This is a genomic window from Vibrio kanaloae (assembly GCF_024347535.1).
In the GTDB taxonomy this organism is placed as follows: Bacteria; Pseudomonadota; Gammaproteobacteria; order Enterobacterales; family Vibrionaceae; genus Vibrio; species Vibrio kanaloae.
The window spans coordinates 57,672-173,014 of the sequence record NZ_AP025498.1; the positions used below are offsets into that span (position 1 = coordinate 57,672).

General features: G+C 43.9%; 94 protein-coding genes, 5 tRNA genes, 3 rRNA genes, 1 pseudogene and 1 riboswitch (2 of these 104 cut by a window edge). Of the genes and pseudogenes, 42 read left to right on the forward strand and 61 right to left on the reverse strand.

Features of this window, described 5'->3' with window-relative positions; translation table 11 throughout:
- The 3 genes in view from OCV24_RS14590 to OCV24_RS14600 are tightly spaced (at most 29 nt apart) and all read right to left on the reverse strand, a layout consistent with a single transcriptional unit that may run on beyond the window.
- Positions 1-523 carry the 5' portion of a TadE family protein gene (locus OCV24_RS14590; protein ID WP_017058723.1) on the reverse strand. It extends 17 nt beyond the left edge of the window, so 523 of the gene's 540 nt are visible here — the first part of the coding sequence; it begins with the start codon at positions 521-523; its stop codon lies beyond the left edge, outside the window.
- Between the two features lie 8 nt (positions 524-531).
- Complete coding sequence (locus OCV24_RS14595) at positions 532-942, reverse strand: prepilin peptidase (protein ID WP_017058724.1); 411 nt, start codon at positions 940-942, stop codon at positions 532-534.
- A 29-nt stretch (positions 943-971) separates the two neighbouring features.
- Positions 972-1,193, reverse strand: coding sequence for a Flp family type IVb pilin (locus tag OCV24_RS14600; RefSeq protein WP_017058725.1), 222 nt, complete (start codon positions 1,191-1,193; stop codon positions 972-974).
- A 727-nt stretch (positions 1,194-1,920) separates the two neighbouring features.
- Here OCV24_RS14600 and OCV24_RS14605 point away from each other — a divergent pair.
- Positions 1,921-3,207 carry a collagen-like triple helix repeat-containing protein gene (locus tag OCV24_RS14605; RefSeq protein WP_150878873.1) on the forward strand — a complete coding sequence of 429 codons (1,287 nt, stop codon included), beginning with the start codon at positions 1,921-1,923 and terminating at the stop codon, positions 3,205-3,207.
- A 35-nt stretch (positions 3,208-3,242) separates the two neighbouring features.
- Entirely contained in the window at positions 3,243-4,916 is a 1,674-nt protein-coding gene (locus OCV24_RS14610; RefSeq protein ID WP_150878871.1) for a POTRA domain-containing protein, read from the forward strand.
- A 290-nt stretch (positions 4,917-5,206) separates the two neighbouring features.
- Here the strand turns inward: OCV24_RS14610 and OCV24_RS14615 are convergent, their stop codons facing one another.
- Together OCV24_RS14615 and OCV24_RS14620 are read right to left on the reverse strand one after the other, a co-directional pair.
- Positions 5,207-5,689, reverse strand: a complete 483-nt coding sequence (locus OCV24_RS14615) for a hypothetical protein (protein WP_150878869.1) — start codon at positions 5,687-5,689, stop codon at positions 5,207-5,209.
- The gene (locus OCV24_RS14620; protein WP_137032722.1) at positions 5,686-6,021 is read right to left on the reverse strand and encodes a DUF805 domain-containing protein; all 336 of its coding nucleotides are present in this window, start codon (positions 6,019-6,021) and stop codon (positions 5,686-5,688) included. Before OCV24_RS14620 ends, OCV24_RS14615 begins: the two co-directional genes overlap by 4 nt.
- Positions 6,022-6,208: 187 nt before the next feature.
- Between OCV24_RS14620 and OCV24_RS14625 the strand changes: the two genes are divergently transcribed.
- A complete protein-coding gene (locus OCV24_RS14625) occupies positions 6,209-7,252 on the forward strand; it encodes a helix-turn-helix domain-containing protein (RefSeq protein ID WP_150878867.1) in 1,044 nt (347 codons plus the stop codon).
- A 90-nt stretch (positions 7,253-7,342) separates the two neighbouring features.
- On the opposite strand, the gene OCV24_RS14630 is transcribed toward OCV24_RS14625, so the two are convergent.
- The gene (locus OCV24_RS14630; protein WP_102508410.1) at positions 7,343-7,795 is read right to left on the reverse strand and encodes an NUDIX hydrolase; all 453 of its coding nucleotides are present in this window, start codon (positions 7,793-7,795) and stop codon (positions 7,343-7,345) included.
- A 293-nt stretch (positions 7,796-8,088) separates the two neighbouring features.
- On the opposite strand from OCV24_RS14630, the gene OCV24_RS14635 reads away from it, so the two are divergent.
- A complete protein-coding gene (locus tag OCV24_RS14635; RefSeq protein WP_150878865.1) occupies positions 8,089-9,801 on the forward strand; it encodes an RluA family pseudouridine synthase in 1,713 nt (570 codons plus the stop codon).
- 190 nt (positions 9,802-9,991) lie between these two features.
- Positions 9,992-10,372, forward strand: coding sequence for a hypothetical protein (locus OCV24_RS14640; protein ID WP_077681710.1), 381 nt, complete (start codon positions 9,992-9,994; stop codon positions 10,370-10,372).
- A gap of 128 nt (positions 10,373-10,500) precedes the next feature.
- Here OCV24_RS14640 and OCV24_RS14645 read toward each other — a convergent pair whose 3' ends face one another.
- From OCV24_RS14645 to OCV24_RS14680, 8 genes are all read right to left on the reverse strand, one after another.
- Positions 10,501-12,657: a TonB-dependent receptor gene (locus tag OCV24_RS14645; protein WP_136980935.1), complete on the reverse strand. Its 2,157-nt coding sequence runs from the start codon at positions 12,655-12,657 to the stop codon at positions 10,501-10,503.
- Between the two features lie 203 nt (positions 12,658-12,860).
- Positions 12,861-14,174 carry a lysine N(6)-hydroxylase/L-ornithine N(5)-oxygenase family protein gene (locus OCV24_RS14650; protein ID WP_150878863.1) on the reverse strand — a complete coding sequence of 438 codons (1,314 nt, stop codon included), beginning with the start codon at positions 14,172-14,174 and terminating at the stop codon, positions 12,861-12,863.
- Positions 14,175-14,247: 73 nt separating this feature from the next.
- A complete protein-coding gene (locus tag OCV24_RS14655) occupies positions 14,248-16,017 on the reverse strand; it encodes an IucA/IucC family protein (protein ID WP_150878861.1) in 1,770 nt (589 codons plus the stop codon).
- Positions 16,017-16,934, reverse strand: a complete 918-nt coding sequence (locus OCV24_RS14660; RefSeq protein ID WP_150878859.1) for a GNAT family N-acetyltransferase — start codon at positions 16,932-16,934, stop codon at positions 16,017-16,019. Before OCV24_RS14660 ends, OCV24_RS14655 begins: the two co-directional genes overlap by 1 nt.
- On the reverse strand, positions 16,927-18,723 hold the full coding sequence (locus OCV24_RS14665) for an IucA/IucC family protein (protein ID WP_150878857.1): 1,797 nt from the start codon (positions 18,721-18,723) through the stop codon (positions 16,927-16,929). Before OCV24_RS14665 ends, OCV24_RS14660 begins: the two co-directional genes overlap by 8 nt.
- Before the next feature lie 250 nt (positions 18,724-18,973).
- Positions 18,974-20,920 (reverse strand): Fe(3+)-hydroxamate ABC transporter permease FhuB, encoded by a 1,947-nt coding sequence (gene fhuB / locus OCV24_RS14670; protein WP_137008182.1) that lies wholly within the window; start codon positions 20,918-20,920, stop codon positions 18,974-18,976.
- Between the two features lie 53 nt (positions 20,921-20,973).
- Positions 20,974-21,867: an iron-siderophore ABC transporter substrate-binding protein gene (locus tag OCV24_RS14675; RefSeq protein ID WP_017058736.1), complete on the reverse strand. Its 894-nt coding sequence runs from the start codon at positions 21,865-21,867 to the stop codon at positions 20,974-20,976.
- 22 nt (positions 21,868-21,889) lie between these two features.
- Positions 21,890-22,657 carry an ABC transporter ATP-binding protein gene (locus OCV24_RS14680; RefSeq protein ID WP_017058737.1) on the reverse strand — a complete coding sequence of 256 codons (768 nt, stop codon included), beginning with the start codon at positions 22,655-22,657 and terminating at the stop codon, positions 21,890-21,892.
- 147 nt (positions 22,658-22,804) lie between these two features.
- Between OCV24_RS14680 and OCV24_RS14685 the strand changes: the two genes are divergently transcribed.
- Positions 22,805-24,013: an MFS transporter gene (locus OCV24_RS14685; protein WP_017058738.1), complete on the forward strand. Its 1,209-nt coding sequence runs from the start codon at positions 22,805-22,807 to the stop codon at positions 24,011-24,013.
- On the opposite strand, the gene OCV24_RS14690 is transcribed toward OCV24_RS14685, so the two are convergent.
- From OCV24_RS14690 to OCV24_RS14700, 3 genes are all read right to left on the reverse strand, one after another.
- Positions 24,010-24,741 carry a siderophore ferric iron reductase gene (locus OCV24_RS14690; RefSeq protein WP_137026759.1) on the reverse strand — a complete coding sequence of 244 codons (732 nt, stop codon included), beginning with the start codon at positions 24,739-24,741 and terminating at the stop codon, positions 24,010-24,012. The genes OCV24_RS14685 and OCV24_RS14690 overlap by 4 nt on opposite strands.
- Positions 24,742-24,898: 157 nt before the next feature.
- On the reverse strand, positions 24,899-26,257 hold the full coding sequence (locus OCV24_RS14695) for a Na+/H+ antiporter NhaC family protein (protein ID WP_046225034.1): 1,359 nt from the start codon (positions 26,255-26,257) through the stop codon (positions 24,899-24,901).
- Between the two features lie 363 nt (positions 26,258-26,620).
- Positions 26,621-28,405 carry an SgrR family transcriptional regulator gene (locus tag OCV24_RS14700; RefSeq protein WP_150878855.1) on the reverse strand — a complete coding sequence of 595 codons (1,785 nt, stop codon included), beginning with the start codon at positions 28,403-28,405 and terminating at the stop codon, positions 26,621-26,623.
- A gap of 602 nt (positions 28,406-29,007) precedes the next feature.
- Here OCV24_RS14700 and rimK point away from each other — a divergent pair.
- Together rimK and OCV24_RS14710 are read left to right on the forward strand one after the other, a co-directional pair.
- On the forward strand, positions 29,008-29,913 hold the full coding sequence (rimK, locus tag OCV24_RS14705) for a 30S ribosomal protein S6--L-glutamate ligase (RefSeq protein ID WP_017058742.1): 906 nt from the start codon (positions 29,008-29,010) through the stop codon (positions 29,911-29,913).
- A gap of 78 nt (positions 29,914-29,991) precedes the next feature.
- On the forward strand, positions 29,992-30,420 hold the full coding sequence (locus OCV24_RS14710; RefSeq protein ID WP_017058743.1) for an ATP-dependent zinc protease family protein: 429 nt from the start codon (positions 29,992-29,994) through the stop codon (positions 30,418-30,420).
- A 132-nt stretch (positions 30,421-30,552) separates the two neighbouring features.
- On the opposite strand, the gene OCV24_RS14715 is transcribed toward OCV24_RS14710, so the two are convergent.
- Positions 30,553-31,335 carry an MBL fold metallo-hydrolase gene (locus OCV24_RS14715; protein ID WP_017058744.1) on the reverse strand — a complete coding sequence of 261 codons (783 nt, stop codon included), beginning with the start codon at positions 31,333-31,335 and terminating at the stop codon, positions 30,553-30,555.
- Positions 31,336-31,692: 357 nt separating this feature from the next.
- On the opposite strand from OCV24_RS14715, the gene OCV24_RS14720 reads away from it, so the two are divergent.
- The 7 genes from OCV24_RS14720 (at position 31,693) to OCV24_RS14750 (ending at position 39,103) form a co-directional block, all read left to right on the forward strand.
- Complete coding sequence (locus OCV24_RS14720; protein ID WP_017058745.1) at positions 31,693-32,724, forward strand: L-dopachrome tautomerase-related protein; 1,032 nt, start codon at positions 31,693-31,695, stop codon at positions 32,722-32,724.
- Positions 32,725-32,896: 172 nt separating this feature from the next.
- Entirely contained in the window at positions 32,897-33,499 is a 603-nt protein-coding gene (locus OCV24_RS14725) for a 2OG-Fe(II) oxygenase (protein ID WP_150878852.1), read from the forward strand.
- A 272-nt stretch (positions 33,500-33,771) separates the two neighbouring features.
- Positions 33,772-35,064, forward strand: a complete 1,293-nt coding sequence (locus OCV24_RS14730) for an extracellular solute-binding protein (RefSeq protein ID WP_150878850.1) — start codon at positions 33,772-33,774, stop codon at positions 35,062-35,064.
- A gap of 242 nt (positions 35,065-35,306) precedes the next feature.
- Entirely contained in the window at positions 35,307-36,188 is an 882-nt protein-coding gene (locus OCV24_RS14735; RefSeq protein ID WP_017058748.1) for an ABC transporter permease subunit, read from the forward strand.
- Positions 36,189-36,226: 38 nt separating this feature from the next.
- On the forward strand, positions 36,227-37,069 hold the full coding sequence (gene ugpE / locus OCV24_RS14740) for a sn-glycerol-3-phosphate ABC transporter permease UgpE (protein WP_017058749.1): 843 nt from the start codon (positions 36,227-36,229) through the stop codon (positions 37,067-37,069).
- Positions 37,059-38,327, forward strand: a complete 1,269-nt coding sequence (gene ugpC, locus OCV24_RS14745; RefSeq protein WP_150878848.1) for a sn-glycerol-3-phosphate ABC transporter ATP-binding protein UgpC — start codon at positions 37,059-37,061, stop codon at positions 38,325-38,327. The genes ugpE and ugpC overlap by 11 nt, the downstream gene beginning before the upstream one ends.
- Positions 38,328-38,383: 56 nt before the next feature.
- Positions 38,384-39,103, forward strand: a complete 720-nt coding sequence (locus tag OCV24_RS14750) for a glycerophosphodiester phosphodiesterase family protein (RefSeq protein WP_017058751.1) — start codon at positions 38,384-38,386, stop codon at positions 39,101-39,103.
- 98 nt (positions 39,104-39,201) lie between these two features.
- Here the strand turns inward: OCV24_RS14750 and OCV24_RS14755 are convergent, their stop codons facing one another.
- Together OCV24_RS14755 and OCV24_RS14760 are read right to left on the reverse strand one after the other, a co-directional pair.
- Positions 39,202-39,975, reverse strand: coding sequence for a L,D-transpeptidase family protein (locus OCV24_RS14755; RefSeq protein WP_150878846.1), 774 nt, complete (start codon positions 39,973-39,975; stop codon positions 39,202-39,204).
- 2 nt (positions 39,976-39,977) lie between these two features.
- Entirely contained in the window at positions 39,978-40,460 is a 483-nt protein-coding gene (locus tag OCV24_RS14760) for a GNAT family N-acetyltransferase (protein ID WP_065584882.1), read from the reverse strand.
- Between the two features lie 219 nt (positions 40,461-40,679).
- Here OCV24_RS14760 and OCV24_RS14765 point away from each other — a divergent pair, with 219 nt between their 5' ends.
- From OCV24_RS14765 to grxB, 3 genes are all read left to right on the forward strand, one after another.
- Positions 40,680-41,660 carry a Gfo/Idh/MocA family protein gene (locus OCV24_RS14765; protein ID WP_150878844.1) on the forward strand — a complete coding sequence of 327 codons (981 nt, stop codon included), beginning with the start codon at positions 40,680-40,682 and terminating at the stop codon, positions 41,658-41,660.
- A 164-nt stretch (positions 41,661-41,824) separates the two neighbouring features.
- Positions 41,825-41,983, forward strand: coding sequence for a hypothetical protein (locus OCV24_RS14770; RefSeq protein ID WP_017058755.1), 159 nt, complete (start codon positions 41,825-41,827; stop codon positions 41,981-41,983).
- Positions 41,984-42,309: 326 nt separating this feature from the next.
- Positions 42,310-42,942: a glutaredoxin 2 gene (gene grxB, locus OCV24_RS14775; protein WP_017058757.1), complete on the forward strand. Its 633-nt coding sequence runs from the start codon at positions 42,310-42,312 to the stop codon at positions 42,940-42,942.
- Positions 42,943-43,065: 123 nt separating this feature from the next.
- On the opposite strand, the gene ppsR is transcribed toward grxB, so the two are convergent.
- A complete protein-coding gene (ppsR, locus tag OCV24_RS14780; RefSeq protein WP_017058758.1) occupies positions 43,066-43,899 on the reverse strand; it encodes a posphoenolpyruvate synthetase regulatory kinase/phosphorylase PpsR in 834 nt (277 codons plus the stop codon).
- Positions 43,900-44,077: 178 nt separating this feature from the next.
- Here ppsR and ppsA point away from each other — a divergent pair, with 178 nt between their 5' ends.
- Positions 44,078-46,450, forward strand: coding sequence for a phosphoenolpyruvate synthase (gene ppsA, locus OCV24_RS14785; RefSeq protein ID WP_017058759.1), 2,373 nt, complete (start codon positions 44,078-44,080; stop codon positions 46,448-46,450).
- Between the two features lie 222 nt (positions 46,451-46,672).
- Positions 46,673-48,007, forward strand: coding sequence for an MATE family efflux transporter (locus OCV24_RS14790; RefSeq protein ID WP_029627321.1), 1,335 nt, complete (start codon positions 46,673-46,675; stop codon positions 48,005-48,007).
- Positions 48,008-48,100: 93 nt separating this feature from the next.
- Here OCV24_RS14790 and OCV24_RS14795 read toward each other — a convergent pair whose 3' ends face one another.
- Positions 48,101-48,955: a glycerophosphodiester phosphodiesterase family protein gene (locus OCV24_RS14795; protein ID WP_077681725.1), complete on the reverse strand. Its 855-nt coding sequence runs from the start codon at positions 48,953-48,955 to the stop codon at positions 48,101-48,103.
- Here OCV24_RS14795 and OCV24_RS14800 point away from each other — a divergent pair.
- Complete coding sequence (locus OCV24_RS14800; protein WP_208806552.1) at positions 48,954-50,438, forward strand: sulfatase-like hydrolase/transferase; 1,485 nt, start codon at positions 48,954-48,956, stop codon at positions 50,436-50,438. The two genes, OCV24_RS14795 and OCV24_RS14800, sit on opposite strands and share 2 nt — an antisense overlap.
- Before the next feature lie 291 nt (positions 50,439-50,729).
- Here the strand turns inward: OCV24_RS14800 and OCV24_RS14805 are convergent.
- The 9 genes from OCV24_RS14805 to OCV24_RS14845 all read right to left on the reverse strand — a co-directional run bounded on the left by OCV24_RS14805 (position 50,730) and on the right by OCV24_RS14845 (position 57,650).
- A tRNA-Ser gene (locus tag OCV24_RS14805) sits at positions 50,730-50,820 on the reverse strand.
- A gap of 106 nt (positions 50,821-50,926) precedes the next feature.
- A 5S ribosomal RNA gene (rrf, locus tag OCV24_RS14810) occupies positions 50,927-51,042 on the reverse strand.
- A 137-nt stretch (positions 51,043-51,179) separates the two neighbouring features.
- Positions 51,180-54,072, reverse strand: a 23S ribosomal RNA gene (locus OCV24_RS14815).
- A 457-nt stretch (positions 54,073-54,529) separates the two neighbouring features.
- Positions 54,530-54,605 (reverse strand) — tRNA-Val (locus OCV24_RS14820).
- A gap of 31 nt (positions 54,606-54,636) precedes the next feature.
- Positions 54,637-54,712, reverse strand: a tRNA-Ala gene (locus tag OCV24_RS14825).
- A 25-nt stretch (positions 54,713-54,737) separates the two neighbouring features.
- Positions 54,738-54,813: transfer RNA gene (locus tag OCV24_RS14830), tRNA-Lys, on the reverse strand.
- Between the two features lie 2 nt (positions 54,814-54,815).
- Positions 54,816-54,891, reverse strand: a tRNA-Glu gene (locus OCV24_RS14835).
- Between the two features lie 123 nt (positions 54,892-55,014).
- A 16S ribosomal RNA gene (locus OCV24_RS14840) occupies positions 55,015-56,567 on the reverse strand.
- The 16S, 23S and 5S rRNA genes sit together here with 5 tRNA genes alongside, the layout of an rRNA operon.
- A gap of 558 nt (positions 56,568-57,125) precedes the next feature.
- Positions 57,126-57,650 (reverse strand): DUF3087 family protein, encoded by a 525-nt coding sequence (locus tag OCV24_RS14845; protein WP_017054821.1) that lies wholly within the window; start codon positions 57,648-57,650, stop codon positions 57,126-57,128.
- 256 nt (positions 57,651-57,906) lie between these two features.
- Between OCV24_RS14845 and trmY the strand changes: the two genes are divergently transcribed.
- Complete coding sequence (trmY, locus tag OCV24_RS14850; RefSeq protein WP_046224822.1) at positions 57,907-58,506, forward strand: tRNA (pseudouridine(54)-N(1))-methyltransferase TrmY; 600 nt, start codon at positions 57,907-57,909, stop codon at positions 58,504-58,506.
- Between the two features lie 93 nt (positions 58,507-58,599).
- On the opposite strand, the gene OCV24_RS14855 is transcribed toward trmY, so the two are convergent.
- Complete coding sequence (locus OCV24_RS14855) at positions 58,600-59,214, reverse strand: YitT family protein (RefSeq protein ID WP_017054823.1); 615 nt, start codon at positions 59,212-59,214, stop codon at positions 58,600-58,602.
- A 377-nt stretch (positions 59,215-59,591) separates the two neighbouring features.
- Between OCV24_RS14855 and OCV24_RS14860 the strand changes: the two genes are divergently transcribed.
- Positions 59,592-60,317, forward strand: a complete 726-nt coding sequence (locus tag OCV24_RS14860) for a sulfite exporter TauE/SafE family protein (protein WP_017054824.1) — start codon at positions 59,592-59,594, stop codon at positions 60,315-60,317.
- A gap of 83 nt (positions 60,318-60,400) precedes the next feature.
- Positions 60,401-60,763, forward strand: a complete 363-nt coding sequence (locus OCV24_RS14865; RefSeq protein ID WP_150877724.1) for an MmcQ/YjbR family DNA-binding protein — start codon at positions 60,401-60,403, stop codon at positions 60,761-60,763.
- 91 nt (positions 60,764-60,854) lie between these two features.
- Here OCV24_RS14865 and OCV24_RS14870 read toward each other — a convergent pair whose 3' ends face one another.
- Entirely contained in the window at positions 60,855-61,598 is a 744-nt protein-coding gene (locus OCV24_RS14870; RefSeq protein WP_017054826.1) for a phosphatase PAP2 family protein, read from the reverse strand.
- Positions 61,599-61,889: 291 nt separating this feature from the next.
- A riboswitch (FMN riboswitch) is annotated at positions 61,890-62,040 on the forward strand.
- A gap of 213 nt (positions 62,041-62,253) precedes the next feature.
- On the opposite strand from OCV24_RS14870, the gene ribB reads away from it, so the two are divergent.
- Together ribB and OCV24_RS14880 are read left to right on the forward strand one after the other, a co-directional pair.
- On the forward strand, positions 62,254-62,910 hold the full coding sequence (gene ribB / locus OCV24_RS14875; protein ID WP_017054827.1) for a 3,4-dihydroxy-2-butanone-4-phosphate synthase: 657 nt from the start codon (positions 62,254-62,256) through the stop codon (positions 62,908-62,910).
- Between the two features lie 344 nt (positions 62,911-63,254).
- The gene (locus tag OCV24_RS14880) at positions 63,255-64,103 is read left to right on the forward strand and encodes a hypothetical protein (RefSeq protein WP_017054828.1); all 849 of its coding nucleotides are present in this window, start codon (positions 63,255-63,257) and stop codon (positions 64,101-64,103) included.
- Positions 64,104-64,234: 131 nt separating this feature from the next.
- Here OCV24_RS14880 and OCV24_RS14885 read toward each other — a convergent pair whose 3' ends face one another.
- On the reverse strand, positions 64,235-65,131 hold the full coding sequence (locus tag OCV24_RS14885; RefSeq protein WP_017054829.1) for a LysR family transcriptional regulator: 897 nt from the start codon (positions 65,129-65,131) through the stop codon (positions 64,235-64,237).
- A 154-nt stretch (positions 65,132-65,285) separates the two neighbouring features.
- Here OCV24_RS14885 and OCV24_RS14890 point away from each other — a divergent pair, with 154 nt between their 5' ends.
- From OCV24_RS14890 to OCV24_RS14900, 3 genes are all read left to right on the forward strand, one after another.
- The gene (locus OCV24_RS14890; RefSeq protein ID WP_017054830.1) at positions 65,286-65,924 is read left to right on the forward strand and encodes an NAD(P)-dependent oxidoreductase; all 639 of its coding nucleotides are present in this window, start codon (positions 65,286-65,288) and stop codon (positions 65,922-65,924) included.
- 218 nt (positions 65,925-66,142) lie between these two features.
- On the forward strand, positions 66,143-66,925 hold the full coding sequence (locus OCV24_RS14895; protein ID WP_017054831.1) for an SDR family NAD(P)-dependent oxidoreductase: 783 nt from the start codon (positions 66,143-66,145) through the stop codon (positions 66,923-66,925).
- Between the two features lie 177 nt (positions 66,926-67,102).
- Complete coding sequence (locus OCV24_RS14900) at positions 67,103-68,098, forward strand: AraC family transcriptional regulator (protein WP_017054832.1); 996 nt, start codon at positions 67,103-67,105, stop codon at positions 68,096-68,098.
- A gap of 55 nt (positions 68,099-68,153) precedes the next feature.
- Here the strand turns inward: OCV24_RS14900 and OCV24_RS14905 are convergent, their stop codons facing one another.
- Together OCV24_RS14905 and OCV24_RS14910 are read right to left on the reverse strand one after the other, a co-directional pair.
- Positions 68,154-68,807 carry a cupin domain-containing protein gene (locus OCV24_RS14905; RefSeq protein ID WP_029626756.1) on the reverse strand — a complete coding sequence of 218 codons (654 nt, stop codon included), beginning with the start codon at positions 68,805-68,807 and terminating at the stop codon, positions 68,154-68,156.
- A gap of 150 nt (positions 68,808-68,957) precedes the next feature.
- On the reverse strand, positions 68,958-69,863 hold the full coding sequence (locus OCV24_RS14910) for a LysR family transcriptional regulator (protein ID WP_017054834.1): 906 nt from the start codon (positions 69,861-69,863) through the stop codon (positions 68,958-68,960).
- A gap of 210 nt (positions 69,864-70,073) precedes the next feature.
- Between OCV24_RS14910 and OCV24_RS14915 the strand changes: the two genes are divergently transcribed.
- The gene (locus OCV24_RS14915; protein ID WP_150877722.1) at positions 70,074-70,793 is read left to right on the forward strand and encodes an SDR family oxidoreductase; all 720 of its coding nucleotides are present in this window, start codon (positions 70,074-70,076) and stop codon (positions 70,791-70,793) included.
- 109 nt (positions 70,794-70,902) lie between these two features.
- Here the strand turns inward: OCV24_RS14915 and OCV24_RS14920 are convergent, their stop codons facing one another.
- A complete protein-coding gene (locus OCV24_RS14920; protein WP_150877720.1) occupies positions 70,903-72,720 on the reverse strand; it encodes a choice-of-anchor I family protein in 1,818 nt (605 codons plus the stop codon).
- Between the two features lie 201 nt (positions 72,721-72,921).
- Positions 72,922-73,575, reverse strand: coding sequence for an outer membrane protein OmpW (gene ompW / locus OCV24_RS14925; protein ID WP_017054837.1), 654 nt, complete (start codon positions 73,573-73,575; stop codon positions 72,922-72,924).
- Between the two features lie 402 nt (positions 73,576-73,977).
- Here ompW and glgC point away from each other — a divergent pair, with 402 nt between their 5' ends.
- The 4 genes from glgC to OCV24_RS14945 all read left to right on the forward strand — a co-directional run bounded on the left by glgC (position 73,978) and on the right by OCV24_RS14945 (position 77,309).
- The gene (gene glgC / locus OCV24_RS14930) at positions 73,978-75,195 is read left to right on the forward strand and encodes a glucose-1-phosphate adenylyltransferase (RefSeq protein ID WP_150877718.1); all 1,218 of its coding nucleotides are present in this window, start codon (positions 73,978-73,980) and stop codon (positions 75,193-75,195) included.
- 423 nt (positions 75,196-75,618) lie between these two features.
- The gene (gene hpf / locus OCV24_RS14935; protein WP_017054839.1) at positions 75,619-75,975 is read left to right on the forward strand and encodes a ribosome hibernation-promoting factor, HPF/YfiA family; all 357 of its coding nucleotides are present in this window, start codon (positions 75,619-75,621) and stop codon (positions 75,973-75,975) included.
- A gap of 300 nt (positions 75,976-76,275) precedes the next feature.
- Entirely contained in the window at positions 76,276-76,431 is a 156-nt protein-coding gene (locus OCV24_RS14940) for a DUF3012 domain-containing protein (protein ID WP_017054841.1), read from the forward strand.
- Positions 76,432-76,529: 98 nt separating this feature from the next.
- Positions 76,530-77,309, forward strand: coding sequence for an HAD-IIB family hydrolase (locus OCV24_RS14945; RefSeq protein WP_017054842.1), 780 nt, complete (start codon positions 76,530-76,532; stop codon positions 77,307-77,309).
- Positions 77,310-77,456: 147 nt separating this feature from the next.
- Here the strand turns inward: OCV24_RS14945 and phnE (OCV24_RS14950) are convergent, their stop codons facing one another.
- The 11 genes from phnE (OCV24_RS14950) to OCV24_RS15000 form a co-directional block, all read right to left on the reverse strand.
- A complete protein-coding gene (gene phnE / locus OCV24_RS14950) occupies positions 77,457-78,260 on the reverse strand; it encodes a phosphonate ABC transporter, permease protein PhnE (RefSeq protein ID WP_017054843.1) in 804 nt (267 codons plus the stop codon).
- Positions 78,260-79,084: a phosphonate ABC transporter, permease protein PhnE gene (gene phnE / locus OCV24_RS14955; RefSeq protein ID WP_017054844.1), complete on the reverse strand. Its 825-nt coding sequence runs from the start codon at positions 79,082-79,084 to the stop codon at positions 78,260-78,262. The genes phnE (OCV24_RS14950) and phnE (OCV24_RS14955) overlap by 1 nt, the downstream gene beginning before the upstream one ends.
- The gene (gene phnC, locus OCV24_RS14960; RefSeq protein WP_004732991.1) at positions 79,072-79,842 is read right to left on the reverse strand and encodes a phosphonate ABC transporter ATP-binding protein; all 771 of its coding nucleotides are present in this window, start codon (positions 79,840-79,842) and stop codon (positions 79,072-79,074) included. Before phnC ends, phnE (OCV24_RS14955) begins: the two co-directional genes overlap by 13 nt.
- A 129-nt stretch (positions 79,843-79,971) precedes the next feature.
- Entirely contained in the window at positions 79,972-81,012 is a 1,041-nt protein-coding gene (gene phnD / locus OCV24_RS14965; protein WP_017054845.1) for a phosphate/phosphite/phosphonate ABC transporter substrate-binding protein, read from the reverse strand.
- Between the two features lie 300 nt (positions 81,013-81,312).
- Positions 81,313-82,533, reverse strand: a complete 1,221-nt coding sequence (locus OCV24_RS14970) for a glycerophosphodiester phosphodiesterase family protein (RefSeq protein WP_150877716.1) — start codon at positions 82,531-82,533, stop codon at positions 81,313-81,315.
- Positions 82,534-82,836: 303 nt separating this feature from the next.
- Positions 82,837-84,189, reverse strand: coding sequence for a sigma-54-dependent transcriptional regulator (locus OCV24_RS14975; RefSeq protein WP_150877714.1), 1,353 nt, complete (start codon positions 84,187-84,189; stop codon positions 82,837-82,839).
- The gene (locus OCV24_RS14980; RefSeq protein ID WP_150877712.1) at positions 84,186-86,159 is read right to left on the reverse strand and encodes an ATP-binding protein; all 1,974 of its coding nucleotides are present in this window, start codon (positions 86,157-86,159) and stop codon (positions 84,186-84,188) included. The genes OCV24_RS14975 and OCV24_RS14980 overlap by 4 nt, the downstream gene beginning before the upstream one ends.
- A gap of 384 nt (positions 86,160-86,543) precedes the next feature.
- Positions 86,544-87,530, reverse strand: coding sequence for an N-acetyl-D-Glu racemase DgcA (dgcA, locus tag OCV24_RS14985; protein WP_150877710.1), 987 nt, complete (start codon positions 87,528-87,530; stop codon positions 86,544-86,546).
- A 57-nt stretch (positions 87,531-87,587) separates the two neighbouring features.
- The gene (gene dgcN / locus OCV24_RS14990; RefSeq protein ID WP_102507602.1) at positions 87,588-88,595 is read right to left on the reverse strand and encodes an N-acetyltransferase DgcN; all 1,008 of its coding nucleotides are present in this window, start codon (positions 88,593-88,595) and stop codon (positions 87,588-87,590) included.
- Between the two features lie 136 nt (positions 88,596-88,731).
- Positions 88,732-89,610, reverse strand: a complete 879-nt coding sequence (locus OCV24_RS14995) for a LysR family transcriptional regulator (RefSeq protein WP_046224800.1) — start codon at positions 89,608-89,610, stop codon at positions 88,732-88,734.
- 277 nt (positions 89,611-89,887) lie between these two features.
- On the reverse strand, positions 89,888-90,400 hold the full coding sequence (locus OCV24_RS15000) for an RNA methyltransferase (protein ID WP_017054852.1): 513 nt from the start codon (positions 90,398-90,400) through the stop codon (positions 89,888-89,890).
- Positions 90,401-90,674: 274 nt separating this feature from the next.
- Between OCV24_RS15000 and OCV24_RS15005 the strand changes: the two genes are divergently transcribed.
- Positions 90,675-92,336, forward strand: coding sequence for a methyl-accepting chemotaxis protein (locus tag OCV24_RS15005; RefSeq protein WP_017054853.1), 1,662 nt, complete (start codon positions 90,675-90,677; stop codon positions 92,334-92,336).
- A gap of 175 nt (positions 92,337-92,511) precedes the next feature.
- Here the strand turns inward: OCV24_RS15005 and OCV24_RS15010 are convergent, their stop codons facing one another.
- Positions 92,512-93,381, reverse strand: coding sequence for a LysR family transcriptional regulator (locus OCV24_RS15010; protein ID WP_017054854.1), 870 nt, complete (start codon positions 93,379-93,381; stop codon positions 92,512-92,514).
- Positions 93,382-93,776: 395 nt separating this feature from the next.
- On the opposite strand from OCV24_RS15010, the gene OCV24_RS15015 reads away from it, so the two are divergent.
- Positions 93,777-94,202, forward strand: a complete 426-nt coding sequence (locus tag OCV24_RS15015) for a DUF3010 family protein (protein WP_150877708.1) — start codon at positions 93,777-93,779, stop codon at positions 94,200-94,202.
- 67 nt (positions 94,203-94,269) lie between these two features.
- Here OCV24_RS15015 and OCV24_RS15020 read toward each other — a convergent pair whose 3' ends face one another.
- Positions 94,270-95,166: a DMT family transporter gene (locus OCV24_RS15020; protein WP_017054856.1), complete on the reverse strand. Its 897-nt coding sequence runs from the start codon at positions 95,164-95,166 to the stop codon at positions 94,270-94,272.
- Between the two features lie 122 nt (positions 95,167-95,288).
- Here OCV24_RS15020 and OCV24_RS15025 point away from each other — a divergent pair, with 122 nt between their 5' ends.
- Positions 95,289-96,716, forward strand: coding sequence for an aminotransferase-like domain-containing protein (locus OCV24_RS15025; protein WP_150877706.1), 1,428 nt, complete (start codon positions 95,289-95,291; stop codon positions 96,714-96,716).
- Positions 96,717-96,810: 94 nt separating this feature from the next.
- Here the strand turns inward: OCV24_RS15025 and OCV24_RS15030 are convergent, their stop codons facing one another.
- Positions 96,811-98,790 (reverse strand): methyl-accepting chemotaxis protein, encoded by a 1,980-nt coding sequence (locus OCV24_RS15030; RefSeq protein WP_137008381.1) that lies wholly within the window; start codon positions 98,788-98,790, stop codon positions 96,811-96,813.
- A gap of 495 nt (positions 98,791-99,285) precedes the next feature.
- On the opposite strand from OCV24_RS15030, the gene OCV24_RS15035 reads away from it, so the two are divergent.
- Positions 99,286-99,459, forward strand: coding sequence for a hypothetical protein (locus OCV24_RS15035; protein ID WP_017054859.1), 174 nt, complete (start codon positions 99,286-99,288; stop codon positions 99,457-99,459).
- Between the two features lie 138 nt (positions 99,460-99,597).
- Positions 99,598-100,182, forward strand: coding sequence for a TetR/AcrR family transcriptional regulator (locus OCV24_RS15040; protein WP_150877704.1), 585 nt, complete (start codon positions 99,598-99,600; stop codon positions 100,180-100,182).
- A gap of 68 nt (positions 100,183-100,250) precedes the next feature.
- Here OCV24_RS15040 and OCV24_RS15045 read toward each other — a convergent pair whose 3' ends face one another.
- From OCV24_RS15045 to OCV24_RS15055, 3 genes are all read right to left on the reverse strand, one after another.
- Positions 100,251-101,756, reverse strand: coding sequence for a putative bifunctional diguanylate cyclase/phosphodiesterase (locus tag OCV24_RS15045; protein ID WP_077681783.1), 1,506 nt, complete (start codon positions 101,754-101,756; stop codon positions 100,251-100,253).
- A 214-nt stretch (positions 101,757-101,970) separates the two neighbouring features.
- Positions 101,971-103,173, reverse strand: coding sequence for a GGDEF domain-containing protein (locus tag OCV24_RS15050; protein WP_017054862.1), 1,203 nt, complete (start codon positions 103,171-103,173; stop codon positions 101,971-101,973).
- A gap of 722 nt (positions 103,174-103,895) precedes the next feature.
- Complete coding sequence (locus OCV24_RS15055) at positions 103,896-105,521, reverse strand: ABC transporter substrate-binding protein (RefSeq protein ID WP_150877702.1); 1,626 nt, start codon at positions 105,519-105,521, stop codon at positions 103,896-103,898.
- 173 nt (positions 105,522-105,694) lie between these two features.
- Between OCV24_RS15055 and mpaA the strand changes: the two genes are divergently transcribed.
- On the forward strand, positions 105,695-106,402 hold the full coding sequence (mpaA, locus tag OCV24_RS15060; protein WP_150877700.1) for a murein tripeptide amidase MpaA: 708 nt from the start codon (positions 105,695-105,697) through the stop codon (positions 106,400-106,402).
- 205 nt (positions 106,403-106,607) lie between these two features.
- Here mpaA and OCV24_RS15065 read toward each other — a convergent pair whose 3' ends face one another.
- From OCV24_RS15065 to OCV24_RS15090, 6 genes and pseudogenes are all read right to left on the reverse strand, one after another.
- Positions 106,608-107,534, reverse strand: a complete 927-nt coding sequence (locus OCV24_RS15065) for an aminoimidazole riboside kinase (protein ID WP_137033498.1) — start codon at positions 107,532-107,534, stop codon at positions 106,608-106,610.
- Between the two features lie 30 nt (positions 107,535-107,564).
- The gene (locus OCV24_RS15070; RefSeq protein ID WP_150877698.1) at positions 107,565-108,683 is read right to left on the reverse strand and encodes a carbohydrate porin; all 1,119 of its coding nucleotides are present in this window, start codon (positions 108,681-108,683) and stop codon (positions 107,565-107,567) included.
- An 81-nt stretch (positions 108,684-108,764) separates the two neighbouring features.
- The gene (locus OCV24_RS15075) at positions 108,765-110,201 is read right to left on the reverse strand and encodes a sucrose-6-phosphate hydrolase (protein WP_150877696.1); all 1,437 of its coding nucleotides are present in this window, start codon (positions 110,199-110,201) and stop codon (positions 108,765-108,767) included.
- 46 nt (positions 110,202-110,247) lie between these two features.
- Positions 110,248-111,612: a PTS transporter subunit EIIC gene (locus OCV24_RS15080; RefSeq protein WP_150877694.1), complete on the reverse strand. Its 1,365-nt coding sequence runs from the start codon at positions 111,610-111,612 to the stop codon at positions 110,248-110,250.
- A gap of 207 nt (positions 111,613-111,819) precedes the next feature.
- Complete coding sequence (locus tag OCV24_RS15085; protein WP_150877692.1) at positions 111,820-112,548, reverse strand: GntR family transcriptional regulator; 729 nt, start codon at positions 112,546-112,548, stop codon at positions 111,820-111,822.
- Positions 112,549-113,109: 561 nt separating this feature from the next.
- Positions 113,110-113,435: pseudogene (locus OCV24_RS15090) on the reverse strand (DMT family transporter).
- A gap of 390 nt (positions 113,436-113,825) precedes the next feature.
- On the opposite strand from OCV24_RS15090, the gene OCV24_RS15095 reads away from it, so the two are divergent.
- Together OCV24_RS15095 and fghA are read left to right on the forward strand one after the other, a co-directional pair.
- Positions 113,826-114,974: an S-(hydroxymethyl)glutathione dehydrogenase/class III alcohol dehydrogenase gene (locus OCV24_RS15095; protein ID WP_102506950.1), complete on the forward strand. Its 1,149-nt coding sequence runs from the start codon at positions 113,826-113,828 to the stop codon at positions 114,972-114,974.
- A gap of 157 nt (positions 114,975-115,131) precedes the next feature.
- Positions 115,132-115,343, forward strand: the 5' end (the start) of a protein-coding gene (gene fghA, locus OCV24_RS15100) for an S-formylglutathione hydrolase (protein WP_017054870.1). The gene runs 628 nt beyond the window's last position; 212 of the gene's 840 nt are visible here — the first part of the coding sequence; it begins with the start codon at positions 115,132-115,134; its stop codon lies off the right edge, out of view.

The window sequence follows — 115,343 nt, forward strand, 5'->3', positions numbered from 1 at the left end:
CAGCGGTACCAACAATTTGGTCCGGAAATACGGAGACTTCTTTAGGTAGTAAGCCGTCAATGATGTTGGTCGGAAGAAAAGGGGTCGTTCGATATTCGTCCAAAACAATCGTAACTTGGCAACATATGTCAGAGCCGTCTGTCGGATCAGTGATTGTTGAGATTCGGATTAATTCCTCGGGGTCTGGCAATGTCACTCCAAACAAAGAACCAAGACTTTCTCCTTGACCCTGGGTGAACCCCTGAATGATTATTTTTGCGTGAGTGCGGATTGTGGGGGTTACTTCAGTAAGCACTTCAGCACCGGAGCAGTTTTTATAACTGAAATAACATTCCTCATTGACGAAGGCCATAGACTGGCGGATGCTCTCTTTGGCTACATGATCGAACATACTGGCCGCAAAAAAAATCATGCAATAATGAATCACAGCAAAAAGTAAGATCACTATGATCGGGAGTAAAAAAATAGTTTCTATAGCCACCGAACCAGATTGTTTTTTTAAATTCGTTATTGATTGAGGCATATCCTTTCCTACATACTAGTCGAAAATATTAATCCAGTAGCAGTGATTGCAATGGCCGGTATAAATGGTGCTTCGTTTTTTTTTCTAAAAAAAATGATGAAATAAATGATGAAAATAGATAATGCAATACCAGTAAATATTGCCATAACATCAATGGGTAATATAAATGATAACCCCAGCAGTATTTTTCCATCCGCACCGCCAAAACCAAATACAGAATAACCAATAAAAACCCAAAAAGACGTAAATATCACAGACCACATTATCTGAGGACTGAAATTAAGGTTTCCAACTCCATAAAGAGCTAAGAGAGGGGCTAGCATTAAAATGAAAATTAATAGCGCAGGTACTTGCCTACTTTTTATGTCATAAACACTCGCAATAAACAACAGACCGCAGTAAATGGCAAATGGACTCATTGAATCACCATAATTTAGCCTCAGCCATCTTAGCCTTCTTCAACGGTTGTTGGCAGAGCGTCTCTAACAGCGGTTAATACGCTTTCAATACGTGCGCCGATGTTGTCGTCACCCGTAGAGAAAAGCGCAATGGCAATTGCCGCGATGGTGGCAATAATGGCGTACTCGATACCTGATGCGCCCTTGTTACAGTGTAAAAAAGAGATAAATTTACACCACGTCTTGATGGTTAATCTTTTCAATAAAAACATAGCTACCTACCTGATAATTACGTACTTAGATGATGTAATTTGTCATGGAGAATATCCAATCCTTGTTAAAGGGCAAACAGTGTTGCATTGCTACCTTGTTACTAATCATAGTTAGAGAATCAAAATGATGTGAATGTTTTATGTGACTCAAGTCTCATATGTGAGTCTTAATGTTGTTTTCCCTATAATATGAAATTTTCCATCAGTTTTTATGAATTAATCATAAACAGTTGATGATAAAGATATTAATAGAAATCAAATTCACAACTGATAAGTATTATTTATTTTATGGGAAAATTACGATTTTTATTCTGGATTTTTATCAAATTTCAATCATGATTATTAGTATCTCACTGAGATCGAAACCTAGCTTTTCAGGTGGATATGAGATAGCAATATGGTTAGAGAAGAATAAATACGGAAAAGCTAGATTTTATAACATTGATGATACCAAACAGTAAGGTAAGTAATTTATTTCTCTAAAAAATGTATATTAAATTAAGTTGATGATATAGAGGAACGCTGGGAACCCTAGATTTATCATGGCGTATAATGTGTTATTTACACTATATTTTGTAGCTCTGAAGCTATTTTAAGTTTGAGCACAATAACAAATGTTCATCGTAAGGTTTATGAGTACGTAGTACCAACGAGTCCTTGAGCTAAAATAATCCGTTCCCTCTTAGTTATCAACCATAAGGAAAGTATCTGAATAAAGGAGGATACCATGACTATTTTATATCGAAATTTTCTTGTTTCGTTAGCGTCTTTATTGATGATAACTGCATGTAGTGGCAACGGTTCTGGGACAATTGCCTCTGGTGGTAGCGGCCCGGAAACGACAGAAGAGGACGTCGTTGGTCCGCAGTCCGTTAGTCCACAATCTGATAGCAACCTCTTGTCAGAAGCTGGTAATAATGTGTCGCAAAGTGAGTTAAGTAACTCGTTAGATTCAATAACAACGGGATCAGGAGAGGTATTAGTAAACCTGGGGGAAGTTGTGACTGCTTTGGGGGATGGGTTACCGCTGGGATCTACGGCTTTGGAAATCGATGATGCTTATGTCAGCCGCACTTTGCAAGGCACTGCTAGTTCCACTGAAAAATTAGGGACAACAGTTGTCTCCGCTGGCGATACCGTTGCGCAGTTAGATGCGCTACCTGTGTTCGTTCAGCTTAATGACCGTACCGGATTATTAACTTATACCGGGGTGACTGTGTCCGATCTAGGTGGAACAGTCGAAAATATTGGTGGGTGGCTTCAGTACCAAACGTCAGAAGAAGGTAATTTATATGGATTATCTGAACAGCTTGGTACGATGACAGCGCCTATTTTGGTCCAAGCCGATGGTATGATCGACCTGAAAGGTAATGCGCTAGTCATATTTAACGATGTACAAGACGTTAAGACCACTTTGCCTAACTTTGTTTACTTATCCACTTCGACGTTAACTAAGGGTACCACTGCGTTACTGATGGACACTCAAGGGATGGTTGAAGATACTGGCCAATTATTTGTTGGAGAAAAAGGCCTAACTGCATTACTCACCAGTGAGTTGCAGCAGGATGAAACTTTACTGCTCAATTTGGAGTCAGCATTAGCCAACCGTTTGGATACTGATCCGCTCTCTGGTTTAAATGATAACAACTTACTTTCTGAAACAGCGCTGCTTTCGAGTGTAGACGGAAATCTAATCCTAGTTTCCCAGAATTTAGGTGATGTATTGAATTTAGAAACAGGCTTGGTCAACTCACTAGATTTGAGTACAACTCTACTTAACTTTAATCAATTGGATGATGCATCAACACCTCTGTCTAGTTTATTAGGATCAACAGCCCAAAGCCTTCAAGATGTTGTTGGTGGATTAAAGGGTAATTCATTAGATGTACTTTCGTTAGATATAACAGATAACCTAGCGGGAGAAGATAAATTAGGGCTGTCTTCTTCAAGTGAGGATAGAGGGACACTCACACATCTCACGACTAGCACTCTGAAACCGATTTTGGGTCAGTAATATGATTGAGTCTGATAAATAAAGAGCCAGAGATCATGGCTCTTTATTCTATAAGGGTATCTATGTTGAGAAAGAAAAAGTCCTTTTTTTTTGTTGTTGGTTTACTTTCAACCATCCAGTGTCACGCCGCGGAGCCCCCTTTATTAGTACAACCTGAACCGAAGAACCAAACCGAGTCTGCTTCCAATGTTGACGTTGAGCAGATGAAAGGAGAAGTGGAGGTACTCAGCTCAGAGGTTATTCAGTCAATACACTTTTCTGGTGGTACATCGTTGGAGCTTGAGCAGCTAGCACAAGATGTTCAAGTGCTGTTGAATCAACCTTATTCGGTCGAATTGATCGGGCAAGCGATCGAAAAAATCACCCAGCGTTTTCATATCGCCGGCTACCCTCTCGCTTTTGCTACTGTTAAACAAAATGACTTTCGGGATGGTCGATTGACTATCACTATTGTGGAAGGATTTGTGATCAGAAGTGAACTTGAGATCCCTAATGATACAGTTAAACACAAAGTGCGCTCTATTTTACAACCGCTATTGAATGAGAATCCCGCAACTCAGGCCTCTCTAGAACGCGCTATCCTGCTAATCAATAGAATTCCTGGTTACCAATTTGATATTACACTCCCCAGACCAAAAACTATATCTGGCGCGACATCTATTCGTATCGTTACCCGAGATAAGACCGTATTTAAACCTTTTATCGGTTATTCAATGCAGCAAGATTCTGAGCGTAACTTCTCTTTGGGACTACGTAGTAATATTAATCGGATGTCGATTAATCGTCTAACCCTCATTGGTTTACTCCCACGTGATAATAATAGTGATGAAGGATATTACTCAATGAGGCTTGAACACGACATTTTCCACAACGGAACTTTAGGTAGATTGAGCGCTAGCTATTATACCGATAACGAAGAAAGCATCCTTGATATAGGAGGTGTGAAGTTAGCGGTTGACAATACTTTTGAACGACACAGCTTGGATTACGTTATCTCTTACCCGATAACATTAAATCAAACGACCGACTTCAGTGTGTCTCTGGGGGTGCTCTATGAAAAAGAGGAACGCAATTATGATGTTTCCTTCAATGGCACATCTTTAGGCAACTTAGACGATCACCTAGATTATGTTATTGGCCAGATTTCAATAGATGTGATTAAACGATTTGACAATTTCAACTTCTCAGCCGGCTTAGGAGTCAACCAAAGTATCAGTAGTGCATTTAGATATAGGAGTGATTTAGAAACTGAAAATATCTACAACAGCGATTTTACTTTTTACGACCTTAATTTATCTACTTCATATGAATTTATTAAGGATTACGTTGTATCTTTGCGGGCAAACGGTATGTTTGCCGATGAGAGGATAGTGCCATCGCAGCGTTTAAATTACGGTGGTCTCAACTATGGCCGTGGTTACCCGGAAAACACCATAGAAGGTGATAGAGGATATGGCACCGAAGTAAAGCTGTTACAACGAAACAAACATGGGAATTATTTTTTTAACCCCTATATCACTTATGACTTCGCTTATACCGAGAGAGAGCTTTCTACCGCCAGAACAGACCGGATCTCATCAGCAGCACTTGGTGTTGAAATTGGCTTTGAAGCAAATTTATATGTTGCTATTGACTATGCTAAACCCTTAAAAGAAAGAGAATACAATAACGACTATGTCTACAACCTGAATGTAAACTGGCAATTTTAGTTAACTTTCGTTTTCCTGAACTATCCAAGGTGCAAGTATATTTTAATGGATGGATTTGTCCCCCAAAGACGCTTCGTAATCGGGCATACCAACCCCTACATGTAAAAAATGATGTGGTTAGGCAGGCCGCCTTAAGATGAAGCCCATTCATTTGCAGAATGAGCTTCTATGCATGTAATACCAACCACCCACACAGTTTCTAACGAAGTTGTCGAGCGCTGTAACAAGCTATGGTGGCCAATTACGTACTACGATTGGTATGAGTAGCATTGTTTGAAAGGAACTATAAATTAGTGACAAACGACGCTTGGTTTATCTCCTAAAAACCAAGAAACCCACTTTCTTTTGGAGTTTAAGATGAAGCCTTCTTCAAGGTTAATTCCATTAACTATCAGTCCGTCAACGTTTCCATTATATTCTTTTGTTGTGAAGCGCCAATCTTTACTATTTACCCGTTTCCCTTCAATAAGTGCATCATTGAGCCGTTGACTTACAACGACAATAGTTAGACCTTTCGTTTTACTGATCCCCAAATCAGGTTCAGCAATACTCCCCACGGCAACAGGCACCTGAACAGTACATATCTTTTCGTCTTGACGAGTAAATATATAGTTCGCTTCCCCGACTCGGCCGTTAAGCCACAAGAGCTGTCCTTGGGTCATAGTGTCGATTGTTAAAATACCAAACGTATCCGCCGACGATAGTGTGATGGCGCCACTAAATGTTGAGATAAAAACAGACAAAAACACATTCAAAATGATTGCTTTTTTCATGCTAATGTCTCCTGATCGTTCTGAACATTGGTCGATTTCACTAACAAATATATTAACCAAAAAGGTCCTACTGCTGGTATAAAAAAGACCAGTCCCCAATATCCAGATTTGTTAATATCGTGCAGTCTACGAGCTATTGCGGAAAGCATAGGAATAAAACTTAAAATGCCATAAATGGTGTCAAACCAAGTCGTCATACCCATAGCCATATCAGCCACAATACACCCGACACTCACCAATATATGCACGAGTATAAACATCCAGTATTCTTCACGCGACGAGCGGCCAACAAAATCTAAACTTCGTTTCCAAGCTAGAAAATAAAACTTCATAAATGTCACCTCAATAACGAATTGATGATGACATTTTGCCTCGAAATAAGGGGAGTATACGTCTCAAAACAGGTTTTAGGTCGTCCTTAAACAAGTTTTTGTCTATTTTACATTTTTAATTATATTTCATCGAGTTATCCTTGGTGCAATCCCATTCAAATACCCATTTATTAATCTAGGTCCAGCTATGCTTGCGATTCCCGTTCCATTCATTGTTTCTATGTTGCTAGGGTTATTGGCGATAATACTTTATGCCCGACTCTCTCAACAAACTAAGGTCGCAAGCATGTTTTTAGGGCTGTGCTCTGCCACTACCGCGATGGTTGGATTACGCTGGACATTTGGACTTGAAATTTTCAGCATCGCACAACCTATTCTGGCTTCCACAATTCCTGTTGCAGCGTGGTATGCGTTTGCGCATGCAAATCGAGACCTCGGCTTCTTACCTATTAAACACTTTGTTGCACCATTACTCGTTGTTGTGAGCTCTATAACTCAACCCTGGTTAGCACTTCCATTGGATGAAATACTTACTTTAACTTACATCATTTATGGAATTGCACTTCTCCGCTTTTCGTCAACAGAAGCCGCACTGATTAATGTCTCGTTAGGAAATTGGGAAGGAGTAAAAAAAGCAGAGAGTATTGCGGGGTGGGTACTGATATTTTCTGCATTTGTAGATACATTCATGTCGTTGGATTTAACTTTTAACCAAGGCGAACTGTCACTCTATATACTTACTGCTGCACATTTAGTTCTTTTGCCCGTGCTATCGATAGCTGTCGTCGTGACAGGTATTAATACTCCTATAACGAATGGGGAAAAGTCCAAAGAAATGAATGGCGCTAATGATGAGCCACTAAGTTCTGCATTAATGACCAGTGAACGGGCTGAAGAAATCACTTCTATGTTAGATAGCAAGATTCGCCAAGACTCTCTTTACCTAGACCCTGAACTCACTCTTTCGAAATTGACACGAAAGTTAGGTATACCAGCAAAGCAAATTTCTATCGCAGTCAATCAAGTTCATAAAAAGAATATTTCTAAACTCATCAATAAGTATCGTATAGACCATGCCAAACATGCTTTGATTACGTCTCAAGGCACTATTACTCAAGTATTCATGAATTCTGGTTTTCAGACTAAATCCAATTTTAATCGGGAGTTTTCAACAATGACTGGAATGACACCAAGTGAATACCGGAAAAGCAAAGAGAAACACAATAAGTAAAATTGGCGCCAAGTACCAGTAAGCGTCTTCTTACCCCTTTTTTGTAAGCCTAAACGTTAAGTTCTGCACATCTCATCAAGGGACACCGCGCTACTTCACTTTCACTCGGTAAAGCGGATTTACGGACTTATCAACAAAATACGACCAGATATGATCATAAACTGCATGCTGATTAGGAAACGGCGCTAGCACTTTAGCTTCCTCTAAACTACACCAGCGGTACTCGGTATGCTCATGGTTCAGTTCAACCGCCTGATTGGGCGGGCATAACACGGCAAACACTGGGATTAGTTGAATCACATTGACGTCCGCCTCGTAGAACTGTTCTAGGAACTGCGCATTATACAGAGCTTCCACTGCGATTTTGGTTTCTTCTTCAAACTCACGAACAATGGCCTGACAGCCAGTCTCACCCACTTCGATTGAACCAGCAACATGGCACCAAAAACCGCCCTTCACACGCTTCATTAATAGCATTTTCGTTTGGCCGTTGATTTCAGAAAGAGCGACACCTGCCACGATGGAAGTATTTAGTGGGATCATAACGTTACCTTAGTTACACAAGACATCGGTAAGGCTACCACCCTTCGTTTATTAAGTTGTCTTCTATAATAAAAAACGAGAAGTCACTCATCCATTTATGAAGCTCAAACCGTCACTCGAAAACTTGGAGTGACGCCTCACAACAGTGGTATCCAATAATTGAACCATTTCTTATTTGTGGCGCTTTTCGATAAAGAGTAGAATCGCCGCCTTGTACCGTGTTGAAGGCTTTCTAGTAATACACGGTAGACTCACTACCCATTACACGACGATATAAGTATTAAGACGACAATATGCACTCACCAAAACCAACGCACGCCTCAGAAAAAAGCCACAACCCTGAGCATTGCTTCACTCGCTTTCAACAGCCGATCGAGTCATATTCGTTGCCTGAGCGTTTCACGTTCCCATTCTATTACGAACCACACCCACTGTGTGAAATCGCCTCTCACCAACTTCAACAATATTTAGAAACACAAACCGATTGGCAACATGATTTCGGGCTAGATTCTGACGTGGGTCGCGGTAAAATGTTTGGTGTATTGTTGGTGAAAAGCCCAGAAGATGAGCTTGGTTATTTCTCTGCATTTTCTGGTAAAGTCGCCGACCAAAACCTACTGCCCTATTTTGTACCGCCTGTATTCGACATGTTGAGCAGCGACAGCTTTTTCCATCAAGACACGGCCGACATGATGGCTGTGAATGCGAAATTTAAAGCGCTGCAAGTCAACACTGAATATCTCGAATTGTGTGAGCTGTTAGCACAACAGAAAGCACAGGCAGAACAAGAGATCGAAGCGCAACGCTTGCTGATTATTGAAGGCCGCAAAACACGTAAAGAGCAACGTGAACAAGGCAAAGAAAACCTTGATGAGCAAGCTTTCGAACAGCTAAATAACGAGCTAAACAAAGCCAGTGTTGCCGGCAAGAATCAGCAGAAGTATCTTAAGCTCAACTGGGAACAAACTCTGAATGAGCTTCAAGGCAAAGTTGACGTGTTTACGACTCAATTAGCAGAACTCAAAGAGCAAAGAGCACACCTTTCTCATCAGCTTCAACACAAACTATTTTCACAATACGCTTTCCAAAATGCGGAAGGCAATGTCGAAGATCTAAACCAAATTTTTGAAAACATGCCGAATAAGATTCCACCTGCCGGGTCTGGCGAATGTGCCGCGCCAAAACTTCTGCAATATGCATATCTGAATGGCTATACGCCACTGGCACTGGCTGAATTCTGGTGGGGTCGCTCACCAAAATCAGAAATCCGCAAACACAAAAAATACTACGCCTCTTGCCAAAGCAAATGTGTTCCAATTTTAGGCCACATGATGAAAGGTCTAGAAGTCGATCCCAACCCATTGCTAGAAAACCCTGCTGAAGGCAAAGACCTCGATATCTTGTTCCAAGACGATCACATCGTTGTGGTACACAAGCCAGCCGGTTTCCTATCTGTACCGGGCAAAACGATCAAAGATTCGGCCTACACTCGTGTTCAAGAAATGCACCCCGATGTTGAAGGGCCATTTGTTATTCACCGTTTAGACATGGCGACCTCTGGTATTCTGATATTTGCCCTCACACGACGTGCGAACAAAAGCTTGCAGAAGCAGTTCATTACTCGTGAAGTCGAGAAGCGATATGTAGCAATGATTGAAGGCGTTCTGGCAGAAGATGAAGGTTATGTTCGCTTGCCATTGCGCGGCGATTTGTACGATCGTCCTCGTCAAATTGTCTGCTTCGAACACGGCAAACCTGCTGAAACCAAGTGGGAAGTGATTGAGCGAAACCAAGAAACCACCAAGGTTTATCTGCACCCGAAAACTGGCCGTACGCACCAATTGCGCGTTCACTGTTCACACGAAGAAGGGCTTAACATGCCTATCGTTGGTGACGGCTTGTATGGCAACAAAGCTGACCGATTGCACTTACACGCTGAAAGGCTTGCGCTGCATCACCCAGTCACCAAAGAGTGGATGGAGTTCCAGTTCGACGCTGAATTCTAAGAGTTCTTGTTAATACCAAACTTTAATTAGGGGGGCCACGCCGTTTGTGGCTCTCCTTCTCACGCTCTCCACTATTCTCACTCCCTTATTTCTCCTACCTCTTTCGGATATATCGCCACGCTTATTGCACTACATCAAGGTTCACTTTTTCGTGAAGAGTAGGATGCTCCTCTTCTTCTTTCCTTTTGGTATGTCATCAACTGCTTTGAATTTACAATCCAACACACAAACCCCTTCAGTGACCGCGCCTCAAGCACTAAGCTTGAAACCACTCACCAACAAGAAGCCAGACTTAAACTCGGCGATGTTGAATCTCATTGAAGAAGTGAAAAACGAACTCCCTCTTTACGAGTCAGAGACGTTCATTTGTGGGCCAAAAGGAAATTGCTCCGGTTGCTCTAAGAAATTATTGGAGATGGTCGACAGTGAGTTGATGTACTGGGAACACAGTATTTCAATCGGACAAGGGCCAAACTTCGAAGAACTGCGTCGTTTTGGTAAACTATGCAGCAGCGTAAGACGCGGCTTAGAACGCAATGGCTTGGTAGAAAAGCGTCCGAGAGGTAAATAACAGCGTTCTCGTTGGAGGTTATCCAGCAAGGCTATATTGAGAGTCATACAAAAAGCCACTCATATCGCTATGAATGGCTTTGCCTTTGCTAAGCTATATTTAGCTCTACATCAGTTACCTAAAAGAGATCAGTACTTAACTTGGTAATTCAAAGTATAAGTACGACCACGGCCTTTGTAATCGTAAGCTGCAGCATCGTAGTGAGACGAGTATACAATTTGTGCGCGCTGACCCCAGATCGTTGTGTAGTCTTCGTTAAGTAAGTTTTGGATACCAAAACCTAAGCTACCGACAGGTAATTGGTAAGAGCCCACAAGATCAAACACAGTGTAACCATCCAGTTTGTTTTGAGAGTCATCTTCGTAATCAAACATAGTTTGGCTTTGAAGTTTAAGCGCGAGCTCTGAATCATACCAACCAGCCCATGCTGTTGCTTTTGACGTGCTCGCTTCTCCAGCGGTCATATCTTTCCAACCATCGTCGCCTTTCACTTCTGAAACAACGTAGTGACCTGAAGCCCCCAGTTGAACGTTGTCATGTACCCAGTAAGACGCCATCGCTTCTAAACCGTAAACACGCTTTTTATCATCCAACTCTTCAATAAGCAGTGTCTGCTTGTTGTATTTAACCGCTTTATCCGAGTGAGAGTAATACGCTGCAGTTTGAAGATTCAAATCACCGTTATCTAAGCGATAACCAAGTTCAACACTATTGGTTTTGATGCCCGACATTTTTGAGTTGTTAACATTAATACTGTCGTTTAATTGCCAGTTATCACCAACCAACGTGTAGTCACCTTGGCCGTAGTATTTCGCAGGATCCGCAAGGTCAAAACCTTGAGAGAAGTTAGTCCAGATTTGAGACTCATCATTGAGGTGATAGATCGTACCCAAGTTAAACAACCCAACACTGTAATTCGTTTCACCACCCGGTACTGAGTCGGCTGATGTTCCGTTGCCTTTAGCTATCTGACCCTGTTGCTTATATCCAACAAAATCGTCAATCTTATTGACCATATATTGATAACGGAAACCACCTTCGACACTCCAAGCATCAGTAATCGAGTACCCGGCTTGCACAAAGCCCGCTACAGAACCAACCTCAACGCCAGGATAACGACCTATTTCAGCGTAAGTTTGGTTAACTAGATTACCAGAATTATTGGCTATCGTTGGATCATAAAGTGCTTGGTTGCTCTCTAAGGTATCTTGATAAGCATCAATACCATAAACGATGTTAAACTTGTTAAAACTCTTCGCTAAGGCTGTTTTTAAAGAGAAAACATCCGTTATTTGTTGACCTGAAGATTGATAATAAGGCGTGTAGGTCTGATCTTCTTTACGGTAAGACGCTTCAGCAATAAGTTGATGTCCTAAGAACTGGTCATCAACGTAAGACGCACTTAACATCATACGCTCGGTGCCATGTTCACGGTCAGAATAAAAACCTTTTCTCACATCCACAAATTTATTGTTAACGATGTAAAGTCCATAAGGTGAATCTTGTTGGCTGTCGTAGTATTGAGCTAACAAGTTCAGCTTCTTCGTCTCAGAGATATTCACACCAACTGTCGTCAAAAAATCAACCGTTTGGTTAAACTGTAACGAACCCTGAGAAATATCAGGCGTTACGATGTCGCCGTCAGCATCAAAGAAACCCTGGGTTTCAGTGTAAACCACAGATGCACGAGCAGTAACCTTATCGTTACCACCAGAAACTGATTGACCCACTTTGTAATCAAAGTCTTCACCTGAATTAAAGCCTGATGAACCTCCCACATACGATTCAAACTCTAGCCCTTCACCATCCGCTTTTTTGGTAATGATGTTGATTACACCACCAGACGCACCCGCACCATAGATCGAAGTAGCACCCGACAACACTTCAATACGATCAATGTTAAACGGGTCGATCGAATCTAAGTGACGACTGATTGGACGTGAAGATTGTAAAGATACACCATCAATCATCACGAGCATCTTACGTCCACGTAAGTTCTGACCATAGTTAGTACGAGCACCACTGCTAACGTCTAACGACGGGATAGTTGCCGAGAGAATCTCGCCAAGTGACTTACCACCACGAAACTCCTGCTCAATTTGCGCCGAATCGATATACCAAACAGTGCCTGGGATATCACTGATCGCTTTAGGAGTGCGACTTGAAACAACGACCATTTTTTCTTCAGTTGTTGTTTGTTGAGCTTGGGCTGGGAATATTGTGCTTGCAGCGGCAACCGCTAAAGCAACAGTCGATAGTGGAAAACTTCCTTTTTTAACGTTCATTTTATTCTCTATTTTTATGGAGAGAAGGCTCCAAAAACCATCAAGGCTTATGTGATGTCCTTCATTATTACTTTGCTAAATAAACCAATGTCATCATCACCCATCAGGTGGTTCACACATGGCTTAAATTCTTAAATCATGGCTTAAGCAGACAAGACAATACCAATTGTCCAAAACAACAAAGCCATTACGTATCAAATGCACTATTTAATAGAGCTCAATTCGGACAATGTGGAAGAGCTCAGCCATTCAATCATCCCGGGGCCAGAATCAATATCAAACAGAAGCTCACCCGCTAAGCTATTAATAATCTTTGCACTGCGCCACGCCATCAAACTTAATTGAGGCTCGGCAATACCATGGCTATGTATTCCAGCATTCACCGCAAAAATCTTGTTGGTTGCTTGACCTTCCCACTTAAGTTCAAAGTCTGGTGTCATTTGGTAACGATTCTGTTCGTCCATGTCCAACAACGGAAAGATCGAGCTAAGGCAACTTGGGTTAGGAGATTCAAAGCCTGTCGCGAGAATCACGATGTCGGCTTGATGCGCTTCCAGACACTCACCTAAGGCATTACTCACCATCAGTTTGAATGCCTTATCGTGCTCAGAGATGTGAGTAAGAGTTCGGTGAGGAAGTAGTTTTACCCATTTGTCTTCTTTTAGAACATCAAAGCGGTAATACAATTCTTGATAAATAGTTAGCAACGCTTTCTGAGTAATACCATCAGAAGTCAGCTTTTGGTTCGCCACTTCTTGTTGCTTAACCTTAGGAGACAGGTTAACAAAAGCATCGACATAATCAGGAGCAAAGAACTCATTCGTAAAAGAGGCTTCATCCAAAGGTTGGTAATTCGCACGTCGAGACACCCAATCAAGTGACTTAGGCTTACCCCATTTGTGCTGGAGTGCATTGAGGAATATGTCGGCCCCACTTTGTCCGCCACCGATAATCATCACACGTTTATTGGTAAAATCTCGCTCTCTTAAGCCCATTTCAACAGCATGAAACACGCGCTCACCAATGTGTGGTTTCGCGCAATCTGGAATGTAAGGTACCTTGCCTGTACCTATGCAAAGATTCTTTGCCTGATAGATTCCCTGATTGGTATGTACATCAAAGATGCTTCCCGTGAACTCCACATGCTCCACTTTCGTTGCAAATTGAACGTTGTTGAGTTGATGCGCCGCCCAGGCTAAATAATCGGAAAATTCGTGGCGACTGATACACTGAAGTTCTGCAGAAAGAAAGCGGTAAAACTTCTTGTTCTTTACTAAGTAAGACATAAATGAATATGGACTTTCTGGGTTAACAGCAGTGACTAAATCTTTCAAGAACATAGTCTGCATATTGGTATTGTCTAGCAACAATCCAGGGTGCCAAACAAAACTATCTCTACCTTCAAAAAATTGTGCATTGATCTGAGGTTTGTCAGCTAATAGTGCTGCAATGCTGAGGTTAAATGGGCCAACCCCAACACCTGCTAAGTCAAGCCTGACGTTATTAACGTGTTCCATTCGAACCATCCTTTTGGGTTGATTAATGCGTCTTAAATTAAGCGCAAAATTTATAGTTATAATGTTGTGAGGTTTACGATTTACTTAATTGAGCCGTCACGAGTGGGTTATCCAACATATCATCCATATCTGGTAGCATTCTTGACGCGCTAGAGTCTGTACTGTGTCGGAACTTCGCTAAATTGAGTCCAATTCTTAGTATTCGGGGTTTAAACAAATCGAATTTGGTAAACCGATGCTGATACTCAGGATGCTCTGCCATATAAGCTTTAAGCCGATCGCCGAGTAATTGATAAAATTGCGCTTCCGAGTAGCCTAACTGAGCAACCAAAGGGGAAATAAAGCGTAATGTTGTGACAAAGTGACCCGTTTGCAGATCATGAATGATCAGATCTTCCGGCAAGCGCACGGTGACTTGTTTTACACCTTCAGCCAATGAGGCTTGCTCAGGGTAGTCACTCTCAACTAAGCGCATGTCCCCTTGAAAATCTTTAAGCAAAATGCGTTTTGGCAATGCGTTTTCTAAAACCAAAGTGACGTTCTGACCATGTGCAATCAATGAAACGCCGTATTTACACAACAGGTGGTAGTACGGGATCACCACCGCATCAAACATTTTTCCTAACCATTCTTGAGGTGATACACCTGAGCGTTCAATGTACTCCGCGATCAGCGGTTTTCCTTGATTATCGGTTTCCATTAACGCTGCCATCAAAATGGCACTTTCGTTATCGTTGAGTTTCGACGCTGCAGATTCTCTCCAAATCACACCCAGTAATTCTTGGTAACGATAGGGCGCATCGGTCAACCATCGATAGTCGGCTTGGGCCGCATAAGCTGAAGCGGGTTCTTGTAAAACCTCTGCCTGCTTGTAGCTCAATAAATCATCGGATTTAAAAACAGAATCCATCCAATCAGAAGCTGTTGGGCCCGCTAGGATATAACGCCCCGGAATACCTCGATAACAGGAGGTGTTCATAATGGTCAGAGGTAACTTGATGTCGTAACTATTTGGTCTTGTCGCATTACTCAACGTGCGCAATGAGAGTTGAGGTAAGAATTGGTCGCCAAACTCGCCGATATAAATCAGAGCCTTACTAGCCATCTCTTGAACAAACAACAGGGATAACTTCTTACGCCATTGCCACGGATGGACAGGCACATAAGTATAATTATCAATATCCACATTCAATGCTGAAACAATGCTGTCCATCTCTTTAAGATCACGTTCTTCAACGGACCCCGTAAGCAGCTGCTGCCAATTGACACTATCACTCGTCGCGATCTGCAAAATCGAATCATGAACAGCAACCCAACCCAACTGAAAAGTGCATTCAGCCTCTGGCGCATAGATATTAAGATCATCACTTCCCCAACCTCGTCTACCCTTGTTAAAAGCAAATTTAGGGTGTCCATCAAAGTAAGTTTGCTGCTGTTCACAAGGTAGAAAAGCCAAATCTCGAGCCGTCATAGACTCCTTACGTAGCATCAATTTGCAATCACCTAACAAGGTTGTATTAAGATCTTCTAAGTGCTCAGCAAACGCATCGTCTGGCATATTTAAAAGAGGCTGGAGGTCTCTCATCAATAACGCAGCAGACAAAGGGGTAGACGACTCCTGATCTGAATATCGACAAATAGACGTAGGATCAATAACAACCTGCCCCCAAATGTTTTCTATCCCTTCAAAAAAATAAGTGGTGTTATTTATCAAGCTAAGTGAGTAGCGTCCTAAGTCAAAATCAAAACGAAATGCTTGCTCATACGCGAATTCACTCAAGATTTTGGCGACAAGCTTGTGATTGGTGATGGACCAATATTTGTGTAGTGCGATCTGTTCCATCACCATTTCTCCGCAAAAAAACGGTCTCTATCCAGCATTAACATGGCTGAACGCTTATGAGGAAAATTGAACTCGAAACATTTTTCGTACCCCATAGGTATAATTCGATTAAACAGACGTTCATTGTCTGCTCTTGGTTCTAAAACAATACGTTGTGTTCGTACTTCATCAATAAACAAGTAGTGACTGATCGCTCGCATCCAAGCATTAAAGAATGTCGGGCCTCGGTATGCTTGCTCACCGACGAGTAGATGAATCCCGCGATCAAAATCTTGTACCTCGTAATAAGCACTGAGTCTGTCTTCAGAAACCCAATATGCTTCAATGTATCCAAAGGGTTGGCCATTAAACTCACCAATCAGAGGAATAATATGAGGATCCGCCAATCGTTCTGTAAGAAATTCTGCTAACTTCTCTTCGCTCCATGCTTGCTCCCAGAAATTCGCGACTCGTGGGTCGTTCATCCAGCGAGTGAATCGTGCTATATCTTTGTCTAACTCAACTACACGAAAGCTAACGTCAACATTCGCATCAAAGTCATATCTTTGATACACGCCCCCTTCCGGCATTGGCGGCCTGGAAGGGTGATACCGATAACGGTTGTCCGACTGAACTAAATGCTTTGGGAACAAAGATGAAGTTTTGTGACGGTGCCACGACATTGGAGATTGATAGAATGCATGACGGGACAGCGCACCGTCGATAATTGGTAATTCACGCTCGAGTAAGCCAACAACTACTTGATCATCGCTTTTTAACTGCAGATCTTCGATAGCTTTATGTTCACTAAATAACTGATCCAACTCTATGGTTAACAATGCCAAAGTATCAGCATTCGCAAAGTCATTACCTTGAACCGTTAAATTAACCTCAGGTAACTCCTGAGAGTTATAAACGAACATTTTGAAATCAGGCATGTGCTACCTCTTTAACTCGTACAAGGGGGTTTGGCATATCGAAGTAGATAACAGCAGGATCTGGGATAGAGTTTTCATTGAAATTTTGCAAATAGCAGAAGAAATTACCCTTACAGCAAAGTGTTTCGCTGGTGAGTACATACCGCAGACATCGATCATCTTTCACGCCAGATTGAAGTAATAACGCGAGTTTTTGATTTAATATTTCAATTAATTGCGACTCTTCAACATCGAGGCTAGCGCAAATGGCAGACACAAGGTTAAAGGTTGAGTTAATGATCAAATAGTAAGCAAAATAACGCCTTACTTTCTCTTGGCTCCAATAATTTTCTAACGCCTCTTTTTCATCCCCTAACTTGTCACCAAACAAGGTGAATGCCAGGTCGGTATAACCCGTTCCTTGGCAATCACGGTAGTACATCCCTACCGGAAAACCCTCTTCGAGCTGCATAACAATATTTTGTTGGTGAGCAAGAAAAACAACACCCAAATTCGCTTGTAGGTGAAATAGAGGTACAACCGCATGGTCGCAATAAGCTTCAAACCATTGTTTCGCCACCACGACGTCAGACTTTATTTGTTGGCCGGCATAATGACGAATACGCTCAGAAACCAAGCTTGTACCCGAATCATAAGGGTTTTGCTGAGTTAATGTCGCGAGAACTACGGCTTCTTGGTTGGGCGTGTTCACTAATGGGTTATCTCGAAAAGCGACCAAGCTTTCATCAATAACATTGCCATCAATGTTCTTTAGACCGATATAGGCAGGCTCTTGCATCACTTGAAAACCATTGACATGGCCGACTTCGCAAGAAAGTTCCGGTTGTTGGAACAGCTCATTTAGTCGCGTACCACGAATGACTTCTTTCAGCGATAAATTACGAATCGAGTTGGTTAACTTCACGCTCAATGAAAACTTCAACATATAAGGCAATGATGGTGCGTATAGAGAGCGCGTCGATGACGTTGGATACCAAGTCACACCGATTTGACCAAGGTTTTCAACTTGCCCTGATGCCAAATAGTTTCGTACTGACAAATTATCGCTCATCACCTGCCATTGCCATGGATGAACCGGTAGTAAGCACTTACCTTTAGTTTTAGCCTCAACAGATAAGTTAGTTAACCGCTCATCATGAGCAATCAAATTATGCATACGTTGAGCAAAATGTATCTCTGCAGAACTTCCGACCTCTAGTAGCACTTCATCAACTACTAGCCAATAAAGCTGAAAATTCCCACCAAGCTCCGGAGAATATTGTTTAGCGTCACTTAATGAAAACTGTTCGCGACTCTTTGGGGCGGGGTGGAAAGAGTGACCAATCAACAACCCCTGCTCTGCCACTTTAAAGTTCAGCTTTTCAGAGAACAGTTGCTCTCTATAAGGAGAATGTTCTATCGCCTGTTTCGTATTGTTGTGACTCTCCAAAACTCGCGTAACAAAAACCTGCTTCTGTTCGTCGCTAAGAATACCGACAAGCGCGGGTTCAGACACAATGTGGTCGATCAGATCTTCGATAGATAAAGCGTGATACGCATCTTCTGTAAGGAGCAATGCAGGTAGGTCATATTCATGACTACCAAGTTCAGAGTGATAGCTTAGAGGGATTTGAATCACTCTATTTTCTGATAAGGACAGCTGGAAAATGTACCGGCCTTCAGAACGTTGAATTTGAATGAACTGACTTTCGCGGGCGAGAGAGTTGAGAAAACAAGCAATGGACGGGTCATTACCTCGGACCTGTTTGTTTGAACTCTCGAGATTGAGCCGATCGTTTTTACGATTCATATTATTTCTCGAACTATTATTACCAAACCAATATAGAGAATGCTAATTATTATCATTTGTATAAGCAACCAATTTTTTTGATAATTAACAAAAATAAATAACAAACCTACAAATATTAATTCTATCAATAACATACCGACAAATAAAAAGGCCAGAGCACTCGAATTTTCGGTACTCTGGCCTCTATAACGACGTACAGATCGACTGCAAATATCGTATTAATTCCTGCTAAAACTGAAGGGTTCTCTTATTAACGTCTCATTAAATACAGGAAGTAACCTCCACCTATTAATGAAGCCAATAAACCAGCAGGGAATTGCCAAGGGAACCACAAAGTTCGACCTAACCAATCGGCAATGACCATAACAATTGCTCCCAATAATGCAGCGGTCAACATTTGTGGTACGGCACGATATTGGTGCAGAGAGCGAGCCATATGCGGTGCAAGTAGGCCAATAAAGCTCAATGGCCCTATTACGATGGTACACAACGTCGTTAAAGCCGCGACCAGAAGAAGTAAGACTAAACGTACCGTGGTGGCGCTCACACCAATGCTATTAGCCGTTACCTCCCCTAAACTGATGATCTCTATCCAACGATTGAGTGCTAATGCAAAAGCTCCGACTAAACCAACGCCACTCAATAGTAAGACGATATCTTGAGTAGCCACCAGATAAGTTGAACCCGATAGCCACGTAAGGAGTGCCGTTGCATTTTCATTCCCGGAACTCATTGCAATACGTAGCAAGGCATCAAGCCCTGCGCTCAATGCAATGCCAGTGAGTAAAGTTCGCGCGGGAGCAAAGTTGTGTTTTCGTCCCACCAACCACACTAATACTGTCACCGATACAGCACCTAGAGTCCCAAGAGCCATTTGTTGCTCTCGTTCAATCGCTACCCCCGTTAAAGTCCCGAGTACTAAAGCAAGAGCCGCACCAGAGCTGATCCCCAATACTTCGGGACTTGCCATTGGATTGTTTGAAATTCGTTGAATAATAGTGCCCGCAACGGCGAGTCCTATCCCTGCAATTAACGCAACCAATACCCGTGGCGCACGCAGTCGCAATAAGGATTGATTGAAACTCAATGTCCAACCAAACTGATCTCGCCCGACAACAACAGCTAGTAAAGCAGCGATTAACAACACGCCAAACATGATCACAATGATCTTTTTCGTATTTACATGCTTATAGCGTTCCGTCTGCTCACTACGCGCTTTTAATTCTGAAGGTAACTTGGCCCTTTGTAGTAACCAAAGCAAAAATGGCGCCCCAATCAATGCTGTCATGGCACCGGTAGGAAGCAGCTCTCCCCCAACGCCTGAAAAAGGCTGAATAACTAAATCAACAATCAATAGCATTAGGCTACCGACCCACCCACTCACCACAATCTGATGCCTTAACGATCTCGCACCAAGCATCCTCGCTATGGCGGGAGCAACGATACCAACAAACCCAATGAGCCCTACTTCACTGACTACCGCAGCGGTGATAAAAATAGCCAAAGATAAACACAACAGCTTGACGTGTTTAATGTTAATGCCAAGCGAGGTCGCAACATTATCGCCAAACTGTAGCGCAGACATTGGTCGATGAAGAAGTAGTAACAAAAAGGTTGGGAAGGAAACCAAAGGAATCAGTGTCTGAGCACTCGACCAATCATTTTGATTAAGTACACCTGAACCCCACACAAAAATACTGGTAAGTCTTTGTTCGTTTAGCATCAGTAGCATGGTATTCACTGATCCCAAAAACAAGCTAACCACCATACCTGCCAGCACTAAGTGTAAAGGTGAGAAACCTCTGGCAGCACTAAGAGAAAAAACCAGCGCCGTCGCTAAACAGCCACCAATAAAGGCAGGAATAAATGCTGGTATGGCTAAGCCAACAGGCAGAAACAGTATTCCGAGAACCATGCCCAATTCTGCTCCCGCCGCAACCCCTAATGTAGTGGGTGATGCGATAGGGTTTCGCAGCACAAACTGCATCACAGAGCCCGCAACAGCAAGACCAAAACCACATGCTAATGCGACCACTAGTCTAGGCAGGTAAGTTAGCCGGGTAATCAAGTGCTGATAATTCGACGCATCAAAGTGGAATAACGTATCCCAAATCAGTTCAACACCTTTAGAGTATGGTGCAGTCACTTGCAGTAACATACCGATCACTATGATTACCGAAAGGAGCAATATCGTCATTTTCCAATTAACGCGCTCCACAGACCGATTAGGAAGCTTAATGGCGGTATTTGTCATTGTTTATTCATGCTATCGCTAATATGGAAACTAAAACGTTGCGCAGCAATAAGCCCGCCGAACGTCCAAATCGCAGGGAGTTCATGAACAGAGTCGGTGCGAGTGAACTCCATGACTTGCCAAAGGGGTGAGCGAGAGAGCTGTATTAATTCTTGTTTCTTAAGAGGTCCAAGCAACATGACATTGGTATGCTGGTGCTCTGCTAACTTCTCAGTTCCTACCGTAGAGAACCCCCAAAGATTCGTTTGCGCTTGCCAGTCATTACGCAACCCCATAGCATCAAGCGTTGATTGTGCAAGCGAACCCTGTCCATGAACCCGCAGGGTTTTGTCGTTAATAAATCGAGCAAAAATAAAAGGCTTACTTCCCTTGTTCGCGGCTCGTACTTTCGCTCCGTTCTCTGTCAATACGCGTTTAGTCTGTTGAATCACATCCTTTGCTTGTCGCTCTTTGCCGAACAACTTACCTAAAGACACCGTCACGGATTCCGCCGACTCAAGAGGTTGTTTATCTTCGCTATAAACGCTGAAAACCACGACAGGAGCAATTTGATTGAGCCGCTCGTAAGCTGCCGCCATGTGTTTACTGATCAAGATGACATCGGGCTTTAACGTAGTAAGCAGCTCTAAATTAGGCTCACGCCGAGAACCTACGTTGGTGGCATTTGAGTTCAGAACTGGCTCCACGACCCACTGCTTATAACCATCAATATCCGCCACGCCTTCAAGCTCAACCCCCAAACTCAAGACGGTCTCTGTTAATGCCCAATCTAAAGCGACCACTTTTTCAGGGACGGAATCAAAAGAGGCAACACCCATTTCATGTTTAAGGTCCATAGCGTTAGTCGCAAACGCTAGAAACATAGAAAACATCATCACAAACTGTTTCACAACTGAATCCTATTGATTTTAATTAAGGGATATAACTGATTTGTTGACCCGTTTCTGGGTGCTGGAATAAGGCGAGATCAATTCCATAGATCTGCATTAACGTCTCGCGGGTCATAAATTCTTGAGGAACCCCAGAGGCTATAACCTTACCGGAAGAAAGCGCTATCAGGTGGTCACTGAATTTAGCCGCCATGTTGACGTCGTGTAAAACCATGATAACCGTCAGGCCAATAGTACGGTTGAGATCGCGGATAAGAGATAGCAACTCATGTTGGTGGGCAATATCTAGTGCAGACGTCGGCTCATCGAGCAAAATACATTGGCTTTGTTGAGCCAATAGCATCGCTATCCAAGCGCGTTGTCTTTCACCACCAGATAAAGTCGCCACAAATCGATCTCGGAAGGCATTTAATCCAACTCTATCAATAGCATCATCCACAATCGCATAGTCTTTTTTGCTGTAGCGACCAAAGGCGCCTTTCCACGGGTAACGGCCAAAACAAACTAATTCTCGAACAGTGACGCCGTCAGTAATTGGTGGATGTTGAGGCAAGTAAGCCACTTGATGAGCAAATTCAAGATGATTGAACCGAGAGACTGGTGTACCTCTCAAGAGAACTTGTCCTTGAGTAGGAACATTTTGGCGGCTCAACAATTTCATCAGCGTCGACTTACCACAGCCATTGTGCCCTAGCAGCGTAGTGATTTGACCGGGTTCAAAAGTTAAGCTCGTGGCGGAAAGAATAGGGTTGCCGTCGATTTCAAACGACGCATCGACAAGTCGGTACATAATTAAATACGCAGTTGTGTTATTAGCTACAAGCCGTTAATCTTATCACAACAAAATAACAATGATAATTATTATCACAATGAACAGTTTTATCATTAACAATACTATTCATTGTCGTCCTCACCATCGCCACAAGTACCTCAAGATATGTCAGGAACAAATAGCAAACGCGTTCAATTAGCCACTATAGGTTTGGCCGCAGCTCTCATGGGCATTGGGCAAAATGGATTGTTGGTCTCGCTACCCTTCTTGGTAGAACAATCCGCATTTGGGCTGTCAACATGGTCTATTTTGATAGCCACTGGTAGCTTTCTATTTTTGCCATCCGCTCCTTTCTGGGGGAGGTACAGTGATAAACACGGGCCTAAAAAAGTAGTTATTCAGGCTCTGATTGGCATGGCAATTAGCTTCTCATTTCTGGCTTTATTTGCGATTTTGAGTAAAGGTAAGGATTCTTACATACCGTTCTATTTCACTGGGCTACTAGTGGCTCGCATTATCTACGGCTGCACTGTTTCAGGAATGGTGCCGGCAAGCCAACATTGGGCTATTATCTTATGCGGCAAGGAAAATCGACTTCAAGCCATCACATCAGTCAGCATAGGGTTAAGCGCAGGCCGCTTAGTCGGACCACTTATCTCAATATTGGCATTAAAGTTATCCCCTTTTGCCCCACTGATGATCATGGTTACGCTTCCTTGTATCGCTCTGATGGGAGCTCTAAATCTCCCGATTCCAAACCAACCTCAACAGGAAACCAACAACAAAAGCCCACAGCCCTGGTTACCCAATCCAAGGCTATATCCATACCTAATGAGTGGATTATTCTTGTGTGCTGCCATTGCTTTACTGCAATATAGCTTCTCGCCTTTACTTTCTTCAATAACCGATTGGTCCACCAGCCAGATCAGTGACGGCATAGGAGCATTGCTGACCATCAGTGCTGCGTGCACGTTCGGTACTCAGCTATTGGTAATCAAAAAGAAAAAACTCACACCACGTATCATGTATCAACTTGGCGCGTTTGCTATGGTGATGGGGTTTACTCTATTTCTCGTGACGAATATTTGGGTACTTTGGATTGCAATGGCAGTAGTCGCGAGCGGGGCCGCTTTATTGGTTCCGGCTTATACCTCTGCCGCAACAGAACAACAAAATGAAGCTCCCGGTGCGGTTGCAGGTTACCTCTCAATGGCACACACGATAGGCTATGGAGTGGCATCATTACTTGCCTTCATGGCAACCCTTTCACCCACTTATCCGATCTATTTGTGCATATTGTTTTCGGCCACGATACTCATTATCGCTTACTCTGTATCGAGGTACCGTAACACTGAGGCGGTAGAATCACCTTAGCGTTTATTGTCCGGATGCCTTGGACAATCGCGACACAATTTACGCCCTTGGCATTTATAAACTAAGCAGCAGCTGGTTCGAACCAAAACAAGCTTTTTCTCATGTTCATGATAACGAATCGAATGGATAAGTTTTTCTGGCAAAGCACAGGCATTTAGCCACAAACGAGCCTGTTCAAGTAAGTACGCCTCAGGCAGTTCAGGAGCGTACTGACTCAGTTTCACCAAACACCCAAGAATCCCATCAGCAAACAGATGATTGGTGAACCCAGGGCGAATCCGCGTCCACTCACTCATTTCCTCACGAAAATAATCAAATAATGACACTAGCTCTTGGCCTGCACGTGTAACCAACTCATCCTCTGAACCCGTGACATAAGCGGTTGAAGGGAATTGATAGCCACCAATAAAATTAGGGTGTACCTGCTGAGCCATTGAGGATAATTCAGGTAAACCGCGGCAAGAGTAAATAGAGATAAATGCAACGTAAATAGGCTGCCAGCAAAGCAGTGTCCAGGTTCGAGTCAACCAGTATGCAGCCCCTGCTTCTGGGTGTTCATTCTTAAGGTTTTCATAAAGCTCGTGCAGAGTATCTGAGCTAGGTATCTCTTTATGGATAAGCTTATCAGCGAGGTTAGCGTCAGACAGAGGAGTGATTTGACCATCTAAATAGGGAGTCACCTGTTTGGCGTGTTCAAAAAGATGTTCAAAGAAAATAGGGTCGTTCATTTTATCCGGCTATCCGTAACTACATCAGCCCGCTACCATAAATAAAGTAAAGTATTATTGCAATTAGTTCTCATTAAGATTTCAGTACGGACAGGCAACAAACATAATATATCGACAAAAAGGCTCTTGTGGAGCCTTTTAACGAAATCAATAATGACTATGCTTGAGCAACTTGGCGAGCCGAGTGTTTAATAAACACAGTAACCACAGCCACGATTGCAAGTGCAAAACAGTAGTATGAGTGCGTGATAATATCTAAAGGCGATAAGTTAAACACCGAACCGAGCAACAGCACTTGTGCACCATAAGGCAACACACCTTGAATCACACAGGAGAAGATATCCAATAAGCTTGCAGAGCGACGCGGAGATACATTGTTCTCCTCTGCCAATTGGCGGGCGACGCTACCAGAAACAATGATCGCTACCGTGTTGTTTGCAGTACATAGATTCACCATAGATACCAAACCAGCAATACCTAACTCACTTGCACGGCCATTCGCTTGCTTAGAGTGTGAAGAACCAAACGCACGAATCACACCACTGACTAAGTTAGTCAGGAACGCCAACCCACCTTGGCGACGCATTAGCTCACTCAAACCACCAATCAGCATCGACAGTAAGAAGATCTCCTGCATATTGCCGAAGCCTGCATAGATATCTTGAGCGTAATCCGTCATACCGTAGTTCTCAACAGAACCTAGGCTCACGCCACCCGCCAGTAAGATACCAATCGTTAGCACGACAAAAACATTCATGCCCGATACCGCAAGAATTAAGATAGTGATGTAAGGCAACACTTTCAGCCACTCGATTGGACCTGTTTCAGGAACCTGAGTTGCCGTGCTATTGAAAGCAAAGATAACAATCGCGATAAGAGCAGCAGGCAGTGCAATACGGATATTCTCTTTAAACTTATCTCTCATCTCACAACCTTGTGAACGTGTCGCGGCAATTGTGGTATCAGAGATGATAGACAGGTTGTCACCAAACATAGCGCCACTCAAAACAACGCCGGCAGTCAGTGGAATGCTCATGCCTGCTGAATCTGCAATGCCTAACGCCACTGGTGCAACGGCAGCAATGGTCCCCATTGAAGTACCCATTGCTGTCGCGATGAAAGCTGAAATCAGGAAGATACCAGGCAGAATCATGCTCGTAGGAATAGCCGATAGACCAAGGTTTACCGTCGCATCGACGCCACCAGAGGCTTTAGCCACGGCCGCAAAAGCCCCCGCCAATAGGTAGATCATGCACATTGCGATAATGTCTTTGTGACCTACTCCACCTAAGAATTGTTCGATAGCACGGTTCAATTTATCCTTGCTTAACAACAACGCCAGCATCACAGCAGGCAAAGCCGCAATCGGAGCTGGAAGCTGATAGAAAGCAAAATCGACGCCTTGCAGTGACAAGTACGTACCTACGCCAATAAACAGCGCTAGGAACACAATCAGAGGGATAAGCGCAACTGCAGAAGGTGCAATTACAGCATTAGAATTTTTTGAATTGGACATGGAACATCAACGCAATAAAACAAGAAGAGGAGCAGACTAATGTCACACTTAGATCTTGTCAACGTCTAGACGTCTAAATGTCTAATTTAATGTAAAGTAATAAGCACATTATTGAACATCACATAATAAAAAGCGGTGACTGATCCGTAGACAGCCTCAAAAAACAGATCATGCAGTGAACTTTAACGCTTACGCTTAAGCATCATTAGTATTCGCCAGTATCGAATGTTGTAAGATAGCCTAGAGCGCTAGACAACGAAACAATAGTAAGTATTCAAACGCTAATTTTTAAATACTCACGTTCTAAAGCCACCACTTATCGAGTTCAGTTCTCAATTCAAATGTTGCCATCAGTACCTGTCACTAATCGGCTGACCATACGTTTTTGAATTCTGGCCACCCCCAGTTAGTGATAGCGACATTTTTCAAAATCCCTTGGAAACGCACAGTTTGCAAGTGATGAAACATTGGCACCAACCAATAATCAGAAATCAACGTGGACGCGATAGGTTCCAACTCTACTAAGTAGTCAGGCAGTTCAACGGAGGCTTTGTGATGATCCAAACGCTGTTTCAGCCAGTCGCTGTTCGTCCCCCCTAGTGCGGAATGCAACACGGGATCATTCATCAACCACGAGAACAATGAAGAAGGTGTGTTGTCATCTAAGTTCAGATTACACAACACCAAATCCTCCTTTAGCTCGCCACTCTGGGACAGCTGAGCCAATTCTCTAAAACTGTAGGTATTCACCTCAACATCCACGCCATATCGTTTTAGGATGTCTGATACGCAAATAGCACATCGGTATAACGCATAGTAGTCGTAAACCGCGATAGTCATCTTTTGAGGAAGTTGAGCTTCCTTTGAAGGCGTTCGATATAACCTTTGCCAACTTGGCAGTATATTTTGAGCCAAAGAGACACTAAACAACCCTTGATTCTGTTCTAATTGAGACAAAATAGCTTGTGGGTTGGCGATCCCTGAGAGGTACTTACGCTGCTCATTATTGAGTGGCTTAACTGCTGAATTCTGATTAAATAGGATAAATAAACACCCGTCCTCGACTCGGCTACGAAGGCCGTCACTCTCTGCAGACACCAGTTCCGTATCGCTTCTCCCCAATTGATGAAAACAGGACGAGTCTTGATAAGGCGAAACCTGCATTTGGCTATCATCAAAGCGAGCGCTCCCCGTCATCGATTCTTCAAATTGCCAAATGGTGACCTCATCGGTTAACGATCGGCAGCCATAGTAATGTTCGAATGCAGCTAGTTTTAGACGCTCGTTATTACTTTCCACCACTTTGAAAGGGCCAGTTCCAATCACGGCATGAGACATAGATCCTAATGGCGTCGGTTTACGGGCGACTTGAGCTGCTGGTTGAATCGAATACTTAACGCCAGCAAGCAAACCTGCAAACCCAGTGTCTGCTTTAGTTAACTGAAAGCTGATTCTCAATGGTTGATCGCTGTATACAGAAGCCACATGAGCTAACTCTGTCTGATAAAAAGGTAAGGTTTGTAGGGCAGAAAACAAAGACACAAGTTGCTTCGCATCGACTGGGTGTCCATCGTGAAAGCTAAGGCCAGGGCGTAAATAAAAGGTCCAAGTTAATTTTTCAGAATCATACACCCAATGATGAGCCAACTCAGGCTTTAACTCGCCTTTACCATTACAAGTGACGAGGCAGCTAAATACTTGCCTGATCAAAAATCGTTCACTACTGCGATGAATATGATGTGGGAACAAAGCCTCAAACTTACGTTTGTAAGTCAATTGAACATGCAGTAGCCCTTCGCGCATCGTTGCACCAGATGTTTTTTGGAGTAGAGACCCAAATATTGCACGGTCATTTTCCAAAATAGAAAGTGCTTTTTCGTATTTGCCTTGCTCTATCAGTTTACTGGCAACATGTTGAGTCAACTCTTGATTGCTAAAACACAAGGTCAGGTTAGATCGTTGATTCCTGCCGACTTTTGGCTCCCACACCACCCATTCAGCGTGATGCATTTTACCTAGCAAGGTTCGAGCATGGCGCAAACTAGTAAACAATTTGTCTGCAACCTCAGTTAAAGTCAACGAATGTGAGATATTAGGCTCGAACGAATTCAACCTTGTGTAGTAGCGCATCATGTTTAGATCAGACAAATAATGAACCTTTTTATAAACAACCCTTCCTGATTAAGCCCATTATAAAACACATCAGACCAAAAGTAGTGATAAAGGAACAAAACAGGAACAGATTGTTAAAAGTCTATCTGTTTATTAGTTCCTATTAAATAACCATACTTAATGAGTCAGCAAGGAACCCCGCATTACCGCCAAAGCCTAATACAAGAGAAGTAATCCCCATGAGAAAATACTATCTTAATAAGCTAAAAAATACGTCTAGCAAGCTCGAGAGAGAAGCACTGAGAACACTTATAGAGCTATGTAACTGGCGTTATTAGTACACATTTAGCACCGAGTTTACGCGAGTTGAGTACCACTTAATATGCTCCACCCCCCAACATGAGTTAGGTCTCAACTCGCTTTTTCCTTCCAAATACCTTTTCAACCCCGCCGTACCAGTAACTCATTCGTTCGATAAACTTACGTTGTCGACTCGACAAATTTAATTCATTTTCTTAGTTAAACGAAAAGCCTTAAGGTTCGCTCCAAAGCAAGCAAGGAGCCTCAGAAAAACTGAAAGCTCAGAGAACAACTCATTTATTTGCAGTTACCAATCAGGTATTAACTAAGGAAACGCCATGCGTATCGCAATTCTTTCTCGCAATGAAAACCTATACTCTACTTCTCGCTTAAAAGCGGCAGGAGAAGCTCGTGGTCACCATGTTGATGTTATCGACACGCTGCACTGTGATATAGATATCGCGAGTAACAATCCGAAGATTCGCTACATGGGTGAAGAGCTACCTCAATATGATGCTGTTATTCCACGTATTGGCGCTTCCATTACCTTTTACGGCACTGCTGTTGTGCGCCAATTCGAAATGATGGGCACTTTTTGTATCAATGAGTCAGTCGCTATTAGCCGTTCTCGCGACAAACTACGCTCACTGCAACTGCTGTCTCGTAAAGGCATTGGCTTACCAAAAACAGGGTTCGCGAGTCGCCCAGACAAGATTCAAGACTTGATCAAAAACGTAGGTGGCGCGCCACTTGTTATCAAGCTTCTTGAAGGAACTCAAGGTATCGGCGTGGTTCTAGCCGAAACAAACAAAGCAGCTGAAAGCGTCATCGAAGCATTCATGGGCTTAAAAGCGAACATCTTGGTTCAAGAGTTCATAGAAGAAGCAAACGGCGCAGACATCCGTTGTTTTGTTGTTGGTAACAAAGTAATTGCAGCAATGAAACGTCAAGCTGGTAAGGGGGAATTCCGCTCTAACCTGCACCGTGGTGGTACGGCTCAACTGGTAAAACTCACCAAAGAAGAGCGTGCTACAGCAATTAATGCAGCTAAAATCATGGGATTAAACCTATGTGGTGTCGATATTCTACAATCTAAAAATGGCCCTGTAGTAATGGAAGTTAACTCCTCCCCAGGTTTAGAAGGTATTGAGAAAGCGACTGGAAAAGATGTTGCTGACATGATTTTCGACTTTGTCGAAAAAAATGCTAAGCCCAATGCAAACCGCACTCGCGGCAAAGGCTAATTGAAAGGTAAACTATTAAAAAATCGCTTTAACCGCGATAATAACTAAATGAGCCGTAAACCAATGATTGGAAAAAACATGAATCAGAAAATGATCATAGGGAATACTGAAGCAATTTGCTTACCGGAGTTAGGGATAACTGGATTACATACGCGTGTAGATACAGGGGCTAAAACCTCTTCGCTACATGTGGATAACCTGATCTGCAGTGAAACTGACGGTGAAAGCTACGTTGAATTTGATTTACACCCAGACATCTATCACCTTGAAGAAATAGTTCGCTGCAAAACTAAATTAAAAGCAAGTAAGCGAATCAAGTCATCAAACGGTGAAGTAGAAACTCGCTGTGTCATTGAAACTATGCTTAAAATAGGTGATCAACAGTGGCTTATCGATATCACGCTGAGCAACCGTCAAGACATGACCTACATGATGCTTCTTGGTCGTCAAGGAATGAGCGACAAAGTGATTGTAGATCCAGCAGGTGAATTCCTACTGACTCGCTAATCCAAATCACCGTAACCTAATCACAGGTTATAACAAAATAAGGCCCGTCTCGTAACGGGCATTTTTGTTTACCTATTTATGTCCTACCTTTCTACAGTCAGTACTTTCGGTGTTGCGGTTTTCCACTTATTTCTAAGACTTACCATGATACTGAAAACCAAATCGCCAAATTGATAACAGTAAATTCTTCATTTTAATTTTCGTTACACGCCAATGAGTCACAGGTTTTCTTGGAGCACTCATTAGCAAATGTTCAAAAGCTGTCTGACTAAAATCCACCTGCCCTCCATGCGCCACCAGCAAAGTATCAACCTGCATGTCATAAATGCGAGATACCGACTCTCGATATTGATTCGGATGAAAGATGGGAAACGGCGGAATCAATTTCTTTTTAACCTCCACCATTAAATCAGCCACATAAGCGACGCTATGCGAAGGACAATAAACGGACAGGTCTCTGTCGGTATGCCCTGGCGTTTCCAATACAAGCCAATCATCAAAGCCAGGAATCGTATCACCGTCCGAGAGTTTGTAGTCAGGTTTGAGCTTCCTTGAATACCAAAGGTTTGCTCTAGGCTTACCAAGCCTATTTGCCATCCACCTTGCAAGGGCAAGATCGGTTAGGTGCATCAATATACCATCGACTCCTTGATACCAATCCCTATCTCGGTTCGCTGCCACCAAATTACAGTTGGTCAGCTTTCTAAGCTTATGTGCTGCACCCGCGTGATCTGGATGCATGTGTGTCACGACCACTGTATGCAGGTCGTTAAATTCACGACCAAGCTCATCTTCAATGAAAGCTTTAAGATGGGGAATATCCGCTCGGCACGCGCCATCAAGTAACAGCAGCCTGTCTGGGTACTCTACGAGATACATGTCTTGGATATAACCTTTGATTGTATGAAGCTGCAAATTGTATTCCTATTCGCTGTCCCTGCCGACGGGTTAAATTTAACAATTTTGAAACAATTGTACTTATCAGAATATAGTAAATATGACTGAAATGTAATTTTTTGAATCATTGCCTACTGATAATAAAAACCTTAGCCGAATACCTCATCAATAGGTATGTGTAATAACACCCTTTACATGCAGTTGATTCTTAACACTTAAGAGCATTTATATTTTAGTAACATCGCCGTTATTAGCTATCTATAACAATACGTTTCAATCTATTATCAAATAATATTTGAAAGTATAACAAATATAGCACTGTTGAAAATTGACAACCTTCCAGTAACATTTACATCAATTACTAAGGGGAAAACAATGAAGAAAACAGTAATCAATACCGTTCTCGCGAGCGCTATTCTATCCACTTATGCGTATGCAGAAACTGAACTTACTCCAGAACAAGCTACCGTTGTTGCTACAATGACTGAACGTCCGGGCAACCCTTCCGTCACACCGGATGGACGTTTGTTATTAAGTGTTCATCCGCTTGACAACCCAACAACCAAAGTCATCGAGTTAAGCGTGGCTGGAAATCAAACGCCATATCCGACGATGAAGTATGCACAAGGTGATGATTCTCTATTTAAAGCCGTCATTGCCATTCGTACGGATGATAACGGAGTCGCGTGGATCCTAGATCTAGCAACCCATACCATAACTGGTTGGGATACTCATAAAGAGACGTTGGTCAAAACGATAAAAATACCGGCTTCCGTTTTGAAACCGACAAGCTTCCTCCAAGACTTTGCGCTAGACCAAAAAAGGCAGCGTATAATAATCGCCGATATGACTCAAAATGACCTGAAAAGTGAAGCAATTCCAGCCTTTGTAACCGTAGATCTCAAGACAGGGGAAGCTGTACGTGTGGCTGAAAATCACCCGTCGATGAAAGCCGACAGTAAAACCGGTTTTGCTTTAAACCCAATCACCATTGATCCATCTTACGAATGGGTTTATTTCGGGGCCGTCAATGGTCGCACCGTTTATCGAGTAAAAGCGAATCACTTTGACAACAACGGACAGACAGTCGCAAGCAATATAGAAAAATACGCTGATAAATCTTATTCAGATGGCATTACGGTAGACAGCGCTCAGAACGTTTATGTTACTGATATAGAAAACAATGCAATCGGTGTGTCCACCCCACAAGGATACCGAATTATTGCCACGCTATCAGACAACCAAACTTGGCCTGATGGCATGTCATTTGGCCCTGATGGTTATATTTATATAACGGTCAATCAACTTGATCGAACTGCGGCTTTAAATAACGGTACAGATACAGGGACCCGACCATTCGAAGTTGTAAAGATCAAAGCCCTCGCCACAGGATCAACGGGGCGATAATCAAACAGTAGTGAGCCGATAAATAGGCTCACTACTCACTTCTCCAATATTTTTCCTTTCTATATCCGCTGGTAAAATAAAGATATAAATCGTGACGACAAAATACGTGATTTGTTGACCTGAGTTATTAGGACTATATATGCGCCTCTAATTTATTGTCAGAGTGCTATACATGAATCAACTAATCGATGCTCTTTCTACCCATGGCTATTTTGTTTGGGATGACTTCTTAACTCACGAAGAAGTGGTGGCATTGAAGGATTGCATTCCAGAAGCCTGGAAAAAGGCTAAGATTGGCCGTAACGATGACGTAACGCAAGAATCGACTATTCGTAGTGACAAAATTCAATGGGTAAACCGCGATACAGGAGAGCCAGCCTCTCTGTTCCTAGACAAAATGGAACGAATTCGTTTAGCAGCAAACCAAGCGTTCTTTTTGGGTCTGTTCGAGTACGAAGCGCACTTTGCTAAATACGAAAAAGGCGACTTCTACCAGAAGCACTTAGACTGTTTCAAGGGCAATGAAAACCGCCGCCTGACCACTGTGTTCTATATGAATGATGAGTGGACAGAAGAAGACGCAGGTGAGTTAATCATTTACGACCTAGAGAACAATCACGTCACAACCATTCCACCAAAATCCGGTCGTTTGTTAGTGTTCTTATCCGAACAGTTTCCACACGAGGTTCTAACGACAAATACCGAGCGATTCAGTATCGCAGGTTGGTTTCGTATTAACGGCGTTAAAGACAACCAGCTCGACATCGCGCACTAAAATTTTGCCTCTCTATCTTACTGAAAGCCTGTTCATCAAGAGGCTTTCAGTAATGAGCGAACCTTTATAGAGGAACGAACAAAGTCACTATCCAAACCATCATTAACCTCCCCTCTTAAATAAAATCGAAATGAATCTTTCATACCACTGAAACGATTTAGCCACGTAAGTGAAATATGCCCTGTTCAAGATAACTTCAAACGATACCCCTACCGTCTCGTTAACACTCTTGATCAAAATCTCATACGAATTTCATCCAAAAGGAAACTAAGATGAATAAGCTAATTTTAGCAGGCATTCTTTCGGCAACAGCAGCAATGCCAGCTTTCGCAACGACTCAAGTCACTTGGTGGCACGCAATGGGCGGCCAACTTGGAGAAACCGTCAATAAAATTGCGACAGACTTTAACGCATCACAAGACGATTACGAGATCACGCCAATCTACAAGGGGTCATACACTGAGACCTTAACAGCGGGCATTGCAGCATATCGAGCAGGTGAAGCACCAAATATTCTACAAGTTTTCGATGCGGGTGCAGCAACCATCATGAACGCTAAAGGCGTCGCGAAACCAGTACAAGATATTATGGTTGAGTCTGGCTACAGCTTTGATTCGAACGATTACCTAGCGGGGGTTCGTAACTTCTACGCTGATAACGAAGGCAAAATGGTCGGGATGCCTTTCAATAGCTCGACCCCGGTTCTTTACTACAACAAAGATCTTCTTTCCGAAGTCGGTGTCAATGCACCCAAAACATATGAAGAACTAGAAGTGGTGGCTAAGAAACTGAAAGCAGAAGGTCATATTGCCTTTTCTCAATCTCTAACACCATGGATCATGTTCGAAAACTTTAAGTCACGCCATAACCTACCAGTATCAGACCAGAACAACGGCTATGACGGCTTATCGACTAAAATCATGTTCAACACCAAAGACATGATGATGCACGTTAGCAAGATGAAAGAGTGGTCAGATCTAGGTTACTACAAATATTACGGTAGCGATTGGGATGCGAACCAAACCCCTTTCGAGCGCCAAGAAGTGGCAATGTGGATGGGCTCTTCAGGCTCATTCGGCGGCTTGCGTAACCGTGTACCTTTCGAACTCGGCACCACTTATCTCCCATACTGGAAATCGGTCAACCCGGATGCTGGCTTAACCTTCATTGGTGGTGCTGCTCTGTTTGCTCTCAATGGTCACAAACCGCAACAAGACAAAGGTGTCGCGGCGTTCTTTGACTATCTCACTAAGCCTGAAACTCAAGTTTACTGGCACAAAACAACTGGCTATGTACCTGTCACAACAGCCGCTTATGACTTGGCGAAAGAGTCAGGTTACTACAACGAGCAACCTGACGCCGAAGTAGGTGTTAAGCAGCTAAGCCTCAAGTCGGGTGAATGGACTAAGGGCTATCGCTTAGGTTACTACCCTCAGATTCGTGAAGTGATGCATCGCGAGTTCGATAACATCTTCGCCGACCGCTCTAGCGTCAAGAATAGCTTAGACAAAGTAGAAGATGAAAGCAGCAAGTTACTGAAACGCTTCGCTCGTACGATGAACTAATTCTGCTTTTTAACCAAAGCAGATAACTGAGCTAAAAGCTTAGCGAACCAAAGCTGTTCATTGCTCCTCACCACTTGTCACTGCGTCATTAAAAACGTAATAGCAAGGTGTGAGGAGATTCTTCACTAGCGCCATTTCTTGCTCCAAAAACTACAACTCAACTGGATGCATTCCTTTGCTATAGCGCTAGTGCTCACCGTAACTAACAGTGATAACAGTCACTAATTTTTGGGGATTACCCTGTGGAACGACGTCAGCAATTCTTTCACTCTCCGCTGCCTTACTTATTTTTAGCACCTCAGATACTCATCATTGCGGTTTTCTTTATCTACCCGGCTGCAAAGGCGGTTTACCTTTCATTTATGTTGGAAGATCCTTGGGGCACTTCCTCCATCTTCGTGTGGTTCGAAAACTACCAAATGCTATTCGAATCGAGTGAGTATCTGAGCTCAATTGGTTTCACCTTAATGTTCGCGATTGTGGTCTCTTTCTTATCGCTTGCCTTAGCGCTGCTGCTCGCCGTGAAAGCCGACAACATCATTCACGGACAAGGCGCTTACAAAGTCACGCTCACTTGGGTTTATGCGGTTGCTCCTGCAATCGCAGGCGTAATTGGTGCTTTCTTGTTTAACCCACACATTGGCGTGTTCACTGAAATATTTGCCGTGGTGGGTTGGGACTTCAGCTTCCAGACCGATCCTGTGGATGCCACGTTTGCTCTGGTTTTGGTTTCAGTATGGAAACAAGTCTCAGTAAATTTCATCTATTTTCTAGCAGGCCTTCAGTCTATCTCTTACGCGGTAAAAGAAGCAGCAATGCTAGATTGTGTCAGCGACTCGAAACGTTTCTGGAGCATTACCTTCCCATTACTGGCCCCTACAGGTTTCTTTCTGTTGGTCATCAACCTTACCTACTCCTTCTTTGAAACCTTTGGCGTGATCGACACCATGACCAATGGCGGCCCAGGCGGTGCCACAACATCACTAGTATACAAAGTGTATCGAGATGGTTTTGTTGGAGCTGATTTAGGCGGAAGTTCTGCGCAATCTGTGGTGCTGTTGTTACTGGTACTCATTCTCACATTTATCCAGTTTCGCGTTGTTGAAAAACGTGTTCATTACTAGCCCATTACGGCTAAGTTTTAACGCGACAGGAGTTATTCATGAAAAGTAATAAGATCACTGACCACCTAATTTTAATTGCTGGAATGCTGTTTATGTTGGTCCCAATCTGGCTGATATTCGCCAGTTCAACCCATAACCCAAACACCATTGTCAGCGATGGCTTACAGTGGCTACCAGGCGATAACTTTACAGCTATCTATAGCGAAGCCTGGAACAAAAGTATGGGCTTTAGTGGTCAAGTCACCGCCAGCAAAATGATCGCCAACTCGATGATCATGGGGCTAGGTTTTGCGATTGGTAAGATCATCATTTCAATGATGGCGGCATTTGCTTTAGTCTACTTCCGGCTTCCTTACGCGACAGCTTGGTTTTGGTTGATCTTCGTAACCCTGCTACTGCCACTAGAGGTTCGTATTATCCCATCTTATGAGGTTGTCGCTGGGCTTGGGCTGCTCAATAGCTATACCGGTTTGATTCTGCCTTTGATAGCCTCTGCCACTGCAACATTCTTTTTCAGGCAGTTCTTCAAAACCATCCCCGACGAACTGCTCGAAGCCGCTCAGTTAGATAACGCAGGCCCATTTCGGTTCTTTGTCGATATCTTACTGCCGCTGTCTAAAACCATGATCGCCGCGATCTTCATCATCATGTTTGTGGTGGGTTGGAACCAGTACTTGTGGCCGATCATGATGACTACCGATGAAGGTTACAACACCATCGTGATGGGTATTAAACAAGTACTCAATAACATCAATGAAACCAGTTTACCGCGCTACGACTATGTATTCGCCATGGTAATTTTAGCCATGTTGCCACCTGTTTTAGTGGTAGTTGTATTTCAACGTTGGTTTGTAAAAGGGCTAGTAGAAAGTGAAAAATAATAACAAAAAGATTCTAATCAAAGACAATCGCATTCAATCACTCGATGAGTACAAGACATCTCACCAAAAAACGGAGGGCACTTCGATGTCAATTCATAATCAAGCGGGCAAAGGACATAAGCACAATCAACCAGTCATGTTAGGTCTTAAGAATTTGGTAAAGACCTACGAAAATGGTCACCGCGCTGTCAAAGATGTGTCGCTTGATATCGATAAAGGTGAGTTCCTTGTATTGGTTGGCCCTTCTGGTTGTGGAAAATCTTCTATCCTACGTTCTATTGCTGGCCTGGAAAGCATCTCTGGTGGTGAAATTCACTTGGGTGGTCGCCGTGTTGATAACGAAAAGCCAGCTCAACGTGATATCGCAATGGTCTTTCAGAACTATGCGCTCTACCCACACATGACGGTGTATAAGAACCTCGCTTATGGCTTAAAGAACCGAGGTGTCAGTCAGCACCTTATTGAAGATAAAATAGAGAAAGTCGCCAAAACGCTGAAAATCGAAGAATACCTAAACCGTAAACCCGCCAAGCTATCCGGAGGTCAACGCCAACGTGTTGCAATGGGACGAGCGATCGTCCGCGACCCACAACTGTTCTTATTTGATGAGCCTCTGTCCAACCTAGATGCATCGCTGCGTGCACACATGAGGTTAGAAATTAAAAAGCTACAGCGCGAACTCGGTGTCACCAGTGTTTACGTGACTCATGACCAAGTTGAAGCAATGACTTTGGCAGATAGAATAGTGGTTCTCAACAAAGGTCAGATTGAACAAGTCGGTACGCCAAGAGAAGTCTACCACCAGCCTGCTAGTGCCTTTGTGGCAAGCTTCATTGGTAGCCCTGCGATGAACTTTTTATCAGCCACAATCGACGACGGTTATCTTGAAGTCGGCGATCAACAGATGTATTTACCCGAGTACGCCCACGTAAAAAATACAGCCATCACGCTTGGTATTCGCCCAGAGCACTCTGAAGTTTGCGCAGACTTAGTCATGAACACGCTGCCGCTTGAATTACGCATCAGCGTGGTTGAGCCTTTAGGGCCAAATCAATTGGTTCATGGCCTTGTCAACGAACAACCATTTATTGCAGTAACACCCGAAATGATCCTATGCCAAGCGGTACCGCTCGGGTTGAGTATTGATAAATCCAACCTGCACATTTTTGACAGTCATGGCAAACGCATTCACCCGAATAACTTCACATCACAAGAGCCACACGAAGATGCGACAAGCTTAACGACGGCTCTAGCGTAATCGAGTACACTGATATTTAATGCGTTTTTGCGGTGTGTCTTTAAGAAGGATTAATTATGTCGTCTATCATCGTAGGTCATCGTGGGGTAGCAGGTACTCACCCAGAAAATACCAAAGCAAGCATTGAGCAAGCTGCTAAGCTCGGTTTGAAATGGATTGAAGTAGATATCCAGCCAACACAGGATGATCAACTTGTGGTTTGCCATGATCACACTCTGGATCGCTGTAGCGATGGCAAAGGTCGTGTTGATGAACACACCCTTGCAGAACTGCGTCAACTCGATTTTGGCAGTTGGAAATCTGAACAGTTCGCGGGAGAAAAAATACTGACATTGGAAGAGTTACTCGCACTTGTTGAGCAACATAGTCTTAGCGTCAATCTAGAAATTAAAGTCGACAGCCGACACCAGGCGCCTCATGTAGTTGATCTATTGCACGATGAGTTAATTCGCTCAAACCTAGACACCGATAAGGTCTTGCTATCTAGCTTCAGCCACCAAGTTATAACGGAGATAGCTCGTCACTTACCGAGATACCGAGTTGGAGTGATCACAGAGCAACTGACTCAAGCTGACTTGATGCTGATTGATGAGGTCAAAGCGTTCAGCTGTCACATGAATTATAAGCACGTTGATCAGAGCGATCTCGATACACTCAACGAAGCATACGTTCAAATCTGGTGCTACACCGTAAACGATCCGTCTAGCTTCAAATTTCTCTCAAACGTGGACGCGGTATTTACTGATTTTCCTAATGAATTCAGCTCTATTAATTGATAATACGAGCACTGGAAAATAGAACGGAGAGTTAAAAATTAACCGTTAGAAATCTCAAAATTCGATAACAAACAAAAGCGAGTATGGGCAGCTATCAACTACCATTCAATATGGATAGGGGTGCCCATTTTTACGAGTTGGATGAACTCATCCATATCTTGATTGGTTAATGCAATACAACCATCCGTCCAATCAAAGCTTTGAATAAAACTCGGTGAACGACGCTCTCCATTTTTGATGCCGTGGATTTTGATGTTACCTCCAGGGTCCACGTCATTTTGCTCTGCCCATTGCATATCCGAAGGTTGCGGATAATTAATATGTACTGATCGATAAAAATCCGACTCTTCCATCACATAATCGAGCTGGTATTGCCCTTCTGGCGTTCGGTTGTCCCCTTCAAAGCGCTTATGCCCTTTCGGTTGTTTGCCTAGCGCAATACGAAACTCCTGAATCACCTCTTCACCTTTTAGCAGATACATCCTGCGTTTCGATTTATCGACTTTGACTAACGTGACCACTTGCGACAGCGAATCTATCTCAGGAGCGCTATCCGGTACGTTGTAAAACTGTCGTGAGGAGCTTTCAGGCGGGCGCTTCGATGACCCTTGAGACAGCTGAGCTACCTTTTCATCAGGGCTACTGTTAAGAACATCATCGACAATAATCACATGCTCGGAGTTTGAACTGATGGAAGAGGTTGAGTTAGATGAAGACGTTGAGACACGTTGAGAATGAGCCGGTGCAGACTCGAATACGATGGTTTCGATAGCGGTCGCGTCAGAGACTATTTTCTCGACCACGACCTGCTCAGCATTCGCGTTCGAAGCTATAAACACTAAACACTGTGATAAAGGCAGAAGCAGACGCACCTTTAGATCTCCTCAAAACGCATGGACATGGTTCGTGACTGAGTTTCCATTCCTAACGACTCATAGAAACCCTGAGCTTGTTGGTTAAACTCCATTACCTCCAACCTAAGTTCTATTGCCCCTCTCGCTTGCGCCCATTGATTAAACGACTTCATTAACGCTCGGCCAGCACCTTGGCTCTGAACCTGATCGTTCACCACAATCGTATTCACCCTTGCCACCTTGTGCGGCTGAATAAAACTGACGCCTTTGTTCTGCGTTACCTTACCCGCTAAAAAGCCGACGACTTGCTTGTCATCGACTGCAACCAAGAAAGCGCCAAGTGGGTCAAGCATCAAACCTAACCAATACTCTTCACTGTCGGCCAAACCTTGTGACGCTGGCGCAAATACCATAGGTGCACCAAGATGATGTTGACGGTTTATTTGCTCAGAGAGCGCTAAGATCGCGTTAATATCAGTTACCTTGGCCGTCCGGATTTGCATATCATCACCTTGTTTGAATTCAATAACACCTTAGCAAAAATGGCTTAGTTGTGCACCGTTACACTGGTCAACTCAGACGTTCTGTGAAGGCTGATTATTAATATTAGGCACTATGTTTAGGGAAATTGTTCCGTAAATCTCAGGCACATTGCCAGCCGTTGAGTGCTACTATCTCTGCAGAATCAATATAATAACGACGACTAACGACTGGATACCTATATGATTAAGTTTGCTGTAATTGGAACCAATTGGATTACACAAAAGTTTGTTCAAGCTGCTCACGAATCTCAATCGATGCAACTTGCTGCGGTTTACTCTCGAAACCTAGACAGCGCGGCACAGTTCGCCCAAGAATTTGACGTTGAAACGACGTATGACTCACTCGACGCATTGGCCAATGACAACACTGTTGAAGCCGTGTACATAGCTTCCCCTAACTCACTGCATTGCGAGCAATCTATCTTCATGATGGAACATGGAAAGCATGTTATCTGTGAAAAGCCGGTCGCATCGAATATCGAAGAAGCAACACGCATGTTCGAAGTCGCTGAGAAAAACGGTGTGGTGCTGTTTGAGGCGTATAAATCTCAATTCCTACCGAACTTTAAGCAAATTCAACTTGGGTTAGAAAAGATTGGCAAGGTACATAAAGCACACATCAACTACTGCCAGTATTCATCGCGCTACCAAAAATACCTAAACGGCGAGAACCCAAATACCTTCAACCCAGCTTTTTCTAACGGCTCATTGGTCGATATTGGCTTTTACTGTGTTGCCGCGACAGTCGCGCTATTTGGCAAACCTGAAAATGCGCAGGCTTCTGCAAAGCTACTTGATTCAGGCGTTGATGCGCATGGCTGTGCGATCTTCCAATACCCAGAATTTGACGTAACCCTTGCGCACTCCAAAGTGAGCGACTCCTATGCGCCAAGTGAGATCCAAGGAGAGCTTGGAGCAATCATCATTGATCATATCGCCGAATGTACCGATGTTAAGATCCACTACCGTGATGGCAGTATTGAGAACCTCACCCAAGTACAGAGCGAAAACTCGATGAGTTACGAAGCACAAGCCTTTGCAGACTGCATTGGTGGCGATCAAACTACAGAATCTCAAGCAGAACAACGCGCTTTAACCGTTGCTCAGTTAATTACAGAGATGCGTCAGCAAGTTGGTGTCGTTTACCCTGCTGACAAATAGAGCTACCCAGCACGTTAAAATACTGATTTTGAAGACATACTAATTTATGCATAACCAAATTTAATCTTTACGACAAAGAACCGGATTAGTTGATTTAGGTTCGATCTGTTTAAATTCGCGTTCGATATCCATCGTATTTATTTAGTTTGTTGAAGGTGTGTAAAATGTTTTCAGTTGATGATCGCGTTATGGCAACAAAAGGGGTTGATCTTGGTGAAATGGTAGTAACGGGCCTAAGTGCTGGCGGTTTCTACGTTCACGTTACAACGGTAGAAGGCGCAATGCCGCTGACTTACCCAATGCAAGACCTTAAAAAAGCATAGTTTGATTACTCCGCTCATTTAGCAGCCACTCTGCTAAAGATAACAGAATTAAGGCTTTGGCTACTCCTCTTTGTTAGGACGATCAGCCAGAGCCTTTTTTATATCAGCTATTCTCCCCCAGCTCTCTCCGTTGGCTTCCCCATCACAATAAATGCCCTTACCAGTGGCTAATACCACCAACAAAAAACCATTAAAATAAATCACTTAACTTACAACTTGCCTATTTTCAGTTGATATTGGTCATTAGAGAAAGCTTATTTTTAGCAAAAGCTTCTGGTATATTAGCAACATCTTATACTGATAATAACCATGAACTGAGGGAAGCTATGAAGCTTTACATCTACGACCACTGCCCTTTCTGCGCAAGAGTTGCCTACATTGCCCAATCTCTAAGCTTGAATATCGAACTTATTTCTGTCGATTATGATGACGCCCAAACCCTTATCGACCTTATTGGTAAAAAGATGGTACCAGTATTACAGAAAGACGATGGCTCTATCATGGCTGAAAGCTTAGACATCATCGCTTACTTCATGGATTTGAAATCAAGCAACGAACAACGTGAACCGTCAGAGCAGGCTACACTCTTTCAAAACCGTTCGTTCCCTCTCACTCAGCAAATCGGACGCCCACGTTGGTGGAATCTCGATTTGGCTGAATATCGCTCTGTGGGAAGCAAACAAGCTTGGCGTGCAAGTAAAGAGACAGAAGGTTTTAACTTTGAAGAACTCTTAGAAAACACACCGCAATACATCCAACAAATCAACCCATTGCTAAAAGATGCTGAGCTTTTACTGGACTTAGAAAATGGCGAGTCATCACTGCCTATCATTGATCAAGCACTCTATTTCTCGATGCTACGTGGCTTCTGTGTTGAGTCAAGCATCACATGGCCACCAGCACTTGAGCATTGGCTCGAAAAACAGAGCAAAACGCTCAGCATTAAGCTTCTTCGATAATTTGTTAGTTCGATAAGTCATCAACAGCTAACCTAAACGGAAAATCGAAGCGCCTCGACCTATCATCGCTAGCTTCGATTTTATGCTACTCCTCAACTTTCTTTTGTTCCTCAACTCTCTTCACTACAACAAACGTCTTCTCAAACCAGTACGCTCCAAAATTCGTGTCGAAATCTCTTCAACCGATAGTGAAGACGTATTGATGTAAGGTATCGCTTCTCGGCGAAACATCGACTCTACCGTTTGCAATTCATACAAGCATTGCGAGTCACTCGCGTATTCACTGCCCGCTAAACGGCTCTCACGAATCTCCGTCAGCCTTTCTGCATCGATGGTTAAACCAAACAGCTTGTGTCGGTAGATCTCAAATTCAGGCAACAGCTTCAAGCGCGCTAAATCGTCGTGGATGAATGGGTAGTTTGCGACACGCAAACCAAACTGCATTGCCATATACAAGCTTGTCGGTGTCTTACCGCTTCGAGACACACCCAATAGGATGATATCCGCCTCTTCGAGCCCTTTAAGCGTAATGCCATCATCATGAGCCAGCGTGTATTCAATCGCAGCAATACGGTCGAAGTACTTCACTGAATCTTTATTAACACTACGTGAACGCTGCAACTTAGGCACCGGGGCCATCTGGGTATCGTCTTGCACTTTCTGCACAATACTCTCTAGCACGTCATAGCAGTGCGCTGGTGCCTCCAAAAGCTGCTGCTTAATTTGCGGAATCACAATCGAAAAAAAGACCAGAGGCTGGTTACCAGTCTCACGATACGAAATTTCAATCTCTTTTAATAAATCAGAAAGTTTGTCTTCACTTTCAACAAACGGGAAGGTTTTTTCGTTAGCTTCGAACGGGAATTGACCTAGAACAACATGCCCTAAAGTCTCACATGTTATGGCCGTTCCATCAGAAACATAGAATACATCACGACTTTGGATATCAATTTGCATTTTTTATTTAATGTTTAAAATTATTTTGAGTAGGATAGACACCATAATATATATAACGAAACCCTGCTGACTATTACGTCCCCCACAGCTTTGAAAAATACTTAACATTTTTTTTAGCCTTTGCGTAATCGTTTGCTTTTAAATCCCTACAATGCTTGCTATGTTTCTGGAGAAATAAATGCAAAATAATACCCTATGGTTCAATGGCCTATCCATGGAAGATGTCGACAAAGTCGGCGGTAAGAACGCCTCACTGGGCGAGATGGTTTCTAATCTGTCCAATGCTGGTGTTTCTGTACCTAATGGTTTTGCTACCACTTCGTATGCGTTTAACGACTTTCTTGATTACAAAGGTCTTGATGAGCGCATTCACCAACTACTTGATGAACTTGATGTTGAAGACGTTGACGCCCTGCGTAAGACAGGTGCAACGATTCGACAATGGGTTCTAGAGGCCCCCTTCCCAGAATCACTAGAGCAAGACATCCGTGATAACTACCGTGAACTAATTGAAGGCAACGAAGAATTGTCTGTAGCGGTTCGTTCATCTGCAACCGCAGAAGACCTTCCAGATGCTTCTTTCGCAGGCCAGCAAGAAACCTTCCTTAATGTGAAAGGTGTCGACGCTGTACTAGAAGCAACCAAGCACGTTTACGCTTCATTATTTAATGACCGCGCTATCTCATATCGTGTACACCAAGGTTTTGATCATCGTGGCATTTCATTGTCTGCGGGTATCCAACGTATGGTTCGCTCAGACAAAGCCTCTTCAGGTGTCATGTTCACGCTTGATACTGAGTCTGGATTCGACCAAGTGGTATTCATCACCTCTTCTTGGGGTCTAGGTGAAATGGTTGTACAAGGCGCAGTAAACCCAGATGAGTTCTACGTTCACAAGCCAATGCTAGAAGCGGGTCACTACCCAGTTGTTAAAAAGACATTTGGTTCTAAGTTGATCAAGATGATCTACTCAACCAATCAAGAGATTGGCAAGCAAGTTGATATCATCGACACAGATACTCAAGAGCGTAGCGAGTTCTCACTGAACGATGAAGAGATCCAAGAGCTAGCGAAACAAGCGATGATCATCGAGAAGCACTACCAACGCCCAATGGACATTGAGTGGGCAAAAGATGGCATCGACGGCAAGCTTTACATTGTTCAAGCTCGCCCAGAGACTGTATGTTCTCAAAGCGACCAAAACGTTATCGAACGTTACGAGCTAAACAACAAGGCGGATGTCTTGGTTGAAGGCCGTGCTATCGGTCAACGTATCGGCTCAGGCCCAGTTCGTTTGGTTGATTCACTAGACCAAATGTCACTGGTTCAAGAAGGCGACGTCTTGGTAACAGACATGACAGACCCTGATTGGGAACCTGTAATGAAGAAAGCGTCAGCGATTGTGACTAACCGTGGTGGCCGTACTTGTCACGCCGCGATCATCGCTCGTGAACTCGGCATTCCAGCAATCGTTGGTTGTGGTACAGCGACAAGCAACCTGAATGATGGCGACACCGTGACAGTGTCATGTTCTGAAGGCGAAACCGGTTATGTGTACCAAGGTGAGCTCGACTTCGAGATCAAACGTTCTGAGGTTGATGAGCTACCAATGCTGCCAACTAAAGTCATGATGAACGTGGGTAACCCAGATCGCGCATTCGACTTCGCGCAAATTCCAAACGAAGGGGTTGGCCTTGCTCGTTTAGAGTTCATCATCAACAAGATGATTGGTATTCACCCGAAAGCCCTATTAAACTTCGATGCACAAACTGACGAGCTAAAAGCGGAAATCAGTGAACGTATTCGCGGATACAAAGATCCAATCGATTTCTACGTAAGTAAGCTGACAGAAGGCATCGCGACTATCGCGTCTGCATTCTGGCCTAAGCGTGTGATCGTACGTATGTCTGACTTTAAGTCGAACGAGTACAGTAACCTAGTAGGCGGCAAAGAGTTCGAACCACATGAAGAGAACCCAATGCTTGGCTTCCGTGGCGCTTCTCGTTACATCTCACCAGTATTCGAAGATTGTTTCGAGCTAGAAACTCAAGCGATCAAACGTGTTCGCGACGAGATGGGTCTTAAGAACGTTGAAATCATGATTCCATTCGTTCGCACTCCAAGCGAAGCGGCCTCGGTTATCGACATTCTGGCTAAATTCGATCTTCGCCGTGGCGACCAAGGTCTCAAAGTCATCATGATGTGTGAGCTGCCATCAAATGCAATCTTGGCAGAAGAATTCTTGAAGTACTTCGATGGGTTCTCTATTGGTTCAAACGATATGACACAGCTGACACTTGGTCTGGACCGAGATTCAGGTGACGTTGCACACCTATTCGATGAGCGTAACCCAGCCGTGAAAGCAATGCTGAAAATGGCGATCGACGCAGCAACCAAAGCCGGCAAATACGTGGGTATTTGTGGCCAAGGTCCGTCTGACCATGACGACCTAGCTGAGTGGCTAATGGCTCAAGGCATTAGCTCAGTTTCGTTAAACCCGGATACGGTTATCGATACATGGTTGAAGCTAGGTAACGTTACGAATAAGTAACACTTAGCCTAATAATCAGAGTCAACAAAGCCAGTCATCGCGACTGGCTTTTTTTCCCCTCAACGCTAGTCACATCGAGCAGTATTCTCTGACGAAGCTGAATATGTATAGATCTGGTAACATTTATTGGTATCGAACTGACCTTACGCTATCCTTGAGGCAAATCTACATTGAGGGGTTTGTCACTGTGACAAGCCTTGCTTCAAGACTAATAAGAGTGTTATGAATTCAACAATTACAACCCCTTCGCCTTCTCTTAGCCGACAACTCTATACAATGACATGGCCAATGCTGTTTGGAGTGCTCTCACTAATGAGCTTCCAGCTTGTAGACAGTGCTTTCATTGGTCAATTGGGGGTTCTGCCGCTCGCAGTTCAAGGTTTCACGCTTCCAATACAGATGATCATCATTGGTATTCAGGTCGGATTAGGCATCGCAACAACGGCAGTCATTGCGAGAGCCATTGGTGCCAACGAAACACGCTATGCCAAACAACTTGGTGGATTAGTCATTGTAATGGGGAGCGTGAGTGTCGCGCTTTTTTCGTTCATCATCTACCTGCTTCGTGGGCCAATTTTACAGCTTCTCGATGCGCCGCCAACGGTATTACCAATCATTGATTCTTACTGGATCTATTGGTTAGTCAGCTCTTGGACTGGCGCACTACTCTACTTCTTTTACAGTGTCTGTCGTGCTAATGGCAACACTATGCTGCCTGGCTCAATGATGATCGCGACCAGTATCATCAACTTAGTATTGGACCCGATTTTCATCTTTACGCTCGACATGGGCATCAACGGTGCAGCAATTGCGACCATTTTGGCGTTCGGCGCAGGCATCTTTATCGTGGCTCCTAAAGTGACCAAGAAGCATTGGATGACGTTCGACTGGCACGATCTCGACATCGGCAAGAGTGTTCGCTCCATCGGTAATATCATGGGCCCTGCGATGATCAGCCAACTGCTACCGCCAGTCTCTTCTATGTTGGCGACTAAACTGCTTGCTGGCTATGGCACCGCAGCTGTGGCGGCTTGGGCGTTAGGATCTCGTTTTGAGTTCTTCTCAATTGTGGCTGTGCTAGCACTGACGATGTCGATGCCGCCAATGGTTGGCCGTATGTTGGGAGAAAAGAGCCTAGAGAACATACGTAAACTCGTGAAGATTGCCGTCACCTTCGTGTTAGGTTTTCAGTTGGTGGTTGCGCTAGTGACTTGGTTGTTCTCTGGCGGGCTAGCGAGCCTAATGACCAGTGACAATGAGGTCTCAACGATTTTGAATTATCACTTACTGATCGTTCCTATCAGCTTAGGGCCACTGGGTATCTGTATGTTGATGGTTTCGATTTCTAACGCTTTAGGCAAGTCTTACACCGCACTAACGATTTCAGCACTGCGTCTGTTTGCTTTCTTCTTACCTTGCTTATGGGTTGGTTCGCAGCTTGCTGGCATTGAAGGCCTATTCTGGGGCGCCATGGTAGGCAATGTACTTGCCGGCACCTGTGCATGGTTTATGTATCAGCGAGCGCTTGGGCAAGTCGAAGCAAAGCTAGCCAAGTAGGTAATTTGGGAGCTCATCAACCAAGAAACCTCCAAAGAACATTTAATTAGATAGCAGAGCGATTAAGCTCTGCTTTTTAGATAACCTACAATCTTATAGCTCAACTGATGGCATAACAAAGTCGACATATAACGCAAAATTTCCGATTCCAGAAGCTTTAATACCTTCCAAATCTAAATCATTTGTCGAATAAATCATGGAAGAAACCCCCATGTTGCTTAGTTCTATCGCCTTCTTATACTCACTCCCAAGCGAGCCAAGGTTATCACCCCGATACGTCACAGCCCTAATTTTATTTAAATCAATCCACTCAAGAATAAATGGTGTATTTAGATCTATATTTAGTGCGACATTATTAAAACCTAACTTTATTGCTTCATTATATTTATCTACACTGAATACTTCGATAATAGATTTATCTTTATCTATTATATATTTTGAAAGCAAGGCAAGATTTTTTATTTTATCCGTAACTAACACCACGTCATTTCCATCTAGAATATCAATAGCTGTAGATATATTTAATGTTTTATATTCATCATAAATTGTCTTTGATTCAAACTCTTTATAGCTAATAGACCCAGTATTATTAGAATTTGTCATTTCGTGAAAAGACTTCCAATCATGAACAGCAACAATCCTTCCATCCGATGAGATAAGTAGATCTAACTCTATCATCTTGAAACCATGTTCAATTGATTGCTCCATCGCTTCTAACGAGTTTGTATATTTTAATCCATTGATCCCCCCACCGGCATGTGCGATCAAACCACCAGAATTAACGATAATTTCAGAGATATTATTATGTTCATTTGGGTATGCCTTTACATTGCCTCTCCATACATCAATGACTACACTCATCGAAGGGCCGATAACAAAAGCTACCCAAAAACATATGAGAACTAGACAAAATATTGATATTAAGACTCTGATTCCTTTAAGTATCATGACATTTTACCTGTTGAGAATTGGGGCTGATGATAATGTGTGGTTTACCCTGTCAATATTGAGTTTAAACATGTTATTTATAGCAACTATAATAGCATTTGTCGGTAATAGATTTGTATTTCTTCTTCTCACGGTAATAATGACTTTTGATTTCTACTTAAGATTAAACTCTCTAAGCTTAGACTTAGGTGTCTTAGGGTCGGTTTTAGAGTCTAATCGAGGTGAAGTTCTTGAACATATAAAAAGCATTAGTGCCGTAACATATTTAAAGATAATTGTATTTTTCATTCTGGTTTTTCTATCATTTCACATTACCTTAGGAAAGGTTGGTAAGTCATTTTCATTAATTATGTTGATATTATTTTCCAGTATATTAATCACCAAATTTTATAGCTTACATGATAATAAAAAGACGACATATCTCAATGAAGAATACTTAAAAACAATCCATCATGAAGTGTGGTTTAGTTTTTTAGGGCTAATTACAGTTATTAAACCTATTTCTTTATATTATGAACTGTCTCTTCTCGAAGGGGGAAAATCAGTAATCTCTTCAAAATGGGAGAATGTTCATACAAATAAGGTATTAAAGGATATTTACATCGTAAATATTGGTGAATCTGTTATTAAAAATTACTACCCATCGTATAACGAAGAGAATGGAAAGATAAAAGGAGCAGCCATATTTAATGGTGTTCTTTCCCCATCCGTTGTTACATATTTCTCAGTCCCTCGAATATTATCAAAGAGCCTAGATGTAAACAGGCATGATAAAAACTTAAATGTGATAGATCTTGCTAATGATGCTGGAATGAAAACTTATTGGATCTCAAATCAAGCTAAGATCGGGCAGTACGAGACACAGGTATCCGCAATCGCGAGTAGGGCACATTACCAATATTATAAGAATACGTCTTATGATAAAGCCGAACCCGATAACATTATCCTTCCAGAAGTTATCAAGGCGATTCGTGAAGAAACTAAAAGGCCAAAAGTGATTTTCATCCACACCATGGGGTCACATTATGATTTTTGTAAAAGATTTGATGAAGAAATTTCACTAAAATCCTCCGATAACAAGTATCTAGCATGCTATTCAAAATCAGTGGCTTATGGCGTGGCTTTTATAGAGAAGCTTAGAGACCTACTCACGCTGCATGATAAAACATATAAAATCATTTATTTTTCTGACCATGGCCTAACATCTGTAAACGTTCCACCGTATCTGATTCACGGAACTGGCTCACATTTTTCAAGGCAGGCAGTAGAAGTACCTTTCATAGCAATGAGTAATGATCCACAAGAAACGAAAATACATTCGGTTAAATATAACCTAAGAGACTTTTCAGACACATTTGCACAATGGGTAGGAATATCTTCAGAACAGACAGAGCAAAACAAAAGTATCTTCAATACCGAGTACATAGGAAAGGAGTATGACTCAGTGTTAACGAGTGAGTTCAAGGTAAGAAAAATCGACTAAACGAACAACTGGTACAGAAGGTTCTGAACACCATAAAGTTACTTAGTATGTAACCTTCTACACACATCAAATTACCTCTTATTTAGCACTATGTGAGCGAGTATCAGCTCTATGTTACTGATTCAACGCATCCTAGTAACCTTGTTAGCAAACAGCCTAATAAGGTGATTTAGAAAACTCTGACAGTATCCGCAAGTGAATTAAGTGCGTGTGTAAATATTTGGATGATACATAATGATTTGAAACAGATAAGAAAAAAGCCCGCTGATTTCTCAGCGGGCTTCTCAATGGTGGTGGAGGGATAGGGATTTGAACCCTAGAACCGCTATTAACGGTTGCCGGTTTTCAAGACCGGTGCTTTCGACCACTCAGCCATCCCTCCAACAATTTGTCATCAACAGATTAGTACACTGTAGATGTTGTTACATGTATACACAGGTAACGATACCTTTTTGTCTTCACTTTCAAAAAAGTGAAAATAAATAAGAGCCTGGCGATGTCCTACTCTCACATGGGGAAGCCCCACACTACCATCGGCGCTATTGTGTTTCACTACTGAGTTCGGCATGGAGTCAGGTGGGTCCACAATGCTATGATCGCCAAGCAAATTCTGTTTAATTGACGCCTCTGCGACAATTAATAATTCGGAAAGCTGTTTCTCTATTCAATAGAGTAATAAAAGTCTCTTCAAACGCATTCAAGGTCTGTCTCTTTGAGTCCACAAAACCCCTTGGGTGTTGTATGGTTAAGCCTCACGGGCAATTAGTACAGGTTAGCTCAATGCCTCGCAGCACTTACACACCCTGCCTATCAACGTCGTAGTCTACGACAACCCTTTAGGACACTTATAGTGCCAGGGAAAACTCATCTCAAGGCTCGCTTCGCGCTTAGATGCTTTCAGCGCTTATCGATTCCGAACGTAGCTACCGGGCAATGCCATTGGCATGACAACCCGAACACCAGAGGTTCGTCCACTCCGGTCCTCTCGTACTAGGAGCAGCCCCTTTCAATTTTCCAACGCCCACGGCAGATAGGGACCGAACTGTCTCACGACGTTCTAAACCCAGCTCGCGTACCACTTTAAATGGCGAACAGCCATACCCTTGGGACCGACTTCAGCCCCAGGATGTGATGAGCCGACATCGAGGTGCCAAACACCGCCGTCGATATGAACTCTTGGGCGGTATCAGCCTGTTATCCCCGGAGTACCTTTTATCCGTTGAGCGATGGCCCTTCCATTCAGAACCACCGGATCACTATGACCTGCTTTCGCACCTGCTCGAATTGTCATTCTCGCAGTCAAGCGGGCTTATGCCATTGCACTAACCACACGATGTCCAACCGTGTTTAGCCCACCTTCGTGCTCCTCCGTTACTCTTTGGGAGGAGACCGCCCCAGTCAAACTACCCACCAGGCACTGTCCGTAATCCCGATTCAGGGACCAACGTTAGAACATCAAAACTACAAGGGTGGTATTTCAAGGACGACTCCATCACATCTAGCGACGCAATTTCATAGTCTCCCACCTATCCTACACATGTAGGTTCAATGTTCAGTGCCAAGCTGTAGTAAAGGTTCACGGGGTCTTTCCGTCTAGCCGCGGGTACACTGCATCTTCACAGCGATTTCAATTTCACTGAGTCTCGGGTGGAGACAGCGTGGCCATCATTACGCCATTCGTGCAGGTCGGAACTTACCCGACAAGGAATTTCGCTACCTTAGGACCGTTATAGTTACGGCCGCCGTTTACCGGGGCTTCGATCAAGAGCTTCGACCGAAGTCTAACCCCATCAATTAACCTTCCGGCACCGGGCAGGCGTCACACCGTATACGTCATCTTACGATTTTGCACAGTGCTGTGTTTTTAATAAACAGTTGCAGCCACCTGGTATCTGCGACTCTCGTCTGCTCCATCCGCAAGGGACTTCACTGATAAGAGCGTACCTTCTCCCGAAGTTACGGTACCATTTTGCCTAGTTCCTTCACCCGAGTTCTCTCAAGCGCCTTGGTATTCTCTACCCGACCACCTGTGTCGGTTTGGGGTACGATTCCTTACAATCTGAAGCTTAGAGGCTTTTCCTGGAAGCATGGCATCAATGACTTCACACCCGTAGGTGCTCGACATCGTATCTCAGCGTTAAGAAAGTCCGGATTTACCTAAACTTTCCGCCTACATACTTGAACCTGGACAACCGTCGCCAGGCCCACCTAGCCTTCTCCGTCCCCCCATCGCAATTGTAAGAAGTACGGGAATATTAACCCGTTTCCCATCGACTACGCCTTTCGGCCTCGCCTTAGGAGTCGACTTACCCTGCCCCGATTAACGTTGGACAGGAACCCTTGGTCTTCCGGCGAGGGAGTTTTTCACTCCCTTTATCGTTACTCATGTCAGCATTCGCACTTCTGATACCTCCAGCAGCCCTTACAGACCACCTTCAACGGCTTACAGAACGCTCCCCTACCCCACATACCCTAAGGTACGTAGCCGCAGCTTCGGTGTATAGCTTAGCCCCGTTACATCTTCCGCGCAGGCCGACTCGACCAGTGAGCTATTACGCTTTCTTTAAATGATGGCTGCTTCTAAGCCAACATCCTGGCTGTCTGAGCCTTCCCACATCGTTTCCCACTTAGCTATACTTTGGGACCTTAGCTGGCGGTCTGGGTTGTTTCCCTCTCCACGACGGACGTTAGCACCCGCCGTGTGTCTCCCGGATAGTACTTACTGGTATTCGGAGTTTGCAAAGGGTTGGTAAGTCGGGATGACCCCCTAGCCTTAACAGTGCTCTACCCCCAGTAGTATTCGTCCGAGGCGCTACCTAAATAGCTTTCGGGGAGAACCAGCTATCTCCAGGTTTGATTGGCCTTTCACCCCTAGCCACAAGTCATCCGCTAATTTTTCAACATTAGTCGGTTCGGTCCTCCAGTTGATGTTACTCAACCTTCAACCTGCCCATGGCTAGATCACCTGGTTTCGGGTCTAATCCTAGCAACTGTACGCCCAGTTAAGACTCGGTTTCCCTACGGCTCCCCTAAACGGTTAACCTTGCTACTAAAATTAAGTCGCTGACCCATTATACAAAAGGTACGCAGTCACACCACGAAGGTGCTCCTACTGCTTGTACGTACACGGTTTCAGGTTCTATTTCACTCCCCTCACAGGGGTTCTTTTCGCCTTTCCCTCACGGTACTGGTTCACTATCGGTCAGTCAGTAGTATTTAGCCTTGGAGGATGGTCCCCCCATATTCAGACAGGATATCACGTGTCCCGCCTTACTCGATTTCACTGATGATGATGTGTCGGTTACGGGGCTATCACCCTTTACTGCGCCACTTTCCAGAGGCTTCACCTGCATCATTAAAAGCTTAAGGGCTAATCCAATTTCGCTCGCCGCTACTTTCGGAATCTCGGTTGATTTCTCTTCCTCGGGGTACTTAGATGTTTCAGTTCCCCCGGTTTGCCTCCTGCTGCTATGTATTCACAACAGGATACGTGCTTATGCACGTGGGTTTCCCCATTCAGAAATCCCAGACTCAAAAGGTTATTACTACCTAATCTGGGCTTATCGCAAGTTATTACGTCTTTCATCGCCTCTGACTGCCAAGGCATCCACCGTGTACGCTTAGTCACTTAACCATACAACCCGAAAGGGTCTCTGTTTTACTTTCACTTTTTAAAAGTGAAAACAAACTAGTATGGCAACTAACCAAGGTTTTTGGTTGTCATCAAGAAGGGTTAATTCCTGATAACTGTTTGCCGGACTCAATTTACTTTTTGTTTCCACTTTTTAATAAAAAGTAGAATCAAAAAATGAACAATCATTTCTGATCATTCGAATACAAGACACTTGAATGTGTTTGTTGTGTTTATACTGTTCTTATTTACTAAGAGCAGATAAACATTGAGAACTTTTAAATTTGATTAACTTAATCACAGCCTTGAGCTGTTTGATTTCACTGTTTAAAGTGAAAACCAATTAAGTAATCAGTCAGCTTTCCAAATTGTTAAAGAGCAAGAGTTTCTAAACATAAAGCTTTCGAAACCATTTTTAAAAGCTCTCATCAGACCATTGTCATCAAAGAACGCTTAAATATGGTGGGCGATACCGGGCTCGAACCAGTGACCCCCTGCTTGTAAGGCAGGTGCTCTCCCAACTGAGCTAATCGCCCACGAAAGTTTTAATTCCTTCGTGAGAAAGAATGGTGGAGCTATGCGGGATCGAACCGCAGACCTCCTGCGTGCAAGGCAGGCGCTCTCCCAGCTGAGCTATAGCCCCAATATTTTATTTCCTTGGGAGGAAATGGTGGGTCGTGCAGGATTCGAACCTGCGACCAATTGATTAAAAGTCAACTGCTCTACCAACTGAGCTAACGACCCAATGGTATCCCGTAGGGGAGTCGAACCCCTGTTACCGCCGTGAAAGGGCGGTGTCCTAGGCCTCTAGACGAACGGGACACTGCTAATTCATCTCTACTTTAAAAAGTAGAAACAAACTTTGAAGAACTTGGGAGTTCTTCGTCTCTTTGCTTTTCTAAACCTAATCAATCTGTGTGGACACTCATCGTCAATATCTTCGTATAAGGAGGTGATCCAGCCCCAGGTTCCCCTAGGGCTACCTTGTTACGACTTCACCCCAGTCATGAACCACAAAGTGGTAAGCGTCCTCCCGAAGGTTAGACTACCTACTTCTTTTGCAGCCCACTCCCATGGTGTGACGGGCGGTGTGTACAAGGCCCGGGAACGTATTCACCGTGACATTCTGATTCACGATTACTAGCGATTCCGACTTCATGGAGTCGAGTTGCAGACTCCAATCCGGACTACGACGCACTTTTTGGGATTCGCTTACCATCGCTGGCTCGCTGCCCTCTGTATGCGCCATTGTAGCACGTGTGTAGCCCTACTCGTAAGGGCCATGATGACTTGACGTCGTCCCCACCTTCCTCCGGTTTATCACCGGCAGTCTCCCTGGAGTTCCCGACATGACTCGCTGGCAAACAAGGATAAGGGTTGCGCTCGTTGCGGGACTTAACCCAACATTTCACAACACGAGCTGACGACAGCCATGCAGCACCTGTCTCAGAGCTCCCGAAGGCACTCCTGCGTCTCCGCTGGATTCTCTGGATGTCAAGAGTAGGTAAGGTTCTTCGCGTTGCATCGAATTAAACCACATGCTCCACCGCTTGTGCGGGCCCCCGTCAATTCATTTGAGTTTTAATCTTGCGACCGTACTCCCCAGGCGGTCTACTTAACGCGTTAGCTCCGAAAGCCACGGCTCAAGGCCACAACCTCCAAGTAGACATCGTTTACGGCGTGGACTACCAGGGTATCTAATCCTGTTTGCTCCCCACGCTTTCGCATCTGAGTGTCAGTATCTGTCCAGGGGGCCGCCTTCGCCACTGGTATTCCTTCAGATCTCTACGCATTTCACCGCTACACCTGAAATTCTACCCCCCTCTACAGTACTCTAGTTCACCAGTTTCAAATGCAGTTCCGAGGTTGAGCCCCGGGCTTTCACATCTGACTTAATGAACCACCTGCATGCGCTTTACGCCCAGTAATTCCGATTAACGCTCGCACCCTCCGTATTACCGCGGCTGCTGGCACGGAGTTAGCCGGTGCTTCTTCTGTTGCTAACGTCAAGAGATGTTGCTATTAACAACACCCCCTTCCTCACAACTGAAAGTACTTTACAACCCGAAGGCCTTCTTCATACACGCGGCATGGCTGCATCAGGCTTGCGCCCATTGTGCAATATTCCCCACTGCTGCCTCCCGTAGGAGTCTGGACCGTGTCTCAGTTCCAGTGTGGCTGATCATCCTCTCAGACCAGCTAGGGATCGTCGCCTTGGTGAGCCATTACCTCACCAACTAGCTAATCCCACCTAGGCATATCTTGACGCGAGAGGCCCGAAGGTCCCCCTCTTTGGCCCGTAGGCATCATGCGGTATTAGCCATCGTTTCCAATGGTTATCCCCCACATCAAGGCAATTTCCTAGGCATTACTCACCCGTCCGCCGCTCGACGTCCATTAACGCACCCGAAGGATTGTTAGTGTCGTTTCCGCTCGACTTGCATGTGTTAGGCCTGCCGCCAGCGTTCAATCTGAGCCATGATCAAACTCTTCAATTTAAGATTTTGTCGGCTCAATGAATACTGACTTCAAAACTACAAAAAGTAATTCTAAAGCTATTATCTTTCCAACAGAAAGATAATGAATTGACTGTGCCAAAATTAAGTAAACTTAACTTTGTATTGGTCACTCAGTTCATTGAAACCAAAGTTGATTCCGAGGAATCTGTTTTACTTCTCTTAATAAAAAGGGAAGATAAAACGTTTTGATATTCATCAACGAGTGCCCACACAGATTGATAGGTTTAAATTGTTAAAGAGCTTTGCTTATCGAAACTTCCTTTTTACAAAGGAACTCTTGAAAGCGGACATGAATTCTAGCGATTTAATCTTGAGTGTCAAACACTTTTTAAAATTAATTTCTTTCGAACTTTCCGTCTTACTGGTTACTGCTGAAGCCTTGTGGCGTCTGCCGTGTCAGTGAGGCGGCATTATAGAGATCATCGAAAACATGGCAACCCTTTTTTGATAAAAATTCAAAAAAATTGATTAAGCGACTACTTTTACGTCAAAATCCTCTTTCACAGGTTAAAGCTCATACAATAATGGGCATATTACTTAAAACTTTGCGATTAGATCTTTCGAAAAATCCTCTATATCTAGTTCAATGCTCCATTTATCACCCAGCTCTAGGATGTTATCTAGCGATTGCTGAACTGTTTTTATCGTCAATGTGTTGTTGTCTAGGTCGTATACCTGTTTTTGCGTGGTGTAATAGAAGTACAGGATAGTCAGCGCATCTCGGTCGCCTTGCTCAGCTTTGGGTTGAATACGCTTGAGCTTACGATAGATTTGATTATGGATTTGTTTGAGATTCCACACATAAAGGGCTTCCTTAAAGTAATCATGCCCTTTCACACGGCTCGCGATAAAGGCATTCAGTGCGACTGATAAAATCACACCAAGTACATTCAAATGAAAATTACCTGTTGCTTCCCCAGTAACAGATCCAACTGAACCAAAAAGTTCAATCAGAATGCTACCGAATACGATGGCAAACAAGGCGAGTGACCCAACCAGTGAAACCAACAGTAGGTTCATCTTTTTTCTATATTCTTCTTTATTAATCTTCTGTAACTTCATCAACTACTTCCTTATGTAAGTCACCTAATAATTTGCGCATACTATCTATGTAAACCTTGCTTCGCTTCAACCCTTACCATCTTGTAATGTGGTCACTCTCTATTTAATAAGCAGAGTTATTCCGATAAGTACTATACATAACTCCATTTGACTTCATTAATAGAAAAGAGTTACATACCGCCACAATTTTGGTTATTCATCAATTCATGTTGATAATGTCCGTTTCGCTTTATCACATACTGACAAGGTACATTCCATGCGTTCATTTGTATTACGCGCTCGTGCAGCCCCTACAGAGAGCAAACTTATCTTAGAAGGTGTTGGGCAAGACGCTCATACTGAGATTCTGGCTCATACTCTGATGAACACGATCTTCGTTGCTCAATCTCATCGTGAGAATGTCACCGTGCACCTTGTATTAGAAAGTACTAAAGACTTCTCGCGTACGATCACTTTCGATTCAAATGAAATCACCAACATTGGCGGCTTTCATGAATCGGCATTGTTATCAGCGGTAGTAAGAGCGGTTGATGCTTCTCAAGGTATGACCAAAGAGCAGACTCGTCAGGTTGAACCTGGGATCGTCGTTCGCACTATGAGCTTTGAAAAGTTGGTTAAAGAACTGGCTGAAAACCACCAGCTGTACATGATGGATAAGAAAGGCGACTTTATTCGTGATGCAGAGATTGTAGAAAACCCATGTTTCCTTCTGACTGACCACATCCCTATGCCGAAGAAAAGCTACAACAGCTTAAAGCGCTTAGGAACAGAAAAGATCAGCTTAGGCCCGAACATGCTGTTTGCTTCTCAGTGTGTTGTGTTGATCAATAATGAGCTGGATATTCGCGGTTTCTAACCCGATGAGACACAGCCATAATAAGTAAAGCCAGCAATTGATGCTGGCTTTGTTGTTTTCATAATCTGCAAATCACTTTGCTTTGGCTAACAGCTACGCTGCTTCCGCTTTAACCACAGGTTGATAGCGCCCTGGTTTATGGTTCATCGCAAGGATCAAGTTAGTGACTATCGCGCCCAATACAGATAGTAGTACCAGTGACACATCAACGATAAACAATGAGAGTACGACAATCGCGCAATCTAGTGCCATCTGAACTTTGCCCGCACGAATCCCAAAACGTTCTTGTAAGAACAACGCCAGAATGTTGAAACCACCTAAGCTCATCTTATGACGAAAGATCACCAACATGCCGGTACCAATTAAGCCACCTCCTAATAATGCTGCATACAATGCATGAATCTCAGCAATCTGAATCACGTGGTACAAGTAATCTACCGCGAACGAAACAATCGAAACGGCAATAAAGGTGCTGATGGTGAAACGCCAGCCCATACGAGCAACCGACAAAATATAAAAAGGTAAGTTAAGCGCGAAGAACACTTGGCCAAAACTTAGGTCTGTTACTTTGGTAATGAAGATCGCTAGGCCAGCCGTGCCTCCAGTGAGCAAACCGACTTGGTTGAAAAATATAACGCCGAGTGAAACCAGTGCACTACCTAAGATCAGTGCCAGTAAGTTTTCGCGAAGGTTGTGATCTTTATCCATATGATGACTCTCCCTGAATCTTTAACATCGCGTTTCAGTCATGTTGAAACGATTTGCGTCCAAATTTACGATATTTAACAGATAAGTCGAGTTAAAGACCAATGTTACTTAATGATTACTTTGTATATTAGTTTTTACATCGTTGTTAAAAACTCAAAAAAAGCAATAAGTTACATTGAAAAATCTATGTATTCATTCTAAGTTACAAGGTTCAATCGTTTAACAAACGACCTTCAAGTTTCTCTACTTATTTGTCATGTTTATATCAACGCTAACAAAGCATAAATTCACACATAAACTTCACTGAATAATAAGACTATTCCTGCCATTTTACTTTATAGTATCCGCTCACTCCTTTAAAACTAATCCGCAGGCTTATGGAATACCTAGATCAGACCGCCCTTATTGCGATGGCACTCATTTTTGTCGGCTCGTTTGTACAAACCGCAATCGGCTTTGGTTTGGCTATTGTTGCTGCCCCACTGCTGTTTTTGGTCTCGCCTGACTATGTACCCGCGCCTATATGTCTCGTTGGCCTGTTTATTTCTATATTCAATGCGTTTAAACACCGAGCAAACATTTCTATTGGCGGATTAAAAATCGCACTGCTTGGCCGTATTCCGGGCTCGATAGCTGGCGGGGCTTTGTTGGTGATGGTTTCAACGAGCGTTCTGTCTCTGTGGTTAGGCTTATTGGTAGTATTTGCGGTGATTGTCAGCTTGCTGCCGTTTAGATTAGAGCCGACCCCTGCCAAGATGGGCATCGCGGGATTCTTCTCAGGGTTCTTTGGTACAAGTTCAGGTATAGGAGGTCCACCAATGGCGTTGCTACTTCAACACCAAGATGCCAATCAACTTCGTGGTAACCTTTCCGCGTTTTTCGTGTTTAGTTCTATCATTTCATTACTGGTACAGATCCCAATAGGCTTCTTTACGATGCACCATTTGATCATCACAATCCCGCTACTTCCAGCCGCTTGGTTGGGTTACAAAGTGGCGTTATTGACGACGCAAAGCATTCCTAAAGAGAAGATACGCATTGGCTCTTTGCTGCTATGTTCTATCAGTGGCTTTACGGCAATCTGGCAGGGCTTAGCTGGCTAGTTATTGGCGATAAAGACGAGAAGAAGAAATACATCTTAGAAAACCAACACAGATCAAACACCCAATAGATAAAAGGACGCTCTATGACATACGACGAGTTCAATGCATTTTGTGAATCAAAAGCTGCCACCAGCTATGTGATGCAGTGGAATAATTCTCACGTTTGGAAAGTGGGTGGAAAGATGTTTGCGATTGGTGGTTGGGGGCCGAACGACGAGCCTGCATTTATCTTCAAAGCGTCCGACCAGAACTTCGACTTTCTGAAAGAAGAGCCCGGTTATAAACCTGCGCCCTACTTTGCTTCGCGTGGTATGAAATGGATTCAGCTGTTTGAGGGCACGCCAGAAAAGGATGAGGAATTGAGATACTACCTCACTGAGTCACACCGAATTGTCTCTTTAGGGCTAACCAAAAAGAAACAAGCAGAACTCGGTCTCAATCAATAACGAGATTGTCTGCTTGTAATCGGTTATTCAATACTATGTTAACGCTTTAAAATTCAGGAAGATCCTAGAAATTTGAGCAGATCTTAAAAGCTTAAGTCGCTCTTAAAAACTTAGGCAGTAAAGGTTCTATTTTTTGCGTTGGTACCAGTGGCACCAATAGGTAGATTAAACCCGCAAAAGCGATAGATGCAATCAAGTCTTCAGGACGATGCATACCAAGCCAAACACGACTATAAGCAACGCCACCAGCCCAAACCAGTAAACCGCCGGCTAGATAAAAGCGTTTCGCCTCTAAGAGAAGACCACCAAAGAACGCTAAACACACACCGACGAAAATCATGTGTCCCGACGGGAAAGAATAGTCCGTTTCGCCAAGCCAATGACGTGTTCGCCACTCGCTGACCCTATCTTGCACAGATTCTATTGCCGCGTTTTTTTCTGCCGATGGTAACTCATAAAACAGCTCCGGCATTTCAACCACTTCCTGTGTAACCAAATACACAGAATAAGGACGCGGGCTCTCTGTTGAATGCTTTAAGAAAGTCTTCGCTGCAAAGCTAAGTACCAATAAAATGCCTAACTGCAGATAAAGGCTGACTAGCTTAGCTTTGGAAAATGTCATCGTAAGCAAAACTAAAGACAAAACAGCCAGCGTTATCAAGAATCCTTGATTACCTGCTGAATACGTCACGAAGGTCATGAAGGCACCATAGAAAGGAGAAATCGTACTTCCAAGGTCGAAATCAGATCCAAAGATCAAAAAGGGTACTAGGGAATACAAACTTAGAACGAGCAGTAATAAGCCTTTAGACTTGTTAGAGAACAGAGAAGTCATAGATAAGATCTTTTGGGTAAAGTGGTCGGATGCTATCGCAGCTTAGCATCGCCAACATCAATTTTATGTCAATGATAATCGCCAGACAGCCATTCATATTCACAGTTGGATTAGATTAATTAGAAACATCACAACGCTACGTTAAACTGAGTTATGGCATATTCCGTCGATTAAGTAAGCACTTATCAAGTTCATAGGGCTGAATCTAAAAAACTTTGCTGCCAGTCCTTTAAATCCATTATTGAAAGGATTAACATCTGGTCTGCTGTCAAAGCAAAACAAATTATTAATTTTTATTCTCAGGGCGGGGCGAAATTCCCCACCGGCGGTATGTCCTTAGCAAAATCTAAAGATAAGCCCGCGAGCGCTCGATTCGTCGAGGTCAGCAGATCTGGTGAGATGCCAGAGCCGACGGTTATAGTCCGGATGAGAGAGAATGAAAACACACTCGTTTAAGTTGGAAAGGCGCATCTATTTGTTGAGTTGATGCCTCCAACTCAGACGAGTGCATTTCGTTTTGGATAAACCATAATGAGCTAATGCCAATCGTATTTGGATTGGTATAAGTCTACTTGTAATAAGTTGGCTTTGTTATGCTCGTCGGTTGAGATCCCTCATACAGCCCTGATTCTGGTGATATTTTAGGAGTTTAACCATGAATCAGTCTTCACTACTTGCCGAATTTGGCGAACCAATCACTCGCGTTGAAAACGCACTGCAAGCTCTACGCGAAGGTCGTGGCGTACTGTTACTTGACGATGAAGATCGCGAGAACGAAGGCGACATCATCTACTCAGTAGAACACCTAACTAATGCTCAAATGGCGCTTATGATCCGTGAATGCAGCGGTATTGTGTGCCTGTGTTTAACTGACGAGCAAGCAAACCAACTTGAACTTCCACCTATGGTTGTTGATAACAACAGCGCAAACCAAACTGCGTTTACCGTAACTATCGAAGCGAAAGTAGGTGTTACGACCGGTGTTTCTGCTGCTGACCGTGTAACGACGATCAAGACAGCTGCCAACCCAACAGCTAAGCCTACTGACCTTGCTCGCCCTGGTCACGTATTCCCACTGCGCGCACGTAAAGGTGGCGTACTGGCTCGCCGCGGCCACACAGAAGGTACTGTGGATCTGATGCAAATGGCAGGTCTTCAATCAGCGGGTGTATTGTGTGAAGTAACCAACCCAGACGGCACGATGGCAAAAGCGCCAGAGATCGTTGCTTTCGGTAAACTGCACAACATGCCTGTACTGACCATTGAAGATATGGTGATGTACCGCACTGAGTTCGATCTTAAGCTAGCATAACGTTTAGCCCTCAATGCTAAACACTTAGCATTTAAGCTAATACACTGCGAAATGAACATTGAAAGGCCTCACTCTTACTGCTTTTTCTAGTTAAAAGTACATAAAGGGTGAGGCCTTCTTCATTTCCTACACTGAAACCTAAGATCCATCTCCTCGCCAACGACTAACCTCTCAAAAAATCCTGCAAAATATGAGAAATATTCACTCGAATGGTGAAGTCATGCACCATGATTGATCATCCATAATTAGATAAAAAACATAACTTAATGAAATATAACACTTATTTATTTTGGCACGGTGTCTGCACTACCACTAAGTAGGTATACAAATATTAGGAGTTGAATATGTTTGTAGTTATTTCAGTGGGTTTATCCCTATTAGTACTTGCAGCCCTGTTTTATTTCTCAAGGAAGAGACAAACAGCGCTATCACACAGGTTTGAAACCTTAGTTCTGCTTAGAGAGTTATTGTTGTTATCACGCAAACACCGCGCGGCAACGCATTACGCTCTGGCGCATAAACTGTCTAGCGACTCGATTCGCAAAGTGAACGAGATTTACGACAACATACTTGAGGTATCTGAACTGCTTCAATCGCACGTGTCATTTGATAGCCGTCCTATGTACCGCATTTATCACCTCAAACTCATCGCCATGCACAGTGACTGGCAAAACCGAACCTTGGTACGTAACCAATCAATTCATGGCAAAACGATTCGCCACAGCATGTTCTTAATGGATGAGGTGATGATCATTTGGTTGATTCAGTCTGAACGAGAAGACATGAGCCGTGAGTACCACATGAATTGGCAACAGATCTTAGATTGCATGGAGATCTTGACCAAGTTACGAATGTGCATACCTGATATGGAAAAGCCTGATGAGTATTTGAGATTCAAATTCTATGCTTCTCAGACACACCGTAAACTCAACCAATTATCAATGATTTGCCCTATCAGCAGCGGTTCACCGGTTTGCACACGAGCGATGCATGCACTTACAGAGATCGCATCGAGCAGCGAAGCGACCCAACCGGCAGATAGCATGTACGAATTAACCAGTGATATCTCTAGCGTCGTGTCGCAAGTCTACGACCAAGTATTATCCGACATTACGAGAAGCTTGTATCAGCCTTTACCAGACATCAACGAAAAGGTGATAAATACCCGATTATCCGTACATCATTACATGTAAAGACTTCGTGAGAGGAGAGCGTGCTGGAACTCTGAATTATTGAGTTCAAATCCGATATCACCATTGATATCGGATTTTTGTATTTATAGACTTTTAAATTTCTGTCGTGATGTATCATGACCTATAAAGTTTCAAACATCCCCAGACTTGATATCGCTAGCCCAAGTTTGTGCCGCAAAATCAATGAACTGACGAACAATCGGAAGCTGGTAACTGCGAGATAGATACACCGCCCAAAGCACACTACTCGGTGAAATAAAATCATCCAAAATTCGTTTCAATTTGCCATCCGCAATCAGTGGATTGGCTAAATCACAGGGCAATCGAACAACCCCTTTTCCATGTTGCGCGGCGCGGGTTAATACCCCAACATCATTAGCTTTGATAGTGCCAGACACCTCAACAGAATAATGCTGATTATCCTTCACGAAATCCCACTTAGAGACACTCAAATGGCGAAAACAATTGTGCTGTCGAAGCTCTTCGACTGTTTTAGGTTGACCATGTTTATCTAAATAAGCTTGCGATGCACACACCACCGAATCAATTTCCATTAGCTTACGAGCAATCAAGCTATCGTCAGGTTGATCGGTATAACGCAGCGCAATATCGATTCTGTCATCCACCAGCTGAGCAAAACGGTCAGAAGCAAAAAGTTCTACCGTGATATTGGGATGAAGCTCTGTGAACTGTTCAACCACATCCAACAACATGTGCTGAGTTAAACCAATGGGTGCAGCAATTCGAATGGTTCCCGAGAGAGCATCGGTTTGATTCAGTGCGGTCACTTCTAACTCCGCCGTTTCATGGAGTATTTTCTCGCAGCGCTGTAAGGCGATTTCTCCTGCCGCCGTTAGGCTAACCTTTCGAGTCGTTCTATGTAATAGCCTCTGCTTTAACCACCCTTCGATCTCTTGAACATGCCGTGAAACCTGTAAACGGCTCATGTCCAAATGCTCTGCTGCTTGAGTGAAACTGGCGCAATTTGCGACTTCAACAAAGCTACGCATCGCCGTCAATCTATCCATCACACTTTCCCTTATCCACTGAACCAAGTCAATTAGGTAACCATATAGATACAATCTACATCATTTTACGATATTTATCGCAACCTAGTGAGCTATTAGACTGCAATGACTGTCGAGAAACAGACTCAATAAATCAGATAATTGGAGAGACATTATGAAAATTGCAGTATTAGGCGCATCAGGTTGGATTGGTAGTCACATCGCTCAAGAAGCTAAAGCGCGCGGACACGAAGTTGTTGCTGTTGTAAGAGATGCAAGCCGTGTAGAAATCAGCGATGTTGAGGTTCGTTCATTTGATTTACAAGATGAAGCAGCCAGTCTCACGACGGCTTTATCAGGCGTTGATGCGGTTATTGCTTCGATTGGTGGACGTGCTCTAGGCAATCACGACATCGTAAAAAGCACAGCAACTAAGCTGCTTGATACACTGCCAAGCATTGGTATCGAACGTCTACTTTGGGTAGGAGGTGCAGGCTCATTAGAGGTAGCACCAAACGTACCATTAGTTACTGTTCCTGACTTCCCTGTGGATTACAAAAACGAAGCGTTAGCACAAGGTGAAGCTCTTGAAGTGTTCAAACAATCGGACAGCGAGGTTAACTGGACGTTTATTAGCCCAGCAGCAGAAATCTTCCCGGGCGAGAAACTGTCGGCCTACCGTACTGGTGGCGACCAGCTGCTCACCGACGAAGATGGCAACAGCAAAATTTCAGTCAGCGACTATGCAATCGCGATGATTGATGAACTCGAAGCTGGCAATTTCCCACGCCAACGCATTGGTGTCGCGTACTAGTCTTGATGCTGCCATTGCTTTAGCTTTATAGCTTTAAACCCTGCTCTTATGACCGCTTAGCCCAACTGGTTAAGCGGCTTTTTCGCTTCCTTCGAAGCGCCAATATTAAATTGGCACCTTTTGATAGCAGCATGTCGTTATGCGCGAGTGCATGGCGCGATGGGATACCCTACAATTTACCTCGTCAGCAACAATAATGAAAATAACGAGGAATCCCTATGAACACTTCAAACATTGCGTTAATCACTGGTGCATCAGGTGGTATCGGCCTTGAACTTGCAAAAATTCATGCAAAGAAAGGGGGTGACCTTGTCCTTGTTGCCCGCACGCTGCCAAAACTGGAAGCGCTAAAAGCTGAGATTGAAAGCCAATATAAAGTCTCAGTCCATGTGATTTCAGAAGATCTCAGTGATCCTCAGAGCCCGCAACGAATCTTCGATTACACAGAAAGTCATGGGCTTGAGATAAGTACCCTGATCAACAACGCAGGCTTTGGTGGTCATGGTCTGTTTCATGAGCGAGCGCTAGAAGCTGACTTGTCGATGATTCAAGTAAACATCAATGCTCTGGTATCACTGACTCACTTATACCTGCAAGGCATGGTTGCGCGTAACCACGGTAAAGTAATGAACATGTCATCGACCGCTTCTTTACTGCCCGGTCCACTGCAAGCGGTGTATTACGCAACTAAGTCGTTCGTGACGTCCTTCTCTCAAGCAATCGCTCAGGAACTCGAAGAGAGCAACGTTACGGTGACAGCGCTATGCCCAGGTCCCGTAAAAACAGGGTTTGTAGAAGCCGGAGATCTTAAAGATGTCGATGCTTGGAAAAATGCAAAATCACCAGAGTCGGTTGCTCAAATTGGTTATCAAGCGATGGAAAAAGGCGAGTTAGTGGCGTTTAATGAAAAAGGTCTAAAGTTCATGCTTGAATGGCTTATCCCACTGCTACCAAGAAAAATGGTGCTAAAAATGTCTCGTCAAGCAATGGAAAAACAATAAATCAATCACGCAACGACGAACGTACTTCGATCTCGGTTGAGCGATGTATGCTTATTCGGTTTAAGAGAGCTTATTCGTTTTAAAAAGCGCTTAGTCGGTTTCAAAGAGCCGGCCGGTTTCGAAGGGTTTAGTCGATTTACAAGAGCTTAAAAGCTAAACAGGTATTAAAGGGAAATTATGAAACGAGCGAAGAAATTCACCTACTCCCCGAGTTGGAAGCTGTTACTTTGCGATATGGGCATTGATCCGCTCTCGGTACTCAAGCACGCAAAATTGCCGATGGACCTTTTCAATCGTCAGAATTTCACCTTAAATCCAAATGAATATTACCGACTCTGGGATGGTATTGAAGCCTCATCTGGTGAAAAAGAAGCACCGTTACTACTGGCTAAGTACATGACGGTAGAGGCGTTTGATCCTCCGATCTTTGCTAGCATTTGTAGCCCAGATTTGAATACGGCCCTGCAACGCCTTAGCCAATACAAACCTCTGATTGGCCCGATGATGTCTGATGTCCAGATCAATTCAAAACAGACCAGCATTACCATCAGTTGCTACGGCTACGACGCGGAAATCCCAAAATACCTTAGCGTGTCTGAGTTAGTATTCTTTACCCAATTAGCACGCTTGGCGACCAGAGAAAACATCAAGCCAATAGCTATCGAGTTACCACTGTTGCCTAACAACCTAGAAGATTATAAATCGTATTTTGGTTGCGACCTTACGCACAGCGAACAGATAAAAATCACCTTCAGTGCTAAAGACGCCGCTTTGCCCTTCTTGACCGAGAATGTCTCTATGTGGGCATTCTTCGAAGAGTCGCTCAACAAAAAACTGGTTGATTTGGATTCAGAAGCATCGACGTCTGAGCGAGTGAAAGCCACTCTGTTAGAGTCATTACCGAGTGGTGAGAGTTCGATTGAAGGTATCGCTAGTAAGCTTGCAACGAGTAAGCGCACCCTGCAACGCAAACTCACCAATGAAGCAGAGAGCTTTCAACACCTACTGCAAGAAGTAAGAGGTGAATTAGCCGATCATTATTTGGAAAAGTCGACACTGTCATTGGGAGAGATATCCTTCTTGCTAGGGTACAAAGAAGCGAACTCGTTTATTCGTGCGTATAGCAATTGGAAAGGCGTACCTCCGGGCATCTACAGAGAACAAGTTCACTGATTTTGCTCTCTGTGATTCAGTCCAAATGGCAACAGTTGTGCAGCTAAAAGTACAGTTAATCGATCGGCAAGTGCCCTGTTTTCACTAGGATAACCGTCTCTTCTTCCACATAAGGGAAATGCTCGCTCATATGAGGGCTACGCATCCAGGTGTGTTTCGGGTACTCACCGTGTTCATCTTTAAAGGTGCCAGACAAAACGAAGATCTCTTCACCACCAAAGTGACGATGTGGCTGAAAACGTTCGCCAACCGGCCACTTCACTAATGCGACATGCTCGTGTTCGAACTCATGCAGTGGCATCACTTGTAAACCACCAATCCCCGGAAGCCACTCTGCATCTAGAGTATTGATGCGAACTTGAGTTAAGTCTCTCGCATCAAATTGGTTGAGTTTAACCAAGATCGTGCAGCCATTTTTGCTTGATGGAGAATGCGCGCTGCCCGGCGGATTACGGATATAAGTACCGGCAGGGAAATCACCCGTTTCATCTGAGAACACCCCCTCTAATACGAAGATCTCTTCGCCTTGCGGGTGTGGGTGCTCAGAAAACGAAGATTCAGAATCGTACTTCACCACGCTGGTCGTGTGGCCCGACTCTTTCTCTTCTCTTTCTAACGGCTTACGCCAAACCCCTTTAGCAGGGCTTGCAATCCAATCCAGTAATGCGGTATCAATCACCAATCTCTTTGCAAAATCCATATTCAACATCATAGCGGCCTTACTCTTGTCTGGTGTTATTGGGTTTGATCTTTATTCTAAGTTAAAAATGATAGAAGCAGCAGAGTAAGTAAATACTTACTCATGTCATTCAATGCCAAAAATGCTCACCAAGCGACCGCGATTTTTTGCAAGCGAGTCTCAGCTGATTGGCATTTGCTCGAAGCGACCTTTTACAAAATCAATGAAGGTTCGAATTCGGCTCGGTTGATAGCGGTCTCGATGGTAGATCGCTGAAAAGTCCACTTTCGGCACGACCCACTCATCAAACACCTGCTCCAATTGCCCGTCATTGAGTTCTTGTAAGCAATAGATGGTTGGAACTCGAATAATCCCGTTGCCCGACTTGGCGCCCTGCACCAACACTCGGCCATTCTTACATTGCAGTCTGCCCATCACATGAACATCGACTGTTTTCTTGGTGTCGTCCAACGCTTGAAAACTCCACTTACGCACTGACCCCGTTAAGCAATCATGGTGGATGAGATCTTTAGGATGGTTTGGCTTTCCTTTGCGAGCAAAATACTTTGGGCTCGCGAGTGTTCCCATTTCAATATCCAATAGCTTTCTAGCGATAAAGCCCGCGTCTTCTATGCTTCCCATGCGAAAAGCGATATCAAACGCGTCTTCAATCAAGTCGACTCGGTTACTACTGAAATCAAGACTGATGCTGATGTCTGGGTAGAGCTGCATAAACTCATTGACCAGATCCGCGATGATCACCTCACCAAGATAACCGCCGACACAGTTTATTTTTATGTCACCACGTACTTCTTCGACATCGTCCACCGCAGCAATCAACGCTTGGTCTATATTATCTAAGGCTTGTTCACATCTCGCGTACAGATCTTGCCCCGCGTGCGTCAGCCTTAAGGTTCGAGTGGTGCGGATAAACAGTGTCACACCCATCTGCTTTTCTAGGCTACTCACTTGGCGTGATACGTGGGAACGAGACACATCCAACTCCTCTGCCGCTTTGGTGAAATTACCTAAACGAGCGATAAGCACGAAGGAGCGAATATCAGACAGGTTAATTTGATTGAGCATAGTCGCCAGCTTACTAATGAAGTTATGAGATAGACGCTTTTATTGTTGCACCACAGCAACAGTGTTTCAAGTAAAGCGCTATATATCAACAATGATATTTTCCTTAATATACCTCCATCGCAACGAAGCAAGGCAACAAGCACTTGATTCGAATGCACTTAAACAACACGTCGTAGCCAACCGACGCAATAAAAGTACAGAGGAAATAAAATGGAAAAACTAATCGTAATTACAGGTGCAAGCTCTGGTATTGGTGAAGAAATCGCTCGTCGTCTAAGCGATGAAGGTCACCCTCTTCTACTTTTAGCTCGTCGTGTTGACCGCCTTGAAGCGCTGAACCTACCAAACTCACTGTCAGTAAAAGTAGACGTAACAGACAAAGCGTCTTTTGATGCGGCAATCGCACAGGGTGAAGAGAAATTTGGCCCTGTAGATGCGCTGATCAACAACGCTGGCGCAATGCTTCTTGGTCAAATCGATACTCAAGACGCACAAGAGTGGAAGACAATGTTCGATGTGAACGTGATTGGTCTTCTAAACGGCATGCAATCTGTACTTGCTCCGATGATGGAACGCAATACAGGTACTATCATCAACATCAGCTCTATCGCGGGTAAGAAAACATTCCCAAGCCACGCGGCTTACTGTGGTACTAAATTCGCGGTACATGCTATTTCTGAGAACGTTCGTGAAGAAGTGGCGGCATCAAATGTTCGTGTTACGACTATCGCACCGGGTGCTGTAGAAACAGAACTTCTGTCTCACACAACATCTCAAGAGATCAAAGACGGTTACGATTCTTGGAAAGAAGGCATGGGCGGCGTACTGGCAGCTGACGATATTGCTCGCGCGGTATCATTCGCTTACCAGCAACCACAGAACGTTTGTATCCGTGAAATTGCTCTAGCGCCAACTAAGCAACAACCATAGAAGTTAATTATCACGCATATATTTGTGATGCATAAATAGAAAGCGCCACTACTTACCCAGTAGTGGCGCTTTTGTATTGATTCAATCTAATTGCTAGTAAGAAGCGTGATTAAAACTCAACGCGGTAAACTGATGTGCTACCACTCACTTCGTTGCCGACCGCGATAAAGTGGTTACCAGAGCGAGTGAAATACTTGATTGATTCTGGACCTAAGTCACCCACTTTCGAGTTGTAAGTATCGTTGTCGCAATCACCGTCTTCATCAACCTTGGTGCACGCTGGCTGAGTAAAGTCGCGGTTGTTCAAGTAGCTGATGAAACTTGCGCTCTTAGGCTGCGTTACATCGTAAACCATGATGCCACCTTGGCGCTCAAGTCCAATAAAGGCATAGTGCTTGCCGTTGATCTCTGCCACTTCGACGGCTTCAGGTTCCGCTCCTTTATCATCACTACGATCGTCACCGCTTTGGTTGTTATCATTGGTGCTGTTGAAGTTTGCAGGATCTTGCTCAAGTACGATTCGAGCAAAATCATCACCGCTATCAAACACTAACTCGCCTGACTCATCCCAGATAGAGAACGAGCGGCTACCGAATGCTTGAACCTTTTGGTCAGCAGCGAGTGTCCCTTGTGGCTTAATCACTTTAAGACGTGCAAGTTGCTTTTTCTCTTTCAATGCGCCAACTAATGGGTGGTTAGCATCAACGTCTAACTTCTTGCCACGCACTTCATCGACATAAGCGATACAAAAGTCTTTTTCTGTTGTGTAGTTTTCGGTGCCTTGATAGTCATCGCCATCCCACTCAAAACCTTTCTCGTCACACATTTCTTGCGTGGTCTTGATGCCATATTCACGCCCATCACCTTCGTTCGCAGTCACGATATAGGTGTTGCCATCAACAGTGTAGCTAGTGATACTATCTGGCATGTAGAGACCTTCTAACATTGCGTAGCTTTGTAGATTACCGATGTTTTTGTCTTTGTTTGACGCATCTAGCTGAGCGCGATACCAAGGCTTCCCGCCTAGCCCAAGAATCGCATCCACTTGTGCACTCGCCACATCAATGGCAGCCAAAGCGTTGTTCTCTTGAAGGGCAACGTAGAGTTTTCCGTTATCAGCAAACGTTAGGTATTCCGGTTCAAAATCTTGAGCAACGGTTGCATTCGGCGCAGAGATTCGAACCTTGTCGGTCAGCTCTGCATGGCGAGGCTGACCTTGATTGAATGCCTTAAAATCGATCTGCGTGACTCTTGCTTGCAGAGGACCATAAGTTAAATCCACCAGTGTCACTGAACCTTCAGGGTCAATGCTGTAATCCGCATTCGGCTCACCTTCATTTGCAGAGGCAATATAGCGACCATCTTTCGAGAAGCTCACCATGTCCGGTAATGCGCCAGCCGTATAAGTAGTGATCAGCTCTAACGTGTCTGAACGATAAAGTGCAATGATGCCGTTCTGTTGCTTGTCGGCATTTTCAATCGCGACAGCAACTAACCCTTGATGAGTCAACACACTGTTCGCGGCACCAATATCAATACCAGAAGCCGCAGCGGCTGATTGAAGATCAATAGAGCCCTTAGATGTTGGTTCGCTAGCTGAGTTCATCGACAACACATCGACTTTCTGCGCTTGAGCATTCACAACATAAAGCTTGTCGGTACATGAATCGTAGCTGACGATTTCGGCTGCAGAAGTATCAAACGGGGCGTCGGCAATTGAACGGCCAACTAGGCTGATTCCGGTTACCTCAGCATTGGAAGCACTTGGCTGCTCGATGGATTGGCATTGAAGGCTAAAAGCATCAAGTGATGTTTGAGATGGCGTAGCAGTCGTTGGTGATGTTGAAGTTGATTGAGAACACCCAACTAGAGCAGAACTTACCGCGATAGGTAATAATAGTGTCAGCTTATTAAATTTACGATTCATATATCCTCCATAATTTGAATCGCGATCATAGAGGGCTGTTATGACACTTATCTTTCCCTTTTGTTAACAATAGGTGACCACAATCGGTTTCTTTTCCCTATAACAACAGTAAGTTGGAGTAAGTATTTCATTAAAAAAGATGCAAAAAAACGCCCAAGCTGGCTGGTGCTTGAGCGCTCGGAATCATCTAACAAAGGTTAGTTAGAAGTTGTAACCACCGCCAATCATGAATGCCCATGGGTCGATATCAACATCTGTAGAGTATTGTGTGGTAATTCCACCGACTGTTTGCTTGTACTTAGCGGTTGTACCAATATCTGCATACCAAACCGATGCGTTTAGAAACCAATCTTCATTGATCATGTAATCAATGCCTATGTTAGCCGCTAAGCCCCAAGAATCATCAAGAGATAGGTCACTCAAGCCTGCACTTTTACCCGTACTATTCAAACTTTCATCGAAAAATACAGTGTAGTTGATACCAGCACCTACGTAAGGACGGAAATCACTGTTCGCTTCACCGAAGTAGTATTGAACCATAAACATTGGCGGTAGCTGTTTAGTGTCGGCAACTTTACCTAAACCATTGACGGAGATATTGTGTGAAAATGGACTCGCTGCTAATACTTCAAAACTGAGGTTATCAGTAAACATGTAGCCGAAAGTTAAACCAAGCTGAGTATCTGAATCAACTGAAAACTCTAGGTCTGAATTGTCAAGAACAGCGCCACTGCTGTCATTTGGAGATACTGTTGCTGCACCAGCACGGATGATGAAATCACCTTCTTTATGAGCAAGAACATTGGTTGACAAAAGAGCCGCAATAACCGCAATACCACATACTGTTTTTTTCATTATTATTTCCTTTTTAGGGCTTAATTCTTTATTGGTGAATGAGTAATCATTTCTTATTTTGCGTGCAAGGTAGCATAGAATAACCCTACTTTATTGATGGAAATCAATTTGTGAAAGGTTATGGTTATTTGTGTAAATTTATATCGACTCGATCACTTTATTTCCTCATTTTATTGACAGTTTTGTAATGCATATTTTCCGTGCATCATTCCTTTAAACACTTCACCTTAGCTTTAATTCGACCTGTCTGTGCCAAAATAGAGCAAGCCAAGACCTCATGCGCATCAATTTGGTGCAGCACCACGCCGTCAACTCACACCTTGTTTAATATTCAATGAGTTACATTTGGCTTAGTGCTTGCAAGTGTATGTTCATAATCATAAATACATTGAGGTTCTGACCATGCAAGACACTCTAACAATCGTTCTGGCCGGCGGTGTTGGCTCTCGGCTTTCCCCTCTCACCGATAACCGTGCAAAACCTGCGGTACCCTTTGGTGGTAAATATCGAATCATAGATTTCACTCTCGCGAACTGCTTACACTCTGGGCTACGACAAATTTTAGTGCTGACTCAGTACAAATCTCACTCTTTGCAAAAGCATTTGAGAGATGGTTGGTCGGTGCTTAACCCCGAGCTCGGCGAATACATCACCAATGTTCCCCCACAAATGCGCACCGGTGACAGCTGGTATAGCGGCACTGCCGATGCGATTTATCAAAATTTGTATTTGCTGTCTCGCAGTGAAGCCAAGCATGTGGTGGTGTTATCCGGCGACCATATCTATCGCATGGATTACGCGCCAATGCTCAAGCAACACAAAAAGAACGAGGCTGACTTAACGGTAGCGTGTATGGAAGTATCGATTGATGAAGCCAAAGAGTTTGGTGTGATGGAGATAGACGAATCCCTGCAGATCAATAACTTTACCGAGAAGCCACGTTACCCTGCGAGTGTACCCGGTAGGCCAACCCGAAGCATGGCTTCAATGGGGATATACATCTTTGATAAGGAAGTCCTGACTCAAGCACTACTGACGGATGCAAAAGACCCGAGTTCAAGCCACGATTTTGGTAAAGACTTCATTCCTAAGTTAGTCGGAAACAACAGTGTTTATGCCTATAAGTTTGGAGATACAGAAGGCCGAGTTACTCAAGACGCCTATTGGAGAGATGTTGGAACCCTAGACTCCTATTACCAAGCCAATATGGACTTGCTAAAACCAGTTTCCCCTATCGATTTATATCAGCCTGATTGGGCAATCCGTACCTACGAACCGCAACTGCCACCAGCACGAACCGTCGCTTCTGTAGAAGGGAACCAAGGGATATTTATCAACTCGATGATAGCGAACGGGGTTGTAATTGAAGGCGGGTCTGCGCAAAACTCTATCTTCTTTCCTAAAGTAAAAGTCAGCAATGCCGCGATTGTGATTGATAGTATTCTGTTTGAAGATGTTGAAATAGGAAAAAACTGCCATATCCAAAACTGCATCATCGATAAGAACGTTAAGGTGCCTGATGATACTCAAATAGGCATTAATAGCAGGGACGATGCCGAGCGATTTCATGTTTCAAAACAAGGTGTAATCGTAGTGCCATCGTCTTACAAATTCAGTTAATACACGCCTATGATGAAACTAGATTTCTCAATCCAAAGGCAGCTCTGCGTTGCCTTATTTATGTCTAACTTAACGGCTCACTAGCCCTTGTGGAATGAAAGGATGAGTGCCGTCCATCATATAATAGTCAGCGGTGATTTGTAGATTTAGCACTAGAATATATATTTGGATTGATGCTTTATTTGGGTGATAAAAACTAAGAAAGGAAGGTAGGTTAGAGCAATTCATCAAGAATGAAGTATTTTTGAACATGTCTTTAAAACACGAAACATAATATGCGTTCAGTTAATCGGACTTTCAAGGGAGCAAGGATAGATTATTTGATAACACTGAAGTCAATCACACATGTATGCTTTCGCTGTTGGTTAAACTATCCGATGTTTGCTACGTTTAAGTGACACAGTCATTGGAAAGGTATGATTTATGAAAATAAATGTTCAAACACATCATGTATCAATTAACGACGAGTCACGCAAAGACATCGAAGGAAAATTCGAGAAGATATCTAACCATTTCCCATCACTGATTAGCTGCGACATCATCATTACAAAAGAGCACAGCAAGCATCAGGTTGAAGTGTTCACCAACTACGAAGGCGTACGTGTATCGGCAAAAGCTACTGGAGACGTTATGTACCCAGCAATCGCTTCAGCACTCAAGAAACTTGAAACAGGCCTGAGTAACCGTAAGGGACAATTGAAAGCAGACCTGCATGAGAAGCCAACAAGTACGAAGCCAGAAATTGCTTCAGATATCATCCAAGAGATGAAATTGGTATAACTCTATAAGTAGAAGCGACCTAACTAATAGAAGTGCATAAACCAACAGAAGCGCATTAACTAATAGAAGCGCACTAAGGTTTTCAAAGCCAGCACATGTTGCTGGCTTTTTCGATCTATGGCCCCAAACGACCTTTCCGTAACTTTGATTTTATCGATAAAAAGTCTAGTCACCCCATTCTTTCCCCACTCTAAAATCACCATCACTTTTAACAATCTTAAGTCACTGGTTGCTATAACAATAACAGATAGTATTTGGTACAGTTATAAACAGTAATAGAGACAATAAAGGATATTTATTATGAGAAAAATCGCGCTACTTCTATTTCTATCCACTCAAATTATGGCTTGTACAGAAGTCGGAAGTGAAGCTTGGTGTACTGATATGAAAGAGAAACCTAAAGGTGACTGGACGGCTAATGAAGCTGGTGACTTTGCCAAGCATTGTATTTTCTAAACATACCGCAGCGTTCATTAACGATACAGATCGAAAGGCGTTTAACGACAAACTGATCACTCTATATAGCACTAAAAATCGAATAAGTGAGTTTAAGGATGGAACACCAACTAAGTAATGACTGGAAGCATATCGAATGGGTACTAACCGACGTCGATGATACGCTCACTTGGCAAGGCTCACTTCCTCCAAATACCTTGATTGCGTTGCAAAAGCTAAGAGACAACGGAATCAAAGTGGTCGCAGTTACAGGAGCCTGTGCTGGTTGGTGCGATCATATTGCGCAACTTTGGCCTGTCGATGCCGTGCTTGGAGAAAATGGCGCTTTCTTGCTAGAGAAGCAAGACGGTGCATTACAGCTTTCATCGGAAATTCCGCTAGAACAAGTGCGTCAGAACCAAGCCAAGCTAAAACAACAAGTCGAAACGATCTTGTTGAATTACCCAGACTTATCTCTAACTTTGGACCAACCTTACCGCTTGTGTGAGGTCGCTATTGATATCGGCCAAAACCGTAAGCCTGTTGATCCTGAAATAGTGCAAGAGGTACTTGAGAGAATACATGCTTTAGGCGCATACGCGACGGCCAGCTCGATTCATATTAATGCTTGGTATGGAGAGCACTCAAAGAAAAACGCGGTGCATCTTTTTCTCGCAAATAAAGGCCTATCGATCGAACAGATCCATAACCAAGCCTGTTATGTCGGCGATTCAATGAACGATCAACAAATGTTCGAGTCGTTACCTCTATCCGTTGGCGTGGCTAATATTAAGCATTATTGGGATAAGCTAGATCATCACCCAAGTACGGTGATGTCGCAGCCGGGTGGCTATGGGTTTGCAGAATTTGTGGATGCGCTATTGGCAGTTAAAAGCTAGACACTTAAAAGCGAATCACGCCCTTCTAATCAGATCTCAGGTCACTCTTTAGACATAAAAAAACGACCGCTAGGTAGACCGAAGTACCTAGGGTCGTTTGAGCTTCAAAGTGCTAGATAAGCTCTTAACTTTCACACAACAAACTGTCTATATGAGTTTGTTACGGATATGGATCACTACGGCTTCAGCAATAATAACCACCGCAAAGATACTCACTAATACCATCGACACTTTTTGCCATTCAAACAAATTCTGCGCATCGTTGAGCACCACACCAATACCACCAGCGCCTACCAAACCCAATACCGCAGATTCACGCACATTGATATCCCACCGGAACAATACAATTGAGTAAAATGCGGGCATCACTTGTGGCCAATAACCTTTAAGCAAGATACTCATCCACGAAGCACCTGTTGTGCGCAAAGCTTCAATAGGCCCCATATTCACTTCAGCAATAGCTTCCGCTAACAGCTTCCCTACAAAGCCGATACTGCGAATGGCGATCGCCATGATACCTGCGAGAACACCGGGGCCAAACAGTGCGATAAACAACAGTGCCCAAACCAACGAATTCACTGAGCGTGAAGACACGAGAAAGAATTGAGCAACCCAGTTCAACGCTTTATTCGGGGTAATGTTTGGCGCATTCAATAACGCTAACGGAATTGCAAATACCAAGGTAAATAAAGTACCTAACGTTGCGATGTGAAGTGTTTCAATCATCGCTGCGTGGATCGATTCGGGATAGAAGGCATAGTCCATTGGCACCATGCGCTCAAACATATCAGCAAACTGCGCTGGCGCGTCGTATAAGAACTCAGGAATCACTTCCACCGTTTGCCAAGACCAAACAATGGCACACACTAAGCTGAGGTAAACGGCAAACCGAGCCACGCGTTCGTTGGGTGTAAAGCGTTGCCACTCTCTATCGATAGATGCAGTTGTCATTAGAAGATTCTCCTAACAATGTTGGAAAGAAATTCACCGACAAGAATCAGTGCGATAATGGTGAGCAAAATAGCGGCGACAAAGTCGTAATCAAAACGCTGGAATGCCGAGAACAGCGTACCGCCAAGGCCCCCCGCCCCCACGATACCCACCATGGTGGAATTACGTAAATTCGAGTCCAGCTGGTAGCTAGCAAAACCAATAAAACGCGTGAAAACCTGCGGCATCACCGCATATAAAATGACACTGATGAAACTCGCGCCTGTTGCCTTAATCGCTTCAACTGGTTTAAAAGAAATTTCTTCAATCGCTTCTGCAAACAGCTTGGCGATGAAGCCAATTGATGCGAATACCAAAGTCAAGATCCCGGCCAAGGCACCAAAGCCCACCGCTTTCACGAATAGAATTGCAATGATCACTGGATGAAAAGAGCGACATAGCGCAATAAAGCAGCGTATTGGCGTCGACACGATTGAAGGCATCATATTTCTCGCAGCTAACAAGCCAAGAAACAATGAAATAACGATGCCAAAGAAGCTAGAGATAATCGCAATCTGCAAGCTCTCTGCTAAACCGCTCAATAGTAAGCTGGTACGCGAAAAGTCAGGCGGAAACATTCGAGATAGTAGCCGTTCACTTTCACCAAAGCCGATGATCAAACGATCAAACGTCAGCCCTAATGTCGAAAAGCTATAGAACAGGTAAGCAATAATGCCAGCGATGATCGCACGGTTCGTCCATGACACTTTAAATGGGTTTTCATGGTTCGCTGGCGATGTGCTTGATGAAACGCTTGGCGACGAACCTGGGTTTAATCCAGCCATGACTCACCCCCGTAAATGATTTTTAGATCTTCTTCTGAGATCCCTTCAGGGCTACCGTCATAATGTACTTTACCGTTACACATACCGATGATGCGCTTGGCATAACGCTTGGCCAAGTTCACATCGTGGATGTTAACCAGCACGGGAATGTTTTTCTGTTCTGCGAATGTCTCCATCAACTCCATGATCTCAACCGCGGTTTTCGGGTCGAGTGATGAAGTCGGTTCATCCGCCAATAAGATATATGGGTCTTGCATAACGGCGCGAGCGATACCGACACGCTGTCTTTGCCCACCCGACAAACTGTCGGCACGTTGGTTAGCAAAGTCTTGCAGGCCAACAAATTCAAGTAACTCGAACGCTTTGGCGAGGTCTTGCGCAGAGTAGTTGCGACGCCATGCATTCCAAGCGGTCATGTAACCTAAACGCCCGCTCAACACGTTTTCGATAACCGTTAAACGCTCTACCAAGTTGTACTCTTGAAAGACCATGCCGATATGTCGACGCTGTTTACGTAGTGCTTGGCCTTTTAATTGAGTCAGGTCAGCGCCATCAAAAATGATCTCACCTTGGCTTGGATCGTTGAGACGGTTGATACAGCGCAGAAGCGTACTTTTACCGGTACCGGATGGGCCAATGATCGCGATGATACCTGGCTCATCGATATCAATATTAATGCCTTTAAGGATTGGCTTGCCTGCCACGTATTCGTGGAAAAGGTTGTTTATCTTTATTCCTTCATAGCTTGCTACGGCCATACTGCATTTCCTTTTGCGAATTTTCGAATGATCTATGCCCTACCCGCGAGGGCATAGATATTTAGTTGAAGTAGGTATTTTTAAAGGGCTAAGTCTTTCTAAAACTTAGCCTTCCAACAGAGCTAAGAACTAGCCGTTGTTTGCTTGTTTTGCTAGCTCAGCGGCTTTTTTCTTCGCGCGTTTAGCCGCATCTTTTTCAGCGAGTTTCTTAAGGCCAGCTTTTGTGTAAGCCGTACCTGTCGCGTGGGCGATATCACGAATCACGTCCCACTCTTCTTTGTAGCTGATTGGTGAGAAGCGGTCTGCACCTTTGAATGATGCGCTCATCTCTGGAGTAAAGCGGTAGCTAAAGAAAGCCTCGTTGATCTTCTCAACCAATTCTGGTTTTAGGTTGTAAGCATACCCAAATGCAGACGTTGGGAAGCGTGGGCTACGGTAGATGATCTTCAGTTCAGAATCGTCAACACGACCTGCTGCTACCATACGATCGTAAACATCCGATGCCACAGGTGCTGCGTCATAGTCTCCATTGAAAACACCAAGAATAGATTGGTCATGCTTACCTGAGTAAAGCACTTTGTAATCTTCATCTGGCACTAGGCCTTTCGCTGGGAATAACGCACGTGGAGCTAGGTTGCCAGAGTTGGAAGATGCAGAAGTGTGTGCAACCTTTTTGCCTTTCAGATCAGTCATTGTATTGATGCCGCTGTCTTTACGTACAATCGTGATTAGGTTGTAGCCTTGGAAGCCAGACTCATCGCCCTTCACCGCAATTGGAACGTAACCTGCTAAGTTAACTGCGTAGCCTGTTGGGCCAGTAGAGAAACCCGCAACGTGCAGTCGACCAGAACGCATCGCTTCTACTTGCGCAGAGTTCGAGTGAACTGTGTAGTAAATCACTCGCTTACCCGTGATTTTACTTAGGTGAGCTTGGAAATCTGCAAACGCATCTTTGTACAACGCAGGGTCTTCTACTGGCGTGTAGGTAAACACAAGCGTACTTGGGTCATTCCACTCATCTGGGTTCTTTGGTGAATCGGCCACCAAATCTTGGTTTTCATCACAGTATCGATCGTCTAACACACCACGGCTAGAGCAGTCGCTTGCCATAGCCATTGAAGGAAGTAGTAATGAGCTAGCGATTAACAGTCCTTTAACACTGATTTTCATATTCAAACCTTACTTTTACTTATTGTTGAAAGTCACCTTCACTATTGCAGCCTTCGTGCCACCTTTTTATACCTTTAATTTCAGTCACTTAAATAAAAACCCAAACTGACTAATATCTTTTGAGTCATAAGTGTCCAACTAAAAATCCATCATTTGGGTCATTTCTGTCCCGTCGATTTCAGTGGTAAAAAAAGAGCCCGAAGGCTCTTTGGTTCACTGCTTTTTCTCTTATTATTCTTTGGCTAAGCGCTCTCTATACAAACGCTATAATTAGCGACGTAACAGCGCTCTCAGAATTACCTATGCGTCACTGTCCATGCAGTTAGCGTAATAAGTTACCGTTGCAGGCCAATCGCTGAATACACCCATCACACCCACATCTTGTGCCAGCACATCAAGCATTTTCATCATATCGCCATCATTGTTGATGCCGTCTTTCACACTCTTGTAGTACCAACCACCGCCTTGCGCTAGCGGGCCAGAACGTTCCAGTGTCCAAGCGATAATGTCGAGGTCTGCATCCTTAGCAAGCTTGGCGTAATTAGACGCAACCAGTTCGTTGTTTTTGTCTAAATCAACCAGAGCAAACAGAGGTGGTGCGATGATATTCACACCCGCATCGTGCAGTTCCTTCATGTTCTCAACAGACGCGACAAAGTCCGCTTGCTCATAAACACGGTCATCAAGATAAACCGCTTGTTTGCCGAACTTCGGCGTCTCATTTATCCAATACTTCACATCATCCAAGTTGAATGACTGCAGGTAAGTCTCAGAAGGCTTGAAGCCCGCCTCTTTCAGTTCATCCACCAACTTCTGCGCATACATCTCTTGGCTAAATCCATTGAAAGGCATATCTACCGCTGCTGATTTCAATTCAGGAGTGACCTTCACGCCGTACTCTTTAAACAGTGCTGCACTTTCTGCGTGTGTCATCAGTGTGCCACTTTGGCTGTAAAGATCGGTTCTCCAGCCAGGAGTGCCATTCATGTACTCTTCAACCGTGGTGGCTTTTGGGTTCGCACCATCCATTTTACCTTTGAGCGTCTTAAACTCAGCCAGCGTGAAATCAGAAGTACGGCACTCAACTTGAGCATCTTCACCTGTCGCTGGATTAGCTGGTGTAAAAGGGGTTGAGCACTTCTTAGCAAGATCTGGGTGCGCTAATACATCGGTCGTGGTGTGCAGATCACTTTGCGAATGGCGACATACCAACGCCTTATCTTTGGTGAAGGTCACATCACATTCGACGACACCAGCGCCCATTTGAATCGCCGCCAAATAGGATTCCTTAGTATGCTCTGGAAACTGCATAGCAGCTCCGCGATGCCCAATAGAAAAATCACTACGATGAAAAGGTCCTTCGCTGCAACTCAACAGCTTAGTTTTCAAAGGGCTCTCATCCATATTGTTGACTAAAAAGAGGGGACGAGGTCCTAAGTTTGCTGGTTCTGCAGCGGCCCATGCCGTTATTGAACTCATACCGAGTATCAGAGCAATCGAACCTTTCAGTATTTGCTTCATGTTTGTATCTCCTTGCAACAAGCAATTATTTTTCTAATGTCCTTTGTTCGATCATTCAGTGTTGGATAGCTGTCATATATAGATAACTGTCATATGTTTTTTTGACTCAACATCGAATAACCTCATGTGGGCTGACGCCACAATGTAGGGATTGCACGCTTTGTGCCAGATGTTAAAGCCCTTTTATTACAATCACTTGAAACAGTTAGCCATTCGACTAAAAACCAAATGGGTCATTGTTGTCTTGTGCTTTTTCTTTTGGCTTTTGCTTTTGGGTTTCCATTTAACAAACACCTGAACGAGTTAAGCTTTAAAACTCTCTTTATCCAATTGGTGTTTTTTCATTTTTCGATAAAGGGTTTTACGCGGTAAATTCAGCTTACTTGATACCTCGTTAATGTTGCCTGCGCTTTCTATTAGCGCTTCCGTCAATACATTTCTTTCGTACTGCTCCATCTGCTTTTCAAAAGCGAAATCTTCTCCGGGCGCTTCACAAATTGGCGATTGAAGATCGAAGCCATCACCGACGATACCTAACACAAATCGATCAGCGACATTACGCAGTTCACGCACATTACCCGGCCATTCATGTCGGCATAGCTGCTGAATTTGTTCCGGGTAAATCGTCGATGGGCGCGTTTTGTATTTGTGGCTCGCTTGAATCACAAAGTGGCGAAACAGCACCTGAATATCTTCTTTCCTTTGGCGCAGTGCCGGAAGGTTTAAGCTCGCAATGTTAAGGCGATAAAAGAGATCGGCTCTGAATTCCCCTGATTCACTCAAGCTCACAAGATCGGCTTTACTGGCTGCGACCACCACAATATCGACGGGTATCAGTTCATTGCCGCCAACACGCTCGATCATTCGCTCTTGAATCACTCGTAGTAGTTTGATTTGTACCGTAATTGGCATGCTCTCTATTTCATCAAGAAACAGCGTACCGCCATTGGCTTGTTCTATTTTGCCAATACGCTTCTTATTCGCGCTAGTAAACGAGCCCGCTTCATGACCAAACAACTCACTTTCGATAATGCTCTCTGTCATGCCACCACAGTTAATCGCGACAAATGGCTTAGCCTTACGACGGCTAAATTGATGCAACGCGCGAGCTATCACCTCTTTGCCCGTTCCCGTTTCTCCGTTGATGATGGTATCGACGCCAGTATGCGCCAAAGCGAGTACTTGTTTACGTATGGTATCCATCATTTTTGATTGGCCGATAACCACAGATTCAATCGGTAACTCCTCTTGCTCATCGCCGTCCGAGGGGAAAGGACAATTATGCTGACATTGTGTCAACGCGAGATCGAGCTTTTCCACCAGTTCGCTAGCATTGAGCGGTTTTTCTAGGAAATCGAAAGCACCCAGCTTCATCGCTTCTATTGCCATCGGAATATCACCGTGGCCACTCATTAACAATACAGGAACATTGGCCGCTCGGTGTTGAATTGAACTTAACAGAGTCAGTCCATCCACTTGTGGCATTCGTACATCACACAATACAACCGACTGACTGTTTGCTTTGAGCGATTTAAGACCAAGGTTAGGGTCAGTAAAGGTAGTCACGCTAAACCCTTCTAGCTCTAACATTTCACTCACAGCCTCGACAACATCGATTTCATCGTCGATAAGAACTATATGTTTTTCTGAAGTCATGAGTCTGTGCCTTTTGGTAGAGTGACGATAAAGGTGGTGCCTTGGTGTTCAACCGATTCCACGTGAATTGAGCCACCAAAGTCTTTAATTATGTTGTATGCGATAGATAAACCGAGTCCAAGTCCCTTACCTGTTGTCTTGCGGGTATAAAATGGGTCAAACAGATACGGAATATCCTCTTCAGAGATACCTGAGCCGTTGTCATTAACTGAGAGCTGAATAGTATGTGAGAGCTCGTGCGTAGAGATTCTGAGTTGAGGTTGCTCTTTGTGCTCAACGGCATCCAAAGCGTTACTGATCAAATTAACCAATACCTGCTCTAAGCGAATACTGTTGGCTCGAACCATCAGGCTATTTTGCGGTGAGAACTGAATCGACACTTTGGTCTGCCTGGTTTCAAACAGATCAATCGCATCACCAATCACCTTTTCTAATTCAACATTATCGATCTTGCCATCGCTCTTACGAGAAAAGGCTTTCAAGTGACGAGTAATCGCTACTACTTTCTCTAACAGCACTTCTATTTTCTTCAGGTTATCTTGCGCTCGTTCTGGCCTTTGCTTGTCGATCCAAAGCTGCGCACTACGAACGTGACTATTTACAGCTGTCAGAGGTTGATTGATCTCGTGCGTGATCCCGACACTTAGTTGTCCCAATGCCGCCAATTTACCCGCTTGGATCAGCTCATCTTGGGTCACTCGCAATTTGGCTTCGGCTAAGGTGCGCTCTTCAACCTCAGCCTCCAGCTTACGGTTAGTTTGCTTAACGATTTTGGCCGTGGTTTGAAATACCTTCAGGTACTTGGCCATTTGCGTCACTTCGTCTTTACCACGAATAGATACTTCGGTATCTAAATGGCCGGTAGAAATCGCAAACATGTTGTCTTTAAGCTGTAAAAGCCTTTCCAAAATACTCTTACGCACGTAGAACCATGAAATGGCAGCGGCAGCCAACACGCTAAATAGAGAAAGGAAGAGAGAAAGACGCTGATTAGATTGCAAAGATTGCTGCGCCTGCTGAATCGATTGGTCAATATTGCTATTCACCTTGCTGGTGTTGCTTTCGATCTGCACGGTTAATTGGTTCAAATGTTCACGGCTGTTTTGCAGGAAGTATTGCTCTTGATAAAGATGATCGAGCGCTTTGTTTTTCATCCCATACAAGCTGCTATCGCTTGAGGCAAGGTTATAAATCACCGTGAGTTGATGATCTAATTGAGGAAAATTACTTCTTAAATCACCACTGACCCAGAGCTTCCACCACTCTTCTCCTACCTGCTCGAGTCGGTAACTGGTGTAATCCAGTTCATTAAAACTGGAATCGTTATACAGCTTTTCGACCAAGCCTAATTGGTAATAAAGCAAAGACTTGAGCTGTGTGTACTGGATTTGATCTTTGGCAGACTCAGGTAGGCTATCAAGTGAATCACTGGCCTGTTGCAGTAGCGGGTAAAAACCTTCTAGCAAATTACGAAGCTCTTGATTGAGCTGTTCTGACTCAATTTCACTTTGATACAACAAGCTAAGGCTGTTGTTAACTTGGGCGATCAGATCTTTAAAGTAGGCGTGATAATCAGGGAATTGAACCATAACGCTATTCATGACTGATATTGCCTCTTCAATTTTAAGCATCGCCTGTTTGCGCTCTAAATTCGATTCAGCGTCACCGAGCTGAGAAGATGTTGTGATAATCACTCGCACCATATCATTAAGGCGAGCGGCATTATCTAAGGCCGGTATTTCACTCTCCTTTAGCTCAACAAGACGTTGGTTTAAATCATCGAAGGTAAAGCTGGAGACAACTGAGAGGAAGATAGTGGTCATCGATAGCATGGCTAACGCAAGTACCAAGCGCAGCTCAATACCTTTCCAACCAAACCACTTACGACGTGGAATTTTGATCGAGAACGGGCGCTCGAAACTATCCTTATTTTCTACAACCTCGGAGACATGACTACTCACTCGCCCCACCTTCTTCTCATCAAATAATCAACAGGAACTATCAATGATTCAATCAGTTAGGGTGTAAGCCTTACTTGGGCTTGCATCGAATAGCTTTAGTGAAACTATTAAATGAAGAGTAATCATTAACATTTCACATAAGATATCATAACAATTATTTTATAAAGCTTGAGCTATCTGTTTTGCGATAATAGAAAGTGACCGCACCGACAGAAACGTGATTACTTTATCAATACGCACGTAAATTATACGAATAGAACTCTCCATCAAGCAGTCAAAACCTACGATTATTTAATAAGTTGAGGTCTAGAGATCGAAAAAATCGCACAAGTTTTCACTCATACGATTTCATTCATGTCATGTCATGTCCATCGATTAAACGGGCTCAACGAACTAAAGAATAATCATCCCATCTCGATAAGTCAGCGCTGGAGACACGTCTTGGCCGAGCAATACAGGGCCATCAAGGTCGACAATCTCAGATTGAACAGCAATAGGCAGCGCCGCTCGCATCGCCAACGATGTACCGAGCATACAGCCCGACATAAGAGTAAAGCCAAGCCTTTGGGCTTCTTCTGCAAGTACCAAGGCTTCAGTCAGACCGCCCGTTTTATCAAGCTTGATGTTGACCATTTCATACTTGCCCAACAGCGATGAGAGCTGTGAGGTAGTATGACAACTTTCATCGGCACACAATGGTATCGGGTGATTGATGTGCGCCAGTGAGGCATCGTGCTGTTGGGGTAACGGCTGCTCGATCATCGCAATATCAAATTCTGTCAGCTGATTGAACAGCTCTTCGAGATTCAATCCAGTCCAAGCTTCATTGGCATCCAGTACAATTTTAACTTCGGGAGCTGCTTCTCGGACAGCGCGCACACGCTCTACTACTTGTTCACCATCAAGCTTCACTTTTAGAAGTTTTGCTCCATTCGCGACATAGTCTCGAGCCTGAGTCGCCATCGCTTCCGGTGTGCCAATCGAGACGGTCATTGCTGTCACGATTTGAGCAGGTAACTCAAACAAGCTGTTTGGAAAGGTCTGGTCGTTCTGCTGAGCTTCAAAATCCCAAAGCGCACAATCGACCGCATTTCGCGCTGCCCCTCCGATCAATAAAGACTGAAGGTGATCTCTTAGCTCTACCGGATCGGTAACGCCTCTCTCAAACATACCTTCAAGAGCACTAGACGCTTGTTGGATTTGCGCTAACACAGACTCCGATGACTCGCCGTATCGTGGGTAAGGGGTGCACTCTCCCTGAGCTTGTTTGCCATCATGCTCAATATAAACACGAACAACGTGACACTCAGTTCGGCTGCCACGAGAGATGCGAAAAGCCGTTTGCATCGCGATAGTAATGGGTTCTGCTGTAATCTTCATAATTTCACTCGGTTGATGTTTGCTTTAACAAATGAAAACGTAGAAATGATGAAAGCGTTATAATGAATGTCGCAAATGATCAGTAATGGGCTGTACACCAAAGCGCACTGGATCCGTCACTGGCACTTGATAAAGTGTGGTCCATTTTTGGCACAATGTCTCAGCATCTTCAATGCTAATCGCCGACGTGTTCAAACAGATACCCACCAGCGTCGCGTCTGGGTTGGTCAGTCGCGCCGCTTGCAAGTTGGCTCCAATCGTCTGTTCTATACTTGGTAGTTGAGCATGAGGAAGGTTGCGAATATGTGGTCGCCCTACTTCATGGCACAGCACTAAGGCGTCGGCTTGTGCGCCATGTAAAAGGCCCAAACTGACGCCGGCAAACGAAGGGTTGAACAAAGAACCTTGCCCTTCAATGATGTCCCATTCGTGGTCGGTAAAGTCGGGGCTAATCGCTTCCACCGCGCCGGAAATAAAATCCGCAACTACAGCATCAATCGAAATGCCGCTGCCAGCGATCAAGATACCAGTCTGCCCTGTCGCTTTGAACAGAGCAGATGTTCCCGCTTTATTAAGCGATTCTTCAATGGCTAAAGCTGAAAACATTTTACCGACTGAGCAATCTGTTCCGACAGTAAGCAGGCGCTTACCTTGACGAGGCTTACCGTTACCAACCTTTAGATCACCGTCAAAATGGCGTACATCATGGAGCTTAGTCAACCCTCGCTGTTGCATCTCAGCAAGCGGTGAAAATTCACTCAAGCGTTGGTGCATGCCAGACGCAATCTCAAATCCCATTTCTGCAGCTGCCATTATGGTTGGCAGCCAAGAGTCAGGAATAACGCCACCTGGGTTTGCTGTGCCAATGACTAACGTTTTCGCGCCCTGTGCTTGCGCCTCTTGTAAGGTTATATCCGTTAAACCAAGAGAAACCGTATTGCCTGTTAAACGCAGTTGGCCGAGGCAGATTTCTGGTCGCCATTGATGAATACCGCGAGCGGTTTTTGCAGCGAGTGGGTCAGTAACATCCCCAAGAAAAAGAAGGTAAGGTTGAGCGATAGACATGAGCATTCCTAATTAATAAGTCCTTGTATGAATTTACTTTAATTAAGAACTTCGAAGGTGCCGAATGCTTATTTATCGAATGTCTATAACGCAAGGTTATAGGTGAAAAGTTAAGTAATGCTCAAAAAGTGAGGAGTTAGAAAGAGCACTGTAATGCTGAAATGAACTGCTTAACCGCAATCGACTGTGGCGAGTGTTCCGCAAACAAAATCGAAACCGAGAATTGTATGTCTGGCTTCAGTGGCAACATGCAAACCGCTTCATCATCTTGGTATTGAGCGGCCGTCCACGGATCCACAATTGCAAGCCCCGCTTGGTGCTTCACCAGTTCCGCAGCTGCACTGTAACCACGAACGGATATCGGATGATGATAATGCTCATCTCGCGCTATCAAGCTTTGATGCAGCAGCAAACCCAGCGGATCTCGACTATCAAGCCCGATGATTGGCAGCGGAGAACGAATCAGATCATCCAGGGTCAATTCAGTGGGTAAATGATCAACTCGATCTGATGGAACCAGAACCTTCAGTGATTGGGTCAATAACGTTTCAGCCAATACCGCCGGCGGCGCTTCATCCCCAAACGCAATAGCAATATCTAACTCATGCTTTAATAGCCCAGCACACAGTTCGTCACGGTTGGCTGTTAGTAACTCAAAAGAGAGTTCTTGCTCACGAGACATTTGGGCGATCACTGGTGTCAATAATTTGGTCGCCAGAATCGGTGGCGCACCAATACGTAAATGCTGATGGCCTTGCTTGACTTTGTTGGTCAAAGAACGAAATTGACCCAGCTGTTGGTAGACCTTCTCCGCTTCCGGTAACAAAGTTTTCGCTTCAACCGTTGGTACTAAGCGCCCTTTAACTCTTTCAAATAAACCAAACCCGAGTTGTTGCTCTGTGTGCGCCAGAATACGCGTCACGTTAGGTTGTGACACATGCAGATTACGTGCGGCTCCAGATACGGTGCCGGTTTGCATGATGGCGTAAAAGACTTCCAGTTGTCTTAGATTCACATTGATGTCCTTATGGTTCAACGAGCAAGCTCAAGTTTGGGTTGTTGTATTAGCAAAGTTGTTATCTATAAAGTTGTCTATCTATATAGCTGCCTGTGTGGTGCTATTAAACTGAGCAAGTAACCCTTTAATATGAGGTTTGAAAGGTTAAGACAAGTGCGTAACTGCTGCAGTTCTTTAAGGGAAGATAACCTCTCTAGTAAAGTATAAAGAGAGTGGTTTCTCCGATTGCTTACAGGATAGATATTACAGGATAGGTAACACGACAAGAAGAGATTTACTTTTCTTTGATTAGCAGATGATTACGGTTATCGCGGCTTTTTTTAATAAGCTCGTTGCTTTCGTCCATTTCTTCTGACTTTGCAAGACGATCATAAAGCAGAACATTCACTGTTGCTGCCAAATTCATGCAGCCAACCGTTGGCACATAAACAACATGATCCGCTCTATCAGCGACATCTTGAGAAATAGACCCGTCTTCCGGGCCAAAAATATAGATAGCATTTTCTGGATGTTTAAAACGCGGAAGCGGTGTTGCACCTTCTGCAAGTTCTACACACACAATTTGGGTTTCAAGCTCAAGGTTATCTAAAAATGACTCCACGCCAGTAAGCGGGATCGTACGCGCTGCACTCTTAGTATCAGTGTGGAATTTCGCGGCTTTTTCGTAGCGTTGCCCTGTGTATTTAACTTCATCGACTTGGTAACAACCCGCCGCGCGCATAACAGCACCAACATTCGTCGGGCTCTTTGGGTTAGTTAGACCAATAGTCACATGGCTTTTGTTCATGAATTTTCTCACTTAACGAATAGGCATAGCAGGGTGCTACAAAGCGTCGCATTCTAACAAAGCAATGTCTAATGCAAAAGCACATAAACAACCAGATAACGACGTGCACTGACCCTGATTACATAGGCCTCACGAGCAGAAAACAGAACCACCTTCATATTTACAAAACAAATGTTATTTAGGATAGCAATTAAACAACAAGTTCATTTACATTTTTAATTCACATTAATAATCTGTTGAAAACTGCATTGGACAATCGCACAGGAAGCGTGACATGACCCTAACCATCAAAAATCGCCTTTATATTCTCTCTTTCATTCCGTTGCTACTAATGGCAATTGGCATGATGAGCGTGACGTATATGAAGAGCACCGAGCTAACCGAACAGCAAGTAGAATCGACGCGTAGCAATATGATGGCGATGAAAGAAAAGGAACTCAAAGCATATCTACAAATGGCCTACTCTTCGATCAGTCCATTCTTGGATAGAGGTGCAACGCTAGAAGAAGCCTTACCAACATTGAGAACCTTAGAATATGGCGAGTCTGGCTATATTTTTGGTTATGACTCGAAAGGTGTCCGAGTCGTGGTTGGGCAAAGTGAAGATGGAATTGGTAACAACTACTACGATCTGCAAGATAAGCAAGGTAACTACTTAATCCGCGACCTCATCAAGAACGCTAAATTGGGTGAGTTCACAACTTACTATTTCCCTAAACCAGGTCAATCTGTCGCGTTACCAAAATTAAGCTACTCAGTATTTGTTCCACAGTGGGATTTGATGTTGGGTACTGGCTTCTACACTGATGACATCGACGCTGTTATTGCCGAGATGAAAGAAAGCTCCAATGCTGCGCTACAAAGCTCATTGACTGCTATCGCAATGTTCTGTGGTTTGATTGCCCTTGTTGTCGCCGTATTCGCTGTTGCTGTGAATAGAACGATCATGCAACCCCTAGAGCAGTTTGATCGTTCGATTAGCGCGTTTGCGAGTGGCGAAGCCGATTTAACCGCTCGAATGGAGGCGTTCAAAGCACCGGAGTTCACCAGGCTTAGCGAAAACTTCAATGCCTTCGTTGCCAGTCTACAAACTATTATTCGCAGCGTAAGTGATGTGGGTCAGCAGGTCGTATCAGAGACCACCAGCATGTCTTCTCGCGCCGCTCAGGTCGATGAGATTGCTACTGGCCAACGTGAAGAAACAGAACAAGTCGCAACAGCAATGACAGAGATGACCACTACCGCACAAGAGATCTCTGGTAATGCAAGTCAGGCTGCGGATTCTGCAAAACAAGCGGAAAACAACGCCAAAGAAGCTCAACAGATTGTCAATGCTGCTGCAAACTCGGTAGCTGGCCTCGCGAGCGAAGTATCAGAAGCGAACACAGTGGTATCTCGTTTAGAAGGCGATGTACAGAATATCTCGTCTTCACTGGCGGTAATCCAAGACATCGCCGAGCAAACCAACCTACTAGCATTAAATGCCGCGATTGAAGCCGCACGTGCCGGTGAGCAAGGACGTGGGTTTGCCGTAGTTGCCGATGAGGTTCGTAAACTTGCAAGCCGAACTCAAGAAAGTACGGGCGACATCCACAAAATGATCCAACAACTAAAAGCCGCTTCAGATGCTGCTGTAAAAGCGATGGATTCGAGCCAAAATCGCAGTGCTCAAACGGTGGAAGAAGCAAATGCTGCGGCTGCAGCTCTGGCGAAAATTCAAGCGTCGATAGATACCATCATGGACATGAATTCGCTTATTGCAACAGCGACAGAACAACAGAACATTGTTGGCCAAGAGATATCTCAACGTATTGTTGTGATTTCCGACCAAAGCTCGCAATCGGCGGAACTCGCGAATCAAAACCGTACTGGTAGCCAAAACCTCAATAGTCGTGCAAATGAGCTGTATCACTTGGTGGATCGCTTCACCGTCTAATTTAAGCCTGTACACAGTACTTTGATGTTTAAAGGTGTCTCGCATTAACTAAGTATTGGGCTTCAGAATCTCTATTCTGAAGCCCAATTTTGGTTTAATGATGCATTAATACAAAGAAGCCATTCAAATAGAGCCAATATTCTGTACTTACTCAAAGACAGCTCGGTTCATACCATTAACCCAATTGCTCGAAAAGAAACTCCACTAACAGGCGAACCTTTGAAGACAAATTGCGGTTCTGCGGATAAAGCGCCCAAATCCCCTCTTTATCGTCTCGATAATCAGACAGCACTTCAACCAACTCTCCCGACTCTAGATCTTCGCTTACGTAATATTCAGGTAATTGAACCAAGCCAATGCTCTGCTTCGCTGCATCCAGCAATGCGAGACCACTGTTGCACTTAATACGCCCATTGACACGAACAGAACGAGGGCGACCGTTTTCTTTGAAACGCCAATGTTCAAAACCACCCACCAAACATTGATGATTAGTCAATTCCGAGAGCGTATGTGGTTCTCCAGAGCGTTCAATATATTTGGGGCTAGCACAAACATAGAGTTGTCGCTGTGAGAGCTTCTTTGCTACCAGGCTAGAGTCCTCTAAGCGACCTAAGCGAATCGCTACATCAACACCTGAGTCGATAAGATCAAGCTTTTGGTTGGTTAACATCAGATCTAATTCTACCTGTGGGTAGAGCTTTAAGAATTGGTGAAGAATTGGGGCAAGTTGACGTTCCCCATAGGTCACAGGAGCGGTGACCTTCAGCAGACCTTTTGGTGTAGATTGCATCTGTGTAACCGCAAGTTCTGCAATTTCTAAACCTTCAACTAACAACTTACATTGTTGATAGTAAAGCTGGCCAGCTTCTGTCAAAGAGACTTTGCGCGTGGTTCGGTTTAATAATTTAACCGCGAGACGCTCTTCAAGGTTCGCGACTCTACGACTTATTTGAGCCACTGACGTTGCAAGCTTCTGCGCCGCACTGGTAAAACTTTCACGTTCTGCCACTGCAACAAACTCACTTACCCCTTCCCAATTGGCCATACCTTTATTTACCCTATACTGAACAATGGTTACCCAGACAGTGTATTGAAGTTACAAATCAGTGTCACCATGCTCGATAGGTTATGTGCATAGAGATACCGACTACAACCATTAAAAACCAATCCCCCTAAACGCCCCATAGACATCACCGTCAGCTCAATACTGTATCCGAAGACCCATTGCATGATCAGCAACATGACTTGCTAAAGCCACTTTCAAAACCTTAGCACTCATGGCCCCCCTGTATCGACTGCCGAATGTTTAAGCAAGGGGCAACTTGAAAAAGATAAAACCAAAGGAAATATTGTACTTATTTACCACAGATATGCTCAAATACTGGAGAAGTCATAGAAATAGAACCATAATGTACGGCTCAAAAGTAAATAGGTATAAACATGAAAATTTGTGGTGTTGAAATCAAAGGTAACGACGCAGTCATCTGTCTTCTTTCTCTATCAGATGGTGTATTTAACATCCCTGATTGCCGAGTTTCTAAGGTTGCGATTAGCGACGCAAACGACACACAGAATATGAAAGACTTTCAATTCTCATTTGCAAAGTTAATGGAAGATTACCAAGTAGACAAAGTTGTGATTCGTCAACGCCAAACAAAAGGTAAATTTGCTGGCGGTGGTTTTGGCTTCAAACTAGAAGCAGTAATTCAGTTGATCGATGGACTAGACGTCACTGTTGTGTCACCAACTGACATCAAAGAAAGCCTTAAGCGTAACCCTCTTATGATGAAGTTCAAAGAAACTGGCCTTAAGCAATACCAAGAAGCTCCATTTACAACAGCTTATGCGTGCTTGATGAAGCGCTAATTCTTAGTCGCTAACAAACAACTCACCAGAAAGAGCCTGAATATAATTCAGGCTCTTTTTATTGCTATCAGTCTAATGCAGCTCGTCTTCGCGGTTTCATTAAAACTGGCTTCTTCACTACCAAATATACCGCTGTAGCTGACAAGGCAAACCCCATTGCACCATAGGTGTCAAACGACTCGCCAAAAATAAGCCAAGCTTGAATTGCCGTCGTTGGCGGAACTAAATAAAACACCGATGCTACGCTTGAGGATGCACCATGCTCAACCATATACAACAGCAACAGAATTGCTACGCACGATAGAACAATCACGAGCCAAGCAAGCGTTAGAGTAAACTCCAGAGTCCAGTTCACTTGCATGGTTTCGTAACGCATCGCGAAAGGAAGAAACAAGGCCGCGGCTGCTAGGTATTGCACCATCGCCCCACCCACCATATCAGTCCCCTGACAAAAGCGCTTCTGGTATAAAGTGCCGCAGGTAATGCCAACCAGGGAGACTAAGCACAATAATGTCGCAATGCTTTTTTGATCATCCGATTGCCATTCAATATTCCCCATCAACACTAAGCTAATACCGGCAAAACCAAGCGATAAGCCAAGCCATTGAGCGGCGTTAAAACGCTGTGACGTGCAGCTGACCATGATCAGTGCCGTGAGAATAGGTTGTAAGCCAACAAGTAACGAACTGAGCCCCGCAGGCATGCCAAAATTTATAGCAAAGTACGTTCCACCAAGGTAGAAACCATGAATCAGAATGCCCACCACGCAGGCGTGAAAAAATGCTCGACCACGAGGAATACGACGCTTAAGAAACGCTATCAAAACTAAAAACAGCGCGACATTAGCGACCATCCTAAGTGAAAGTAACGTCGCAGGCTCGGCGTATTCAACACCAAGACGTGCGCCAACAAAGCCCGATGACCACAATATTACAAACACAAACGGAATCATTTTAATCAGCATTACAAACCTCTGGTCAACTCTTCATCAATGCTGTTACCTTAGTTGGGTACAGATAAGTAATAAAGATACAGATATAATACTTTTAATGGTTACAGATTGAGAAACAAACGAGAGGTGAATGTGTGGACGTAGAACTCAGCAGCAACAAATATCTAGCGACCGAGCAGCACATTAAAGATCAGATAGAGAAAGGCTTGTTTCACCCCGATGACCGATTACCTTCTATTCGCCAACTCAGTGAACAACTTGGGGTAAGTAAAAATACCGTGATTCGAGCCTATCAAGAACTCGAAGCGACAGGCTGGGTTTATTCTGTTCCCAAATCGGGTTATCGCGTCAAAGCACCTAATACCACTAATTGGGATACGCCAAGCCAACCTCAAAAAGTTGATCTATTGTCAGTCACAAAATCTGTACTCTCTCCCCCGAAAGGTCGTTTAAAACTGCTGGCTGGCTCTGCCCATCCCAACATCAACAACCCCGCCATTCGTAGCTTATATGCCGAAATCGGTCGACACAGCCGTTTACAAACCCAATTACCGGGTTATTACCAGTTACCGCCCGGTGACGAGCAATTAGTAAGGCAATTGTTAAAGATCACCCATGATCTAGGCGTACCTGCGGGATCGAAAGAGATTGCGATTACTCATGGTGCGCAACAAGCGATCAGCCTGGCTTTACGGGCATTAACCAAGCCGGGCGACATCGTAGCGGTAGAGTCACCGTGTTACTTCGGCAACTTGCTGCTACTTGAATCACTGGGTTTGCAGGCTCTAGAGATACCAAGCAGTGTTAGCCACGGAATAGACATCCCATCGCTACAAAGTGCACTTGATAAATGGCAAGTAAAAACGCTGCTTCTCACACCGAACTTTACCAATCCAACAGGTTCGCGAATGCCGTTAGCTAACCGTGAGTTATTATTAGAGGTCACTGGCTCTTTACCGCTCATCGAGGACGATGTGTTTGGTAGTCTGGCGTTTGATAGACCAATCGCCAGCCTCAAAGAACTTGATAACCAAGATCGGGTTATCTATGTGAACTCACTATCTAAAACCTTAGACTCGCGCTTGCGAATTGGCTGGCTACTGTCGGGGCGTTACCAACCTTTGGTCGAAAAGTATCAGCTTTGCGACAACATGGGCAGCTCAAATTTGATGCAATCCGCAGTGGGGCAATTCCTCACTACCGGTAAATATCGCAGTCATTTATCCAAAATGAAACGGCTCTACCAAACCAATCAAAAGCAATTCCAAAGCCTGTTAATACAAGCATTAGATAGCTACCCACACCTTAAAGGACGCTATCATTTATCGAAGCCAGAGGGATCTTTTCTAAACTGGATAACACTACCTGAATCGGTCGATAGCTACACGGTCTATCAAGATTGTTTAAAACATAAGTTAGGCATTTTACCCGGAACAGTATTTGGGACTAATGACCAATACAGGAACTGTTTGCGATTCACTGTTGCCAATATTGAAGAGAGTAAAGAGTGGAAGGAAGGGATAGTCACCTTAGCGAAGCTTATCGCTAAACACGTACACTAATTCTAGCGCCTAACGAAGATATGCCCGCTGTAGGTGAGTCATATCTTCGTATCAAGCTCTTAACTCTTAACTCTTAACTCTTAACTCTTAACTCTTAACTCTTAAAAGTATTAGAGAGTTGTTTCAGTGAGGCTGCTAGTTCTGCTTGCTCTTTGGCTGTCGCCGCAATTTGCGTTGCACCTGTCGTAGATTCTGTCGACTTCTGCTCTACCGCCATAACGTTCTGAGCAATATCTTGAGTCACAACTGCTTGCTCTTCGGTTGCGGTTGCAATCTGTTCTGTCATGCTAAATATCTCGCTCACTGCAACTGAAATATCTTGCAGAGTTTTCTCTACTCCTCGTGAGTCCTCAACGGCTCTTGACGACATCTCCTTGCTGTTATCAATCACGTTAAACGCGGTTTGCACGTCTGCTTGTAGTGAGCCAATGAAGCCTTCAATTTCCAAGGTAGACTCTTGAGTGCGCTGTGCTAATGTCCGAACTTCATCCGCCACGACTGCGAAACCACGACCTTGTTCACCAGCACGTGCGGCTTCAATCGCCGCGTTTAGCGCGAGTAAGTTGGTTTGGTCAGCAACCGATTTGATCACGTCAATCACGCTGTTAATGTTATTGCTACTGTCGTGTAGGTGGGCAATTTTTTCAGCCAGATCGTTAATCTCAGACGCTAGGTTTTCAATCGATTGATAAGAGTGCTGAACCGTGCTCAAGCCTTCTTGTGACTGTTTATTAGCCAACTTAGCTGAACTTGCTGTTTGTTGTGTTTTAGCCGCGACTTCGTTTACGGTTGCTGAAAGCTCTTCTGTCGCAGTTGCAATTAAGCCAATTTGGTCTTGTTGATCAACTAAGGTGTTGGAGTTGTATTGGCAAGTTTGCGCTGTCTCTTCTGCAGCAGAAGCGAGTGTCAGGCTAGATTGAGACAGGTTGTCGATAACTTCAGAGAACTTCTCTAGAGTGGTATTAAGCGACAACGAGATCTGACCTAATTCACTTTTACCTTCGTAAGTCGCACGTACCGTTAGGTCATTCTCATCACGTACTTTTGAAAGCACTCTCGTTAAATCTTTCACTCGAGTCGTCAGATCGGTAATTGCTTTAACGCTAACAAAGGTCGAGAACAAGGTAATTACGACAAAAATAGCAATACTGGTAATCATTGCCGATCGAGCACTGGCAGCTTTTTGCTCCGTAAGCGTGATCAATGATTCTGCTAAATGGTTTTCTGTCTTCTTCAGCTGAATAATACGTGCCGTTGATTGAGAGAACCAGTAGACAGGGTCGACATCAAAACCACTCATTTTAGATTCCGCTAAATCGCGAAGCTTTTCTACTTCGGCCACCGAGCGGTCATTTAACTGTTGCTCAAAAAATCGCACGTTGTCTGGGTTACTCAACACTTTAAAGTTCGAGAAGTAGGTATTTTGCTCAGTCACCAAAGAGATGAATTTAACCAACATGCCTGGGCCAAATTCATTTTTAGAGAAGGTATTATTTAGGACAGCACGCTCGATACCCGCTCGCTCTTTACCTTGTAAAAAGTTGTAGTAAGCGATGGTTTCTTTAGTGATAGTGGCATCAGAACTCAGCTCTGCAATTAATGCAGAAACACTGAGTAACTTGGCATTGAGTTTGGTGTAGTAACCTAAAGCTTCAGAAAGTGGAATCGATTGAGAATCGACTCGATTACGAATAGAAGTAATTTGATTTAAGCTTTGGCTTATTTCAGTGTTCAGACGAGCGATTTGCGGTAAGTCGATCCCCGCAGATTGCCAGTATTCTGTTTTCAGATTACGTCTATTATCAGCACTGGCTCTTTGAGCTCGTAGTTCACTGACAAACTTGGTGCCCTGTGAGCCGATAAATCCAGCCGTCATTCCACGCTCTTTCTGTAACTCATGCACCAATTCGCTGTACACGACTGATAAACGCGTAAGTTGGTTTAATGATGTCATTTCACTGGTGGTTTCTACGCCTTTTGAAATAGCAGAAACACTCAGCCATAGAAAACCTAAAATCGGTAAAATAAGCAAAGCGATGATTTTTTGCTTAAAAGACATATCGGTTAATTTCATTTTTATTTCCTAGCAGCTAACAAATCTTTTCAGTCATCTAACTCGCACATCTTTAATTAAGATGCGCCTCAATTGTGACTGTATAATTATTCAACTTGATCAATGTGCATCAATTACCGTGCCACACAGATCGCGATGCGATGAAGGTAACATTTAACCTTACAAAATTCATTGATTTACCGATAAAACTATTAGCTAAGCGACCTAACGATACCAAAAACACGTGCGACAACATTTTATTGACGCAATCGACTGAAAACTGACACATTTTTACCACCCAAAAGGGGTAGGCCTGCACCAATTATGTGCTCAGAGAAAACGATATATTCAGAACTAACTATAAATTCAACGCTCACCAGCGATTGATTCACAACTAACCAACTCCCTATTCTGCGCTGATTAACTGTCTATTCCTCGTTAACTAAATATGTATAATGCCGAATTATTAAAGTAGAGATTCGCAATAAATATGCGACAACAACTGAGAGATATTGTATGGATTGTCCCGCTTGCGAAGAACATATCGGTTGGGAATGGGTAGAAGAAGCGGCCATTGAGCCCAATGAGGAATTCGATTGTCCAGAGTGCGACGCAACATTGATGTACACCATCGATGAAGGTACCTACTACGGCGCTCAGCACAAGACCGTAGAAGTTATTGATGATTAAGATGATTTCCTGATGATCCGGATTTTTATTAACTCTTTGATGTCCTAAGCCTGTGCAAAGCAGCCAAACACACCTTTACTAGAACGGGCGTTCAGCATAAAATATTGAACATATGTTCAGATTAATGAAGTAGATGTTATGGCTAAGACCGCTAAGTTCGATAGACAAGACGTAGTAGATAAAGCAACGAACCTGTATTGGGAAAAGGGCTTTCATGCGACTTCTATGCGTAACCTGCAAGACGTGATTGATATGCGCCCGGGCAGCATCTACGCGACGTTCGGCAGCAAAGAAGGTTTGTTTAAAGAGACGCTTGCTCGCTATACCGAACTTGGCATTCTTAATCTGAACCGCTTCCGCGGTGAAAACGAATCGCCTATCAAAGCGCTGGAAAACTTCGTAAAACGCGCCGTTGTCGAATCGAAACAGAGCGCGCCAAACGGCATGTGTATGCTGGCTAAAACGGTCGCAGAACTGACTGATGAACACGCAGAGCTATTAGCAGAAGCGAAGAAATCACTAAAGATCATGGAAGGTGAGTTCGCCAAGTTGATTACAGAAGCGCAAGAACTGGGTGAGATCAGTAAAGAGCGCGAACCGACTCAACTTGCTCGTCATGTTCAGGTTCAAATCGCAGGCCTGCGTACTTACGCCAAAACCTGTGACGATATCGATTTACTCAACTCAATGGTTGAAGACGTATTTAAGTACCACCCTTTTTAGCGTCTGAGTTTATTTATATAATGTTACCCATCTACAACCTAAACAAGCTACCTATAAAAAGTATTCGGTTATGTTATCGGACACGGTTTTATTTCAGAGGTGAGACTTTCTTTCAACTGTTTATATGGCATCGGGTAGCCCAGATAATAACCTTGGGCTTGTTCGCAATTTAACGTTTTCAAAATTGACAGTTGTTGAGCATTTTCAACCCCTTCAGCCACTACACTAATGCCAAACCCTCGTGCTATATCAATGATACCAGACGTTATGGCTCTAGAGCGATAATCATCTTCTAACCCATTGATGTAACTGCGATCGACTTTAATCTCATCAACATCCAACTTGCTAAATATACCAAAAGAAGTGTAACCAACCCCAAAGTCATCTATCGAAAAAGAAACCCCATGTTTTTTTAATTTTTGAACAGCGATTGCACACTGATCTATATCTTTTAAAATAGCGGTTTCCGTGATTTCAAGACAAAGTAAGCGAGCGAACTCGGGATCCTTGCGTAGATAATTATCCAGATGGTCCATGTCATCCACGCTATTTAGCTCTACCGCTGAAATATTGACCGAGACACTATTTAACACACTCCCGAGCAAACCACAGGCTCTTAGTTGTACCGCAGTTTTCTCTAGAACTAACGTGGTCAAATCACGACAAAAATGATTCTCTTCGGCTAACGCAACAAAGATATCCGGTGAAACGGCACCATAGCGTTCATGCGTCCAACGAGACAATACTTCAACGCCAGCGACGGAGTTACTTCCAATGTCATATTTTGGCTGAAACACAATATCAATCGCTTTGTCATCAATCGCTTTACGTAACTCTTGCACCATTTCTTGACGCTGACGTTCAATTTCAGTGAGTTTGGGGTCATGAAATTCAATCGTATTTTTACTTTTCTTTGCTTCAGTTAAAGCATGGGTCGCAGATGCCATGAGTTGCTTACCACTATTACCATCCGAGGGAAATAAAGCAGCACCAATACAACAAGTGGCATTGGTATTATAACGATAAGCACACTGGTTAAATCTACGATGTACGAGAGCAATGTAGGGTTCAATATCTTCCTTATCATTGAGCTTGACTAAACACGCAAAACCATCGGAGTGTACCCGTGACGAAAGAGGTTGATGCTCTACAGGAAGTTCAATAGATCGTGCGATGTCTTTTAAAAATGAATGAGTACTTTCGAACCCAATCTGATCAGCGACTGATTTGAAGTTATCAATATCAAGTAAAAAGAGGACATACTGGTCCGTAGCCTGAGATTTGTTCAGCCTTTTATTTAAGTATCGATAAAAAACTGATGGACTATGCAACCCGGTTACACTATCAAGGTCGTTAGCGCTCTCTAAATCTCGATTATTTTTCCGAACCATTATCCACAATAAGGTAGACGTTAGAATGATAAAGATCAGACCTTTGATTGTCTGTGCTAAGGCATGTTCTTGTAAATCACTGGATAGCGACTCAACCGCGAGGTCAGAGAAAAAAATCCATAAAAATGAAATTATTAAGTAACTGAGGACTATATTTACCGGATGCTTTTTTACCTTATTCATCGTTAGCTGCTGTCTCTCCATCTAATGTGTCATGATTCATGTGTTACAAGCTGCTCATAACGTAAATCGCAATCTACCGCTCGCGCTTTTATTTTTAACCTTAGTTTGTCAATTTACATCATCGCTCTGCGCGAAAAAACCTTTCAGGGTTAAACATGTTCAGAACGATTTGTGTGAATGTTAGTCTCTCACTGAATACCAGCTCTAAGTTAAACTAGGAGTGACTTACCGCTTTTGTTGATATCGAGTAATTTTCACATGATTCTTCAATCACAATAGTATTTCTTCCTTTGAGCTTTGCTTGATAAAGAGCTTTATCAGCCCGATCTACACAATCTTTCCACTTTTCATTTTCTGATAGTGAACTGATACCGAAACTTGATGTAACTTGCAAAGATGGATGCTCTTCAAGTCTAATCTGTCCAATGGCAGAGCGTAATTGTTCTGAAAGAGCTGCAGCTTGCTCAAGATTCGAATCCGGTAACCAAATAAGAATTTCATCTCCTCCAAGTCGAAAAACCGTATTAGGTAAATCGACTATACTCAACACTGTTTTGGCTAAGGCTTTTATGGCGTCGTCACCAACAATATGCCCAAATTGATCGTTCACCTGTTTAAAGTTATCAATGTCTAATAATACGATACTCACTGGCTGGTGATTAACTTGTGCAAGGTACCTTTGCACCGCTTTGTCTAGAGCACGGCGATTCTGTAATGTCGTAAGAGGATCTTGTTGTGAAAGACATTGAAGTGAATGTACTAACCTAGCATTAATTAGCCAAAGCATTGAAAAGGACATGGAGACAATTAAAACAATGCTAAAAATATACGTATATTCATTCAAGTAGTTACCACTGATAAAATCATTGGTCTCTTTCAATGCGAAGTGTGACTTTGTCGCTCGGAAAAACATGAAGAGGCTATAAATAATAAAGGTTAAAGCCATCATATTCACAGCTAAAGTGAGGTCTTTCTTTTTTCCATTAAGTATTACAGTAGCCGAGCTTGCGGTTACAAAAGACAAGTAAAGACTAATGGCAATGATACGATTTTTTATGGAAGGTTCATAATAAGTAAAGTAAACAAAACTAACTAAAATCATGACTAAAGCTATGCGGCTGTAACGAACAACATCAAATGAGTGGTTACGAAAGATAGTCAGGCTATACAATACCAAATGAAAGCCATAGGAAATCGTGACATTGGCAATAATAATACTGATGAAATCAGGAATGACGCCTCTCAGACTCAATATAGTTGTACCAAGCCCAATCACAAATATGGATAATGAAAAGAGGGAAAGACCTAGTACTTTCTTTTGCGCTGACTGAAATAGCAACAAACCGATACTAAAAGTTAGTGAGAAAACAATAAAAACTATACTTAGAGTTTTTATGTCTAACGGGAAAGGGGCCATATTTTTCCTTAAATATGATAGAATTTTATACCATTTTAATGTTACTGAGCATGGTATAATTTTACTATCTTCCTACTCTCATTTGATTTTAGGTAATCAGGCCTGATTCGCATAAATGCACACATCTAAGCCTTAAATTCAGCGATTAATCATAACAAATTATAATGAAAATCATAGCTTCCATCCACTTGGTCGCATCCAGCCAATTTAATTCGATAAAAATGGAGTTGTAAACCTGCTTCTTTCATCTGCTCCTCCGCCTTTTTAACTCGTTGATTCTGTGTTTATTCACCACCCTCAGGTCCAGTTTGCCAACGAACTGTCAAAATACTTTGCAAAGAGTCAACCATCTCCATCTCCATCTCCATCTCCATCTCCATCTCCATCTAAAAAAATGTGTCACTATTTAATCTTGTAATAAAGTGCTCATTAAACTAATGCTCTAGGGCGTGTTGATCTTTCGAGCGGATTTTTGCAGCGAGTTACTGGGTATTTATACAAGGCAGAGGCGTCGATGTGTAGCTAGCCTACATGAGAAGCCGATAACGTAGTAGAAATAACCAGCAAACGCTGCCCGTAGGGTTCGGCTAAAAGCGTTTTACTCTTTGTTGAGGGAAATTTGCTTAGAATGACTAGGCTACTTCCCCCTCGCCGCGATTAAAACGCTTTTATCTCGAACAAAATTTAACCACGAAAGGTCAACACGCCCTAGTCATGCTTAATTACTCTTTGATGTAAAGATCCTTAGAATAGATTCGCCCTTCTACGTTGTTCTTCGCAAAGCCACCAACACTTGGTCGCACTAAGCGAGCCTGCATGTAGTAATAAATTGGCGCGATAGGCATATCTTCAGCCAGTAACTGCTCCGCTTGGTCATAGAAACCTTGGCGATCTTTCTCATTGGTTGCGGCTAAGGCGCTGTCCATTGCTGCGTTGTACTTGTCGTTATTGTAACGAGCAAAGTTACCAGAAGAACCCGAGCGCAATAGGCTCAAGAAAGTCGACGCTTCATTATAGTCGCCACACCAAGAAGCCCGCATCACATCAAAATCACCTTGGCGACGTGATACTAGATAAGATTTCCACTCTTGGTTTTCCAACTCAACTTGCGCGCCTAGGTTGCCTTTCAGCATGGAAGCGATAGCCACCGCAATCGACTTATTCGATTCACTGGTGTTGTAGAGCAGTTTGAAATCCAATGGATTAACCGCATCGTAGCCTGCATCTTTCAACAGTTCTTTTGCCTTTTGGTCACGCTCCTTTTGAGTCCATGTGCTGTATTCAGGCTGAGTGGCATCAAAACCTGCTGTGTACTCATGGGCAAAGGTATAAGCGGGTAGATTCCCCACCTGAGTTACACCATTGGTGATCACATCACGCATCATCGAATAAGACACCGCTTTACGCACTCGCGCGTCATCGAATGGAGGACGCGTGGTATTGAACGCGTAGTAATAAGTACACAGCAGAGGCACCGCGGTAAACGCATCTTGATATTTGCTTTTAAGCTGCTGCGCCATGTGTGTCGGTACATCAGACGTAATATCCACCTCACCCACCGCATAACGGTTAATCGAAGCGTTTTGGTTTTCGAACGGAATGTAAGTCACTTGGGTTAAGTGCGTATTTGCACTGTTCCAATATTTCGGGCTTTTCTTTAGCTCAATACGCTCATTCACCACCCACTCTTCTAAAACAAATGCTCCATTCCCCACAAACTGCTTAGGATCGTTCCATGGCTTATCGCTGCTCTCTAGCGTTGCCTTATTAACGGGCATCATAGATGTGTGGCCCGTCATCGCCACAAAGTATGGCACTTTGCTATCAAGCTCGAACTTCACCGTGTGTTTATCGACAGCGGAAATACCAAGCTCTTCAACAGGCTTTTTACCTTCTGCTACGTCAGCAATGTTGTTGATTTGAGTAAGCTTGAGATACCACACATTCGGCGAAGCGAGTTTCGGGTCGACCGCACGTCTTATCGCATACACGAAATCATCGGCCGTCACCGGATCGCCATTCGACCATTTCGCGTCTTTACGCAGGTGGAATACAAAGGTCTGGTTATCTTCGGTTTCCCAAGATTCCGCTACACCTGGCGTAATATTGCCATCGCGATCTTGAATCACTAAACCCTCAAATAGGTTGCGTAGAATGTGCATTTCCGGCAGGCCTTCTGCTTTCGCAGGATCAAGCGTCGCCGCTTCTGCATCGTTCGCGCGAACTAAATGTTGGTCTTTTGCCAGCGAAACACCGGCAGGTAAGGTTTCAGCGACGGCAGTTACTGATATAAAAGGGGTCAATAAAGATGAAATGAGTAAAGCCGTTGAATGTTTTTTAAAATCCATGTTTGTTTGCTCTCCTAGCCTATCTTTGAAGCAAGTAATAAAATTAACAATGCGACGGTTGACGAGTTTTGACGCTATGGTTTATTAAAAGGGGTTCATCTAATGGACTTAGTTAATGATTAATATAGCCAATAGTGAATACTTGATAGTACTTGATCAATCAGGAGATTAAGGTGAGTTTAATTCCAAGAACGGAAAGAGCTGCGTTTTCAATAAAGCCTCTGTCATATGGAAAATCGGTGTTGGGTGCACCTTTGCTCTATTTCCCCGCGCAAATCGAAAGCGAATCTCGCGGGCTGATCTTAGCGGGCACACACGGCGATGAAACCGCATCTATCGCGGGATTATCTTGCGCGCTAAGAAGCTTGCCAGCCGCCAATTTACGACACGATGTGATTCTGTCGATGAACCCAGATGGCAACCAGTTAGGTACTCGCGCCAACGCCAATCAGGTCGATCTAAACCGCGCCTTCCCTACTCAAAACTGGACAGCAGACGGCACCGTCTACCGCTGGAGTTCTCACACACCAGTCAGAGATGTAAAAGTGAAAACAGGCCAAGCCGAACAACTAGAGCCTGAAGTGCAATCGCTCATCAACCTCATTGAACAACGCCAACCTAAATTCGTCATCTCTTTCCACGAGCCACTCGCTATGGTCGACGACCCAACCCAATCGGAACTTGCCACTTGGCTAAGCAAGCAGTTCAACCTACCGTTCGTCGAAGACGTGGATTACGAAACCCCAGGCTCATTCGGCACTTGGTGCCAAGAAAGAAACCTGCCATGCATTACCGTAGAGCTACCGCCCGTATCTGCAGACCTGACTATCGAACAATATTTGGATGCGTTTGTGGCTGTGTTGCGGCATGAGGAAGGTTAGCCCAACTCATTTTTGGACAAAAGTGAGTTAGTGACTTTGTTAAATTAGAGATAAATGAATAACTACAGGTATGGGAAGTTATTCATAATGAGGAGCGAGAGAGAAGCCTCTTCAGTTTTGTTGTCGGCAGTTAACCCATTTTTAGATAAGAAAAAGTCACTCTTTTGGAGCGACTTTTCAGTATAAAGTTAAAAAGTAGTAATCGCTATTCTCCGACCAACTCCGTTAGCTGAGGCAAACTTGGTAGCGCCGTCATCGCGCCTTTTTGAGTCGTCGCAAGTGCGCCACAGCCATTGCCCCAGTGCACGGCAGCTTCGACCAGAGTCCAAGAGCGCCAGTCAGTATTCTGAGACAGCTTGGCTAGCAAGCCACCAACGAATGCATCACCCGCACCTGTTGTATCAATAACTTGCTCAACTTTAGTGCCCTTAATCACTCGACGTTCACCATTGTAAACAGCCAGTGCACCACGTGCGCCTAGCGTCACGATAATCAGTTTGTTACGTGCTGCATTTAATGCGTCCAAAGCCGTATCGAGGGTGTCAGTGTCTGTCAGGAACGTCAGCTCTTCTTCAGAAAACTTCACTACGTCTGCCTGATTCACCGCACTCATCACCACCTCTTGGATCTGAGATGGGTCTGACCATACCTCTTCTCTTAGATTAGGATCAAAACTAATGAAGCCGCCTGCTGATTTCATTCGCTTCATCGCTTCAAGCGTTGTGCTGCGTGATGGCTCGTTAGCTAAAGCGATAGAACAGCTGTGCATCCATTGCCCAGATGCAAATGTTGGGATGTCTTCGACGCTGAAAAATTGGTCGGCACTTGGCTTAACCATAAAGGTAAAGCTGCGTTCACCATCATCATCTAAATCGACAATCACTGTAGATGTTCGCTGAGCTTCATCTAGAAGCATGTCATCAGTATTGACCTTCTCATCCGTTAGGGTTTGCTTCATAAAGCGCCCTAGTGGATCTTGCCCCACTCGACCAAAGAAAGCAGTATCACCGCCCAATCGAGAGATTGCCACAGCAACGTTTGCTGGTGCGCCACCTGGACATTTTAAATAACGAGTCTCGCCATCTGGAATCAAGTCCACAACAGCATCTCCAGTTACCCAAACCTTGTTCATATCACTTTGCCTCTAGTAACGACGTTTAAATTAGAATTCGTAGAACAGACGTACACGAGCACCGAAATCGTCTTCTTCAGCAAAGGCTGATGCGTCCGATTGTTGGTCCAGTTTGTTATCCACCATCGTGTAGTATGTACCTAGAAGGATTGAAAAATCTTGTACTTCAAGTACATCACGGAATGCGTAAGATGCATACCAAGTTGATACGTTTACGTCGCCTTCAGCCCAAGAAGAAAACTCTTTGTTTTCATACTCATTTTTAGCGTGAATGTAGCCTAAGCCAAAGTTATTCCAGAGTGCATTAACACCGGCTGTTAGGTTGTTTTCGTCTACAGCATCCATGTAAGCAACGTTCGTATTAACACTCCAATCACCGCTGGTCCAGTTACCCGTTAAGCCATAGCCTGTTCGATCTGAGATATCAACACCGTTCGCCACAATCGCGTCTGAAACGAGGTTGGTTTCCACTGAAGCGGCTACCTTGAAGTCACCCATTTGGTAAGCCACAACTGGGCGAACTAGGAATGAATCTTTAACTGTGTCAATTTGCTCGCCGTGGTATTTACCTTCAATGCCGCCATCGAACAAGTTAGAGCGGTCACCTAGCATTGCGCCGACTTCAACATACAAGTTGCCAAAAGTTTGGCTGTACATGATTTGGCCGTCTGAGCCGCGACCACGCGCCTCTTTCGCTTGGTACGTGTAAGCTGCACCGTCTGAATAAAGGTCGTTAGCTGTGTCACCTGAGTATTCTAGGAATACATCAAGACCAACAGGGAACATGTCGTAAGCTTCAAAGCGACCCGCTTTAATTGACCAACCGTCTTTCTTACCAAACTCAAAGTACGCATCATCCAGTGCAATATTGCCTGTGCTCTCAAACAGAGGCTGTGCTTTAACACCCACATAGTGGCCATTGCTCGCGTACTTTTCGCCAGCAAATTCGATTAAAACACGGCCGTCTTGGTTGAATTCGCTGTCATTATTGTCGTGTGATTCACGGTCTTGGTAGTTGAAGTTCAACTCGACGTTACCGCCAACAGAGAAGTTACCTTCTTCCGTATCAACAATGCTGATTCCAGCGTTAGCTGTCATTGCAGCCATTACTGAAGCCGCAGCGAGCGACATTTTTAGTGTATTTTTCATGCTAAACCCTATATTTTGGCAATAAGAGGCCCTCCCCGACGAGGGCCTTGTTTTTTTTGTTTTGGAATAATTTATTGGTGGCTAGCGAGTAGCCTGTATCGCAGACATGTAATGCAGTGTGCCAGTCGCATTATTGAGCGTGACCAGAGACAACTCATCGATGAAGATTCGAGAGGTGAACACTGTCTTCCCGTTGTCAGCAAAAATTTCAATCGCTGAGTTATCGACAAAAACGCGAATGGTTTGTGCTTGCTCTAGGCGCTGTGCGTAACGAACAGTACCGTATGCTTCCGCGTGTAGATGAGAAACGTGAGAGCGGTCCAGAATCAGCTCATCGCGATCACCTTGGAACACCATCTGCTCACCTTTCTGGTTAGCCAGAGTCAGAGTGAAAGACTCATCTACATTCAGTTCCAACTCAAACGAACGTGACGTTAATGCCACCGGTGTAGAGCCTTCAACATCCACTGAGTTTTGACGCAGCGCTTCAAGTTCTTTCAGTGGTGTCTGAATTAGGTAGCTACCATCAATCGTCAACTCACGTGGCAGAGTCAACATGTGTGCCCAGCCATTCTTATCTGTTGGGTAGTCACTTTTTGAGTTGCCCAGCCAGCCAATAAGGATGCGACGTTGTTGGTCATCCAGATAAGTTTGTGGCGCGTAGAAATCGAAGCCTTTGTCAAGCTCACGGTAGCCTTGGTTGTTGAAGACTTTTGATTCAAAATCAATACGTTCACCGACCATGTAAACCACTGAGAAGACGTTCTTAAGATCGTACTTATTATCTGAACTCACGCCTTGAGGTGAGAAGATATAAACCCCGTTTTCATCGGTTTCATAGTAATTCGGACACTCCCACATATAGCCAAAGTCTTCGAGACCCACATCAATGTCACCCATATGGTGGTAATCATCAATATCGTTGCCGTGATAATAAGCCAGCGTGCCCTTTTCGTTGTGATCTTGAGCGCCAATCAACATGTGATAATCGTTGTCACGACAAACCAGCACTGGGTCACGAATCTCTGCAGTGTAGGCATTTGGATCGAAATCCACGACTACGCCTTTCTTTTCCACTTTACCTTGCTTGTCCATAATCGCGAGAACTTGAGTCGGATGACGTTGATCATTCTCCTTTTTCAAGTTCGCCGTGTAGAAAATGTACAACTGGTCATCGTGTGGTACACCAACACCGGTATAACAACCATGATGGTCGTAATCTTGGTCTGGGTACATCGCGATACCGCGGTCAGTAAAGTTCACGAAATCTTTGGTCGATACGTGGTACCAGTGCTTCAAACCGTGCACTGGGCCAAGCGGGAACCACTGATAGAAAATATGGTGCTCGCCATTGAAGTAACTCAAACCATTCGGGTCATTCAACAGGCCGTGCTTTGGTGCGATGTGGTAGCTTGGGTAAAACGGGTCTGTTTGTGTTTTGTGCTCAATCTCCGCCAAATACTCCTCGCTCACCTCGTGAATTCGGACAAAGCGATTTTGACGATTAGAAAAATCCATAACAACTCCAAGAAAAAGATATTCACTCAAATGGGTGGTAAAAAAATTATTTAGGCTCTTTGTAAAGTAGCTTTGTTAATGCGAAAGCAGAAGCCGCACCGACCAACATAACAAGCACATACATTCCTAGACCGCCGCCAAGGTAAAGCAGAATGCCCGGTAACATAGTTGCGCCTGTACCCGCAGAGCCGATACCCGCAATCGCGCCCAAACAGCCGCCTAATGCACCACCAACACAGCCATACAAGAACGGTTTAACGCGAGGTAGAGTGATAGCGAACATCGCTGGTTCAGTGATACCGAACAGGGCTGGCAACGCAGCGCCAAACATACCGGTACGTTTTACTTTGTCTGTCTGCATCGACATTACCGCCATTGCAGCACCAAACTGACCAGCGATTGCGGCAGTGCCTAATGGGTTGATGTAGTCAAAGCCAGTGTCTGTCACCATCGCAATAGTGATAGGCACGATGGTGTGGTGCATACCTGTTACCGCCATGAATTGAATTGCGCCGCCATAAATCAAGCCACCAATGCCATATGGGATTTGTAAGAAGTAGAGCACGGCTTCGGTAATGAGTTTTTCAATGCCGAGTAGGATTGGACCAACGAACACCAAGCCAGCAATCAAAGAGACCAACAACGTAATAAATGGTGTCAGAATCAAATCCAGAACTTCAGGGATGTGTTTGCGTGATGTGCGCTCAACTAAGGCAGCAAACCAACCCATAAACACCGCAGGAAGAATCGAGCTTTGTAAACCAGTCACCGCAATTTCGTAGCCCATGAATGGAATCATCATCGCTTCGGCGTTACCAAAGGCGACATCCCATTTATTGGCGAGTTGCGGTGCCACCAGCATCAAGCCCAATACAATACCGAGCACTGGGTTACCACCAAACACGCGCATGGCAGACCATGTCACCAATACTGGAATAAAGATGAAGGCAGTATCGGTTAAAACTTGAGACAACGTATTTAACTGTGGAGACAGTTCAATACCGAAGCCGTTAACCAACAGCCCACGCAAGCCCATAAGTAAGCCGGTTGCTACCAACGCTGGGATGATGGCAACAAAGATGTCAGAGAAAGTACGTGTTACTGTTTGGAACGTGCTGACTTTGTCTTTTTGCTCTTCAGTTTGTGGGGCTTCTTCAATGGCTTCATTGCCTTTCATAATGGCAAAAACCTTACCCACAAATCCGGTACCCAAGATCACTTGGTGCTGACCATTTTGGAAGAAGTACCCGTGTACACCTTCTATTGCGCTGAGTCCTTCAGCATCGACTTGTTCATCGTCCTTGGCCACAACACGCAGTCGTGTTGCACAGTGATTCAGTTGTGCGATATTGCCCTCACCTCCCAGTAAGGCCATAACTCTATTCGCTACAACTTTCGCATCTCGCGCCATAATTTTCGTCTCCAAAGAGTGCAAAGAAATAACAACCTGTATTTAACTTGTATTCATAATAATACAGGTTAGATACAAGTTGTATTTTTCACTGTCGTTTTTTTGTTATTCGTCACACTTGTTATTTATTGGAAATGCATAAGATTGCTTACATTCAAAACCTATAGATAAAAAAATAGCCCACAAACGTGGGCTATTCGACATTCTCTAAACTCGTGCGGTTATCTCAAAGTCATACAGGCTCGAGTTATAATAAACCGTTGAATACTCGTAGATCTTCTGCTCTTCATAATAGTTTTGTGATTGGTTGATCAAGATAGGAGCCAGCTCTCCAACATCCAATAGCTGTTGAACTCTGGCATTAGGCAAAGCGGGTAGCAGTTTTTGTTGCGTCTTGACCATCTCAATACCGTGGCGGCTCAAATATTCGAACTTTGATCGCTTAAGATCGTCTTTTGTAAGATTGGGCAGTAACATTCTTGGGATGTAGAACTCTTCAAATGAGACCACTTGATCGTTTACTAGTCGTAAACGACGGGCAAAGTTAACGGGCTCACCAACAGCGATATTGAGTTTCTGAGAGACAAGTTCATCCGCTGGTAACACTTCAAACGCATCGACAATATTGGTCGCCTCTAGCCCAGCGAGCGCAGCTTCCTGCGCCAAACCAGACATGGATAAAAAGTCGTGACGCAATTTATTGGACTTAACAAAGCTTCCCTTTCCCTTCTCTGAGAAGATGTAACCACCATCATTGAGTTGCCGCAACGCTTTACGCACCGTTACGCGGCTGACTTTCAGAAGGTCTACTAGCTGACTCTCAGATGGCAGCTTGCTTCCTGCAGGGTAAATACCTTTATCAATCTCGCGCTTTAACTCTCCCGCGACTTGAATGTACAAAGGCTGCAAATTTTTGTTCTCAAATAACTCAGTCATAATGCCATAAAAGCTAAGGGGTTCGAGTCATCTTACTCAAGGTATGAGGAAATACCAAGCCTGGGAGGTGAGAGCAAATGAATTATAGCCTAACAGAAAAATTGTGCTGATTATCTGAAGAAAGCAAGTTGATACGGAAATTGTTCTAACCCAAAGAACTACAGCCTTTTCAGAGACGAAGACAAACCTGAATCACTGCTAGCAACCCGTTTGCTCTTATAGATTCAGGGCGCCTTTTTGGGTGCTGCACTCCAGTATACCGAATAGTGCCACCAAACCTTGAATGTCCCAGTAAAACCTATACAACCCAAAACTATTAGCTCTCACATAAATCAAGGTAGCTGAGATGTAACGCACAGATGATCCCCCTCAATCGATTATTTGAGTGATTAGGTAATTTAAAAAATGATCACCATGGAAAATTTTTTTCTAATGTAAATAGGGAGTCAGTGTTTTGTTCGAGCAAATCCACGCATTACTTTTTGTATATCAAAACTAGCTGGCTATCTGTAACTTATTTGGAAACATAACAAACTTTGGGGCAAAAACGAGTTAGACCTCCTAATGACTCACCGACGTCGAAAACAGGTTGATGATCACCACGCCAGACAGAATCAAAGCGATTCCAATGATCGCGAAGATATCGAGCTTTTGCCCGTAAACCAGCCAAGACAGTGCTGCGACCAATACAACCCCTGCTCCACACCCAAAGACATGGTTTGCACTGTTAGAGACAACAGGTAGAAAGCACAACCGTAACCAATCAGTACCGCGACAGTCGCAGGTAAAGAAGTAAATTGCTGCGTTTTAGGCAATAAAGAAGTCGCGACAACTTCAAGCACGATGGCAAGTGACAACATTACTGGAGGAGGAAGAGATAAAAGCATGTTTAAGTCCACAACAATAAAATACAGCATTCAGAATATTGTAATTTTATGTCTAATTCATGTGGTTTTCAGTAAGTAATTATTATGACGTACCCTAAAAGATCTTAACTATTAACTCCAGTAAATAGGTCCTTAAGTACGCATTCTTTCAACCAATAAAAAGACCGCTAGCCATGGTTAACAGGCTTAGTTCAAGATCTGCCTCTCCGATTAATTATTACATATGTGTATTAATCATTTTCAATTTATGGGGATTATCAAAACCTAGAGTCACATCTATACTAGATCCAGCAAAACGAGAGAGCGGAAACAATTAGGCTCAACTACGCTTAACGGATTGAAGCTAATGGCACGGTTATCCGCAGTACTGACATATATAGGAAGCATCCAATGACAATCGACATTAAACCTGGTCAAACTCATATAAAATCAAAAGCAATGGTTGCATGGGCAGCTGGCGAGCCACTAAAAATGGAAGAAGTTGATGTACAACTTCCTAAAGCTGGTGAGGTTCTAGTTCGCATCGTTGCTACTGGTGTTTGTCACACTGACGCATTCACATTATCAGGTGACGATCCAGAAGGTATCTTCCCTTCAATTCTTGGTCACGAAGGTGGCGGTATCGTTGAGATGATCGGCGAAGGCGTGACCAGTGTTGAGATTGGCGACCACGTTATCCCACTTTACACCGCTGAATGTGGCGAATGTAAGTTCTGTAAATCTGGTAAAACTAACCTATGCCAAGCCGTTCGTGAAACGCAAGGTAAAGGCCTAATGCCAGACGGTACAAGCCGCTTCTCTATCAATGGCGAAACAATTTTCCATTACATGGGCTGTTCTACTTTCTCTGAGTACACGGTACTTCCAGAAATCTCACTAGCGAAAGTAAGCAAAGAAGCACCACTTGAAGAGGTTTGTCTTCTAGGTTGTGGTGTAACTACTGGTATGGGCGCAGTACTGAACACAGCTAAAGTTGAAAAAGGCGACAACGTTGCTGTATTCGGCCTAGGTGGTATCGGTCTTTCTGCAATCATTGGGGCTCGCATGGCTGGTGCAGACCGCATCATCGGTGTTGATATCAACGAGAGCAAATTCGAGCTAGCAAAACAGCTTGGCGCGACAGACTGCATCAACCCAACTAAATTCGACAAGCCAATCCAAGACGTTATCGTTGAAATGACCGACGGCGGTGTTGAGTACTCTTTCGAATGTATCGGTAATGTAGATGTAATGCGTTCAGCACTTGAATGCTGTCACAAAGGCTGGGGCGAATCAGTCATCATTGGTGTTGCGGGTGCAGGTCAAGAGATTGCAACTCGTCCATTCCAACTAGTAACTGGCCGTGTATGGCGTGGTTCTGCTTTCGGTGGTGTTAAAGGCCGCTCTGAACTTCCAGAAATCGTTAATCGTTACATGGCAGGTGAGTTCGGGCTTCAAGAATTCATCACTCACACCATGGGTCTGCAAGACGTAAACGAAGCATTCCACCTGATGCACAAAGGTGAATCTATCCGCACTGTTCTACACATGGATAGATAACCCCCCTTGGTCTCGATACTTAGGTGTCGAGACCACAGTTCTGACTTAAACATCAGAGCGAAACTGTCTTCACCACCTCCTGCCCGGTGGGTGGTAAAACTTTAAATAATATGGACACGTTATTCCCCAAAACCATCAACCTAACGGAGCACAATAGATGACAATCGAAAACATTAGCCAAGCAAAGGTTGCTGGTGGTTGGCACAAACAATACACCCACTTTTCTGCAACGCTTGACTGCAACATGCGTTTTGCGATTTTCTTGCCGCCTAACGCAAGCAAAGAAAACCCAGTTCCTGTTTTGTATTGGTTATCAGGCTTAACCTGTACCGATGAAAACTTCATGCAAAAAGCCGGCGCATTCAAAGC

Coding starts and splice junctions, on each gene's coding strand:
- OCV24_RS14595 (WP_017058724.1), bottom strand. CDS start 942: ATGAGTCCATTTGCCATTTACTGCGGTCTGTTGTTTATTGCGAGTGTT.
- OCV24_RS14600 (WP_017058725.1), bottom strand. CDS start 1,193: ATGTTTTTATTGAAAAGATTAACCATCAAGACGTGGTGTAAATTTATC.
- OCV24_RS14605 (WP_150878873.1), top strand. CDS start 1,921: ATGACTATTTTATATCGAAATTTTCTTGTTTCGTTAGCGTCTTTATTG.
- OCV24_RS14610 (WP_150878871.1), top strand. CDS start 3,243: ATGGCTCTTTATTCTATAAGGGTATCTATGTTGAGAAAGAAAAAGTCC.
- OCV24_RS14615 (WP_150878869.1), bottom strand. CDS start 5,689: ATGAAAAAAGCAATCATTTTGAATGTGTTTTTGTCTGTTTTTATCTCA.
- OCV24_RS14620 (WP_137032722.1), bottom strand. CDS start 6,021: ATGAAGTTTTATTTTCTAGCTTGGAAACGAAGTTTAGATTTTGTTGGC.
- OCV24_RS14625 (WP_150878867.1), top strand. CDS start 6,209: ATGCTTGCGATTCCCGTTCCATTCATTGTTTCTATGTTGCTAGGGTTA.
- OCV24_RS14630 (WP_102508410.1), bottom strand. CDS start 7,795: ATGATCCCACTAAATACTTCCATCGTGGCAGGTGTCGCTCTTTCTGAA.
- OCV24_RS14635 (WP_150878865.1), top strand. CDS start 8,089: ATGCACTCACCAAAACCAACGCACGCCTCAGAAAAAAGCCACAACCCT.
- OCV24_RS14640 (WP_077681710.1), top strand. CDS start 9,992: ATGTCATCAACTGCTTTGAATTTACAATCCAACACACAAACCCCTTCA.
- OCV24_RS14645 (WP_136980935.1), bottom strand. CDS start 12,657: ATGAACGTTAAAAAAGGAAGTTTTCCACTATCGACTGTTGCTTTAGCG.
- OCV24_RS14650 (WP_150878863.1), bottom strand. CDS start 14,174: ATGGAACACGTTAATAACGTCAGGCTTGACTTAGCAGGTGTTGGGGTT.
- OCV24_RS14655 (WP_150878861.1), bottom strand. CDS start 16,017: ATGGAACAGATCGCACTACACAAATATTGGTCCATCACCAATCACAAG.
- OCV24_RS14660 (WP_150878859.1), bottom strand. CDS start 16,934: ATGCCTGATTTCAAAATGTTCGTTTATAACTCTCAGGAGTTACCTGAG.
- OCV24_RS14665 (WP_150878857.1), bottom strand. CDS start 18,723: ATGAATCGTAAAAACGATCGGCTCAATCTCGAGAGTTCAAACAAACAG.
- fhuB (WP_137008182.1), bottom strand. CDS start 20,920: ATGACGATATTGCTCCTTTCGGTAATCATAGTGATCGGTATGTTACTG.
- OCV24_RS14680 (WP_017058737.1), bottom strand. CDS start 22,657: ATGTACCGACTTGTCGATGCGTCGTTTGAAATCGACGGCAACCCTATT.
- OCV24_RS14685 (WP_017058738.1), top strand. CDS start 22,805: ATGTCAGGAACAAATAGCAAACGCGTTCAATTAGCCACTATAGGTTTG.
- OCV24_RS14690 (WP_137026759.1), bottom strand. CDS start 24,741: ATGAACGACCCTATTTTCTTTGAACATCTTTTTGAACACGCCAAACAG.
- OCV24_RS14695 (WP_046225034.1), bottom strand. CDS start 26,257: ATGTCCAATTCAAAAAATTCTAATGCTGTAATTGCACCTTCTGCAGTT.
- rimK (WP_017058742.1), top strand. CDS start 29,008: ATGCGTATCGCAATTCTTTCTCGCAATGAAAACCTATACTCTACTTCT.
- OCV24_RS14710 (WP_017058743.1), top strand. CDS start 29,992: ATGAATCAGAAAATGATCATAGGGAATACTGAAGCAATTTGCTTACCG.
- OCV24_RS14720 (WP_017058745.1), top strand. CDS start 31,693: ATGAAGAAAACAGTAATCAATACCGTTCTCGCGAGCGCTATTCTATCC.
- OCV24_RS14725 (WP_150878852.1), top strand. CDS start 32,897: ATGAATCAACTAATCGATGCTCTTTCTACCCATGGCTATTTTGTTTGG.
- OCV24_RS14730 (WP_150878850.1), top strand. CDS start 33,772: ATGAATAAGCTAATTTTAGCAGGCATTCTTTCGGCAACAGCAGCAATG.
- ugpE (WP_017058749.1), top strand. CDS start 36,227: ATGAAAAGTAATAAGATCACTGACCACCTAATTTTAATTGCTGGAATG.
- OCV24_RS14750 (WP_017058751.1), top strand. CDS start 38,384: ATGTCGTCTATCATCGTAGGTCATCGTGGGGTAGCAGGTACTCACCCA.
- OCV24_RS14760 (WP_065584882.1), bottom strand. CDS start 40,460: ATGCAAATCCGGACGGCCAAGGTAACTGATATTAACGCGATCTTAGCG.
- OCV24_RS14765 (WP_150878844.1), top strand. CDS start 40,680: ATGATTAAGTTTGCTGTAATTGGAACCAATTGGATTACACAAAAGTTT.
- OCV24_RS14770 (WP_017058755.1), top strand. CDS start 41,825: ATGTTTTCAGTTGATGATCGCGTTATGGCAACAAAAGGGGTTGATCTT.
- grxB (WP_017058757.1), top strand. CDS start 42,310: ATGAAGCTTTACATCTACGACCACTGCCCTTTCTGCGCAAGAGTTGCC.
- ppsR (WP_017058758.1), bottom strand. CDS start 43,899: ATGCAAATTGATATCCAAAGTCGTGATGTATTCTATGTTTCTGATGGA.
- ppsA (WP_017058759.1), top strand. CDS start 44,078: ATGCAAAATAATACCCTATGGTTCAATGGCCTATCCATGGAAGATGTC.
- OCV24_RS14790 (WP_029627321.1), top strand. CDS start 46,673: ATGAATTCAACAATTACAACCCCTTCGCCTTCTCTTAGCCGACAACTC.
- OCV24_RS14800 (WP_208806552.1), top strand. CDS start 48,954: ATGACATTTTACCTGTTGAGAATTGGGGCTGATGATAATGTGTGGTTT.
- OCV24_RS14795 (WP_077681725.1), bottom strand. CDS start 48,955: ATGATACTTAAAGGAATCAGAGTCTTAATATCAATATTTTGTCTAGTT.
- OCV24_RS14845 (WP_017054821.1), bottom strand. CDS start 57,650: ATGAAGTTACAGAAGATTAATAAAGAAGAATATAGAAAAAAGATGAAC.
- trmY (WP_046224822.1), top strand. CDS start 57,907: ATGCGTTCATTTGTATTACGCGCTCGTGCAGCCCCTACAGAGAGCAAA.
- OCV24_RS14855 (WP_017054823.1), bottom strand. CDS start 59,214: ATGGATAAAGATCACAACCTTCGCGAAAACTTACTGGCACTGATCTTA.
- OCV24_RS14860 (WP_017054824.1), top strand. CDS start 59,592: ATGGAATACCTAGATCAGACCGCCCTTATTGCGATGGCACTCATTTTT.
- OCV24_RS14865 (WP_150877724.1), top strand. CDS start 60,401: ATGACATACGACGAGTTCAATGCATTTTGTGAATCAAAAGCTGCCACC.
- OCV24_RS14870 (WP_017054826.1), bottom strand. CDS start 61,598: ATGACTTCTCTGTTCTCTAACAAGTCTAAAGGCTTATTACTGCTCGTT.
- ribB (WP_017054827.1), top strand. CDS start 62,254: ATGAATCAGTCTTCACTACTTGCCGAATTTGGCGAACCAATCACTCGC.
- OCV24_RS14880 (WP_017054828.1), top strand. CDS start 63,255: ATGTTTGTAGTTATTTCAGTGGGTTTATCCCTATTAGTACTTGCAGCC.
- OCV24_RS14885 (WP_017054829.1), bottom strand. CDS start 65,131: ATGGATAGATTGACGGCGATGCGTAGCTTTGTTGAAGTCGCAAATTGC.
- OCV24_RS14890 (WP_017054830.1), top strand. CDS start 65,286: ATGAAAATTGCAGTATTAGGCGCATCAGGTTGGATTGGTAGTCACATC.
- OCV24_RS14895 (WP_017054831.1), top strand. CDS start 66,143: ATGAACACTTCAAACATTGCGTTAATCACTGGTGCATCAGGTGGTATC.
- OCV24_RS14900 (WP_017054832.1), top strand. CDS start 67,103: ATGAAACGAGCGAAGAAATTCACCTACTCCCCGAGTTGGAAGCTGTTA.
- OCV24_RS14905 (WP_029626756.1), bottom strand. CDS start 68,807: ATGTTGAATATGGATTTTGCAAAGAGATTGGTGATTGATACCGCATTA.
- OCV24_RS14910 (WP_017054834.1), bottom strand. CDS start 69,863: ATGCTCAATCAAATTAACCTGTCTGATATTCGCTCCTTCGTGCTTATC.
- OCV24_RS14915 (WP_150877722.1), top strand. CDS start 70,074: ATGGAAAAACTAATCGTAATTACAGGTGCAAGCTCTGGTATTGGTGAA.
- OCV24_RS14920 (WP_150877720.1), bottom strand. CDS start 72,720: ATGAATCGTAAATTTAATAAGCTGACACTATTATTACCTATCGCGGTA.
- ompW (WP_017054837.1), bottom strand. CDS start 73,575: ATGAAAAAAACAGTATGTGGTATTGCGGTTATTGCGGCTCTTTTGTCA.
- glgC (WP_150877718.1), top strand. CDS start 73,978: ATGCAAGACACTCTAACAATCGTTCTGGCCGGCGGTGTTGGCTCTCGG.
- hpf (WP_017054839.1), top strand. CDS start 75,619: ATGAAAATAAATGTTCAAACACATCATGTATCAATTAACGACGAGTCA.
- OCV24_RS14940 (WP_017054841.1), top strand. CDS start 76,276: ATGAGAAAAATCGCGCTACTTCTATTTCTATCCACTCAAATTATGGCT.
- OCV24_RS14945 (WP_017054842.1), top strand. CDS start 76,530: ATGGAACACCAACTAAGTAATGACTGGAAGCATATCGAATGGGTACTA.
- phnE (WP_017054843.1), bottom strand. CDS start 78,260: ATGACAACTGCATCTATCGATAGAGAGTGGCAACGCTTTACACCCAAC.
- phnE (WP_017054844.1), bottom strand. CDS start 79,084: ATGGCTGGATTAAACCCAGGTTCGTCGCCAAGCGTTTCATCAAGCACA.
- phnC (WP_004732991.1), bottom strand. CDS start 79,842: ATGGCCGTAGCAAGCTATGAAGGAATAAAGATAAACAACCTTTTCCAC.
- phnD (WP_017054845.1), bottom strand. CDS start 81,012: ATGAAAATCAGTGTTAAAGGACTGTTAATCGCTAGCTCATTACTACTT.
- OCV24_RS14970 (WP_150877716.1), bottom strand. CDS start 82,533: ATGAAGCAAATACTGAAAGGTTCGATTGCTCTGATACTCGGTATGAGT.
- OCV24_RS14975 (WP_150877714.1), bottom strand. CDS start 84,189: ATGACTTCAGAAAAACATATAGTTCTTATCGACGATGAAATCGATGTT.
- dgcA (WP_150877710.1), bottom strand. CDS start 87,530: ATGAAGATTACAGCAGAACCCATTACTATCGCGATGCAAACGGCTTTT.
- dgcN (WP_102507602.1), bottom strand. CDS start 88,595: ATGTCTATCGCTCAACCTTACCTTCTTTTTCTTGGGGATGTTACTGAC.
- OCV24_RS15000 (WP_017054852.1), bottom strand. CDS start 90,400: ATGAACAAAAGCCATGTGACTATTGGTCTAACTAACCCAAAGAGCCCG.
- OCV24_RS15005 (WP_017054853.1), top strand. CDS start 90,675: ATGACCCTAACCATCAAAAATCGCCTTTATATTCTCTCTTTCATTCCG.
- OCV24_RS15010 (WP_017054854.1), bottom strand. CDS start 93,381: ATGGCCAATTGGGAAGGGGTAAGTGAGTTTGTTGCAGTGGCAGAACGT.
- OCV24_RS15015 (WP_150877708.1), top strand. CDS start 93,777: ATGAAAATTTGTGGTGTTGAAATCAAAGGTAACGACGCAGTCATCTGT.
- OCV24_RS15020 (WP_017054856.1), bottom strand. CDS start 95,166: ATGCTGATTAAAATGATTCCGTTTGTGTTTGTAATATTGTGGTCATCG.
- OCV24_RS15030 (WP_137008381.1), bottom strand. CDS start 98,790: ATGAAATTAACCGATATGTCTTTTAAGCAAAAAATCATCGCTTTGCTT.
- OCV24_RS15035 (WP_017054859.1), top strand. CDS start 99,286: ATGGATTGTCCCGCTTGCGAAGAACATATCGGTTGGGAATGGGTAGAA.
- OCV24_RS15040 (WP_150877704.1), top strand. CDS start 99,598: ATGGCTAAGACCGCTAAGTTCGATAGACAAGACGTAGTAGATAAAGCA.
- OCV24_RS15045 (WP_077681783.1), bottom strand. CDS start 101,756: ATGAATAAGGTAAAAAAGCATCCGGTAAATATAGTCCTCAGTTACTTA.
- OCV24_RS15050 (WP_017054862.1), bottom strand. CDS start 103,173: ATGGCCCCTTTCCCGTTAGACATAAAAACTCTAAGTATAGTTTTTATT.
- OCV24_RS15055 (WP_150877702.1), bottom strand. CDS start 105,521: ATGGATTTTAAAAAACATTCAACGGCTTTACTCATTTCATCTTTATTG.
- OCV24_RS15065 (WP_137033498.1), bottom strand. CDS start 107,534: ATGAACAAGGTTTGGGTAACTGGAGATGCTGTTGTGGACTTGATTCCA.
- OCV24_RS15070 (WP_150877698.1), bottom strand. CDS start 108,683: ATGAAAAATACACTAAAAATGTCGCTCGCTGCGGCTTCAGTAATGGCT.
- OCV24_RS15075 (WP_150877696.1), bottom strand. CDS start 110,201: ATGGATTTTTCTAATCGTCAAAATCGCTTTGTCCGAATTCACGAGGTG.
- OCV24_RS15080 (WP_150877694.1), bottom strand. CDS start 111,612: ATGGCGCGAGATGCGAAAGTTGTAGCGAATAGAGTTATGGCCTTACTG.
- OCV24_RS15085 (WP_150877692.1), bottom strand. CDS start 112,548: ATGACTGAGTTATTTGAGAACAAAAATTTGCAGCCTTTGTACATTCAA.
- OCV24_RS15095 (WP_102506950.1), top strand. CDS start 113,826: ATGACAATCGACATTAAACCTGGTCAAACTCATATAAAATCAAAAGCA.